Source organism: Fibrella arboris (assembly GCF_041321095.1).
Lineage (GTDB): Bacteria > Bacteroidota > Bacteroidia > Cytophagales > Spirosomataceae > Fibrella > Fibrella arboris.
Map to the genome: position 1 here is coordinate 1 of NZ_JBGGWE010000016.1, position 115,343 is coordinate 115,343.

At 54.4% G+C, this 115,343-nt stretch carries 94 protein-coding genes, 1 tRNA gene and 1 pseudogene (1 of these 96 running past the window's edge); 55 read left to right on the plus strand and 41 right to left on the minus strand.

Features of this window, described 5'->3' with window-relative positions:
- The first annotated feature begins 88 nt into the window (after positions 1-88).
- The gene (locus tag ACAW75_RS22160) at positions 89-961 is read left to right on the plus strand and encodes a carbon-nitrogen hydrolase (RefSeq protein ID WP_370731064.1); all 873 of its coding nucleotides are present in this window, start codon (positions 89-91) and stop codon (positions 959-961) included.
- 92 nt (positions 962-1,053) lie between these two features.
- Positions 1,054-2,667 (plus strand): hypothetical protein, encoded by a 1,614-nt coding sequence (locus ACAW75_RS22165; protein WP_370730952.1) that lies wholly within the window; start codon positions 1,054-1,056, stop codon positions 2,665-2,667.
- A 30-nt stretch (positions 2,668-2,697) separates the two neighbouring features.
- Here ACAW75_RS22165 and ACAW75_RS22170 read toward each other — a convergent pair whose 3' ends face one another.
- The 4 genes from ACAW75_RS22170 to ACAW75_RS22185 form a co-directional block, all read right to left on the minus strand.
- A complete protein-coding gene (locus tag ACAW75_RS22170; protein WP_370730953.1) occupies positions 2,698-3,516 on the minus strand; it encodes an aldo/keto reductase in 819 nt (272 codons plus the stop codon).
- 86 nt (positions 3,517-3,602) lie between these two features.
- Positions 3,603-6,146: an ATP-dependent Clp protease ATP-binding subunit gene (locus ACAW75_RS22175; RefSeq protein ID WP_370730954.1), complete on the minus strand. Its 2,544-nt coding sequence runs from the start codon at positions 6,144-6,146 to the stop codon at positions 3,603-3,605.
- Positions 6,147-6,331: 185 nt separating this feature from the next.
- Positions 6,332-7,924: a hypothetical protein gene (locus ACAW75_RS22180; protein WP_370730955.1), complete on the minus strand. Its 1,593-nt coding sequence runs from the start codon at positions 7,922-7,924 to the stop codon at positions 6,332-6,334.
- Positions 7,925-8,121: 197 nt separating this feature from the next.
- Positions 8,122-9,441 (minus strand): hypothetical protein, encoded by a 1,320-nt coding sequence (locus tag ACAW75_RS22185; RefSeq protein ID WP_370730956.1) that lies wholly within the window; start codon positions 9,439-9,441, stop codon positions 8,122-8,124.
- A gap of 287 nt (positions 9,442-9,728) precedes the next feature.
- Between ACAW75_RS22185 and proS the strand changes: the two genes are divergently transcribed.
- The 3 genes from proS to ACAW75_RS22200 all read left to right on the plus strand — a co-directional run bounded on the left by proS (position 9,729) and on the right by ACAW75_RS22200 (position 14,094).
- A complete protein-coding gene (proS, locus tag ACAW75_RS22190) occupies positions 9,729-11,201 on the plus strand; it encodes a proline--tRNA ligase (protein WP_370730957.1) in 1,473 nt (490 codons plus the stop codon).
- A 99-nt stretch (positions 11,202-11,300) separates the two neighbouring features.
- Positions 11,301-13,169, plus strand: a complete 1,869-nt coding sequence (locus ACAW75_RS22195) for a redoxin family protein (RefSeq protein ID WP_370730958.1) — start codon at positions 11,301-11,303, stop codon at positions 13,167-13,169.
- Positions 13,170-13,281: 112 nt separating this feature from the next.
- Positions 13,282-14,094: an SDR family oxidoreductase gene (locus ACAW75_RS22200; protein ID WP_370730959.1), complete on the plus strand. Its 813-nt coding sequence runs from the start codon at positions 13,282-13,284 to the stop codon at positions 14,092-14,094.
- 6 nt (positions 14,095-14,100) lie between these two features.
- Here ACAW75_RS22200 and aac(6') read toward each other — a convergent pair whose 3' ends face one another.
- The 5 genes from aac(6') to ACAW75_RS22225 all read right to left on the minus strand — a co-directional run bounded on the left by aac(6') (position 14,101) and on the right by ACAW75_RS22225 (position 16,748).
- On the minus strand, positions 14,101-14,544 hold the full coding sequence (gene aac(6'), locus ACAW75_RS22205) for an aminoglycoside 6'-N-acetyltransferase (protein WP_370730960.1): 444 nt from the start codon (positions 14,542-14,544) through the stop codon (positions 14,101-14,103).
- Between the two features lie 224 nt (positions 14,545-14,768).
- Positions 14,769-15,191, minus strand: coding sequence for a DUF4890 domain-containing protein (locus ACAW75_RS22210; protein WP_370730961.1), 423 nt, complete (start codon positions 15,189-15,191; stop codon positions 14,769-14,771).
- A 90-nt stretch (positions 15,192-15,281) separates the two neighbouring features.
- Entirely contained in the window at positions 15,282-15,779 is a 498-nt protein-coding gene (locus ACAW75_RS22215; protein ID WP_370730962.1) for a Spy/CpxP family protein refolding chaperone, read from the minus strand.
- A gap of 4 nt (positions 15,780-15,783) precedes the next feature.
- Positions 15,784-16,107, minus strand: a complete 324-nt coding sequence (locus ACAW75_RS22220; protein WP_370730963.1) for a hypothetical protein — start codon at positions 16,105-16,107, stop codon at positions 15,784-15,786.
- A gap of 53 nt (positions 16,108-16,160) precedes the next feature.
- Entirely contained in the window at positions 16,161-16,748 is a 588-nt protein-coding gene (locus tag ACAW75_RS22225) for an RNA polymerase sigma factor (RefSeq protein ID WP_370730964.1), read from the minus strand.
- Positions 16,749-17,001: 253 nt separating this feature from the next.
- On the opposite strand from ACAW75_RS22225, the gene ACAW75_RS22230 reads away from it, so the two are divergent.
- The 3 genes from ACAW75_RS22230 to ACAW75_RS22240 all read left to right on the plus strand — a co-directional run bounded on the left by ACAW75_RS22230 (position 17,002) and on the right by ACAW75_RS22240 (position 20,110).
- On the plus strand, positions 17,002-17,313 hold the full coding sequence (locus ACAW75_RS22230) for a hypothetical protein (protein WP_370730965.1): 312 nt from the start codon (positions 17,002-17,004) through the stop codon (positions 17,311-17,313).
- Between the two features lie 49 nt (positions 17,314-17,362).
- A complete protein-coding gene (locus tag ACAW75_RS22235) occupies positions 17,363-18,820 on the plus strand; it encodes a DUF1800 domain-containing protein (protein WP_370730966.1) in 1,458 nt (485 codons plus the stop codon).
- Between the two features lie 78 nt (positions 18,821-18,898).
- Positions 18,899-20,110, plus strand: coding sequence for a DUF1501 domain-containing protein (locus ACAW75_RS22240; RefSeq protein WP_370730967.1), 1,212 nt, complete (start codon positions 18,899-18,901; stop codon positions 20,108-20,110).
- 45 nt (positions 20,111-20,155) lie between these two features.
- On the opposite strand, the gene ACAW75_RS22245 is transcribed toward ACAW75_RS22240, so the two are convergent.
- Together ACAW75_RS22245 and ACAW75_RS22250 are read right to left on the minus strand one after the other, a co-directional pair.
- Positions 20,156-20,629, minus strand: coding sequence for a helix-hairpin-helix domain-containing protein (locus ACAW75_RS22245; RefSeq protein WP_370730968.1), 474 nt, complete (start codon positions 20,627-20,629; stop codon positions 20,156-20,158).
- Between the two features lie 95 nt (positions 20,630-20,724).
- Positions 20,725-21,099: a DUF1304 domain-containing protein gene (locus tag ACAW75_RS22250; protein ID WP_370730969.1), complete on the minus strand. Its 375-nt coding sequence runs from the start codon at positions 21,097-21,099 to the stop codon at positions 20,725-20,727.
- Between the two features lie 285 nt (positions 21,100-21,384).
- On the opposite strand from ACAW75_RS22250, the gene ACAW75_RS22255 reads away from it, so the two are divergent.
- Positions 21,385-21,780 carry a T9SS type A sorting domain-containing protein gene (locus ACAW75_RS22255; protein WP_370730970.1) on the plus strand — a complete coding sequence of 132 codons (396 nt, stop codon included), beginning with the start codon at positions 21,385-21,387 and terminating at the stop codon, positions 21,778-21,780.
- A gap of 69 nt (positions 21,781-21,849) precedes the next feature.
- Here the strand turns inward: ACAW75_RS22255 and ACAW75_RS22260 are convergent, their stop codons facing one another.
- The 7 genes from ACAW75_RS22260 to ACAW75_RS22290 all read right to left on the minus strand — a co-directional run bounded on the left by ACAW75_RS22260 (position 21,850) and on the right by ACAW75_RS22290 (position 28,105).
- A complete protein-coding gene (locus tag ACAW75_RS22260; RefSeq protein ID WP_370730971.1) occupies positions 21,850-22,272 on the minus strand; it encodes a DUF4488 domain-containing protein in 423 nt (140 codons plus the stop codon).
- Positions 22,273-22,356: 84 nt separating this feature from the next.
- Entirely contained in the window at positions 22,357-22,713 is a 357-nt protein-coding gene (locus ACAW75_RS22265; protein WP_370730972.1) for a VOC family protein, read from the minus strand.
- Between the two features lie 110 nt (positions 22,714-22,823).
- Positions 22,824-23,687, minus strand: a complete 864-nt coding sequence (locus ACAW75_RS22270) for a sigma-70 family RNA polymerase sigma factor (RefSeq protein ID WP_085413706.1) — start codon at positions 23,685-23,687, stop codon at positions 22,824-22,826.
- A gap of 73 nt (positions 23,688-23,760) precedes the next feature.
- Positions 23,761-25,896 carry a polyribonucleotide nucleotidyltransferase gene (pnp, locus tag ACAW75_RS22275; protein ID WP_370730973.1) on the minus strand — a complete coding sequence of 712 codons (2,136 nt, stop codon included), beginning with the start codon at positions 25,894-25,896 and terminating at the stop codon, positions 23,761-23,763.
- A 328-nt stretch (positions 25,897-26,224) separates the two neighbouring features.
- Positions 26,225-26,500, minus strand: coding sequence for a 30S ribosomal protein S15 (gene rpsO / locus ACAW75_RS22280; RefSeq protein ID WP_370730974.1), 276 nt, complete (start codon positions 26,498-26,500; stop codon positions 26,225-26,227).
- A 118-nt stretch (positions 26,501-26,618) separates the two neighbouring features.
- Positions 26,619-27,485 carry a sterol desaturase family protein gene (locus ACAW75_RS22285; protein ID WP_370730975.1) on the minus strand — a complete coding sequence of 289 codons (867 nt, stop codon included), beginning with the start codon at positions 27,483-27,485 and terminating at the stop codon, positions 26,619-26,621.
- A 179-nt stretch (positions 27,486-27,664) separates the two neighbouring features.
- A complete protein-coding gene (locus ACAW75_RS22290) occupies positions 27,665-28,105 on the minus strand; it encodes an OsmC family peroxiredoxin (RefSeq protein WP_370730976.1) in 441 nt (146 codons plus the stop codon).
- Between the two features lie 207 nt (positions 28,106-28,312).
- Here ACAW75_RS22290 and ACAW75_RS22295 point away from each other — a divergent pair, with 207 nt between their 5' ends.
- Together ACAW75_RS22295 and ACAW75_RS22300 are read left to right on the plus strand one after the other, a co-directional pair.
- The gene (locus tag ACAW75_RS22295; RefSeq protein WP_370730977.1) at positions 28,313-29,902 is read left to right on the plus strand and encodes a GNAT family N-acetyltransferase; all 1,590 of its coding nucleotides are present in this window, start codon (positions 28,313-28,315) and stop codon (positions 29,900-29,902) included.
- Positions 29,903-29,982: 80 nt separating this feature from the next.
- Complete coding sequence (locus tag ACAW75_RS22300) at positions 29,983-30,702, plus strand: hypothetical protein (RefSeq protein ID WP_370730978.1); 720 nt, start codon at positions 29,983-29,985, stop codon at positions 30,700-30,702.
- 32 nt (positions 30,703-30,734) lie between these two features.
- Here ACAW75_RS22300 and ACAW75_RS22305 read toward each other — a convergent pair whose 3' ends face one another.
- The 4 genes from ACAW75_RS22305 to purL all read right to left on the minus strand — a co-directional run bounded on the left by ACAW75_RS22305 (position 30,735) and on the right by purL (position 35,336).
- A complete protein-coding gene (locus ACAW75_RS22305) occupies positions 30,735-31,118 on the minus strand; it encodes a ribosomal maturation YjgA family protein (RefSeq protein ID WP_370730979.1) in 384 nt (127 codons plus the stop codon).
- Positions 31,119-31,127: 9 nt separating this feature from the next.
- On the minus strand, positions 31,128-32,015 hold the full coding sequence (locus tag ACAW75_RS22310) for a glycerophosphodiester phosphodiesterase family protein (protein WP_370730980.1): 888 nt from the start codon (positions 32,013-32,015) through the stop codon (positions 31,128-31,130).
- 165 nt (positions 32,016-32,180) lie between these two features.
- A complete protein-coding gene (gene truA / locus ACAW75_RS22315; RefSeq protein WP_370730981.1) occupies positions 32,181-32,948 on the minus strand; it encodes a tRNA pseudouridine(38-40) synthase TruA in 768 nt (255 codons plus the stop codon).
- 96 nt (positions 32,949-33,044) lie between these two features.
- Positions 33,045-35,336, minus strand: coding sequence for a phosphoribosylformylglycinamidine synthase subunit PurL (gene purL / locus ACAW75_RS22320; RefSeq protein WP_370730982.1), 2,292 nt, complete (start codon positions 35,334-35,336; stop codon positions 33,045-33,047).
- Positions 35,337-35,530: 194 nt separating this feature from the next.
- Between purL and ACAW75_RS22325 the strand changes: the two genes are divergently transcribed.
- The 9 genes from ACAW75_RS22325 (at position 35,531) to ACAW75_RS22365 (ending at position 49,865) form a co-directional block, all read left to right on the plus strand.
- Positions 35,531-35,615: transfer RNA gene (locus ACAW75_RS22325), tRNA-Ser, on the plus strand.
- A gap of 353 nt (positions 35,616-35,968) precedes the next feature.
- The gene (locus tag ACAW75_RS22330) at positions 35,969-37,447 is read left to right on the plus strand and encodes an alkaline phosphatase PhoX (RefSeq protein WP_370730983.1); all 1,479 of its coding nucleotides are present in this window, start codon (positions 35,969-35,971) and stop codon (positions 37,445-37,447) included.
- A gap of 106 nt (positions 37,448-37,553) precedes the next feature.
- Positions 37,554-39,344 (plus strand): cytochrome c peroxidase, encoded by a 1,791-nt coding sequence (locus ACAW75_RS22335; protein WP_370730984.1) that lies wholly within the window; start codon positions 37,554-37,556, stop codon positions 39,342-39,344.
- Positions 39,345-40,067: 723 nt separating this feature from the next.
- The gene (locus ACAW75_RS22340) at positions 40,068-40,739 is read left to right on the plus strand and encodes an RNA polymerase sigma-70 factor (RefSeq protein ID WP_370730985.1); all 672 of its coding nucleotides are present in this window, start codon (positions 40,068-40,070) and stop codon (positions 40,737-40,739) included.
- Between the two features lie 67 nt (positions 40,740-40,806).
- Positions 40,807-41,805 (plus strand): FecR family protein, encoded by a 999-nt coding sequence (locus ACAW75_RS22345; RefSeq protein ID WP_370730986.1) that lies wholly within the window; start codon positions 40,807-40,809, stop codon positions 41,803-41,805.
- Positions 41,802-45,251 (plus strand): SusC/RagA family TonB-linked outer membrane protein, encoded by a 3,450-nt coding sequence (locus ACAW75_RS22350; RefSeq protein WP_370730987.1) that lies wholly within the window; start codon positions 41,802-41,804, stop codon positions 45,249-45,251. Before ACAW75_RS22345 ends, ACAW75_RS22350 begins: the two co-directional genes overlap by 4 nt.
- A 280-nt stretch (positions 45,252-45,531) precedes the next feature.
- The gene (locus ACAW75_RS22355) at positions 45,532-47,151 is read left to right on the plus strand and encodes a RagB/SusD family nutrient uptake outer membrane protein (protein ID WP_370730988.1); all 1,620 of its coding nucleotides are present in this window, start codon (positions 45,532-45,534) and stop codon (positions 47,149-47,151) included.
- A gap of 75 nt (positions 47,152-47,226) precedes the next feature.
- Complete coding sequence (locus tag ACAW75_RS22360) at positions 47,227-48,360, plus strand: SusE domain-containing protein (RefSeq protein ID WP_370730989.1); 1,134 nt, start codon at positions 47,227-47,229, stop codon at positions 48,358-48,360.
- A 371-nt stretch (positions 48,361-48,731) separates the two neighbouring features.
- Positions 48,732-49,865, plus strand: a complete 1,134-nt coding sequence (locus tag ACAW75_RS22365) for a glycoside hydrolase family 76 protein (RefSeq protein ID WP_370730990.1) — start codon at positions 48,732-48,734, stop codon at positions 49,863-49,865.
- A 496-nt stretch (positions 49,866-50,361) separates the two neighbouring features.
- Here the strand turns inward: ACAW75_RS22365 and ACAW75_RS22370 are convergent, their stop codons facing one another.
- Both ACAW75_RS22370 and ACAW75_RS22375 read right to left on the minus strand, forming a co-directional pair.
- Positions 50,362-50,928, minus strand: coding sequence for a hypothetical protein (locus ACAW75_RS22370; protein ID WP_370730991.1), 567 nt, complete (start codon positions 50,926-50,928; stop codon positions 50,362-50,364).
- Positions 50,918-51,430, minus strand: a complete 513-nt coding sequence (locus ACAW75_RS22375; RefSeq protein ID WP_370730992.1) for an RNA polymerase sigma factor — start codon at positions 51,428-51,430, stop codon at positions 50,918-50,920. The genes ACAW75_RS22370 and ACAW75_RS22375 overlap by 11 nt, the downstream gene beginning before the upstream one ends.
- Before the next feature lie 243 nt (positions 51,431-51,673).
- On the opposite strand from ACAW75_RS22375, the gene ACAW75_RS22380 reads away from it, so the two are divergent.
- The 3 genes from ACAW75_RS22380 (at position 51,674) to ACAW75_RS22390 (ending at position 55,179) form a co-directional block, all read left to right on the plus strand.
- The gene (locus ACAW75_RS22380; RefSeq protein WP_370730993.1) at positions 51,674-52,888 is read left to right on the plus strand and encodes a parallel beta-helix domain-containing protein; all 1,215 of its coding nucleotides are present in this window, start codon (positions 51,674-51,676) and stop codon (positions 52,886-52,888) included.
- Positions 52,875-53,924, plus strand: coding sequence for an SO2930 family diheme c-type cytochrome (locus ACAW75_RS22385; protein ID WP_370730994.1), 1,050 nt, complete (start codon positions 52,875-52,877; stop codon positions 53,922-53,924). Before ACAW75_RS22380 ends, ACAW75_RS22385 begins: the two co-directional genes overlap by 14 nt.
- 148 nt (positions 53,925-54,072) lie before the next feature.
- Positions 54,073-55,179, plus strand: coding sequence for a dipeptidase (locus tag ACAW75_RS22390; RefSeq protein ID WP_370730995.1), 1,107 nt, complete (start codon positions 54,073-54,075; stop codon positions 55,177-55,179).
- On the opposite strand, the gene ACAW75_RS22395 is transcribed toward ACAW75_RS22390, so the two are convergent.
- Entirely contained in the window at positions 55,170-55,907 is a 738-nt protein-coding gene (locus ACAW75_RS22395) for a DUF3267 domain-containing protein (protein ID WP_370730996.1), read from the minus strand. The genes ACAW75_RS22390 and ACAW75_RS22395 overlap by 10 nt on opposite strands.
- Before the next feature lie 100 nt (positions 55,908-56,007).
- On the opposite strand from ACAW75_RS22395, the gene ACAW75_RS22400 reads away from it, so the two are divergent.
- Positions 56,008-58,836, plus strand: a complete 2,829-nt coding sequence (locus ACAW75_RS22400) for an ABC transporter permease (RefSeq protein ID WP_370730997.1) — start codon at positions 56,008-56,010, stop codon at positions 58,834-58,836.
- A gap of 91 nt (positions 58,837-58,927) precedes the next feature.
- Here ACAW75_RS22400 and ACAW75_RS22405 read toward each other — a convergent pair whose 3' ends face one another.
- Positions 58,928-59,797 (minus strand): SDR family oxidoreductase, encoded by an 870-nt coding sequence (locus tag ACAW75_RS22405; protein WP_370730998.1) that lies wholly within the window; start codon positions 59,795-59,797, stop codon positions 58,928-58,930.
- A gap of 158 nt (positions 59,798-59,955) precedes the next feature.
- Here ACAW75_RS22405 and ACAW75_RS22410 point away from each other — a divergent pair, with 158 nt between their 5' ends.
- The 13 genes from ACAW75_RS22410 to ACAW75_RS22470 all read left to right on the plus strand — a co-directional run bounded on the left by ACAW75_RS22410 (position 59,956) and on the right by ACAW75_RS22470 (position 72,793).
- Positions 59,956-61,452, plus strand: a complete 1,497-nt coding sequence (locus tag ACAW75_RS22410) for a helix-turn-helix domain-containing protein (RefSeq protein WP_370730999.1) — start codon at positions 59,956-59,958, stop codon at positions 61,450-61,452.
- A gap of 108 nt (positions 61,453-61,560) precedes the next feature.
- Positions 61,561-62,865: an NCS2 family permease gene (locus ACAW75_RS22415; protein WP_370731000.1), complete on the plus strand. Its 1,305-nt coding sequence runs from the start codon at positions 61,561-61,563 to the stop codon at positions 62,863-62,865.
- Positions 62,866-62,972: 107 nt separating this feature from the next.
- Positions 62,973-63,527, plus strand: a complete 555-nt coding sequence (locus tag ACAW75_RS22420; protein WP_370731001.1) for a GNAT family N-acetyltransferase — start codon at positions 62,973-62,975, stop codon at positions 63,525-63,527.
- Positions 63,528-63,588: 61 nt separating this feature from the next.
- A complete protein-coding gene (locus ACAW75_RS22425; protein WP_370731002.1) occupies positions 63,589-64,287 on the plus strand; it encodes a uracil-DNA glycosylase family protein in 699 nt (232 codons plus the stop codon).
- A 295-nt stretch (positions 64,288-64,582) separates the two neighbouring features.
- Positions 64,583-65,650 carry a sulfite exporter TauE/SafE family protein gene (locus ACAW75_RS22430; RefSeq protein WP_370731003.1) on the plus strand — a complete coding sequence of 356 codons (1,068 nt, stop codon included), beginning with the start codon at positions 64,583-64,585 and terminating at the stop codon, positions 65,648-65,650.
- 99 nt (positions 65,651-65,749) lie between these two features.
- Positions 65,750-66,940 (plus strand): trans-sulfuration enzyme family protein, encoded by a 1,191-nt coding sequence (locus tag ACAW75_RS22435; protein ID WP_370731004.1) that lies wholly within the window; start codon positions 65,750-65,752, stop codon positions 66,938-66,940.
- 25 nt (positions 66,941-66,965) lie between these two features.
- Positions 66,966-68,054 (plus strand): Gfo/Idh/MocA family protein, encoded by a 1,089-nt coding sequence (locus ACAW75_RS22440; protein WP_370731005.1) that lies wholly within the window; start codon positions 66,966-66,968, stop codon positions 68,052-68,054.
- 290 nt (positions 68,055-68,344) lie between these two features.
- The gene (locus ACAW75_RS22445; protein ID WP_370731006.1) at positions 68,345-69,079 is read left to right on the plus strand and encodes a phosphoadenylyl-sulfate reductase; all 735 of its coding nucleotides are present in this window, start codon (positions 68,345-68,347) and stop codon (positions 69,077-69,079) included.
- Between the two features lie 111 nt (positions 69,080-69,190).
- On the plus strand, positions 69,191-70,087 hold the full coding sequence (gene cysD / locus ACAW75_RS22450) for a sulfate adenylyltransferase subunit CysD (protein WP_370731007.1): 897 nt from the start codon (positions 69,191-69,193) through the stop codon (positions 70,085-70,087).
- A gap of 28 nt (positions 70,088-70,115) precedes the next feature.
- The gene (locus tag ACAW75_RS22455; protein WP_370731008.1) at positions 70,116-70,406 is read left to right on the plus strand and encodes a nucleotidyltransferase family protein; all 291 of its coding nucleotides are present in this window, start codon (positions 70,116-70,118) and stop codon (positions 70,404-70,406) included.
- Positions 70,390-70,833, plus strand: a complete 444-nt coding sequence (locus ACAW75_RS22460; RefSeq protein ID WP_370731009.1) for a HepT-like ribonuclease domain-containing protein — start codon at positions 70,390-70,392, stop codon at positions 70,831-70,833. The genes ACAW75_RS22455 and ACAW75_RS22460 overlap by 17 nt, the downstream gene beginning before the upstream one ends.
- Positions 70,834-72,087, plus strand: a complete 1,254-nt coding sequence (locus ACAW75_RS22465; RefSeq protein WP_370731010.1) for a sulfate adenylyltransferase subunit 1 — start codon at positions 70,834-70,836, stop codon at positions 72,085-72,087.
- Positions 72,088-72,193: 106 nt separating this feature from the next.
- Positions 72,194-72,793, plus strand: coding sequence for a nucleotidyltransferase family protein (locus ACAW75_RS22470; RefSeq protein WP_370731011.1), 600 nt, complete (start codon positions 72,194-72,196; stop codon positions 72,791-72,793).
- Between the two features lie 24 nt (positions 72,794-72,817).
- Here the strand turns inward: ACAW75_RS22470 and ACAW75_RS22475 are convergent, their stop codons facing one another.
- Together ACAW75_RS22475 and ACAW75_RS22480 are read right to left on the minus strand one after the other, a co-directional pair.
- Complete coding sequence (locus tag ACAW75_RS22475; RefSeq protein ID WP_370731012.1) at positions 72,818-73,459, minus strand: response regulator; 642 nt, start codon at positions 73,457-73,459, stop codon at positions 72,818-72,820.
- Positions 73,416-75,308, minus strand: a complete 1,893-nt coding sequence (locus ACAW75_RS22480; protein ID WP_370731013.1) for a sensor histidine kinase — start codon at positions 75,306-75,308, stop codon at positions 73,416-73,418. Before ACAW75_RS22480 ends, ACAW75_RS22475 begins: the two co-directional genes overlap by 44 nt.
- Positions 75,309-75,431: 123 nt before the next feature.
- Here ACAW75_RS22480 and lnt point away from each other — a divergent pair, with 123 nt between their 5' ends.
- The 3 genes from lnt (at position 75,432) to ACAW75_RS22495 (ending at position 79,319) form a co-directional block, all read left to right on the plus strand.
- Entirely contained in the window at positions 75,432-77,060 is a 1,629-nt protein-coding gene (lnt, locus tag ACAW75_RS22485; protein WP_370731014.1) for an apolipoprotein N-acyltransferase, read from the plus strand.
- A gap of 166 nt (positions 77,061-77,226) precedes the next feature.
- On the plus strand, positions 77,227-78,165 hold the full coding sequence (locus ACAW75_RS22490; protein WP_370731015.1) for a hypothetical protein: 939 nt from the start codon (positions 77,227-77,229) through the stop codon (positions 78,163-78,165).
- A gap of 17 nt (positions 78,166-78,182) precedes the next feature.
- Positions 78,183-79,319 (plus strand): hypothetical protein, encoded by a 1,137-nt coding sequence (locus ACAW75_RS22495; protein ID WP_370731016.1) that lies wholly within the window; start codon positions 78,183-78,185, stop codon positions 79,317-79,319.
- A 401-nt stretch (positions 79,320-79,720) separates the two neighbouring features.
- Here ACAW75_RS22495 and ACAW75_RS22500 read toward each other — a convergent pair whose 3' ends face one another.
- The 3 genes from ACAW75_RS22500 to ACAW75_RS22510 are packed head-to-tail and all read right to left on the minus strand — an operon-like array spanning position 79,721 to position 83,554.
- The gene (locus tag ACAW75_RS22500; RefSeq protein ID WP_370731017.1) at positions 79,721-81,970 is read right to left on the minus strand and encodes a xanthine dehydrogenase family protein molybdopterin-binding subunit; all 2,250 of its coding nucleotides are present in this window, start codon (positions 81,968-81,970) and stop codon (positions 79,721-79,723) included.
- Between the two features lie 22 nt (positions 81,971-81,992).
- Positions 81,993-83,009 (minus strand): FAD binding domain-containing protein, encoded by a 1,017-nt coding sequence (locus ACAW75_RS22505; RefSeq protein WP_370731018.1) that lies wholly within the window; start codon positions 83,007-83,009, stop codon positions 81,993-81,995.
- 11 nt (positions 83,010-83,020) lie between these two features.
- A complete protein-coding gene (locus ACAW75_RS22510) occupies positions 83,021-83,554 on the minus strand; it encodes a (2Fe-2S)-binding protein (RefSeq protein WP_370731019.1) in 534 nt (177 codons plus the stop codon).
- Positions 83,555-83,704: 150 nt separating this feature from the next.
- Between ACAW75_RS22510 and ACAW75_RS22515 the strand changes: the two genes are divergently transcribed.
- The 15 genes from ACAW75_RS22515 (at position 83,705) to ACAW75_RS22585 (ending at position 106,333) form a co-directional block, all read left to right on the plus strand.
- Complete coding sequence (locus ACAW75_RS22515; protein ID WP_370731020.1) at positions 83,705-84,091, plus strand: DUF3471 domain-containing protein; 387 nt, start codon at positions 83,705-83,707, stop codon at positions 84,089-84,091.
- 182 nt (positions 84,092-84,273) lie between these two features.
- Complete coding sequence (locus ACAW75_RS22520) at positions 84,274-86,415, plus strand: ferredoxin-like domain-containing protein (RefSeq protein ID WP_370731021.1); 2,142 nt, start codon at positions 84,274-84,276, stop codon at positions 86,413-86,415.
- A gap of 103 nt (positions 86,416-86,518) precedes the next feature.
- Complete coding sequence (gene cobA, locus ACAW75_RS22525; RefSeq protein ID WP_370731022.1) at positions 86,519-87,268, plus strand: uroporphyrinogen-III C-methyltransferase; 750 nt, start codon at positions 86,519-86,521, stop codon at positions 87,266-87,268.
- A 146-nt stretch (positions 87,269-87,414) separates the two neighbouring features.
- The gene (gene trhO / locus ACAW75_RS22530; RefSeq protein ID WP_370731023.1) at positions 87,415-88,374 is read left to right on the plus strand and encodes an oxygen-dependent tRNA uridine(34) hydroxylase TrhO; all 960 of its coding nucleotides are present in this window, start codon (positions 87,415-87,417) and stop codon (positions 88,372-88,374) included.
- Positions 88,375-88,897: 523 nt separating this feature from the next.
- Entirely contained in the window at positions 88,898-91,753 is a 2,856-nt protein-coding gene (locus ACAW75_RS22535; protein WP_370731024.1) for an outer membrane beta-barrel protein, read from the plus strand.
- Between the two features lie 91 nt (positions 91,754-91,844).
- Positions 91,845-92,609: a GLPGLI family protein gene (locus ACAW75_RS22540; protein WP_370731025.1), complete on the plus strand. Its 765-nt coding sequence runs from the start codon at positions 91,845-91,847 to the stop codon at positions 92,607-92,609.
- A 250-nt stretch (positions 92,610-92,859) separates the two neighbouring features.
- Positions 92,860-94,611, plus strand: a complete 1,752-nt coding sequence (locus ACAW75_RS22545; RefSeq protein ID WP_370731026.1) for an alpha-amylase family glycosyl hydrolase — start codon at positions 92,860-92,862, stop codon at positions 94,609-94,611.
- A 37-nt stretch (positions 94,612-94,648) separates the two neighbouring features.
- Complete coding sequence (locus ACAW75_RS22550) at positions 94,649-95,527, plus strand: N-acetylmuramoyl-L-alanine amidase-like domain-containing protein (RefSeq protein WP_370731027.1); 879 nt, start codon at positions 94,649-94,651, stop codon at positions 95,525-95,527.
- Positions 95,528-95,624: 97 nt separating this feature from the next.
- Positions 95,625-95,843, plus strand: a complete 219-nt coding sequence (locus tag ACAW75_RS22555; RefSeq protein WP_370731028.1) for a YgaP family membrane protein — start codon at positions 95,625-95,627, stop codon at positions 95,841-95,843.
- Positions 95,844-95,926: 83 nt separating this feature from the next.
- The gene (locus ACAW75_RS22560; protein ID WP_370731030.1) at positions 95,927-96,640 is read left to right on the plus strand and encodes a hypothetical protein; all 714 of its coding nucleotides are present in this window, start codon (positions 95,927-95,929) and stop codon (positions 96,638-96,640) included.
- Positions 96,604-97,995, plus strand: coding sequence for an ethanolamine permease (gene eat / locus ACAW75_RS22565; RefSeq protein ID WP_370731031.1), 1,392 nt, complete (start codon positions 96,604-96,606; stop codon positions 97,993-97,995). Before ACAW75_RS22560 ends, eat begins: the two co-directional genes overlap by 37 nt.
- Positions 97,996-98,006: 11 nt before the next feature.
- On the plus strand, positions 98,007-98,693 hold the full coding sequence (locus ACAW75_RS22570) for a hypothetical protein (RefSeq protein WP_370731032.1): 687 nt from the start codon (positions 98,007-98,009) through the stop codon (positions 98,691-98,693).
- Between the two features lie 32 nt (positions 98,694-98,725).
- A complete protein-coding gene (locus ACAW75_RS22575) occupies positions 98,726-100,000 on the plus strand; it encodes a hypothetical protein (protein WP_370731033.1) in 1,275 nt (424 codons plus the stop codon).
- Positions 100,001-100,128: 128 nt separating this feature from the next.
- Entirely contained in the window at positions 100,129-103,317 is a 3,189-nt protein-coding gene (locus tag ACAW75_RS22580) for a DUF5689 domain-containing protein (protein WP_370731034.1), read from the plus strand.
- A gap of 313 nt (positions 103,318-103,630) precedes the next feature.
- On the plus strand, positions 103,631-106,333 hold the full coding sequence (locus tag ACAW75_RS22585; RefSeq protein WP_370731035.1) for a hypothetical protein: 2,703 nt from the start codon (positions 103,631-103,633) through the stop codon (positions 106,331-106,333).
- Positions 106,334-106,456: 123 nt separating this feature from the next.
- Here ACAW75_RS22585 and ACAW75_RS22590 read toward each other — a convergent pair whose 3' ends face one another.
- The 10 genes and pseudogenes from ACAW75_RS22590 to ACAW75_RS22635 all read right to left on the minus strand — a co-directional run.
- Positions 106,457-107,659 (minus strand): DUF3179 domain-containing (seleno)protein, encoded by a 1,203-nt coding sequence (locus ACAW75_RS22590; protein ID WP_370731036.1) that lies wholly within the window; start codon positions 107,657-107,659, stop codon positions 106,457-106,459.
- An 82-nt stretch (positions 107,660-107,741) separates the two neighbouring features.
- Positions 107,742-108,284 carry an ester cyclase gene (locus tag ACAW75_RS22595; RefSeq protein WP_370731037.1) on the minus strand — a complete coding sequence of 181 codons (543 nt, stop codon included), beginning with the start codon at positions 108,282-108,284 and terminating at the stop codon, positions 107,742-107,744.
- Positions 108,285-108,312: 28 nt separating this feature from the next.
- The gene (locus tag ACAW75_RS22600; protein ID WP_370731038.1) at positions 108,313-108,879 is read right to left on the minus strand and encodes a carboxymuconolactone decarboxylase family protein; all 567 of its coding nucleotides are present in this window, start codon (positions 108,877-108,879) and stop codon (positions 108,313-108,315) included.
- Between the two features lie 83 nt (positions 108,880-108,962).
- Complete coding sequence (locus ACAW75_RS22605; RefSeq protein ID WP_370731039.1) at positions 108,963-109,532, minus strand: carboxymuconolactone decarboxylase family protein; 570 nt, start codon at positions 109,530-109,532, stop codon at positions 108,963-108,965.
- A gap of 33 nt (positions 109,533-109,565) precedes the next feature.
- Positions 109,566-110,801, minus strand: coding sequence for an MFS transporter (locus ACAW75_RS22610; RefSeq protein ID WP_370731040.1), 1,236 nt, complete (start codon positions 110,799-110,801; stop codon positions 109,566-109,568).
- Positions 110,802-110,836: 35 nt separating this feature from the next.
- Positions 110,837-111,751: pseudogene (locus ACAW75_RS22615) on the minus strand (TonB-dependent receptor); the annotation flags it as partial.
- Positions 111,706-113,610, minus strand: a complete 1,905-nt coding sequence (locus ACAW75_RS22620; RefSeq protein ID WP_370731041.1) for a carboxypeptidase-like regulatory domain-containing protein — start codon at positions 113,608-113,610, stop codon at positions 111,706-111,708. The pseudogene ACAW75_RS22615 and the gene ACAW75_RS22620, both read right to left, overlap by 46 nt.
- Positions 113,611-113,653: 43 nt before the next feature.
- On the minus strand, positions 113,654-114,214 hold the full coding sequence (locus ACAW75_RS22625; protein WP_370731042.1) for a carboxymuconolactone decarboxylase family protein: 561 nt from the start codon (positions 114,212-114,214) through the stop codon (positions 113,654-113,656).
- A gap of 174 nt (positions 114,215-114,388) precedes the next feature.
- A complete protein-coding gene (locus ACAW75_RS22630; protein WP_370731043.1) occupies positions 114,389-114,940 on the minus strand; it encodes a hypothetical protein in 552 nt (183 codons plus the stop codon).
- Positions 114,941-114,954: 14 nt separating this feature from the next.
- Positions 114,955-115,343, minus strand: partial view of a TonB-dependent receptor family protein gene (locus ACAW75_RS22635; RefSeq protein ID WP_370731044.1) — the 3' portion only. 1,789 nt of this gene lie beyond the right edge of the window; 389 of the gene's 2,178 nt are visible here — the last part of the coding sequence; its start codon lies beyond the right edge, outside the window — the gene reads right to left on this strand; the stop codon is at positions 114,955-114,957.

The window sequence follows — 115,343 nt, forward strand, 5'->3', positions numbered from 1 at the left end:
TCGCCACTCCAGCTCCGGTAGTATCCGCCCGTCAACAACTACCGAAGCTGGAGCGGCGACGCCCGCCCGGTTCGGCCTTACAAGTATTATGTCGAAAAAAGTCAATATAGGTCTGGTGCAGATGAGTTGTTCTGCCGATGTGGAGGCCAACATCCAGAAAGCAGAAGAACGCATTCGCGAAGCCGCCCGGAAAGGGGCACAGATCGTTTGCCTGCAGGAATTATTCACGTCGCTCTATTTCTGCGATGTGGAAGATCACCACAATTTCAGTCTGGCCGAAGCGATACCCGGCCCCACCACCAACCGGTTGGGTACGTTGGCGGCCGAACTGGGCGTAGTGATCGTGGCGTCGCTTTTCGAAAAACGGGCTCAGGGGCTCTATCATAACACCACTGCTGTGCTCGATGCCGACGGAACGTACCTGGGCAAATACCGGAAGATGCACATTCCCGACGATCCAGGCTATTACGAAAAGTTTTACTTCACGCCGGGCGATCTGGGCTATAAGGTATTCGACACTAAGTTTGCCCGCGTTGGCGTGTTGATCTGCTGGGATCAATGGTACCCCGAGGCGGCCCGGATCACCGCACTCATGGGGGCCGATTTGCTGGTCTATCCCACCGCGATTGGCTGGGACACCAATGAGCCGGACCCTGCTCAAAACACGGAGCAATACAATGCCTGGCAAACGATTCAGCGCAGTCATGCCATTGCCAATGGCCTGCATGTCGTGTCGGTTAATCGGGTTGGCCGCGAAGCCGATCAGCAATTCTGGGGCGGCTCGTTTGTCTCGAACCCCTTCGGAACGCTCCTTTATCTAGCCCCTCATGATCAGGAAGTGGTTCATGTGCAGGAAATTGACCTGGAAGCAGGCGAACGGTACCGAACCACCTGGCCCTACTTCCGGGATCGTCGTATTGACTCGTATCAGCCCATTACGAAGCGATATCTTGATGAATAGCGGAGGCAGACTGACAGGGCGGCCAGCTGGTTCACGGCCACAATCGGCAATGTCAGTGCCTGCCCTGCGTTCTTACTTCATCAACAGCCACCATGTCTACATCCATCATGCGACTTTTCTTTCTACTGGCGGTGAGTCTGACCGGCGGGTTACTGGTCACGAGTACAGCCAGGCTGCTGCACACAAAGGGGGCAGAAATTCATGGGGCACTTCCTGCGCAAACTGACCTCACCCCTACTCCCCGCAGTACGTTCACCCCCACGACCCGTAAAGGCTACTGGAATGCGAATGTCGTTGATGATTTTACCCTACCAAAAACAAAGTCGATCACCTTTTCGGGGGCCGGCCGAAACCTGTATTTAAAAGACTGGAGTATCCTCTTCCGGCGGGGCTTTTCGTCGATTGACCGGACCCGGATGGTTTTTGACTCCGAGATTGCGCAAGACGTAGCGCGGTTGCCAAGAGGTTGGAAAAGTCGGCTCACCTTTGAGCAACGGGCCGACGCAGTTGGGCAACATCATTTCAGGAATCCACCTTTCAATATTGCCTGGGCCGGGAATAGCGAACTGGCTCCTGAAACCAGTTTCAGGCCGTCGCCCAATGCCCGAACGTCTATCCAGACGATCTACTCGGCTATTCAGGCGCTGGCGGGTAGCTGCGAAGCCTTCGGTGATTGTCCAGGCGGCGTCAAATCCAATGGCTACAGCAAGATCTTTTTCGACATTGAGAATGACGGTATCAGCGACGGCAAGCGTCAGGAGCAGGCGAATCTGTATACCTATTTCATCAAAGCTACCCGCGATATAGCCCCCGATGTTGCCGGTAGACACACCGACATTGGCGGCATTGCCCCAACAGCCCATAATGGGTTTGGCTATTCGAGAGCCGCCGACTATAACGCACCGGCCGAGTGGCTGTTCACTATGCCCGCCCGCCAGACAGCCACCTCACGCCAGCGCGGAATGCCCGACGACATTGTTGGCAAGAGCTACAGCGATTACATCGATTTTCATATGCCAGGTACGTACTTCTATTACCCTGACTTTGATTATACGATTCCTCACAATGCCGATGCGGGTCGCCACTGGCTGGCGGGAGTGCTGTCTGAACAGGAATACAATATTCGGCTGACCAACAAAAAACGGATCGCGTACCACTGGGTGTTCAATACGCAGGGGCCATTCTTCAGAAGCGAGAAATCCTCGAACCCAGCCCCACCGGCAGTGGCCGAAGGACTAGCAGTGTTTTACTGGTTTACCGGTGCTTACGGCACCGTTTTTTGGGACGATTTCGTGGAACTGACCCCAGACCAGCCTACCCCAAGAGACCCGGCTCAGCAAGGCATTGGGAATGACCGGGTTTACGCCGGCTATGAGCACTACATCCACGGGTTGTGGCGGTTGTTCAAACACCATGGCGATCTGTTCAATGGCCAGGAACAGTACCTGAATCAACAGACAGACTGCTCCTTCGATGGCGGACAGACCTGGTATAAATACAACGCCAATCAGTTAAAAACCCGAAATTTGCCCTTTGCCAGAGCCATCGTAAACGGTAACCAGATTCTGATCGCGGCCACTATGCCCTACGCCAAAGCAGGCCAACAGACCACGATGATGGTCAGGTACGTGGCAAACGGAAAACAGTTCTACACGACCATCCGGCTCAATGGCGATGAGATTTATCTGGGAAGGGCAACGATGTAGCCAACCCACAACACCTCAACTGGCAGCATCTTACCCAATATCTGACGGATCATCAGCAATACGGGTATTGTCGTAGAAGGTATCCATCAGTGCCATGTCATCGGCCGACAGGTCAAAATCGAGTACATCGAAATTATGCTCGATCCGCTGTTTTTGCACTGATTTCGGAATAGTGACCACTCCGTGTTGTAGCGACCACCGTACCAATACCTGGTAGGTCGATTTGCCATAGTTTGCCGCAAGAGCAACCAGCCGGGCGTCGTTCTGTTTCAGCCCACGCACCAAGGGCGCATATCCTTCTACCTGAATGCCTTTGGTGTGGCAGTAGTGCATTACATCTGGTCTGTAGCAATAGGGGCTGACTTCAATCTGATTAACAGCCGGCGCGACGGTGGCGATCTCAAAGAGTTCGTCCAGGTGTGTCTGGTAGTAGTTCGATACGCCAATGGCCCGCACGCGCCGGTCGGCATACAGCTTTTCGAGTGCCCGCCATGTAGCAAGCCGTTCAGGACTGTTGGGCCAGTGTATCAGGTAGAGATCCACCACATCAAGTTGTAATAAATTAAGGCTCCGGTCAAAAGCACGTAGCGTCGACTCGTAGCCCTGGTCGGTCGTCCAGACTTTAGTGGTGATGAAGACCTCTTCACGGGGTATACCACTGGCAGATAAAGCGTTGGCTACTTCACGTTCGTTCCCATAGGCCGAGGCGGTGTCGATCAATCGGCAACCTACTTCCAGGGCTGCTTCAACAGCCTGCTGCACCTCGCTATTATGCTGAGGGGCATATACGCCTAAACCTAGTAGTGGCATGACCACGCCATTGTTCAGCGTGGTGGCTGGTGATATCATACTGAGTGGGGCAATTGGGTAACCGCTGCCGTGCGAACAATCCGCAAAGCTGGTAGACCGGTCACCTGGTTTATGTAATCTCTTATTTATAACACGTCAACAGCAAGAACATCTGAGATTACAAGCCAGGTTAGTTCATTCCCGTCCGTAAGACCTACCTGTACGGTATCGCCTTTATTGACTTCGCCTGAAATGATCATGCGCGACATCGGACGGCGTAGCTGACTACGAATCACCCCTTTCAACGGCCGGGCACCATAACGTGGGGTGAAGCCGCTCAGGGCCAGAAAATCACGGGCCGCCGGGCTGATTTCCAATCGAATCCCCTGCTGACGCAGTGGTTCGGTGAGGCCACGCAAGTGAATATCGAATATTTTGGCCACGTTTGCTTCCGAGATGGGCGCGAATGGGACTATCTCCGTCAGGCGGGCCAGAAATTCGGGGCGGAAATGTTTCGACATAATTTCCATCAGGTCATTGGCGGCCGGTATAATTCCCTCACCGAACTGCTTCACCACAAATTCACTGCCGATGTTGGACGTGAACAGGACCACTGCGTTTGTAAAGTCACCCTCTTTGCCCAACCGGTCGTGCAGTTTTCCTTCATCCAGAATTTGCAGGAAGATATCGAAGACCGATGGGTGCGCTTTTTCAATTTCATCGAACAAGACCACCGAATACGGTTTCTCCCTGATTTTGTTCACCAGGAGCCCTCCCTGCTCATAACCAACGTACCCGGGAGGCGCTCCATACAACAACGCCGCCGAGTGTTCCTCCTTGAACTCCGACATGTCGAACCGGATCAGGAACGACTCGTCATTGAACAGGAAATCGGCCAGCGCCTTAGCCAGCTCTGTTTTACCGGTTCCTGTCGGTCCTAAGAGAAAGAAGGCTCCCGTTGGCTGTTTTCCGCCCGAAAGGCCCGCACGTGACTCCAGGATACTGGCCGACAGGGTATGAATGGCGTGATCTTGCCCAACAACCCGTTTTTGGAGCACCTCATCCATTTTCAGTAGCCGCTCGCGCTCATTGGTCTGCAACTTACCCATCGGAATACCAGTCTTGGCCGCCACCATCGCGGCCACGTCCTGTTTGCTCACGGTTTCATGCTTGATGCCGGCCAGGGGCAGAAGCTCATCAATTCGCTCGGTCAGGTACGTATGCAGGGCTTCAGGCACTTCGATTTTTTCAGGCTGAATTCGGTCTGTAGCGCCATTCTCCTCCACCTGCTGCAACAATATTGGGCTAACCTTCTGCTGGAGTTGTTGCAATACCCACTGGTATTCGGCCAGCTGACGTTCGTCTTCCAGACCCGTCATTTTCTCTTTTGCCGCTTCAAGCTGCGTGCGCAACCCTTCCAGATCCTGCGTAGCGGTATCGCCCATGGTCCGAATGGCGGCCATGGTGCGGTCGAGCAGGTCAACGGCGGCGTCGGGCAGGCGACGGTCTTTCACGTACCGTTGCGCCAGCCGTACGGCTTCGGCCGCTACGCCCTCATCAGTTTTTAGGCTGTGGTGCGTTTCATAGCGGGGAATCAGCGTTTCGACCATGCGCGTGGCGGCAACCGTCGTTGGCTCGTGTACCGGCAATTGCTCGAACCGGCGGCTGAAGGCCTCGTCTTTCTCTACATACTGCCGGTATTCGTCCTGCGTAGTAGCCCCAATCACGGTTATTTCACCCCGCGCCAGCTCGGGTTTCAGCAGTTGCGATACCCCTGCTCCTACCGAGCCGTTTGGGTTGAGCAGCATGTGGATCTCGTCGATAAAGAGCACCGCTTTATCATGCTGTTTCACCTCTTTCAGAATACTTTTCAGCCGGTCTTCCACCTCTCCTTTGTAGGAAGCGCCAGCCACCAGCGAGCCAAGATCCAACTCATACAGTTCAGCCACCTGCAAACCACTGGGGACTGTTCCGGCCACGATAGCCTGCGCAAAACCGTCGACCAGGGCGGTTTTGCCAACGCCCGGCTCGCCAACCAGCATAACATTGGGCTTGGTTCGCCGAAGCAGAATCTCCAGCATCAGTCGCAATTCCCGATCACGGCCAACAATAGGGTCCAGTTTACCTTCCCGCGCCTGGTTCGTTTTATTTTCGCAGAACCTGGCCAGTGCTGATTCGCCCGAATTGGAACCAGCGCCAGGCAACGTACCTGCCCCTGTTGCCTGCCCATTGCCGCCGGTCATGGACGATAACGCTTTCTCAGCCATGCTTTCGTCCTGTAAGGCATCGAGCACTTCTTTTTGGGAAATAGGCAGTGATTTCAACTGTTCGGCCGAAAAGGCAACATTGACTTTTAGCATGGCAGCCAGCACATGGGCGGGCTCTATCTGCATCGTTTCTTCTTGAGTTGCTATCAGATCAGCCAGTTGCAGCACCTGTGCTGTAGCGGCGTCGTTTGCCGGGATCGACACATTTTTGGAAGCCTTCGGTAACAGTTCCAACCGATATTCCGCCCAGTCGCGCAGGAAATAAATATCTTTTCCCAGCGCCACTAGCCAGGAAGCCATGCCTACATCATTGTGTAGCAGGCCAAGCAACAAGTGGGGCGGCGCAATGGCATCGTGACGGTGTTCGTGAACAAGTGCCTGGGCAATCTGGATAGCCCGTTTAGTTTCCGTAGACAGGTTCATAGAGGGGAGTGGTGATCCTGGCTTGTTATGCCAGTGAACAGGCTGAAATATACGTAACTAAATGCACGGACCACACGCTTCCGGTCATGCGCAGGCGTTCATATTATTGACTGGTAACAGGCATCAAAAAAGCCCAACTCACGTTGGGCTTTTTTGAACAGATGTATGTACCTACTGCCAGACAATCAGAAGAAGAATCCGAGAGAGAGCATTGCGTTCGTCCGTTGAGTCGTTGTAGAGACCGTTGGCGTATCTGAATCACTGAGAATGTACGGAGACAAACCTGTCTTCTGGCTGTAGAACGAGCCAGACAGATCGATGGAGAACCGATCGGTGCGCATTCCGACGCCACCCGTAAACAGGGTACGGGCGCGGGACGCAGCACTTACCCGATCCAGATCAATGCGATAGGCCGTAGGCAGATAGGCTACCCCCGCCCGGATGCGGAAAATATTCGCCCGGATTTCAGCCCCGGCCCGGACATTCACCACATTCTGATAGGTGTTCTGCACTTCTGTTTTTACATCGTTCTTGAAGTCGGTATTACTCTGAGACGAATTGAACACATCGGTGCTGATGCGCATCCCCCCGTAGCCCACATAATCGGCGGTGGCTGTCAGGAATCCCAGTTTACCACCACCGAGGAAATAAGTGAAGCCACCCGACGCCCGGAAAGGTGTCGTCATCGAATAATCAAAATCGTTTGGATCAACGTTGACGGTGTTCACTGTCAGGTCGCTGATCAGTTGCGGACTACGCCCGAACGCAAAAAAGGATTGCTGAAACGTTTCCTTCATGCTATAAAATGTGGGTGAAGCCGCGTCTATACCCAGTTGAAAACTCTGGACGGGTCGGTAGATAGCGCCTACCTTGATGCCAAACCCTGTGCCGGTAACCGTCAAATTGTTCGCGCGGCCGTAATTATCGAACTGACCGTTAATGGGCGATTCACGAACAGTAATGTCCGATTCATAGCGAATTCTGGAAATATTGGCTGAAATACCCAGGTATAGCTTATCGTCGAAGTTACTACCGTAGGCAAATGTCCACTGCGAATTGGCTCCCGACTGGTTAGTGGTTACCCGCTGATTCAGCGGCAGCGTTGGATCAAGTCGATAGAACGGAGAACCATTCGTATCTACAGTCCCATTCGGGTTCGCTGTTGTTGCCCCATAAATGGTCGGGTTAATCAAAAATAATCCATACAAAGCGGCTTCGGGCGTACGGGCTGTGTTATTCGTAAAGTCGTCTGACAACGCCCGTTCTTTCACACTTCCTGCTCCGCCACTATTCAAGCCAGGAATGTATTCGTTCAGAAATGTTGAGTTTGTGTTATTATTCCGGCCCTGCGCATCAACGCTGCCCGAAAAATTCAGCGATTGCGAATACGATATTCCGAACGACGAACGACGCCACCGACTATTGCGCGAAGATTCGCCGGCAAACACTAGACTAAGCTGCCCGATGTTGAAATTCGTTTTGTCGGCATTGGTGTTACTTCCCAGGTACGCATTCTTCGACGATAACAGGTTGATCGACGGGCTTAGCGTAAACTCCGACCGGTTGTAGAAGCCGAGGCCCGCCGGGTTCCCGGAAATGTTGCTGGCATCACCACCGAGCGCGGTCTGGTTGCCCCCTACGCCCCGAAACCGGGCCGATCCCTGTAGAACAAAATCATTATACCGAAAGGCATCATCGGCATATTCCGCGGCACTTCCCTGTGCCAGAAGCGATGTGGTTGGAAGAGCCAGCAAAAGACCAGCTAAAAGGCGTTTCATGTGCGTGTCTGAAAATGATAAGTGAATGGAAGCCCTGTTATCGTGTGCGTTTGTGGCGCTATGACCGTTAGAGTGCAAAAACACCCGTAGGTTTAACGCAAAAAATCGGCATTCAGGCATTCATCTGTCTATTAACAAATAATCCCCGCCAGAAGTCTTTCCAACGGGGATTATTTAGGCAAAAAACCTGTGATCAACTACCGTGGACCACGTGAGCTGCCACTGCCACTCGAGTAGCCACCGCCTCCGCCGCCACCTGAGCTCGGCGCACTGTAACTTGGCGCACTATAGCTTGGTGTGGGTGCACTGTAGCTACGGCTAGGCTGCTGATAAGTTGGCTGGCTTTGCTGATACGATGGTTGGCTTGGCCGGGCATACGATGGAGCCGATTGGCTTGGCTGCGAATAGTTACCCCGGCTGCTTCCACCACCACTGCTATACGACTGGTTGTACGATCCCTGCCGTGACGAAGGCCGTTCGTAGTAGGTACCTGTTGCCCCTGTCGACGGAGCATAGCTTCCTGCCGAGTTCCCGTAGGTACGTCCCCCGCTTGGCGTGGCCGAGTTACTGTACGAGCCAGAACCCCGGCTCGAGCCACGACCCGACGATGGGTTGGTGTAGTATGTACCATCACCGGTCGACGAGTTGTTGTAAGCCGATCCGTAGCTGCCTGTCCGGCGGCCACCGTTGTAGCTAGGGGCCGTGTTGTTGAAATCACCACTGTAGCGCGCTGACGAGCTGGTACCACGCGGACCATAGGTGCGGTTATTCCGGTATGGATCAGCGCCGGTGATGTAGTTGTTGTTGATCACCGTTGTGCCACCATAATATCCGCCGTAGGCGTATGGATTATAGCCGTAACCACCATAGCCACCATAACCGAATGGGCTGTAGCCATAACCACCGATACCATACGCATACGAGCTGTAGAACGGATCGTAGAAACCGCCATAGCCAAATGGGCTATAGCCATAGCTTCCATACGCATAAGGACTATAACCAAACGGACTGTAGCCGAATGGGCTATACCCAAAGGCAGAACCAAAGCCGATTCCCAGGCTCAGACCGCTGACGAACCCGGCATTACCGAGTCCCCAGCGATTCCAGCTGTTGGCACCGTAAAGGCCCTGGTTGTAGCCGTTCGCGTAACCACTCGCATAGGCATCCGTAGCGCCCCAACCCGGATCGGGCGAGATACCCCGCTGCACCTGTCGGGCGCTTAGTTCCGTGTAGTACTCGCTGTCGGTACCGGTAGCACCTTGCTGCCCTTCCATGTAATCGGGGTTCACATTACTACCACGCTGCTGTGATTGACGGCGATCGAACCGCGTAGCCTGACGAACATCCTGCTGCGTTGTTTTCCGGTCATCACCAGCATACACGGCCGCATCCCCAGAATTGCCGTACAGGTCGTCGACCTCCCCGGCATTTTGGGCTGCCTGACGGCTGGAGCTACACGCTCCCATACCCAGCATGGCAACGACTGCCAGGTAATGCCATGTATTGTTAAGTTTCATACAAACAATGTGTTTATAGTGTCTGTAAAGGGTTAAGCAGAAAGAAGGCGTTCACTATTACCAGTATAACCAGAATGGTGACTGTTTGATTACAAAAATAGGATTAAAACCTATCTTTGCAACCCCTCTCTACAGTTAGACCAAGGGAACTAATCAAGGTTTAATCTATTAAAAAAATAGTTTACTGTTTACCGTTTTCTGTTTTCTGTTGCTCTGCTAATTATACCAATCTGATAAGTAGCAGGGCAACAGAAAACAGAAAACGGTAAACAGTAAACTGATACATAATGGCAAAAGCATTACCAACGCGGGCCGAGGATTACTCGGAATGGTACAACGAACTGGTTAAACGGGCCGATTTGGCCGAAAATTCAGCTGTCCGGGGCTGTATGGTCATCAAACCATACGGTTTTTCGATCTGGGAAAAGATGCAGCGGGCACTGGATGATATGTTTAAAGAGACTGGTCACCAGAATGCTTATTTCCCGCTTTTCATCCCCAAATCGTATCTCAGTAAAGAGGCTTCGCACGTAGAAGGCTTTGCCAAAGAGTGCGCCGTAGTGACTCATTACCGCCTGAAGAATGCCGAAGACGGGTCGGGTGTCATTGTTGATCCCGATGCGAAACTGGAAGAAGAATTGATTGTACGGCCAACATCGGAGACCGTTATCTGGAGCACCTACAAGAACTGGATCCAGAGCTACCGTGATTTGCCCTTGCTGATCAACCAGTGGGCCAACGTTGTTCGCTGGGAAATGCGGACGCGGTTGTTCCTGCGCACGGCCGAATTCCTGTGGCAGGAAGGCCATACCGCCCACGCCACCGCCGAGGAAGCGCAGGAAGAAACGCGTCAGATGCTGGAGGTATACGCTACGTTTGCTGAGGAATGGATGGCCATGCCGGTTATCCGGGGCAGAAAATCGGCGAATGAACGCTTTGCCGGCGCCGATGATACGCTCTGCATCGAAGCCATGATGCAGGATGGCCGAGCGTTACAGGCTGGTACGTCGCACTTCCTGGGGCAGAACTTTGCCAAAGCTTTTGATGTGCAGTTCCTCAACAGGCAAAATACGCTGGAACACGTTTGGGGTACGTCCTGGGGCGTATCGACCCGGATGATGGGCGCCCTGGTGATGGCTCATTCCGATGATTCGGGCTTAGTGATTCCGCCAAAGCTGGCCCCTATCCAGGTCGTTATTGTGCCAATCTACCGGTCTGATGAACAGCTCGATGCGATCACAGACAAAGTGAAACCGTTGATGGCCGACCTAAAAAAGGCGGGCATTTCGGTGAAGTACGACAACTCTGATGCGAATAAGCCCGGCTGGAAATTTGCCGAATACGAATTACGGGGGGTTCCCGTTCGGCTTGCCCTGGGTGCGCGTGACCTGGAAAATGGTACCGTTGAGATCGCCCGTCGCGACCTGAAGACCAAAGAGACGGTTTCCTTCGATGGGCTGACTGAGCATATCAAGACCCTGCTCGACGATATCCAACAGTCCATCTATCAGAAAGCGCTTGCTTTCCGGGAGTCGAACACGTTTCACGTCGACACCTTCGATCAGTTTAAAGAGCAGATCGAAAAGGGTGGCTTCATTATGGCTCACTGGGATGGCACTTCCGAAACCGAAGACGCCATTAAAGAAGCCACCAAAGCAACGATCCGCTGCATTCCCCTGGATGCCCCGGAAGAAGCCGGCAGCTGTGTCTTTACCGGTAAGCCCTCGGCCCGGCGGGTAGTGTTTGCCAGGGCCTATTAAGTGGCTGACGATCTGCAGAAAAGGCTTCGCTGGTGTCAAAATTGACACCAGCGAAGCCTTTTCTCCTTGTAGATTAGGCGATGTGCATTACTTTTCAGTATGCGTTATTCCCTATCACTCCTGTTCGTCTGTCTTACCTCTGCGCTCTATGCCCAGCAGTTCAGGTACGTTCCCCAACGGCCTGTTCCTGGCGATGTGGTGTCGTTTACCTACACGCCCGGTAACTCGCTGACCAATGAATCGGTCATTGACGGCAGGTACGTTCGGTATGCAGGCCCTTCGACCATGCGTCTGAGCCAGCCCGCTACGGCTACAGCGGTGCATCAGGGACGGCTGGTAACTGGTGAATTGACCCTGCCCAGGACGAATGTGGCCGGTGTTCTGCTGGCCTTTCAGAGTAAAGCCAACCCTTCCCTTATTGACCACAACAACGGCCATTTCTACCCGATCCTCCTGCACGACTCAACAGGAGCGCTACAAACGCATGCCTATGGTGGGCAGGCATCGGTGCTGGTGCGAACGGCGTTTCCATACATGTTGAAGATCACGCCCGACTGGAATTGGGTGGTTCAGCAGTATGAGCAGGAAATCAGGCAATTCCCGGCCAGCCGCCCGCAATACTGGGCCGATCTGATCACAGCGCAGCTAAAACAGCAAAAGCCGAATGCCCGCAAAACAGCATTGGGCAACATCGACGCTTATCTCAACAGCCGCAGGCCCAACCCAACACCAGCTGATTTAAACGAGGCGGCCCGGCTTTATGACCAACTGGGTGAGCCGACACTGGCCCTTTCCGCCCGCGACCGCATCAAAACAGTTGATCCCAGCGGTGATGCCGCCCAGAAAGCTCAGGCTGCGCTGGTCCGTGCTGAAACAAACCTCACTAAAAAATTAAGTGGATTCGCGTCTTTCACACAGACGTTTCCCACATCGGCCTACCGTCCGGTGCTGGTTAGTTCGCTGGCAGAGGGCTATTTCAAAGCCGGGCAGTTCCAGGAGCTGGTCACGTTTCTTAGCCAACAGTCGCTGACAGCTACTGACCCGGCGCTGCTCCATAGTTTTGTCCAGCAAATGACCGACGAAGAGCGGGGCCTACCACAAACGGATTGGCTCGCCACCCGGTCAATTGCGGCGTTGCAGCAACGTACCCAGCCCAAAAGCGCAGCTACCGGACGCGACGCACAACTGCGGGCTTATCGGGCAACACTGGCCTACGCTTATGCCCTGCAGAAGAAATTACCCACCGCCCTGACAACTTATAAACAGGCACTGGATGGCAGTGACCCGGAAACCAGCGACCCGCGCACCAGCGAACGACTCTGGCTGTGTGCTGTTCAGGCGAACAGGGCCGATTCTGTTTTACCCTATATCGAACGGGTAGTGCAGGCAGGGAAAGGTACTCCACACCTCCGCAGCAGTCTGCACACGTGGCAGGCAAAACGGCTGGGCGGCACGGCCCAGGCCGAAACATACCTGCGCAAACTGGAGGCAGGCTACCGCGCCGACCGACGGGCCGAGCTCGCCGACACATTCGTGAATGAACCTGCTCCGGCATTTACCCTCACAACACTCGACGGCGGTAAAGTATCGCTGGCATCGCTGCGGGGCAAGGTAGTGGTGCTCGACTTCTGGGCTACCTGGTGCGGGCCTTGTATTGCTTCTTTCCCCGCGATGCGCCAAGCCCGCGATTACTTCAAAAACGACCCGACCGTTCAATTCCTGTTTGTCAATACCCGTGAAGGTGGGCCGATCAGTCGCGTGCATTCGTTTGTAGCCAAGCAGCCTTACACGGGAGTTATTCCCATTGACCAGAACCAGAAGGTGGCCGATTCATTCGGCGTAGCGGGGATTCCCACCAAAGTGATCATTGATCCGAAAGGCCGGGTACGTTACCGAAGCATCGGGTATTCGGGCAACGCGGAAGCCACCGCCGAAGAAATAACGTTGGTTGTCGAAGCGCTGAAATAGGAAAGGGGTTCCTGGTTTGCGGTCTTCGATCACCCGAGATCCTGTCAGAAAAACACGCGCCAGAGCTACTGCTAGCAGAAGACAGTAAACTGAAACTCCTTTACTTTGCCCCATGAATCAATCTGTTGTTGTGATTACCGGTGCCTCGTCGGGCATTGGAGAGGCACTGGCTTTCGCATTTGGCCAAACGGGGGCCGCTATTGCCTTTTGTGGCCGCAAAGCCGACGCCCTGCAAACGACCGCCAACGCCCTGACGGCCGCAGGCATTACCAATCTGCCCGTTGTGGCGGATGTCAGCGTTGACGCTGATATGAAACGGTTCATAGACGAAACCATGACCCGTTTTGGCCAAATCGATATTCTGATCAATAATGCCGGCATCAGCATGCGTTCAATGTTCATCGATGCCGACCCTGAGGTGCTGCGGAAGGTAATGGATATCAATTTCATGGGTACGGTCTACGCTACGCGCTACGCCCTGCCGCATATTCTGAAAACCAAGGGATCAATTGTGGGCATCTCGTCGATCGCGGGTTATAAAGGCTTGCCGGTCCGTTCGGGCTATTCAGCGTCTAAGTTTGCGATGAATGGTTTTCTGGAGGCCATCCGCATTGAACTACGCTACTCTGGTGTACATGTCTTGACAGCCTGCCCCGGCTTCACCGCCTCGAATATTCGCTTTTCTGCGCTCAACAGCGAGGGCAACTCCACCGGTGATACGATGCGGGAAGAAGGGTCAATGATGAGTTCGGAAGAATGCGCCCAGCACATTCTGAAAGCGGTGCAACAGCGCAAACGCGAATTGATTCTGACCGGTCAGGGAAAGCTCACCGTTTTTCTGAATAAGCTGTTTCCAGGTTTGGTCGATAAGCTGACGTACAATACGCTGGCCAAAGAAAAAGATTCGCCGTTGGCCCGGCCCTGAATCAGGCTAAACGCTTTTAATGAAACTGACCACCCGCTCGGCTTCGTCAAACCCCACTTGCCGGTGAAAAGCCTGACTGGCCTCATTATCCAACAATACATCAGAGGCCAACTCGCTGCATCCCTGCTGTCTGGCCCATTCTTCAGCATGTTCGATCAGTAGTTTCCCATAACCCCGTTGTCGGTGATCGGCTAAAACGAAGATGCCTTCAACGTAGGCGACGGGCCTTTTTGTGGCGCCAGGTACGTAGTCGAAGCGAAGCGATAGGTTAATAAAACCAATGGCCTGTCTGTTGTCATGGCGTAAGAGAAAGGCCGACTCGGTAGCTGAGCGCTGTTGAATGCCATTCAGGGCATCCGTCATCTCATCTGGTTCATAATCGGGCCATAGCAGGCACGCTAAGTCGAACCATTCCTTAAAATCCGAGGCAGACACTTCTCTGATACTCATTGGCTTCTCCTAAATCGCCCCCACCTGGTGGGAAACTCGCTGACGTTGGCTGTTACAGGGCAAAGGTAGTTCAATGGCCAGTATCACACAGGCGGATTACCTGACACTACCGCATAAAAAATCGGATCAACTCCTGAACGCCACAAAGACGGGAATTGATCCGATTTTCAGGCACCTCACCACTACTTTCAGCACGTCAGCATGTAGAGGCACAGGGTCGTTGGCTACCTGTTGTTGCGCTGCCCCCGCCCTTGCCGCAGCCGGTCCCGTTGCTCATCGCGCATCGTTACGTACTGTTTGTATTGATCGGCACTCAACACGGCCTTCAATTCAGCATCTTTGCTTTCCATCATATCGCGGGCTTCCTTCAGGGCCCCTCGCTCGCGGTCGCCCGTCATCATTGCCTGTACTTTCTGTGCGTATTTCAGGTTAATGGCCGAAACCGATTTCTCCTGATCGGCCGTTAGCGTTAGCCGTTTTTTCAGCTGGGCCGTTTGCCGTTCAGCACGCTGTTCGGGCGTGCTCGCCGCCATTCGTTCGCGGCGGTTTTCAGCGCGGGTAGGCTCATCGGCAGGTACATTCTGCGCGCAGGCCTGAACAGAAACAAAAGCGCCGATCAGCATAGCCAGCAACCTGTTGGTTTTCATAGTTGTATGTGAGAAGATGGTTTATTGGCAGGCTCCGGTAAGCAGCCTGGTCCTGTTGTAAATGCAAAGTCAAGACAAAACTTGCGCGACCTATTCATTTATTTCACCCAGGCGGGTCGGCAGGCGCCCCCGAAGCCCCGGATTATTGAGTCCCTGGCCTACCCGCCGAATGAGCTGATCGAACTGCTTCTGTTGTGGTGGCGTGCAGAACGAACGTACCTGTTGCCAGTGTCTGAAGCGTAACCGGACAATTTGCCCATTTTGGCGGGCCATCTGCGCCCATATCCGATCCAGCTCTTCCTCAGTAACCGCCGGCCGTTTAAGCTGATCAAGGAGGATAGCCCGAACCGTTCGTAGGCTGTCTTCATGGGGTTTGCTTTGCAGCCGGAGTTGTTTCCGGCTCTGTCGGTAAAGCTTCACCTGACCGGGCGACAGGTCCAGTCTACGAATCAGAACGCTTTCTGGTAGTTGGCGCGTGGCCCGTAATGAATTGGTCCGACGCATAACCCAGCCAACCGTCAACAGATTCAGGCAGAGCAGGAAACCGATGGCAGCCCATAGCCAATAATAGTTTCGTTTTGTTTCCATGTACTTACCAGTCCAATGCGGTTGTATCGAATCGCCAATCGGCCGAAAGGCCAACGGCATCCTGCTCCTGCTCCTGTTCCTGCTGCTGAATCTGCTCACGAGCATACACGACTGCCGATAGGTTCAGCAGCAGCACTAGCCCAAGCGAAGCAGCTACCCAGGCAGGCCGAAGGAACCACCGGCTGGCCAACCGGGCCGTTCCCCGGCCAGCCAGTCGCGCTTCAACTCTTGTCAGAAAAAAGGGCGGTGGACTGGCACGCTCCATACCGTCGATCGAACGGAGTGTTTTGTCCACTTCATCGTCCAGGTTTGACAGGTTATTTTTCATTGTATGTACCGGTAGTATATATGGTCATTTTGGTGATTTGATCGGCCCTGCCTTTATGCTTTGTCATTGATGTAGTAAGCCCGCAGCCACTTCTGCAAGTTGCGTTTGGCCCGGTGCAACAGTGATTCGACCGACGAGCGTGACACTTGCATCACGTCTGTAATCTCCTGATAGCTAAGCCCTTCAATATGGTGAAGCATAAACGCCACCTTTTGCTGGTCGGATAGGCGGGCAATGGCCGCAAACAACACGTTAGCCCGTTCCTGCTGCTCAAGCTTCACGCCAGGGTGTAAAAAATCGACCGGGTGCAGCCTATCGTCAAGTCCGCCCGCTTCGTCAGACGAAAACAGCGACGTAAAAAACGCAAATCGCTTGCGGGCGTGCCGTTTCCGGTAGGCCTCCAGTGCTTTGGTCGTTGCTATTCGGTATATCCAGGCTGTCAGCTTCCCATCGCCGCCAAATGACTTAATCGACTCAAACACCTGGATAAAGACCTCCTGGGCCACGTCTTCCGCTTCGTCGGGTTGCCGCACGATCGCCAGCACCGTATTATACACACGGTGCTGATACGTTTCGACCAACTGCCGAAAGGCCGCGGGGTCGCCCCTTTGTAATCCGGTTATTAGGTCAGGTACGGTCAAACGATTGGTAAGGGCTACACATGATTAAATGCAGATGGCCAACTAAAACTTGCGGGTATGGGTAAATTTTTTGGAAAGCTATGAGTCAGCACGAAAAAAGTATTTCCACCCGCAAGTTTCTCCGACAGATCGCATTGTAGGGGTAAACAGTGGTTAAACTTAGCTGTTTTAATGCAGTCTTAGTGAAACAGGGTGATACCGTTCACCAGTGGTATTTTTCGCTTTATCTATCAACGTTACCCTATTACACCTTATGAGAACGGCAACAATTGCCTCGGTTATTTGTCTGGCATTCAGCCTGCTGACCACCCGGTTTGCAGATGCACAACGCGTAGTGGTTCGGTCGTATCCCAGGCCCCGTCCAGTGTATATTGCGCCACGGCCGGTGTATGAAGCCCCGCGTCCGGTCTATATAGCGCCCCGTCCCGTTTATGTTGCGCCAAGGCCAGTGTATGTAGCGCCCCGCCCGGTCTATATGGCACCGCGCCGGGTCTACGTGGCTCCCCGTCCGGTACTGTATGCAGCACCGCGTCGGGTATATGTAGCCCCACGCCGCGCACACTGATGGCGTTAGGCCCTCAGCATCACCGTCACCCAATTCCCTACCCATTCCTATGCGTTCGATTAGCAAGCAGCAACAAGTACAGCACCTGTACTGGCGGGCCGGTTTCGGTGCCACGCCTTCTGTGGTACAGCGCGAAAGCAGCCGCCCCCTCAGAAAGGTAGTACGTGATTTACTCCACGCCGATACGGCTTTTATGCCTCTGACGGTCATTGAATCGGGGCAATTAGTTGACCGGAAGGAGCTTCGGACCCTGGCACGTGCAGGCGTACTTGATCGGACTATGCTGAAGCAACGCCTCAAAGAGAACGCCGAGCACATTCGCGACTTGAATGTCCTGTGGGTCGAACGTATGGGTACTGGTCAGGATGCCCTACGCGAGAAGATGGCCTTGTTCTGGCACGGTCACTTCGCCTGCCGCGTACTGAATCCGGTGGCGATTCAACAGTACCTGAACACGATCAGGCAGCACGCGCTCGGCAAATTCAGCGATCTGTTGATGGCCGTCTCCAAGGAACCAGCCATGCTTCAGTTTCTGAATAATCAGCAGAATCGCAAAAATGCGCCCAACGAAAATTTTGCCCGTGAAGTCATGGAACTCTTCACCCTGGGACGCACCGACGGGTCGACACCCAACTATACGGAAGCCGATGTGAAAGATGCTGCCCGTGCGTTCACAGGGTGGGGCTTCAATGCCGATGGTGCCTTTCAGTTTCGGAAGAATGTCCATGACGACGGCCCAAAAACGATATTTGGTCAGTCAGGTACGTTCGCAGGCGACGATGTGATTCGGTTGCTGCTGGAACGGAAACAAACCGCCCGCTTCATCACGACCAAGCTTTACCGATTCCTGGTTGATGAACAGGCCTCCGATGCAACGGCAAAGGCACGGATCGATACCCTGGCCGATCGGTTCTACACGAAAGGCTATGATATCACCGACCTGATCGAGACGATCCTGACTGCCGACTGGTTTTATGATCCAGCCGTTGTGGGCAACCGGATTAAGTCGCCCGTTGAGTTGCTGGCCGGTATAGACCGTTCATTGGGCCTTCAGTTTGAACAGAAACAGTCGATCATGTTCATTCAGCGCACTTTAGGTCAAGTCTTGCTGTATCCGCCAAACGTGGCTGGCTGGCCGGGAGGGCGCAACTGGATCGACAGTTCGAGCCTGCTCTTCCGCATGAAACTGCCAGACTTGCTATTGCAGGCCGCTCAGGTAACCATCAGTTCGAAAGAAGACGGTGATGTCAACACTGAACTTCTGTCGAAGCGAGGCAAAGGGTCGATGCAGGTCACGGCAGACTGGCAATCGTTTGAAGAAGCCTTTGCTAAAATCAGCGTCGACAAACTACCGGACGAACTGGCGAACTACCTGCTTCAACAGCCGCTCGGCACCGTGCAACGGGCAGCGGTTATGAAGCGGGTGAAGCCCGACAGTTCACGTAGTGAGCAAATCAGGATGTTGACAGCGTCTATTATGGCGCTTCCTGACTATCAACTGTGTTAATTGCCGACTGCCAGTTTATGACGGTACGTCAGCCGTCGGATGTACTCATTTGCCCGATCACCCTTTCGCTCTTTCAGTATGCGTCGCAGAGACTTTCTAAGAAAATCAGCCCTCACAACGGCCGGGACCATGCTGATCCCCCATTTCCTGAAGGCCTATGAACTCAATCAGCTTGGCCTGGCGCCAGTGACCGGTAAAACGCTCGTAATTGTGCAACTGTCGGGCGGGAATGATGGCTTGAACACCGTGGTGCCCTACCGGAATGATATTTATTACCGCGAACGCCCAACGCTGGCGATTCCACGCGACAAGGTGCTGACGCTCAATGATGAGATTGGCTTTAACCCGGCGCTTGAATCGCTCAAATCGCTGTACGACGATGGGCTGGTCACGGTTATCAATAACGTCGGCTACCCTAATCCAGACCGGTCTCATTTTCGATCAATGGATATTTGGCAGACTGCCAGTGATGCCGACAAGTATGTAGCTACTGGCTGGCTAGGCCGTTACCTCGACGCGACCTGTTCGGGGTCGGCGGCCTGCCAACCGCATCGTGCTGTTGACGTAGATGACACCCTCAGTCTCGCGCTGAAGGGATCGAACGTACATGGATTGGCTATGTTAAATCCGCAAAAACTGTATAAGCAAACCAAGACCGACCTGATAGACGGGTTAGCGAAAGCCAGCCACGATGATCAGCATAATAACGTGTCGTATCTGTACAAGACCCTGGCTGAAACCGTATCGTCGGCCGCCTATGTCTACGATAAATCGGCCAGTCCGGTCAACAGCACCCGGGGAACGTACCCAGCCAGCGAGTTAGGCAATCGGTTAAAAACAGTGTCAGAGCTGATTCAATCGGGCGTGAGCACAAGCGTGTACTACATCTCGATTGCCGGTTTTGACACACACATTAACCAGCCTAATCAGCAGGAGCGGCTGTTGCGTCAGTACGGTGATGCTGTTAAAGCGTTTATGAGCGACCTGAAAGCCACAAACCGACAGAATGATGTACTCCTGATGACATTTTCGGAATTTGGTCGTCGTGTAAAGCAGAATGCCAGCAATGGTACCGACCACGGCACGGCCAATAACGTATTCCTGGTGGGTGGCGGACTAACACCGGGTAAGGTGTTCAACGAAGCGCCTAACCTGACTAACCTCGATGAAGGCGATCTGAAATACACCGTCGATTTTCGTACTATATACGCCACCCTACTGCGTGACTGGCTCAAAGCAGATGATACGACCATATTAGGCCGTACATTCGATACGCTTAACTTCATTTAGGTTGTCCCATACGTCGGGGGCGCCTGCCTTGGCCATTCGGACTGGCTACTCCATATAGGCCCGCCGATGATCGTTCGTAGCCTGCAGTCGACTGGCGCGGTCCGGCCATTCGGTTGCATCGTGGATGCGGTATCGTTGCCCTGCGGCTTCCAGTATCTCCCGAATTCGCTCAACTGGGGTATTCGCCAGCTGTTTGAACGTGTGAATCCCGCCCGCTATCAGCAACGCAGCCACCTCTGGCCCTATACCTTCGACCGTCACAAAATTGTCGACAACATTGACGCGGGGCTGGTCGGGGGAAGGCTCTTCCAACGAGATCACTTCCAGGTGCGTCCCATCTTTTTCGTTGGTAATATCAATTGTTTCAGCCGTTACCCCGTCCATCGTATCAAACGTATCGGCCAGTTCGGTCACAGACTGGTTTGGGCCAACAAATACATCGAGCGTTGTATTGGCATCAATAACAAGCGAACCATCCGGCTCATTGCTATCATCGGGCGGGGGCAATTGTGTAGACATTCGGAGTAGGCTGTTGAGTACTCAGCATTACCAGGCCACGAGTTCGTCTGTTCAGGCAATTTATTCTATGGGCAATGGTCTGACAGCCGACGGATCTACATGTACCGTGACACTAAAACCGAAACCAGGGCAAGTAACGCTGGCAGGGCCTGTACGAAAAAGATTTTACGGCTGGCGGTTATGGCCCCGTAGCTACCAGCAACCACCACGCAACTCAAAAAGAAAATAGCGACGTTTGATTTCCAGACGGGATCTGTAATAAAAAAAGTCCAGATCAGCCCTGCCGCCAGGAAACCGTTATACAACCCTTGGTTCGCTGCCAGCCTTTTTGTTGGCTTGAATAAGTCAGCGGGCATGGCCCCCTTGAAAATCTCTTTTCCCCGGCTCTCCCAGGCAAACATTTCAAACCAGAGTATGTAGAGATGTTCAAGGGCCACACAGCCGATCAACAGAACAGATAGTAGAGTCATATTAGGATTGGGAAAGGCGACATGTGGGATGGATCTATAAGCTGATCAGTGTCTAAAGGTAGGGGCATTCTCAAGCTCGTGCCTGCGTTCCCCAATGTGCTTTACCGTCTGCGACTGGTCTGCCAGGCGCCAATTTTCCGGGGTTGGCAGGTGACCTGCACCCGCTCACCCATTTTTCTGGCCGTTCATACAGTTGATGCAACTCATTGGCTGTCTAGTCGTCTTTAACGTACCTGACGCCTATTGATACTCAGGCTACTCCTTACTCACAAAACCCCTACTTCGATGAATTCGCTTCTCTTTTCGGTTATGCTGACGGCAACTGTCAGTACAATGTCGCTCGCTGGTCCCATTCGCCAAAGTAAACGTGACCATCCTACCAGACTCGTTCATTTTGATGTTGGCGCCCTGATCACGGGCAGTGGCAAACTACGCGTTAATGTCGACAAGCAATTAGGTGGTCTGGTCTATATTCAGCTTCTCGACAGGACCGGTCATCTTATCTACAACCATACGCTCTATGCCGATGAGGAAACAGCCCGTTTAAATCTGGATATCAGCCACTTAAAAGCCAGCGACTATGTACTGAAAGTATCGAACGGATTGGAAATGATTACCCGCGACCTCAAGATCTCGACCGGTCAACCTATTCAGCAAACCCGGACAGTCGAGCTTCTTTAACGGCGCCGATCGCCAGATAGCCCTGAGGAACGTACCTGATCATCGCTTAGTCAGGTACGTTCCTCAGGGCTATTTCACTCGCTTATACTTCTCAACAATGATGTGATCAACACCCGCCTTTTCTACTTTTTCAACACCCCGTTGCACGAGCGTATCATTAAGGAAAGTGATGGTGAAGTCGAACTTATTACCCTCCCACTGTTTATCATTGAAATAGTCTAGATACTCCGTATAGGCATCACCTGTCAGCGTATACCGTCCACCACCGGCGCTGAACGGCGCTGCCGTTGAATCACCCACGGCGCGTGTATCATGGTTCAGGAACGCAAAATGCGTGTCATTGATAATCTTGATCATCTTCCGGTTAGGGTCAAACGTCGACGTTGTCTGCCCGTTTTCTGAGCTTGTCGCCGCGACTAATTCCCAGGTTCCAACCAGCGGAACAGATTGCTGACCAGTCGAGCAGCCGAAGGCTATGGGTAGTATAGTCAAGCACAGTACAAGTGTTATTTTCATATTTTATTTTAAGAAAAGGTTAAGGAACCAGTTAAGCCGCTAATAACGAGACTCAACTTACTAAGCATCATACGCTAAAAACTCGATTCGATTGCCAAACGGGTCACGAATAAAGAAACGCTGTCTCCCGTCGATGGCTGAGGAGTAGCTGATCTCGACTCCCTTCTTTTCCAGTTCGTGCCGGGTTTCGTCCAGATTCTCAATGTCAAAAGCAGGATGCCGCAGGGATCGGTTCCCGGATGGCTCCTCCCGTAAATGAAGTTGAATGTCGGCTATCTCGAACCAGATTGCCCCGCCCGGATGCTGACCCGGAATTTCTGCCAGTCCCAACACCTGTGAATAAAATTGTCTCGCCTCTTCAGTTGCCTGTTCGGGTATCGAAACCAGTATGTGGTCGAGTCGTTTGAAATGTATCATCTGCTTACTGGATAAAGACTCCATCCTGTTTTTATAATTATGCCTGGTCGTTCTGCCATAAAAAAAGCCCGCCGGAGCGAGCTTTTCTGTAATCTGTTTACGCAGGGACGTTACCCCAGGTACGTCTTCAGCGCTTTGGAGCGTGAGGTATGACGCAGGCGGCGAATGGCCTTCTCCTTGATCTGACGAACGCGTTCGCGGGTGAGGTTGAACTTCTCGCCAATCTCTTCCAGCGTCATGGCGTGTTCGCCGTTCAGACCGAAGTACAGCGTAATCACGTCGGCTTCGCGCTGGGTCAGCGTTGAGAGGGCACGCTGCACTTCTTTCCGCAGTGAATCGTTGATCAGTCCTGAGTCAGGCTTGTCTTCACCGTCATTCTCCAGCACGTCGAGCAGGCTGTTTTCTTCACCCTGCACAAACGGCGCATCCATCGACACGTGCCGACCCGAAATTTTAAGTGTGTCGACCACCTCGGCGGGTGAAATTTCCAGCACGGCGGCTAGTTCTTCCGGCGACGGCTCACGCTCGAATTTCTGCTCGAGGTCAGAGAAGGTCTTCGAGATTTTATTCAGCGAACCTACCCGGTTCAGGGGAAGACGAACAATACGAGACTGCTCGGCCAGGGCCTGCAAAATCGACTGACGAATCCACCATACGGCGTACGAAATAAATTTAAAACCACGCGTCTCATCGAACCGTTGCGCGGCTTTGATCAGACCAAGGTTTCCCTCGTTGATCAAGTCGCCCAGTGACAGACCCTGGTTCTGGTATTGTTTAGCAACCGAGACCACGAAACGAAGGTTGGCCTTTGTCAATCGCTCGAGCGACAGCTGATCGCCTTCCCGGATTTTCTGGGCTAGGGTCACTTCTTCGTCGGGCGTCAGCAGGTCAACCTTACCAATCTCCTGGAGGTACTTATCCAGCGACTGACTTTCACGGTTGGTAATCTGTTTTGAAATTTTTAGCTGTCTCATGTATCTGCTGAGGATGGTGTACTACAGGCCTGTACGCCTGTTTTACGGCACACGTGCTTATCTGGTCAACAATCTATGCTTTGGTATTGTTCTCTGGACGTGGTAAGAGTGCCTTACGAGATAAACGGTATTTTCCCGTTTTTTTGTCAATTTCAACTAATTTAACTCGTACCGTCTCTCCAACCTGGAAAACGCCGTCCATTGTTTCGAGGCGCTCCCATTTCACTTCCGAGATATGGAGTAGTCCGTCTTTACCCGGCAGGAACTCAACGAACGCGCCGAATGGCTGGATCGTCTTCACTTTACCGTCGTAAATCTCACCTACCTCAGCTGTTGCCGTGATCCCTTTCACGCGGCTAACGGCTTTGTCCATGCTCTCTTTGTTGGTGGCATAGATGCTGACAAAACCGGCCCCCTCACGTTCTTCGATGTTGACCGTAGCGCCCGACTCACGTTGGATCTCCTGAACCACTTTACCACCGGGCCCGATTACCGAACCGATCTGATCCTGCGCAATCTTGATCACGTAGGCACGTGGAGCAAACGGTTTCAGGTCGGGCTTCACGGCATCGAGGCCTTTCTTCATTTCACCCAGGATGTGCAGGCGACCCGCCCGCGCCTGATTCAGCGCTTCGGTCAGGATTTCGTACGACAGGCCGTTTACCTTCATGTCCATCTGAACAGCGGTAATGCCTTTCTCGGTACCCGTTACCTTGAAGTCCATGTCGCCGAGGTGATCTTCATCGCCCAGGATATCAGACAGGACGGCATATTTGCCAGTGGCTTCGTCGGAGATCAGGCCCATAGCGATACCGGCTACGGGGGCTTTGATTTTGATACCGGCATCCATCAGGGCCAACGTACCTGCGCAAACCGTCGCCATTGACGACGAACCGTTCGACTCCAGAATATCAGATACGATACGGATGGTGTACGGATTGTCGGCCCCTTCGGGCAACATGCCTTTCAGCGCACGGTGAGCCAGGTTACCATGACCAATTTCGCGACGGCTGGCCCCCCGGTTCGGTTTTACTTCACCCGTCGAGAAACCGGGGAAGTTGTAGTGTAGCAGGAATTTGTTGTAGCCCTGCGTCAACGCCTGATCAACGATCTGCTCATCGAGCTTGGTACCCAGCGTAACGGTCGTCATCGACTGTGTTTCACCACGAGTGAACACGGCTGAACCGTGGGCGCGGGGCAGGTAATCTACTTCGCACTGGATTGGCCGGATTTCATCCAGCTTCCGGCTATCGAGACGATAGCGTTCGTTCAAGACCAGATTCCGTGAGGCTTCCCAAACCACATCGCTGAAGTAGGTCTTCACCAGTGAGGTATTCACTTCGGTACCTTCTGGCAATGACGCCAGGTATTCTTCACGAACAGCCTTGAACCCTTCAGAGCGTGCTTTTTTGCTTGCCTGCCCTTTCAGCGCTACTTCGTATACTTTATCGTACGTAGCCGCATGAACCGCCTTGCGAAGTTCTTCGTCGTGCGTTTCGTGGTTGTAGGTACGTTTCTCGGTCTTGCCAACTTTCGCTTCGAGTTCTTTCTGAGCAGCACACTGCGCCTTGATGGCATCGTGAGCAATTTTCAGCGCTTCCACCACTTCGGCTTCCTGGCACTCTTTCATTTCACCTTCAACCATGTTGATGTCATTGGCGTTGGCCGCAACGATCAGGTCGAGGGTAGCGCGCTCCAGTTCAGAAGCAAGCGGGTTAATTTTATATTCACCGTCGATCTTAGCGACGCGAACCTCCGAGATTGGTCCGTTGAACGGAATATCCGACACGGCCAGCGCCGCCGAAGCTGCCAGCGCCGCCAGCTGATCGGGCAGTACTTCGGGATCAGCCGAGATCATGGTGATCATGACCTGCGTATCGCCGTGGAAATCTTCAGGGAAAGTGGGCCGCAGGGCACGGTCGACCAGACGGGAAATCAGGATTTCGTAATCAGACAACCGACCTTCGCGACGCTGAAAACTACCGGGAATACGGCCTGCCGACGCGAATTTCTCCTGATAATCGACCGAGAGGGGCAGGAAATCAATGCCTTCACGGGCCTCTTTACTCGCTACGACGGTGGCTAACAACATGGTGTCGCCCAACCGGACAACAACGGCTCCGTCGGCCTGACGGGCTAGTTTACCGGTTTCAATGGTAATCTCCCGGCCATCGGGAAGCGCAACCGTTTGCGTGGTGATTTGAAACATACAACAGATTTTGATTCTCGCTACAACAGCTTTAAAACATCAGTTAGACTCACTCCTACCGCTTTCACCACAAAAAAGAAACAGTCAGACAACCCGGTTTACTTAGTGGAAGGGACATTGCCTCCCTTAGGCAGATTCACTGCAACGATAACCTGTTACTGAGTACTTCTTGATTACGAGCTACGAGCAGCCAAAGGGGCGCAAAATGACGCTAGCCTTTGTACTACAACTTAGACGAATAATTCACTGAATGGGTACAATTGACTTGGCACATAAGAAAAACAGGGAACTCGCTAGCGAGTTCCCTGTTTGTTGACAACCTGTCCGCTTATTTACGGATGCCAAGGGCAGCTAACACGGCCCGATAGCGGTTGATATCTTTACGTTGGAGGTAATCCAACATGGCGCGACGCTTACCTACCAGTTTCAGCAGCCCCTGACGGGTGCTGTAATCATGCTTGTGCACTTTAAGGTGCTCAGTCAAATGAGAGATCCGGTACGTAAACAACGCGATCTGAGATTCTGCTGACCCAGTGTCCCCCGGATTTTTCTGGGCACCCTGCGTAGCGAAAATTTCCTGCTTTTTTTCTGATGGTAAATACATCGTCAGACAGCTTTTTGTTTACAAATTGATTTTACAGCCGCAAAGGTAAGCAATTACGCGTTAAGAACGAAGTATTATGAAAGGCGCTGCTCAGGTACGTTGTTGGGCGAGGCTTTTTTTAGCCTTTCATCTGCCCCCTTAACTCCTTGGTTGTTTTCCGCGACCCGTCGTGGCTCCAGCCGGGGGGACCGAACAGGTAACCAAGCGCGTTGCGGAAAGAGCCAGCGTGACGGACGTCACTGGCCATGTTGCTCCACTCATGAAAGGCAATCCGTACTGGGTTATAAGAGCCCACATTCCTGGTGAGGCCATACGTGGGCCGGTGTTGTTCAGGCTCGAAGGTGCCAAACAGCCGGTCCCAGATAATGAGCACACCTGCATGGTTCTTGTCGAGATAAACCAGATCGGAACCGTGATGAACCCGGTGATGCGACGGTGTATTGAACAGCCACTCGATCGGCTTTGGAAAGCGCTGGATCAGTTCAGTGTGAATCCAGAATTGATAGAGCAGGCTAATCGACTGCATGGTCATGACAGCAAGGGGCGAAAAGCCGATCAGTGGTAACCAGAGCCAGAAAATAAACGAGCCGGTCAACGTCCCGGTCCAGGTTTGGCGGACGGCGGTGCTCAGGTTGTACTTCTGCGACGAATGATGCACCACATGCGAGGCCCAGAACCAGCGGCTTTCGTGGCTGATGCGGTGGAACCAGTAATAGCTGAAATCCTCCGCAAAAAACAGCGCGACCCACGGCCAGCCCTGCGCCATATCGATCGTGAAGAGTCGAAACTGGTAGACCAGCGTGTAGGCTCCCAGCGCCAGCGCTTTGCCGGCAAAGCCAACAACCACGCTGCCAATACCCATGGTAATGCTGCTGGCGCTGTCTTTGGCTTCGTAGTGATCACGCTGTTGCCAGGCCGTTACAGCCACTTCAGCAGCGATCAGTATCACAAAGGCCGGAATGGAATAATTAACCAGATCGTTCATAGTTTATCAATGAATGAGACAAATCTAGGTACGTTCCGGCAAAAAAATACCCGCCACAACAAGCTGTTGAGCGGGCGAACTCCTTTAAATGTAAAAGTCCTGTCGTGCTGTAGGTTGTTGTCGCGTGGCCCTTCGACTAAGCGACAACAACCTATAGCACGACAGGATATGAATTGTTATTAGACCAGTGTAGCCGTCAGCGTCAGTTTGATGTCGGGAGAAAGGGCGCGCGAGATGATACAGTTTTTCTTGGCATCATTGGCGATCTCCTCAAACTTAGCCTGGTCGAGGCCAGGTACGCTACCCGTTAATACCAGATCAACGGCAGTGATCGTGAGCGTATCCATGTCCATGGTCAGCACAGCCTTTGTTTCCAGATTGGTGGGTGTAAAACCCTGTTGGCCCATGGTGGCACCGGTGGCCATGGTGAAACAGCCTGCGTGGGCGGCAGCCAGCAGTTCTTCGGGGTTGGTTCCCGCGCTGCCGTCTTCACTCAGAAAACGTGTTTTGAATGAAAAGGGGGTATTGTTCAATACGCCTCCGGTGGCTGATAGTGAGCCGGTGCCTTCCTGCAGGCTTCCCGACCAGGTGGCCGATGCTCTGCGTTTTGCTTGTGCCATGATTGTGGTTTAATGTTTAGCGCTAGACTTCCTAACGATTGATTGTAGAACCCGTATCACGGCCCAGATTGTTTCATCCGTTCATCGACTTTATTGATCGTCTATCAACCGCACCGATTAGCGGGGCACTTTTAGGATTACCCGAAACCAAGGGTACCTTCCCTGCTGTTCCTTTCCTGTAGCACGTTATAACCGTCCCCATTCTCCATGCGTATTGTAAGCAGGAATCTCAAAAAAAGTGATTATGCCGACCTCAAAGAGGCGATGATCGAATCATATAGCGGCATTGGCGGCGATTATTGGGAGAAAAACCTGATCGACAAACTCGTCAATATTTTCCCCGACGGGCAATTCTGCGTAGAAGTCGACGACAAAGTAGTAGCCTGTGCGCTGGCCATCCGGGTAAAATACGCTGACTTTGGCGACAGCCATACGTTCGAGGAAATCACGGGCGAATACACTTTTGATACGCACACCAGCAAAGGCGACTGGCTCTACGGCATCGAAGTGTTCGTTCATCCCGACTACCGCGATCTGCGGCTGGGCCGACGTTTATACGACGCGCGGAAAGAGCTGTGCGAACAACTGAACCTCAAAGGCATTCTGGCCGGTGGCCGGATTCCTAACTACCGGAAATACGCCGATGAACTGTCGCCCCGCGAATTCATTACGCGGGTGAAGCAGAAAGACATTTACGACCCCACGCTGACGTTCCAGTTGGCCAATGATTTTCACGTCAAGAAAGTTTTACGCGGATATCTGCCCGGCGATACTGAATCGAAGGAATACGCAACGCTGCTGGAGTGGAATAACATTTACTACGTTGCTGAAAAAGACCGTAAGCCTCATACGGATTCAATTATCCGGTTGGGCGTCGTGCAGTGGCAGATGCGGCATTTCCCCGATATCCAGGCGTTCTTCGATCAGGTGGAATTTTTCACCGATGTGGTATCCGATTACAAAGCCGATTTCCTGGTGCTGCCCGAGTTTTTCAACACACCCCTGATGGCACAGTTCAGGGATATGCCCGAACCACAGGCCATCCGCGAATTGGCGAAATACACAGATGCGGTACGAGAGAAAATGTGTTCGTTCGCCATTTCCTACAACGTGAATATCATCGCCGGCTCCATGCCGCTGATGGACGATGGCAGGCTCTACAACGTCTCCTACCTCTGCCGCCGCGATGGGTCGTATGAAGAATACCGGAAGATCCATATTACGCCCAATGAGGTGAAATTTTACGGCATGGTGGGTGGCTACGAGGTACGTACCTACGATACCGACTGTGGCAAGATCGGCATGATGATCTGCTACGACGTCGAGTTCCCCGAACTAGGTCGGGCCCTGGCCGCTCAGGGTGCCCAGATCATCTTCGTCCCCTTCCTGACCGACACGCAAAATGGCTATTATCGGGTTCGGAATTGCGCGCAGGCACGGGCCATCGAAAACGAGTGTTACGTAGCCATTTCCGGCTGCGTGGGAAACCTGCCGAACGTACCCAATACAGATATTCATTATGCTCAGTCGGCCGTATTCACACCGTCTGATTTCCAGTTTCCCAATAATGCGATCAAGGCCGAAGCGACGACCAACACGGAGATGGTCCTCTTCGCGGATGTCGACGTATCGCTGCTGAAGGAATTGCACGAATACGGCTCGGTGCAAAACCTGAAAGACCGCCGCACGGACCTCTACGAAGTCTCAATGAAACGTCCTTCTCGCCGCGGTTCAAAGAAAGCCTCTCACGACAACGACCCGGAGCATGTAGCACCCGTGATCGTGGTGTCGGAGTAATTGAATCGTATTGCTCCTGCTTACTGCAACCATTTACCGGAAAATCGGGTCTACCCGGTCAACTCGTTTCGATAAGCTGTATGCGTCTGCTGTTGACCTGCTTTGGCCTGATTTTCCTGCTTGGTTGTCGGCATACCAGCCCTACCCCAGATGCACCGACGGTAGCGATTAAGCCCTGTGGCTGCCCTTTTCTACATGAGCCACTGCCCTACAGCGCCAATCAAACGCCTGATTCGCTCACGACCTATTACCTGGCCATCTGGAAGAAGAAATTTTTACAGCGCAATCAGCTTAGTGATTCGCTCTTTCAGGCGCACATCAAATCGGTCAGTGGGGTGCTTCAGACCTGGGTTCAGGGGGTTACCTTCCGGGTGAATTATGTCTATGAACGGGAGTGGCTACGGCTGCCTTATTATGAAACGTTTCAGGTAAAATTCGACCCGGTAGCCACGGCATCGTTTGCGATAAAAGTACCCAGGGGCGTCTTCCTGACCGAAAGCCAGCTTCCGTTCAATACCCTCTTCGCCGAGAACGACATTCCGCTCAGGCTCAATCAGCCCCTCGCCTTTAGCAGTTGTGAAGCGGCCTGCTCAACCCTGCGGCAGAAGACAGGTTACGACATCCTGAATCCAGCCCGGGTAGCTGTCTATCTGCCTGGCGCTGCCGTCCGTACGAATGGCGATCCGTACCTGTTCTCGTTCGGAACCATCGATTTCAACGCCAATAAATGCGTTGAGGCGCGGATCAATCTGATAACCGGTGAAGTAACAGCCTCACCAACCTATTGCTGGATCCAGTAAGCTCCCGGCAAATTGTTATTCCGCATTTGTTTTTACTGATTCCGCCTGATCAACTGGTCTATCAGGCAGCCAATGCAGACGCCTACGCTGTAACAGATCAGGTCGGTCCACAAGAAACCGAAGCCGAGAACGAGTGCGCCCAGGCGGGTTGCACGCACCGAATCGATCCAGGGTGCATGGTAGAGTTGGCTGATCTCAATACCGAACGAAAACAGCAGCGCCAACAACGCAATCGCTCTGGTAGGCTGGCGACTGAACACAAAGGCAAAGCCGAAGAAGACCATCAACGCCCAAAGCGTGTCACCGATGTAGGCGTTGATGAAGGCTGGCAGGTACGTGCCGAATCGCCTCGACGCCAATCCTAAAAGTAGAGCGCCTGCTGTCAGGCCGGTGTAAATAACCCTGTTCCGCTTCACCTGTATTTTCTATTTTAACGCCCTGGCCACTTCCAGCGGGCGGTCTGTCGAGAGCATATCGGCACCGGCGGCGGTCCATTCGGTATAGAGGTTATCGCCTTTGGCGGCGGCCTGTTTGTCGAGGTTGCCCAACGTACCCAGGATGGTGGCGATACCTTTGGCGTGCAGGAACGCATACAGGCTTGAGTCGGGCGCTTTCACGCCAACGAACGCAAACATCCGGTTGTCAGGAATACCCAGCGCGTGGAGTTGATTGTATTCCGCCTCGTTGCGAATCGTCACGGAGATCATCAACTCGGGAGCCAGTTTGTTCACCAGCGCCGCATCTTTCGCATTGTAGGTGATGATGGCGACATTATTCTCCGTTTTCGTTTTGCGCACGTGTTCGACCACCTTCGCGAAGGACACATTCCGTTTCACGTCCAACGTGAACATCGCCCCCCGTTTACGGCCCCAGTTCAGGGTTTCGGTAAGCGTAGGTACGCGAAACGCCGTTGGGTTTCCCTGATTATCTTCCAGCTTCACCTGTTTCACCTCGGCGTAGGTACGTTCAATGAGCTTCCCGGTACCGGTCGTGGTGCGGTCGAGGGTAGCGTCGTGCATCATGACCAGTACGCTGTCTTTGGTCAGGTCAATGTCGCACTCGATCACCGCTGGCGCGTCGGGCCGCTCGATCTGTCCGGTGACGTAGTCGAACGATTCGATACAGTTTTCAGGATATCCGCGTAAATCGCCCCCACCCCGATGCACCGAAATCAGTGGATGCTGCCCAGCGACGTACCTGAACCGCTCGGTAGCCCGAACTGACGATTTGGCCGGGGCTGTTTTCGGTGAACACCCAGCAAAGATGCTGGCGAGCGTGAGGGTGTAGAGCAGTAATGTTGAGAAGCGATTCATGAAGAACTGTTTGTGATGAAATGTTTCAGTTGGTAATCTGATTAGGTGTGTTTGATTTTGTATTGCTTCGCGCTCTAGGTTGCTTTCGCATAGCCCTTCGACTAGGCGAAAGCAACCTAGAGCGCGAAGCAATCAGACCATCTCGTTTGTGATCCGTCAACGTACCTAGCCATTCTCGAATCGCCTGGCCAGCACTGCATCCGGGTACGTTATTTCGGTTAAAAATAATCCGCTGGCGGGTGCAGCGCGACTAGCCATGGTGCGGTCTTCGGCCCGGATGATGGCCTCGAACTGGTCGAGGGTCATGCGGTGCTGGCCGATATCGAGCATCGTGCCGACGATGCAGCGCACCATGCCGTAGAGAAACCGGTCGGCTTTGATATGGAAAATGAGCGACTCCGCCGTCTGCTCCCACTCGGCCCGCATCAGCTGGCAGTGGTAGTGATTTACGTTGGTCCGAACCTTGCTGAAGCTCTTGAAATTACTAAACGTCAGCAGTTTGGCCGCCGCTTCGTTCATTAGGTGAATATCCAGCTGCGGCCGGAAGATGTAGCTCTGATTGGTCAGGAACGCGCTCTTCTGTCGACGAATGTGGTACTGGTAATACCGCGATCGGGCCGAAAACCGGGCGTGATCGGTCGGGCCGACGGGGAATATCCGGTAGATCGCGATCCCGTCGGGCAGCATGTTGTTCAGCGAATGCACCAGCAGATCATGCTCCGGCAGGTCACCGTCCATCTCGAAATGGGCGTACTGCTGCCGGGCATGCACCCCCGCGTCGGTGCGGCCGCTGCCGACAATGTAGATCGGCTGACTCAGCCGTTTGGTCAGCGTTTCTTCCAGCACCTGCTGCACCGATATTCCATTCGGCTGAAATTGCCAGCCGTGGAAGTCAGTGCCTTTATAACTCAGTTCAATAAAATAACGCTGCATCAGAAAGTAGCACCGAAGCTCCAGCTTCGGTAGTAATTGAGCTGTTTACTACTACCGAAGCTGGAGCTTCGGTGCTACATATCTGACGCAGGAAACTTATGCCATGATCTTGCCCAGGGCGTTGTCGTAGAGGTCCGACGCGTCGGCGGTGGCAATCACGGTTTGGCCATCGACCACGAAGTCAGCGGCAGTGACGTCACCGATCTGGCTGAAGGCTACACGGGCGTGCTCCATAAACTGCTCGAAGGCCGCCTGCTGCTCCGCCGATACCGATACCACGACGCGGCTCTGGCTTTCGCCGAACAGGTAGGCATCTTTCCGGTAGTCGGCGTCCGTTGTGATGGCGAAGCCGGTACCGCCCGCCATCGCTGATTCAGCCACAGCCACGAACAGACCACCATCCGAAATATCGTGCGCCGACGAGATGAGCTTCTTCGTGATCAGCTGTTTCACGACCGATTGAAGCGTTAGCTCCTGATCGATATCGAACGCGGGAGCCGGCGATGCTTTCACACCCCGGTACGAATACAGGTACTCCGACGAAGCAATGTCGTTCTGCGACGAGCCGATCAGGTAGATATTGTCTCCTGCCTGACGGAAGTTGAGCGTCATGCGGTTGTCGGGCTTTTCCATCAGGCCCAGCATCCCGATCGTTGGGGTTGGGAACACCGGTCCGTCGTCCGACGACTGGTTGTAAAAGCTCACGTTACCACCCGTCACCGGCGTTTCGAAGCGGCGGCAGGCTTCGCCCATGCCTTTCACGGCTTCCACGAAATGCCAGTACACTTCAGGTACGTAGGGGTTGCCAAAGTTCAGGTTGTTGGTCACGGCCAGCGGCTCGCCACCCGTACACACCACGTTCCGGCAGGCTTCGGCCACGGCAATCTGCGCCCCCACGAATGGGTTGGCGTTTACATACCGGCTGTTGCAATCGACGGTGATGACGATCGATTTCTCTGACTTGGGAATCCCCGCGCCTTTTACCCGTACCACGGCCGCATCAGACGGGGCGTTGGTGGTCCGGTTGCTGGTGCCCACCATCGAGTCGTACTGCTGCGATACCCACTGCCGTGAGCAGATATTCGGGTGGCTCAACAGGTGTTTGGCCACCGCGCTCAGTTCGTCGGTTGTGACGTCGGCCACGCTGGCGATGCGGAATTTGGCGAACTCCTTGATGTAGGCCGGTTCCTTATACTCGCGGCGATACTGCGGCGCACCACCGCCCAACACCAGGTCATGGGCCGGTACGTCGGCCACCAGTTTGCCGTAGCGGTAGAAATGCAGTCGGCCAACGCCCTCTTCGGGCGCGGCGGTCACCTCACCGATCTGCGCGCAGTGCAGATCCCACTTGTCGAAAATACCCTGAATAATGCTCTCTTTCCCTTTTTCGACCACCACCAGCATCCGTTCCTGCGATTCGGACAGCAGGATTTCGAACGGCGCCATGTTGGGCTGACGCGTCGGTACTTTATCGAGGTCGATGATCATGCCGTGTTCCCCCTTCGCGCTCATTTCGGAGGTCGAGCAGATGATACCGGCGGCACCCATGTCCTGAATACCGATCACGTAGCCGGTGGCAATGATCTCGAGCGTGGCTTCGAGCAGCAGTTTCTCCATGAACGGATCACCCACCTGCACGGCAGGCAGTTTATCCGTCGACGCGGCGGTGATGTCTTCTGAGGCGAACGTGGCGCCATGGATACCGTCTTTCCCCGTTGCCGAGCCGACGATGAACACCGGATTACCCACGCCGTAGCTCGTTGCTTTGGCGCTTTTGCCCACTTCCACGATACCCGCCGAGAAGGCGTTTACCAGCGGATTGGTGTTGTAGCATTCATCGAAATAGATTTCGCCGCCCACCGTCGGAATACCAAAGGCATTCCCATAGTCGCCGATGCCTTTCACCACGCCGCGCAACAGCCGACGTGTTTTGGGCAGGCTCAGATCGCCGAAGCGGAGTGAGTTGAGTTGGGCAATGGGCCGGGCACCCATCGTGAAAATATCGCGGTTGATCCCGCCGACGCCCGTTGCGGCCCCCTGATAGGGTTCCAGCGCCGAGGGGTGGTTGTGCGACTCGATCTTGAACGAACAGGCCAGTCCGTCGCCGATATCGACCAGACCTGCGTTTTCGTCACCGGCTTTGGCCAGCATCCGGTCTGAGTCGCGGGGAAGCGTTTTAAGCCAGACGATGGAGTTCTTATACGAACAGTGTTCCGACCACATCACCGAGAAGATGCTGAGTTCGGTAAAGTTGGGCTGACGGCCGAGGATGGCGACAATCCGGTCAAATTCTTCGGGTAGCACCCCCAGTTTGCGGGCGGTTTCGACGGTTGGAATGGGATCTAGACTAGTCTGCGGTTGTTCGGGAGCGTTCACAGTGCGTACCACAAAGGGAGAAAAATGGAAGATGATACCGGCCTGAGCAGGTGAGTTATACCCATTCAGTATCAAGTCAGTAAGCCGAAACGGTACCGATTTGACAGGGCAAAAATAGGCTTTTTTGCCCGTTCGGGGCCATTTTTTTCGGGCTGCTGCTTGACAAATGTCAGAAATAAGCCTACTTTTGCATCATCGAATCACACAGAGAGATGGCAGAGTGGTCGATTGCGGCGGTCTTGAAAACCGCTGACTGTAACAGGTCCGGGGGTTCGAATCCCTCTCTCTCTGCACTGAACTATTAGTATCGTATTAGTCAAAAAGCCGCACCTGCAGATGCGGCTTTTTTCATTCTATAACTTCCAGCTAGTTATGGGTATGTTGGCGTTTTTAAACGGGAAGAGTTGATACTGATATACCCTTATAGGCTACTTTCATACCGAACCCTATCTGTACGCACAAGTCACTTAGTGGTTTGATAATCTGTTTTAAGTAATACAGACCATTCGCGGTTATTGCAGCCATAAGTTTATTAAATTTTCATTAATAAGGTTAAGACATTCATAGCGAAGTCGTAAAAGCAGCGCCACATTCAGGTAACGTTCAGTTTGTTGTTTTGTAGAAATGTATTCTACACATCAATCATGCAACTGGATAAACTTTTCCTCTCCGCAACAACGGCATTCTCAATCGTAGCTTTAGGGGCCTGTCAGGATCACAGAGATCCCAATAGCCCAGCTATCACGCTACAAAACCAATCGGTAACGCCTGTTCTTGCTAAACTCTTACCTAGTGCGGCGGGTGCACGACTGATGGCGAGTGGAATCAACCTGTACGCCTTGCTGAGCAGCGACGACAAGTTGGGATTATCTCCCAATTATGTTTTCGGGGGGTCTGCTGACGGGGCGGGAATTTTTCAGAATCTGGATGGGACCTATAGCATCCTGGTCAATAACGAAGATAATTTCTCGGTCTCACGCATCACGCTCGACAAGTCGTTTAAGCCGATAAAAGGCGAGTACGTTCTAAATTCGGACGGGGGAACCTGGCGGCTTTGCTCGGCTACGCTTGCCACCCCTCTTGAACATGGATTTGGGCCCCTATTCCTGACTTGCGGCGAAAGTGGTCAGGAATCGCGGACACACGCCCTCCGGGTTGATGCTGATCCTCAACAGGCTGCGATATCAAGAGAAGTACCTGCACTGGGCCGCTGGAGCGCAGAGAATGCTGTGCCCCTACCTAAAACGGCGTATCCTGGTAAAACAGCCATCATTATCGGGGACGACGATTCGGACGTCAACGGCGGACAGGTTGCCCTCTACCTGACAAACACTGTGGGCGATCTGGACAATGGTTCGCTCTACATGCTGAAACGCACGAACGGTAATCAGATCGAGACAGCCATGAATGTCGGCACCAAATACGATGTGGAGTTTGTGAAAATCGACAACCAGAAAACATTGACTGGGGCACAAATCAACGCCAAGGTAAATGAATTAGGAGCGATTAAGTTTGGGCGAGTAGAGGACGTTGATTACCGGAAAGGGGGCGGTGCCAATGGTCGGGAAGTTTTCTTTGCGGTAACAGGGCAGAATAACACAGGCGTCAATGCAGATAACTCTCGTTCTAAATATGGCCGTATTTATCGGCTTACATTGGACGCTAACGATCCTACAAAAGGTAAACTGGAAGTTCTTCTGAATGGTGACGACCGCACTGGGCCTGCCAAGACGTTCCAGGATCCTGATAATATCTGCGTCACGACCAATTATGCCTACATCATGGAAGATCCAAACGAGTATGGTGACGAAAAACATGATGCATATGTCTACCAGTACGAATTAGCTACAGGAAAATTAACCGCGATTCTTGAGCTGGATCACCGCCGGACAGAGGCCGATGCCGCCAAATACAATGTTGGGGGTACGTCAAAGTTTGGCTCGTGGGAAAGTAGCGGCATGATCGATGTGTCTGATATAACAGGTCGTCCAAACACATTCATGCTGGGTATTCAGGCACACACCTGGCGCGGCGACAAGTATCTGGGCGTTGATGGCGGTTCGGTGCGGAAAGCTGAAAACCAGGCGAGCCAACTCATTCTGATCGAAGGTTTGCCCCGTTAGCAACCTGATGTTACTACAACTGCCTGACTGGACCAAACCCAGTCAGGCTTTTTTCATCCAGTCTATTCAGCTCATCATTCCGCTTCATCACCACGAAGCACAGTAAATGGCACGTTCAACTGTTTTAATTTCTCTGGGAATACTGAGTGTATTCGTTGTGCTTTTACTGTATAGTCTGACACCTAAACCCACACCAGCCCAGGCAGTTAAGGCTCAGTTTATCCAGGAGATCAATGAATTGGATAGTGCAGTGAGCCAACTACAAAAAACGTTGGCAAACCAGCCAGCATCCAACCAGGCTATTCAAGACGCATTCAAAAAAGCACGGCTGGCCTATAAACGGGTCGAATTTTTGTCTGCTTACTACAGTCCTGAAACCACTAAGGCGCTCAACGGATCCAACCTGCCCGATATCGACGACGATTTAAGAGTCAATGAACCATCTGGCTTTCAGGTCCTGGAAGAACTCATCTTCCCGGCCATAGACGCATCATCAACCAAGGAGGCGATCCATCAGGCAGCCGTGTTACGAGCGAATACCAATCGACTTCGAAAGATTTCGGAGGGCAACGAGGTTACGGATAGTCATATCTTCGATGCCATGCGCCTTGAACTGTTTCGTCTCATCTCGTTAGGTATTACAGGGTTTGACTCTCCGGTTGCTCTCCAGTCATTACCTGAAACAGCGAGTGCGCTTGAAAGTCTGAAGCATCAACTTGCTCATTACCAACTGACCGATCGTGAGCCAGATTTAGCCCTACAAATTGATAAGGCGTTTTCTGAAGCTGTTACAAGCCTGCAATCAGGTGGTACGTTTAATGAGTTTGACCGGCTATCGTTCATTAAAGACCGGGCAAACGTATTAGGACGGTTGTTATTTAGAGCCCAAAACAGCTTACAAATCCCCGTATTTACGGAATACCGGCTGCTTCGTCCGTCAGCCCAAACCTTGACCGATTCGAATGCATTTGACCCTAATTTCTTTGTCAATACGAATCAGCAGCGGGCCACGCCAGAACGTATTGCATTGGGTAAACAATTGTTTTACGACCCCATTCTGTCGGGGAATGCCGGTCGGAGTTGTGCCAGTTGCCATCAACCTGACCGGGCATTCACCGATGGTGAATCAAAAAGTATGGCCCTGGGTTTTGGCGGCCGTCGTGCACTGCGAAATGCGCCGACGTTGATCAACGCTGCGCTGCAAGCGGCGCAGTTTGCCGATTCCCGGGTAGTATTTTTGGAGGACCAGGCTAGCGATGTGATCCAGAATAAAGAAGAAATGCACGGATCGCTCCCAATGGCGGTAAGGGCACTGCAACAAGATGCGCACTACCGGACCTTATTCACCAGCGCCTATGATGGAACCATTACGGAGTCGTCTCTCAAAAATGCGATTGCCAGTTATGTACGTTCCCTAATTGATCTTGACTCGCGCGTTGACCGGTATTTACGCGATCAATCGGCCGAACTGACTGCGGAAGAAAAGCGGGGGTTCAATCTATTTATGGGCAAGGCCAGCTGTGCTACGTGCCATTTCTTCCCCTTATTCAATGGCACAGTTCCCCCGGCTTACCTGGAAAGCGAAAGCGAAGTCATTGGCACACCAGCTACGAAAGAGGGCAAACAGCTGGATAAGGACGTTGGCAAATTCGTTATGACCCAGCGCGAGCCGCATCGACATGCGTTCAAAACGCCAACAATCCGCCGGGTGGCCAAAACGGCTCCGTACATGCACAATGGGGTGTACCAGACGCTTGATGAAGTGGTTGATTTTTACAACGAAGGCGGCGGCGGCGGCTTAGGCTTGACCTTAGCTAACCAAACTCTCCCAGCCAAAAAACTGAACCTAACCCCAACAGAAAAGAAGGCACTAATTGCATTTATGAATGCTTTATAAGGGTTTATCACGTGCTCAATGATTTTTTCGCCTTCCGACTGTAGCCACTGGTGAAAAGTAATTCTGATTCAGATCTCGGCTTGAGCCGCCCTCATTGCGGCAATACGACCAGACTCAATTGACTTCATTCTTTAGCTTATCCTGAAGTTTTTCGAGTTCTCTCTTTTTGCCAGCATATACGTTACATTCCCATCTGCTGGCAACGTATGCCTGGGCGAGAAAGACGAGCAGGCCCAGTAACAGCCAGCTGAATTTGCCTCCCTCCTATACGCTCATCGTCGTGAGTACGCCGATTGGTAGCATACCTCATCGTTCTACCTTTTCCGAATAAATAAATCTGGGGTTAGACAATATCTATTTTAACATCCACCGCGCTTTCTATCCTGCCGCCCTTTAGCTATCAAAAGATTAATAATTGGCATGGACTTCAACACTGAAACGCATCATCCTCAACTCCATTTAATACGAACCCACCAGCTATATGGTGGGTTTTTTTGCTGCTATCTGGCATCTACGCCTTGGTAACCTCACAACCAACTTATCGTCCTGTCAACGTACCTGAGTTCTTATCCATTAGTTGGCAACTGGATTTATAGCTCGCCATGCTAGCAAGCAGATACATACGATAGATTTCAATTTTTTCTATTCAGCTATATAGGGTACTTCGGTGCAATCTTGTCTTCAAATCGTTATACGTAGTTCAAGACCTGGTTGAGCCCTTTTATGCCCCATTTAATACCCAGTAGCCCGGCACCACTGACCACAAACAACGTACAGCAGGTCGATACGATAGCGCATCCACTTATGCTCGACGATGAAGTACTGGTTGCCCAACTGATGAAAACGGATCCTGAACAGGGGTGTAGCTGGCTGTTTCGTCGGTACTATACCCTGCTGTGCAATCACGCGCTCAGGTACGTCTACTCGCGGGAAGTAGCCGAAGATATTGTGGGCGAGGTCTTCTGCACGCTCTGGACCAACAAGTTGTATGAGACCATCACCACGTCGTACCGGGCCTACCTGTTTGTGGCCGTTCGCAACAAGTCGCTGAACTACCTGCGCTGGGAACTGGACCGGTCCGCTGTGGGAACCGACGTGTTCGGTGATGCATCTGCCACTGTTGTCGCCACGGATCTGCACACGCCCGCCGAAGTGGTGCAGTTCGATGAACTCTACCAGAAGATCAACGAGGCCATTGCCGTGTTGCCGCCGCAATGCCGCCGGTCTTTCCTGCTCTCGCGCTTTGAACAGAAGTCGTACCGGGACATTGCCGAGGAAATGGGCATCTCCGTCAAGGCCGTCGAAGCCAACATCAGCCGGGCATTGACCGCCTTGCGCAACATGCTCCGGAATGAATTTGTCGTGGCGCTGCTGCTGGCCACAGGCCTTATATAGGGTAAAGCACCGCCACCTTGTCTACCTGTCAACTTCCTGACAATACTCCCTGCTCACTATTGACCTTATGGACGGACCATCTATAGAACGTACCCTGCATGACCTGTTTGCCGGCCGAGCCACGCCGCTTCAAAAAAAGACGGTAGAGGTTTGGCTGCGTACCCCCGAAAACCAGGAATTGTATTACCAGTGCCTGGCCCGCTACGAAGCCGACCACAGTCAGTACGTACCCGACCTCACCACATCGCTGGCCGATTACCAGTCGTTTATGAAGGGCGGCACGTACCCGCGCCACGGCACAGTAACCCCTATCCGCCCCCTCCCCGTCCGGCAGAGTCCGCGCTGGCTGCTGAGCATTGCCGCCTCCCTGCTGCTGCTACTGGGTGTTGGGTACGTTACCTACGACTGGTGGGGCTACGAATCGCTGACGGCGCCCTATGGTCAGACCCGCACGTTCACCCTGGCCGATGGGTCCGACGTGACGCTGAACGCCCACTCGGTGCTGCGGGTGCCTCGCTTCGGATTTGGCAACGCCGACCGCGACGTCTGGATGACGGGGGAGGGCTACTTCAACGTTCGGCACACGGTAAACGACCACCGGTTCACGGTGCACACCAGCAACCTGGACATTCATGTGCTGGGTACCAAATTCAATGTCGATGCCCGCGCCGGTCAGACAGAGGTGGTGCTCAGCGAGGGAAAAGTGGAACTGGTAGAGGCCAATGCCGCAGACAAGCACTCCCTGACCATGAAACCCGGCGACCAGGTGACGCTGATGAAAGGCGATACGGCCTTCCGGCGCAAGCTGACCCTGCGGCCCGATCAGGTGGCAGCCTACCGCCAGAACCTGCTCGTTTTTACCGATACGCCGCTGAGCCAGGTGGCGCAACGGATCGAAGACTATTACGGCATCAGGGTCGTGGTGCCGAACCGCGAACTGGCCCGTCGCGAGCTGACGGGTACGTTGCCCAACAACGACCTGACGGTTGTTCTCCGCACACTCTCGTTATCGTATAACCTGGCCGTTGACCGCCGGCCCAATCAGGTAATTCTGAAACCCCAATGAAAAGACAACTCCACAGACAACTCCGCTACGGCCTGCTGGGTATCACCTTATTGTACCAGTTACCCGCCCATAGCCAGGAAACAGCCTCGGTCAAAAATCGGCTGGAACGGCCTTCGTCGGCCCGCCAACGGCCCCTCCGCGATGTACTGACCGAGCTGGAACGCAGGTACAAAGTATTCTTCTCGTACGAAAGCAAGCTGGTTCGCAACATCCAGGTCAGCGCCGAGCTGCCATCGGCCTCCAGCCTCGACGCGACGCTTCAGCAACTGCTGAACCCGGTGAACCTGCGCTCGCAACGGATGGCCGACCGGTACTATTCGATCGTAGTGGATAACAGCCGACCAACCGGTTTACTGCCTTCCCGCCTCACCGACGGACCGCTGCTGTCGCTGCGGTCACCCTCATCGGGCAACGTACCTGAACGCGACCTAAGCAGTCTGACCTTTTCGGCCGACAAGGCCGTTCAGCCGGTTACGGGCACCATCACCGACGAAAACGGCGGGCCGCTGGTGGGTGTCAGCGTCATTGAACGGGGTACGTCGAACGGCACCACGACCAATGCCGACGGTCGCTTCACGCTGAGTGTAGCCGGTCCGCAGTCGGTGCTGGTATTCAGCTTTATCGGGTACGTCACCCAACAGCAGGAAGTAGGCAACCGGAGTTCATTTGACCTGAAACTGACGCCCGATACCAAGTCGCTGGGTGAGGTGGTCGTGGTGGCCTACGGGACCCAGCGCCGGTCGAGCGTGACGGGGGCCGTGGATCAGGTGGGGCAACAGGCGCTGGAAGGCCGACCCGTCACCACTGTGTCGCAGGCGTTACAGGGTGTGTCGCCCAACCTGGTGGTGCAGCAGGGTTCGGGCGAGCCGGGGGCCGGTCTGAACATCAACATCCGGGGCGTCAGTACGCTGGGCAACAACAGTCCGCTGGTGATCGTGGATGGCATTCCCGGCTCGCTCGACGTGCTGAACCCGTCGGATATCGAGTCAATTTCGGTGTTGAAAGATGCCGGTTCGGCCGCTATCTACGGCTCACGGTCGGCCAACGGCGTCATTCTGGTGACGACAAAAAAAGGCGCCAAATCGGGCAAAACGACCGTGATCTATAACGGCACGTTCGGTGCCCAGACGCCAACGCTGTTGCGCGAATCGAATGAGGCGTGGGAATACGCGATGTTCAAGAATGAGGCGCTGGTGAATTCAGGGTTGTCGCCTCAGTTCACGCCGAGCCAGATTGCGCAGTTCAGGCAGCAGGGATCCTACCCCTGGTTTCTGACCGAAATCCTGAAGAAGCAGGCACCACAGCAGAACCACAACCTGAGCGTGTCGGGCGGGAATGCGCAGACTACCTATCACATCTCGGTGGGGTATCTGAACCAGTCCAACCTGTTGAAAGGTCCTGATTTTGGCCTGAACCGCTACAATTACCGCATGAACCTGACCCACCAGATCGACAAGGTCAAGTTCACGGGGATTCTGGCCTATTCGCGCAACGAGATCAAGGAGCACGCCTACTCGACCGATGGCCTGATCCTGGATGCAGCCCGGATGCCCCGCACTTACCCGATCAAAGACTCGCTGGGTAGGTACGTTCTCTCACCGATCCTGTCGGAGAGCAACCCGCTGGCGCGGCTGGAGCAGGGCGGCTACCGGCGGTATGATAACGACAACGTGTTTGGTAACCTCACGGCCGAATGGGAAGTGTTCAGCGGGTTCCGGCTGCGGGGTATTTTCGGGGGCGAACTGAACGGCAACCACCAGTACGAGTTCCACCGGGCCATCAACTACTTCCCCTACACGGGCGGTACCGACAATGTGGCCACGGTGAAAGATGAGAACTACAAATCGCTCTATACCAACGTTCAGGCCCTGGCCGACTATACCCGGACGTTTGGCAAAAGCAACGTGTCGGCGCTGGTTGGTTTCTCCAACGAAGGCTTCACTTCGCAGGGCAATGGCATTTTCAAGCGGGACGTCGACAATGACCTGGGCACCGATATTTCGCGGACGATCATCCAGAACGCGTCGTACACCTCGAACCAGCGGACCAGCCAGAACGCCATTTCCAGCGTGTTCGGGCGGGTCAACTACACCTTTGCCGATAAATACATTGCCGAGGTGAACTTCCGCTACGATGGGTCGTCACGCTTTGCCAAAGCCAACCGCTGGGGCTTTTTCCCGTCGGCAGCGCTGGCCTGGCGCATCACTGAAGAAGCGTTCGCGTCCAACTTCCGCAACACCTTTGGCGACTGGAAGCTTCGCACCTCCTACGGCGTGCTGGGCAATCAGAACGTGGGTGATTTCCAGTACCAGAGCACCTACTTCAACTTCGCCAACGCCTACGGGTTCAACAACACCAGCGCTGCGGGTACCGGCCTGACGCTGGCGAACCCCGACATTACCTGGGAACGGGCGCAGACCTTCAACCTCGGTCTCGACGCGTCGGTCTGGCGCAACAAGGTGACGTTCTCGCTCGACTATTTTAACAAGCTGACCAAAGACATCCTGATTGCGCCGTCGGTACCCGGCATTTTCGGCGGGTCGATCGGCGATTACAACGCGGCGCAGGTACGTAATCAGGGCTGGGAAGTGTCGGCGACGGTGCGTCACAATACCGGTCAGGTACGGCATACACTGTCATTGAATCTGGCCGACAGCTACAACAAAGTGGTGTCGATCGACGGAAAAACGAACATCAACTACCTGGGTGAGCTGGCCGTCATTCTGCGGGAAGGGCTACCCGTACGGTCGTACTACGGCTATCAGAGCAACGGCTATTTCCAGAACCTGGAGCAGCTGTCGGCCGGTCCACGTCCGACGTTCGTGGCCCCCGGCGATCTGCGCCCCGGCGATGTCAGGTACGTTGATCAGAATGGCGACAACCTCATCGACGAAGCCGACCGGGTGGTGCTGGGCAACCCCTTCCCGCGCTACACCTTCGGAGCAACCTACACGGCGAGCTGGAAAGGGTTCGACCTGAACCTCTTCGTGCAGGGCGTAGGCAAGCGCTCGCTGTTCCTGCGGGGTGAAGCCGTTGAACCCTTCCACGGCCCCTTCCAGGATGCCATCTTCAAGCACCAGAGCGATTACTGGACACCCACGAATCCCGATGCCGCCTATCCACGGTTAACCCTTGGCGGTGCCTCACGGAACAACTGGGGCGTTGGCTCGGACCGGTTCCTGCAGGATGCCTCGTATGTGCGCCTGAAAAACCTACAGGTAGGCTACACCCTGCCCGGACGTCTCACGAACAAGCTGGGCATCAGCAAATTGCGCGTTTACTACACCGGCCAGAACATGCTGACGCTCACACCCATGCAGGTCGGCATTGACCCCGAAGCTACCGAGTTTAACAACAGTTTAGTGTCCACACGCGGCAACGTGAACTCAGGACGGGTGTACCCCAACCCGCAGTTCAACGGCATTGGGCTGGACGTAACGTTTTAAATTAATTGTCATTCGCTGCGCTGTCATTAGATGGTCATTGCTTGTCATTCGTTGTCGCTTGCCTGCGGCGAGTGACCCCTAACTGTAGGGCCTCTGGCCCGTTGGCAGCTAATGAAACGGTCAATTAGCTCACGTTGGCAATTTTCTACCAACGGGCCAGAGGCCCTACAGTTAAGGGTCACTCGCCACAGGCAAGCGACAACGAATGACAAGCAATGACTCCTAATGACAGCGCAGCGAATGACAGCGAAGCGAATGACCACATAATGACCTTAAACTTATGAAACATACCTATATCGCCTTGCTGGCGGCAGCGTTGTGGATGGGCGGGTGTAAATCCCTTGACCTGGCTCCCACCGACCGGTTCACCGAGGCTACCTACTGGACGTCTGCCGACCGGGCACTCAGCGTGCTCAACACGGCCTACGCGGGCCTGTACTCGCCCGACTATTTTTTCGCCAACGATGCTCTGTCCGACAATGCCTACAATCAACTGGGCGACTTTCAGGGGGCCAATTCCATTGCCCGCGGAGCGTATGACCCGGCGCTGGGACGCATTAAAGGCGAGTGGGATTTTCACTACGGCGGCATCAAGACCACGCACATCCTGCTGGCCAACATCGACCGGATTCCATCGATCGACGCCACGTTAAAAGCCAGGATTCTGGCTGAAACACGGTTTATTCGGGCGTTTCACTATTTCCAGTTGCTGACCTGGTACGGTGATGTCCCCCTCTTCACGCAGGATATTGGCATTGCTGAAGCGCGCACCATTCCCCGTACACCCCGGGCGGAGGTCCTGGCCTTTGTGCTGTCGGAACTGGATGCGGTAGCAGCGGGCCTGCCCACCAACGGGCAATACGCAGCGGCCGACAAGGGCCGAATTACGAAAGGCGCGGCGTTGGCCCTGAAAGCGCGGGCGCTGCTCTACGAAAGCCGCTGGGCCGAGGTGGCAACCCTTTGCGAGCAGCTGATCGATAACACGGCCAACGGAACCTATGGGTTGTACCCCAGCTACGAGGGGCTGTTTTTACCCGCTGCCGAAAACAGTCAGGAGAGCATCCTGAGCCTTGGTTTCGTGCCGGAGCTACGTACCCACGGTAACTTCCGCGACTTTGTGCCCATCACGATCGGCGAGCGGGTCAACAACATTGCCCCCACGCAGGAACTGGTCAATGCGTACCTGACCAGCAACGGCAGAGCCATCACCGAAACGGGTTCCGGCTATTCAGAAGCGACCCCGTACGCGAATCGCGACCCACGTCTGGCGGCAACGATCGTGTATGACGGGTATCTCTGGCGCCGGGCCGACGGGTCTACCACGACCATCTATATCCGACCCGGCTCAACGCCCGCCAACGTCGATGCCCGGAATGAGTTTGGCAAACAAAACGCCTCGACAACCGGCTATTACGTCCGTAAATACTACGATCCGACGGCCAACGCCAGCTTCCAGTCGGGACTTGATCTGATGCTCATCCGCTACGCCGATGTCTTGCTGATGTATGCCGAAGCCAAAACGGAGCAAGGGCAGATGACCACCGCTATCTGGGACAAAACAATTGGGGCAATTCGTCGCCGGGCGGGCTTCACCGATGCCAATGCCCTTGCTTTTCCGGCAGGGAGTAACCAGGTCGGCCTGCGCGATATTGTCCGCCGAGAACGGCGCATTGAACTGGCTATGGAAGGGCTGCGCGTATTCGACATCCGGCGGTGGCGCCTGGCGGAAACGGTGCTGAACGGATTTGCCCACGGCGCCCGATTTGGTGACCCGGCCATCGACAATGGGTACGTCCGGGTCGACCGACGCACCTTCGACCCGAGTAAACAATACCTCTGGCCGATACCGCAGGTCGAGCGTGATCTGAATAACAGCTTAACACAAAATCCGAACTGGTAAACCAAACAGATCAACGGGTACGGAGCCACGGCTACCAGTAGCACTGGCCCCATACAAGTTGGTCGTCCATTTTCCATGAAACAGACCCTTCTTTCTCTTCTTTGCCTTTGCCTCGCTGGCATGCTGATGCAGTGCAAAGACGCTGGTCGTGACATCAACACGAACATCAGCGACGTGACGGCCTTCTTTGCGCCGAACGACAACCAGTCGATAAAACTACTTCCCGCCACCCCGGCTACGGTGGTGTTTGAATGGGATCAGGCGCGGGCCGCAGACGGTACGCTGGTGCTGTATGAACTGGCGTTCGACAAAGAGACCGGCGATTTCTCGAAGCCGATCTACAAGCTTACCTCCGACCAGAACGGCGTGATGAACAAGGCGACCGTGACCCACGCCACCCTGAACCGCATTGCCGCCCTGGCTGGCATTGGCTCGTTGGGGCAGGGCAAGCTGAAATGGACGGTGCAGGCATCGCGCGGTACCAACGTGAAGCAGGCCAGCCAGAGCCGGGTGCTGAACGTAGAGCGCCCAGCCGGTTTCGCCGAAATTCCGGCAGAGGTATACCTGACCGGCGACGCTACCGAGGCAGGAACTGACCTGACCAAAGCGATCAGGCTGAAAAGCGTTGGCTCGGGTATTTTTGAGGTATACACGTCGCTCAAAGCAGGTACGTATTCGTTTGTAGACCGCACGACCGGCACGGCTAAATCGTTCAACGTTAATGGAACGAACATCGGCGAAAGCGGAACGACCGCCGTGACCGGGGCCGCTAAAACGTACCGTATCACGCTGGATTTCAACAATGCTGCCGCCCGGGTAACCGAGATCAAATCGGTGGGCCTGTGGGTCGCAGGCGACAATGCCGTTCGGACAACCTTGCCGTATGTGGGCGGAGGCGTCTGGATGATTCCGAACTACAAAGTGGAATTTGTTCAGTTTTCGTGGGGCCGGGATGAGCGCTACAAGTTCCGCCTCACCACAGTCGGGTCCGACGGTAAAGACGCCTACGAATGGCTGGGCAGCAGCAAAGCCGACAACTCCCGCGCCGATGCCACTACCCCCGACAGTTACTTCTTCCTGCTGCCCATCGGCGAAAGCCAGTGGGACTATACCTACAAGTTCAACGGAGCCGCCGATACCAAAAACGCTGATATCATGGTGTCGCTGGCCCCGACCGGCCCCTACACGCATAAGGTTACGATTAAGTAAGGCAACGTGTTGATTGCTTCGTATGTGGACTTCACTTTCGTTGTCGCTTGCCTGTGGCGAGTGACTCATATCACCGTTGGCAGCTAGTGAAACGGTCAATTAGCTCACGTTGGCAATTTTCTACCAACGGGCCAGAGGCCCTACAGTTAAGGGTCACTCGCCACAGGCAAGCGACAACGAGCTAGAGGCAAGCGACAACGAAAGCTGGAAATTAGGCCACCGTACCTGCGTTACCTGTCACCCATAGCGGAACAGTCCGCCGCTGTGGGGCCATGCGTCAGCAATACACGACAGCGCGAAGCCAACCAACGCGAAAGCAATCAATTAACAACTGAGCAAACATTCTGATCTCAAAAAACCCCTCAACGTCGATGTCGTCACTCAATAAATTACTTGCCCTGCTTACCCTGTCTCTTTTTGTTGCCTGCAAAGACAGCAGCATTGGACAGGGTGCGGGGCCTGCAACAAAACCCTATGTCTTTAACTGGACGGTTATTGCCGACAGCAGCACGCAGGCCCTGACCCGGCAGTTTTTCAACGAGCAGGGGCGCTACTTCAACGAGAACAACAGCGGCAGTACGCAGTTCAACTACTGGCCGCAGGCGCACGCGCTCGATGTGCTGGTGGATGCCTACGTGCGTACGAAAGACAGCCGCTACCTGACCTACATGAACGACTGGTATGGCGGTGTTCCGGTCAAGAATAACGGAGGCTTCCTGAATGAGTATTACGATGACATGCTCTGGAATGCGCTGGCCACGCTACGGGCCTACGACGCTACTGGCGACAAAAAATGGCTTGATACGGCGCAACAACTCTGGAACGACATTAAGCTCGGCTGGAATGATACCATGGGTGGCGGTATTGCCTGGCGGAAAGGGCAGCGCTACTATAAAAACACGCCGGCCAATGCGCCCGCCATCATCCTGGCCGCCCGCCTTTATCAGCGTTTGAAACGTCCTGAAGACCTGGAATGGGCCAAAAAGATCTATGACTGGCAGCTGAAAACGCTGGTCGATCCCGCCACCGGCTACACCTACGACGGCATTAACCGGCAGAATGACGGCAAGATTGACCTGACCTGGAAATTCACGTATAACCAGGGCCTTATGATCGGTGCCGGCCTGGAGATGTTCCGCGCTACGCAAAATCAGACGTACCTGAGCGATGCGACCAAAACGGCCAATTTCACCCTCGCCGATCCAGAACTGACCAACAACGGCCTCCTGCGCGCCGAAGGCAACGGCGACGGTGGTTTGTTTAAAGCGGTGCTGGTGCGGTACCTTACCTTGCTGGCTACCGAACCTGCCGTTTCTGCCGACACGCGCACCCGGTACGTTAATTACCTGACGTTCAACGCCGAAACACTCTGGCGGACGGGTACCCAAAAACCACAGGTTGTTTATGGAACGTTCTGGGGCAATCGCCCCACCGACGGCAAAACGGACCTGACGACCCAGCTGAGCGGTGCCACCATACTGGAGGCCATGACGCGGCTGAACTAAGCGTGTTTATAGAGCTATTTTTGTTCAATCGAGTAGCCATTGACATACTTGCTACCACTTGTCTGTGGCTACTGACAACGATTCGATAGGCCCGTCGCGTAGCGACCTGATGGCTATAGAAAAAGGCTTTGATTAACTATTCCGTCGCATAGCGACCAAACAAATCCGCATACTTGTTTGGTCGCTATGCGACGGAATGGTTAATCAAAGCCTTTTTCTATAGACATTAGGTCGCTACGCGACGGAATAGTTAATCAAAGCCTTTTTCTATAGACATCAGGTCGCTACGCGACGGAATGCTTGGTTTAAGCGGGCATTGTACCTACAAACATCCGGTCGCTATGCGACGGGCTTGCTAACATTAACAAGCGGTTTCTCGATCAAGTGTGAGTTTGCGTCAACACGCGTTTTGCGGTAGCGTGTTTGTCACTCATGCTGAACTGGTCATAACCAGCACCGGCTAGCGCATTCCTCGACAAGCCGCAAACCTTGTATCCTACTGCTCCAGCTTTCCCCGCAACGCTTCCAACTCACGTTTTTTGGCCGCGTAGATACCATGTTCCCAGCCGCTGGCAACGAAGGCCACTGCGAAAAAAGCGATCAGGCCCAGAAGCAGCCAGCCTGACTTCCCTCCTTCCCATACACCCAGCAGGGTCAGCGCCACGATGGGCAGCATATTCCAGCGTAAGAGTCGCGAGAGACGTACCTGATAGGTGGCCATCGAGATAGCGTGCGTCAGTTCACCGAGCATCGTGCGGTCGAACGTTTTTTCGCCATTTAGTCGGCGAATCCGGCTTACCAACACGTAGAGGGCCGTGGCGAACATCCAGACGGCCAGCAGGTACATGGCCAGATTTGCCGGGGATTTAGCCAGATTGACCGCCAGCACAAAACTGCCGACGCTGGCATTGACAATGATAGACAGCCCTTCACTAATCCGCGTGATGTGAAATGCCTGTCGCGTTTTAGCCTGAACATGGTTGCGCAGGGCGTTTTCGTTTATTGCCCAGAGCGGTTGTTTCGTCTGGCTATCCCAGATTTTTTGCAGTTCGTCAAATTCCATGGTGATCGGGTTGTTTTGATCGGGTGATCAGTTGCTTTTTGATTCGATTGATTTTCACGCCAATGTTTGATTCCGAGATGCCCAGCATCATCGCCATTTCTTTGTAGCTAAATCCGTCGAGAAAAAGCAGGCAGATGGAGCGATCCACTTCGTTGAGCTGATGAATTTCTTCGTACAGCCAGTCAACTCGCTCATCGGACTGAACGGATGGTTCCACTAAGATGGATTGTTCCGTATCAATCGTTTCTCGGGCGTCGGTGTGCTTCCGTTCCTTCGTCGACCATTTTATCGCCGTATTCAGGGCTATTCGATAAATCCAGGTGGTGGGTGATGACTGTTGTCTGAACGTCGGGATAGAATGCCACACCTGGATCAGTATTTCCTGCAACAGGTCGTCCTGATCCATAACCGGAACAGCATACGCACGTACTATTTTGAAGAGCAGCGCCTTGTACTGGCCAAGCCAGTCGGTAAACGTTTGATTCTGCTCTCGTTCGGTCATGGCAGTCGGTAGTTACACTATTAGTACCAAACAGGAAGCTATTTCTTACAGAGTTCATGGAAATAATGTAGTTTCATGTAGTTGCCGGGTACGTTCTGTTGTATTGCTTCGCGTTGGTGTGTATTGCTGACGCTAGCTGGCGGCAGCAATACACACCAACGCGAAGCAATACCCTATAATAGCCCGAAAGAGTATGTGCCATTACTGGTTTTCTTCTACCCTAACTACCTAAATCCCTGACCGATGAAACCCATTTTCGTCCTGCTGCTTACCTGTCTGTGCTACTCGACCCTTTGGGCGCAACCGGCTGTTCAGAAGCGCATTCAGACACAGTTGATCATGGCTGATAACGGCAGTACGATCGATCTTGACGCAGGTACGTTCACCTTTACCGGGAGTTTATCCATGGAGGACAAAAAACGCATTACCATCCGGGGAAAAGGCATCGACAAGACCATTCTCAGCTTTAAAGGTCAGACCGACGGCGCCGAAGGGCTGCGGGTATCGAATGCCGAAGAGATCGTGATCGAGGATATGACCATTCAGGATACGAAAGGCGACGCCATCAAAACCATGAACGTGAAGGGCATCACCTTCCGCAACGTCAAGGTAGAGTGGACGGGGCCACCCAGCCCCGAAAATGGCAGCTACGGCCTGTACCCGGTGCAGTGCGACAAGGTGATGATCGACAAGTGCATCTCGATCGGGGCATCCGACGCAGGTATTTATGTAGGGCAGTCACGGAAGATCGTGGTGAAGAACTGCGTGGCCCATCATAATGTGGCGGGCATCGAGATCGAAAATTCGCGCGATGCCGATGTGTTCGACAATGAAGCGTATGACAACACGGGCGGCGTACTGGTATTCGATCTGCCCGATCTGGTACAGAAACAGGGTGGTACTGTGCGGGTGTTCAACAACAACATCCACGACAACAACCTGCCCAACTTCGCCCCGGCGGGGAATATCGTGGCCAGTGTATCGGACGGGACGGGCCTGCTGATTCTGGCGACGAACAACGTGGAGGTGTTCAACAATCGTTTTATTCGCAATCAGACGATGGGTACCGGCATCATCAGCTACCTGATCACCGAACGGCCCATCACCGACAAAGGCTATTATCCGTACCCGACTGCTATTTCCATCCACGACAATGTGTATGAGCGCAACCCCGGCCCGCCCAGTTCACGTGGTCGGTACAACAGCATTTTTAAGGCAATTCTAAAAGACGGTCAGGCGGTTCCGCATATTCTGTATGACGGCATCGTTGATCCAGGTACGTTAGACAGAGCCGGTAAGCCCCTCCCCGACCGGCGTATCTGTATTCGCAACAACAGGAACCAGAGCCTGGTGAACCTCGATGCCGGACGCAGCTTTAAAAACGCGTCGCTCGATGCGGCGCCCTTCGACTGCCAGTTGGCTCCCTTAAAAACTACGGCGATTAATGAACGCAAATAGGCTGGGTACGTACCTGATTTATACGCTGGCCATAGCGGCTTTCTGGATCGTTTCAGCAGGCTGGCGATCGGTGGCTGTTCCCGAAAAATTAAGCGACTACGGCTTCTTCACGGGAAACCCCGCCGATCAGCGGCCAATAGCGGGGGTAGTGCCGTATGCGCTGAACACGCCGCTCTTTAGCGACTATGCCGAAAAGCTCCGGTTCGTTAAGTTGCCCGCCGGGAAATCGGTTGCGTATAACGATTCGGCTGTATTGGCTTTTCCGGTGGGTACTACGCTGATCAAAACGTTCTACTATCCCATCGATTTTCGCGATCCGGCGAAGGGCCGTCGACTCATTGAAACGCGGTTGCTGGTTCACCAGCCGGAAGGCTGGAAAGCACTGGATTATGTCTGGAACGATGAACAGACCGAGGCGTTTCTGGAAGTTGCCGGCGACACAAAAACGGTGAGTTACATCGACCAGACCGGTATCCGTCATGAGCAACCGTATCTGATTCCGAACCTCAATCAGTGTAAAGGTTGTCATAATCAACAGGAGGTGCTGACGCCGATTGGTCCATCGGCGCGGCAATTGAATGGCGAGTTGGTTTATGGCAACAAAGCCGACAATCAGCTCACGCACTGGCAGCAGACGGCCATGTTGACGGGTATGCCAGCGCTGGCCAACTGCCCGAAAGCCCCCGTTTGGAACGACCCGACATCAGGCTCGATCAACGACCGGGCACGCATCTGGCTCGATATTAACTGCGCGCACTGCCACAATCCGAAGGGACCAGCCATGACATCGGGGCTGAACCTGAGCGTATCGGCAACAGACCCGACGGCCATTGGCCTGCTGAAGACCCCCGTTGCCGCCGGTCGCGGATCGGGTGGACGATCGTACGATATTGTGCCCGGCAAGCCCGACGAATCAATTCTGATTTACCGCCTGCACTCCACCGACCCCGGCGTGATGATGCCTGAGTTGGGTCGTAAAACGGTGCATACTGAAAGTCTGGCGTTGCTGCGCGACTGGATCAAGGCGATGAAGTAACGATGCGGATGAATCCTTCCCCTTCATGACGATACGATTCAATCTACGTCAGACACTTTTAGAACATGCCTACCCTTGCCACCAGGTAGATGCCTACATTTAGCGTCGTATGAACAAGTCAAAACAGGCCTACTCGCGTCGGACGTTTATGTCTACTCTTACTGGCGCAGGAACCGCATTAGTTCTTAAGCCGCTGGTGTCATGGGCAAACGATGAGCTCGATCCTCGGGTAGCGGGTATCGTTGCCAGAACGATTGGAATCGATACCCACAACCATGTCGATGTCCCTTTTGCCACGTCGGAAGTACCCGGTCCGGCGATCGAGTTGGCAGGCGAGATAAAACGGTCGGGTCTTTCGGCCATCTGCATGACCTTTGCCGTGGATCGGCCAGCGCTTCGCAACCCCGGCGATGCCTACGAGCGCTTCAATAATGCGTTAGCATCGATGGACAGGCAGCTTGCCCAAAACAGCCTGAAACGCTCCTTAAACCTGTCAGATTTACGCGCCGCTCATCAGAAGCGGCAGCCAGCCATTATCCAGTCTGTGGAAGGAGGTCACTTCCTCGAAGGGAAACTGGAGCGACTGGATGAAGCCTACAGCCGGGGCCTGCGCCTGCTCGGACTGCTCCACGACAACGACGCATCGGTGCCGCTGGGCGACATCTACACGAACCCGCCTCAGTGGGGCGGGTTGACTGCATTTGGCGCTGACGTGATCAGGGCCTGCAACCGACTGGGCATTCTGGTCGATCTGACCCATGCCAGCAACGATACGATCAATGCGGCCCTCAGGGTATCGACCAAACCCATGCTCATTACGCACACCGGCCTCGACTCCAGGTTAGGTACTAACCCGACGATGGCCAAAATGATGCGGCCACGGCTCATCAGCAAAGAGCAGGCAAAAATTGTTGCCGACGCGGGTGGTGTGCTGGGCGTGTGGACCCACTTGGCCGACAGTCCGCTGGAGTACGCCCAGCATATCCGGGCACTGGTCGACGTTGTCGGAATCGAGCATGTCTGCCTGGGAACCGATACCAAGATGACCCCGACCTACGTACCTGGCGGTGCAAATCAAAATCGTGGGCGGATTGGTGAACGGACGAATGACGCCTGGCCCGATCAGCAGGTTGGATTTTATTATGCCGTTGTTGATGCCCTGATAAAAGCTGGCTTCTCTGAACCTGAGATTGGCAAAATAGGCAGTGACAATTTCTGCCGCGTGTTCGATTCAGCCACGGCAGGTCACCGCTGAGGTTTACCGGCTTGGCCAGTATGTGAAGGTTCGTTTTCTGGAAGCAGGTTTATCCGCTCGAAGTAATAGGTTCGACGTTCGTTCTCTACGTCGTCGTAAGTGAACATCAGGCGGTGCTGGTTTTTGCGCCAGAAATTGACCAGCACAAAATCGCCGATACAACCGGTCGTGTGGAGAAACAACAGCGTTCCCCACACCACGCCATACGTCGGGAACATAATCCAGGCGACAATCAGGGCGGGTGTTAGTACCAGGAAGGGCATCGCGGCCACAAAGGCCACTTCGCGCAGGTTCATGACGTAATTCTGGGCGTAGGCATAGGCCATCATGCCTTTCCACGACCAGCCGTAGCCAACGCGGGGCGCGCCAACTCGTTTGAAGAAAAGGCCGTGAATGAACTCATGGACCGTAATCAATGGAAAAAAGGCCAGGAAACCGATCAGGAACTGGGTACCGCCAGTGACCAGCATGGCTTTAGACAGCCACTTCGACATACCGGTACCGACAACCCAACCAAACGCCAGCGAGCCAATGAAGATGATCGCAAAACGCAGTCCGGCTTTGGCTTTCTGACCGGTTGTTTTAGTGGCCAACGCGTTCGAAATCGACCGACTCGACGGAGCCATGCCTAACTCGCGAGCCACAAACTGCATCATCTCGTCAATCCTGAACGATTCTATAAGGCGATAATGGCCCGATTCGTGTAACTCCTGAATGGTAGGTTTCATGTAGGGCGAACGGATAGGGGAATTTCAGGCACAACGCCTTGATTGCGTGGCAAGTTTCGCCATCTTGTGCGTGCGATTGCTCAACCCCCATCTTTTTCAGATGCACACGTTCTGGTACACTGCCCGCTTCGAATTTCGGTATCACCTCAGGCAACCAGCTTTTTACCTGTTTTACGGGCTGATGATTGCGCAGGGCTTTTCCTACAGCCTCGACGCCTTCAACGGTGAGCTCATTAGTCTCCCCTATTCAAACACCCCCAGCCTGTTCATCAGCGTTTTCTCGACCGTCGGCGTTCTACTCACGGCACTGGCAGCCCTGCTAACCGGCCAGTCGCTGTTACGCGATCGGACCTACCACGTTGGCGATTATCTCTACGCGCTACCGCTGAATGAACGGCTTTATTTCGCCGGAAAACTGATTGGCGTATTGGGTACGTGTCTCCTGCTGGCCACGGGTACTGTGCTGGGTACGTTGCTGCTTCCACTCTGGGTGACAGCACCGGTTGGGCCATTTCCGCTGTCGGCCATCCTGATCTCGTTCTGCCTGCTGCTGCTTCCCAATCTATTGATCGTCGTCAGCCTGGCTTACGCCTTAACGGCAATCACCCAGCGACTGACAGGGGCTTATCTCGCCATGCTGGCGCTCGTGATTGGGCAAGTCCTGTTCAGGATCGGAGAGGCAACCGTACTCGGTAACGAGCTGCTGCTGTTGCTCGACCCATTTGGCCACGTGTTGATCCGCGAAGCGCTGAGCCAGCAAACGCCAGCTGACCAATTGACCGCCACGGTGCCCATTCCCGATCTGCTGCTGATCAACCGCCTGCTCTGGTTAGGACTCAGCGGTGGCTTGCTGGTGAAAGCAGCTGACCGGTTGACGTTCCAGCACTGGGCTGCTCATGAACCGACTCAGGCAGGGTATGTAGCCTGTTTGAAAACGGCCAACTCGAAGCCCGTTACCGCTGAATCATATCTTTTGACTACCCCTTTACCAACGGTGCATCGCCCATTCACCAGCTACGCCAACTGGCAGATTGTCGGTCGGCTGATCGGACGAGATTTCCTGTACGTGGTTCGGCAACCCGCCTTTGCCGTTGTGTTCCTGTTGCTCGTTCTGTCGATCATCGGCTACGCCACCGGGCTTGGCAACCTGAATGAAACGGGGCAGCGACTGCTACCCTTCACCTCCCGAATGACCTATGTTCGCTTGCCGCTGCTGCTGTTCATCGGCCTGTTTCTGACAGTCTTTTCGGGCGAGCTACTCCATCGCGAACGAAGTTCAGGCCTGTGGCGGCTCGTGGATGCCGTTCCGCTGCCCGGTTGGGTAATGCTCGTGGCAAAATACGGGGCCATGCTCGGCGTGGCCGTCCTGCTCACCCTGACGGTGTTACTGACAGGTCTATCGGTTCAACTGCTGAATGGCCAAACGACCGTAAACTGGCAACTGTACGCCACCGATTTAGTAGTTGATGGCCTGTTTCGGTACGCGCAGCTCATCGCACTGGCCTTTCTCATTCAAACGCTGGTCCCGAACAGACTGGCAGGCCAACTCATATCGGCAGCCACGGTGTTATTGCTTCTGTCCGTTGATCAGCCCGGCCTGAACGGCTCGTGGCTTGCCCTGTACAGTAGCCTGCCCAATTCATGGTCCTATTCAGAGCTGACGGGGTACGGAGACGCTGAAGCCCTACGCTGGGCCTACGCAACAATGTGGTCACTGACAGGACTGGGCTTCCTGTTGCTGGCAACGGGGTTTAGCCAACGGGGCGTGGTAGTGCCCATGCAGGTCATTGGTCGGCGATGGCGGGCGTCGCTGCAACCTGGGTACGTTGTCTGGTTATCGGCCGTAGTAACGGGGATAGTTATTAGCCAGCTCTACCTGCGTTTTCCCGACAGCCAACTGGGGCAAGTCAACTCACCCGTCGCTCATTCACCTATTGCGTATCAGCGCACTACGCAGGTCATAGCGCAGCAAAAGCGATCGATCACCGTTCATTACCAGTATGTTCATGCGCAAAACCTGCCGCGTCTACAGGCCATCGTCCGGCAAACGATTACGGAGGGAAGCAGTTGGCTGGGTACGTTCCCACAGACCGAACTGACCCTTGTTGAAGTGCCTTTCTTCCAATCGACCGGCAGTTTCTCGCCTGATCGTATCGAGATCAGTGAACGGGATGGCTGGTTAACCGATGCCAGCCGCCCTGACGATGCGGGGCAATTTGATCTGTCCATCGCCCGGACGGTAATGCGCTATTGGGTTAGTCAGACACGAACAGGCAATGCGTTGATCAACCAAAGCCTCCCTGACTACCTGGCCCTTCGAATTGTCCAGCAAGTACGTGGCGATGAATGGCTGACCTCTGAACTAGCCCGCCTGCAACGTCATTGCCGAAAGCTAGCCAGCAAAAGCAACGTACCTGACCTGCTGACAGTTCGTGGTCCGTTGTCGCTCACGTGCGTTGGTGAAGTGTGGGGGCATGATAAACTCTGTCGGCAGATCGGCACGTTCGTGCAGGATGCAAACCCGGCCAATACCCAGTCATTCACTACTAGTCTATTGAAAGCTCTGCCCGATTCACTAACGTACCTGGCCACGTACCTGAGCGACCAACCAACGTTTGATTTCCGGATTGGCCGGGTCGGAACGTACCCGGATCGGTTGTCGGTTCAGGTTCGGGCGCACAAATACAGGGCTGATTCGGCCGGGCTGCTAAACGAGCAGTTACTGCGTGATTATGTACCAGTCGTGCTGCTGAATGCGCAGGGCAACGTGGTCTATCGCCAGCTGGTAATGGTCGGTACGGATGGCCGCAGCGATAAACCGGACTGGCTCCCTACTCACCCCGACGCCGTAACGGTACAGATTGACCCGCTGGGCGCGTGGCCTGAACTCAATAAGCGGGATAACCAAAAGCAACTGGCTCGGCTGTAGCCACTTACAACCAGGCCCATCGACTAGTTGACCGTTGAACCCGCTCAATGCCTCGGCATCGATCGGGTTCAACGGTCATGCCTGCTGTCGGTTAGGCGTTCCCGCCGTTCACGTCCAGCAAACTACCGGTAATGTACGAGCCATCGCTCGAAGCCAGCAGCACGTAGGCCGGTGCCAACTCGTCGGGCTGGCCGGGGCGTTGCAGAATGGTTTTGCTGGCCGCTTCCTCGACACCTTCCGGCCCCATACCGGCACCCGGCAGAAACGGCGTATAGATCGGACCCGGCAATACCGCATTCACGCGGATCTTCTGGTCGCCCAACTGCGTGGCCAACGACATGGTGAACGCGTGGATGGCCCCTTTCGTTGAGGCGTAATCGACCAGTTTAGGCTGACCCATTTTACCCACGATACTGCCCGTATTGATGATAACGTCGTTCTCGTGCAGATGCGGCAAGGCCGCCTGTACCATGAAGAAGTAGCCGAGAATATTCGTGTCGAAGGTGCGGCGTAATTGTTCTTCGGTGATGTCGGTAATTTTCTCAACGATGTGCTGATAAGCGGCGTTATTGACCAGAATATTGAGTTTGCCGAACTCAGCTACCGTCTGTTCGACGGCCTCCACACACTTGGCTTTACTACGCACATCCGACGGAATCAGCAGGCATTTTGTGCCAAACTGTTCAGCCAATCGCTTGGTTTCGTCGGCATCCTCCTGCTCCTCGTCCAGATACACGATCGCCACGTTGGCGCCCTCTTTGGCAAACGCCACGGCCACCGCCCGACCAATGCCGCTATCGCCACCGGTCACGAGGGCCACTTTGCCAGCTAGTTTGCCCGCCGCGTTGTAGCTGGACAGATCGCTCTGCGGTTCCGGCGTCATTTTGGCCTGGATGGCCGGAAAATCCTGTACGTCACTTTTCAACTCACCACTTTCAGGGCGTTTTACCTCTTGTTCCATAGATTTAAAGAATCCGTTAACAGTTTGTTTGTCCGGTAAAGCCGGTACTGCCAGTAAGAGACCTGAACGAGGTATATTGTTTGGCAAATAGTCGCCAACGGCCGGTTTATCGGCCATCCGCGGGAGAATGCTATCTTTACAGGTCTAAATCATCATCCGTGTCGCTTTCTTCCGATCATATTCGCCTGTTATTTGGGCTCAAACTCCGTCAGCTTCGTCAGGAAAGAGGCATTTCTGTCAGTGAGCTGGCGCAACGGTCGGGGCTGGCTATCTCTTACATTTCCGAAATCGAGAAGGGGCGCAAGTACCCGAAAGCCGACAAGATTTCGGGCCTGGCCAGAGCTCTCGACGTCGATTATGATACGCTGGTTTCGTTAAAAGTCAATAAGAAACTCGCCCCTATTGCTGACCTGCTCCGATCTAAATTCCTCACCGAAATTCCGCTCGAACTCTTTGGCATCGACCCATCGGACCTGCTCGACCTGCTGGCCGGTGCGCCTGATAAAGTCAGCGCCATGATCCGTACGTTCATGGATATTGCGCTGAGCTACAACATGAGCGTCGAGCGGTTATACCTGACCATGCTCCGCTCCTATCAGGAGATCAACGACAACCATTTCGACGATATAGAGGTGGAAGCCAGCCGATTCCTAACGGAATTTGCCCCGCCAGGGCGCTCCGTTGACACGGGTTTGCTCACGAACCTGCTAAAAACGCGCTACGCCATTACGCTGACCTATTTCGATCCGGCTCAGCAACCGGCCCTGGCGTCGTTGCGGTCGATCTACCGGCCCGAGTCGCACACGCTGCACGTGAACAGCACGCTGACGGAGCCGCAACGAGCCTACGTGCTGGCGCGTGAGGTTGGCTTTCATTACCTCACGCTGAAGGTTCGTCCCTATACCTACGCCTATGTCGAAGCAGAGTCGTTCGAGCAGATTCTGAATAACTACAAAGCCTCCTACTTTGCCGGGGCTGTACTGATTCGCCGCGAAACGATGGTTGACCGGGTCAACGAGCTATTTGCCCGCGACACCTGGAGTAACGAGGCATTACTGGAGGTTATCGATGAATTCGGGGCTACGCCTGAACGCTTTTTTTACCGGCTCAGCAATATTCTACCCCGCGATTTCGGCATCGATCAGCTGTTTTTTTACCGGTTCAACCACGTACCTGGCCAAACCACATTTGCCCTCACCAAAGAGATGCACCTGTCGCGTCAACAGGGACCACGCGGTATGGTCGATGAGCATTTCTGTCGACGTTGGGTAGCGTTGACAAGCCTGCAGGAGCTTGGTTTCCTCCAGCACCATAAAGATTTCACGGGGTCGCTGTGTCGGGCACAGTTGTCGACCTACGCCGATACGGGCCAGACGTTTCTGATCGTTTCGGTAGCGCATCCCCACCGCTCTGACCGCACGGATGGCAGCGCCGGGCAGAATATGAGCGTGTCGATGTGCTTTGCGGTGAATGATACGCTTAAGGCAAAGATGCGCTTTTTGACCAATCCTGACGCGGGTATTCCGCATCGGGTCGTGAACGAAGCCTGCGAGCGCTGCGGCATTTTCGACTGTCGGGAGCGGGTAGCTTCACCAACCGTTTTGCAAAAGAAACGTCAGCTTGACGCCATGAAGGGCGCCCTGGATTCCCTGTAGCGCTCGATGCTGATTGATACCTTGGCATGAAACGCGTATAATTTTTTCGTCCCTCCTGGCGTCGGGATGACAAAAATCTGACTAGTCGATACAACCAGACTGTACATAGTGAACACGGCTCCACCCTCTACCCGAACAGAGATCCTCGCGGGTGTTTCGACCTTCGTTGCCACGATGTACATCATTGTGGTGAATCCGTCCATTCTCAGTCAGAGTGGATTACCCTTTTCGGGCGTGGTCACCGCCACCGTATTGCTCTCGTTCTTTTGTAGCCTGATGATGGGCCTGTACGCCCGCAACCCAATTGTGGTGGCACCAGGCATGGGTCTGAACGCTTTCTTCACGTTTTCGGCGGTAAAAGGCATGGGTATTCAGCCAGAGGTGGCGCTGGGTGCCGTATTTTGGGCGGGCGTACTGTTTCTGTTGCTTACGGTCTTCAATGTGCGCACTGCCCTTGTACGGGCTATTCCAACCCCGCTCCGGTACGCCATCTCGGTCGGTATTGGCCTGTTCATCACACTCATTGGCTTCGAAAACGCCCATTTCATCGTGGCCAGCCCCGCCACACTGGTGCACATGGCCAATTTTCACGACCCAATTGTGCTGACGTTCATGGCGGGCCTGCTCCTGACGGCCCTGCTGGTCGCCCGACGGGTGCCGGGGGCTATTCTGTTAGGCATTACCTTGACCACGGCACTGGCCTGGCCCATTGGCCGCTGGTGGGGCGATGCGTCTGCGATCAACTTCGGACAAGCTACACTAGTCAGTTGGAAGGGCGTAGTGGCCGCGCCCGATTTCAGCCTGATTGGCAAACTCGATCTGATCGGCTCACTGAAATGGTCGCTTGCCCCGGTCATCTTCGCCTTCGCCTTTACGGATCTGTTCGATAGCATCTCCACCTTTGTCGGCGTAGCGGAGGCTTCCGGCTTGCAGGATGAACAGGGTGAACCCCAACACCTGAGCCGATCGCTGCTCACGGATGCCGTAGCTACCACGCTGGCCGGATTCTTTGGCACCAGCCCGGGCACGGCCTATATCGAATCGGCAGTGGGCATTGCCCAGGGCGGCCGGACAGGTCTGGTGGCCGTTGTGGCCGGGATCCTGTTTTTACCTTTTCTGTTCCTGTCGCCACTGCTCTCCATCATTCCAAGCCTGGCAACGGCGCCGGCCCTGGTGCTGGTGGGTACGTTCATGATGCAGCCCGTCACCCGCATTCGATGGACCGAACTCGACGAAGCCATTCCCTGTTTTCTGGCGCTGGTGCTGATTCCGTTCAGCTACTCGATCACGCAGGGCATCATCTGGGGCTTTCTGAGCTGGACAGTCATCAAGCTCGCAGTTGGTAAACGACAGGACGTACCCATAGGCCTGTGGATCGTTGACGCCTTCTGCGTCGGGTCACTGATGATCTAATACGGCCTCACCCGCGCCAATAGGATCATAGGGCCACGTACCTGGGTTGCACGATCAGGTCATTCCGTCTATATTCGTAGCTGCCCGGCACGACCCCTTTTTCGACGATGACCACCGACCTATCCAACCTGACGCTTGATTCTGAGCGACTGCGGCTACTGCCTGTCACGGAAGCCTATACCGATCTGATTTTCCGTGAATTCACGCCGGAGGTGGCCACCTACATGTACCCCCGACCGGCCACTGAACGCAGCGAAACCGAAGCGTTCGTCGAAGCGGCTAAGGCAGCCAATAAAGAAGGAAGCAGTCTGAACATGGTTATCACCGACCGGCAGTCGGGGGATTTTATCGGCTGTGCCGGTCTGCACAAGCTAGCCGACAAACGACCAGAATTCGGGATCTGGGTAAAACAGTCAGCGCATATGCACGGCTACGGGCGGGAAGCGATCTATACCATGAAACACTGGGCCGATGATCATATTCCGTACGAATACCTCGTTTATCCCGTCGATTCGCGGAACATGTCGAGCCGGAAAATCCCGGAGTCGATGGGCGCGGCCATCATCAGCCAGTATGACGGACTGGGCGGAATGGGCCAGGACTTGACGCTGATCAAATACCGCATTGACCGGGGCATGGGACACCGGGCGACCGCAATATAGCGGTGCAGCGTAACCAGCGCGCCCGTTTACCGGTTGTCTTCACAACCGTTCCTTTTATTCGATGCCAATTTTAACCGATTCGTTTGCCGACCGGGCCATCCGCTTTTACCTCAGCCAACAGCCACCCGCCCAGTTGCCAGCCGGTGTGTCGGCCATGAATCCGTATGCTGATCCGGTTGTTCAGGACATCATCCAGCAGTTCTATACAAAATTTTACAACGACAACCAGCCGCGCGTTTTTGTGCTGGGAATCAATCCGGGTCGGTTTGGCGCGGGCGTGACGGGCCTGTCTTTCACAACGCCGCAAAACCTGACGCGCTACTGCGGCATACCGAACAACCTACCGCCTACGCCTGAACTATCGAGTCGGTTTATCTACAGAGTAATTGACGCATTTGGCGGTGTCGAGGCCTTCTATGGCCGCTTCTTTTTATCGTCATTGTACCCGCTGGCGCTGGTAAAAGACGGCAAAAACTACAATTTCTACGACGACAAAGCCACCACGACGGCCCTTTGGCCAGTTATGGTCGATAGCCTTCACCAACAGCAGGCATTTGGTTGCGATAAGCGGGTGGCCATTTGTCTGGGTCGTAAAAACGAGGGTTTCCTGAAACGGCTCAATGACGAGCAGGGATTTTTCGGACGAATCGTCACCGTCGATCATCCCCGTTACATTCTCCAGTACCGCTCGAAGTATCTGGAACAGTATGTTGATACGTACCTACAAGTACTGACGGATTGCTTACCTGAGTCATTTTAGGGGTAGCGACCAACCAGGCAGGAGCATCTGGTAAGCGTTGAGCAGTTGGGTTGTGCTCTCTCGTATATCGTGGTCGGTGGCTGGGTGGCAACGAAGCGCTTCGCTGGGGCACGGCCTTTACTCTGGCAGAATTACCCGCCTTTCTGGTGCATTTATCATAAATGCGGGGTGCCGTGAACTATGCTGACAAAATATTTCTTTTACCTTTGCGCTTCATCAGCCAACTAAAACGCCACAACTCTGTGGCGTTTTTCATAAGAACAATACTCTATTAAGTCGATATAGTTAATACATTATGCAGATCGACAATCAGGCTGAGCCTGTTTCTGAACCCATATCCGCTGTCTCTGTTGCGCCAGCCATCGACCTCAACGGCATGTCTGTTGTCATTCAGGGCGAGCAGGCTGACCAGAAAGCCGTAGCCCTGCGAAAGGCGTACCCAGCCGCAAAAATCACGACCGAGCCACCGCCTCCTATCTGGCGGCGACGTACCCGGACCGAGATTGCGATCTACGTAACGGCAGCCCTGTCGCTGATGATTGTGGGGCATTTGCTCTTCAGCTATTTCACACTGGATCGCATTACGGTACTGGCAACGTCTGTTCGGGTCGAACCCGAATTTTTCTATTTTCTGATGGCCGGTTTTGTGGCCCAGATGATCGATGGCGCCCTGGGCATGGCCTATGGCGTCACGGCCACAACGTTTCTGATGAGCGTGGGCATCAGCCCCTTACATGCCACGGCCAGCGTGCACAGCTCCGAAATTTTCACCTCGGGCGTCTCGGGCTACATGCATCTTAAGTTTGGCAACATCAACAGCAAACTGTTCAAAGCCGTCTTGATCCCGGGTGTCATCGGCGCTGCGCTCGGTGCCTGGCTCATCTCCGAACTATCGTCGTTTGAGCAGTACGCCAAGGCGCTACAACCCATCATTTCGGTCTATACGGCCATTCTGGGTATCCTGATCATTCGAAAGGCGCTCGTCAAACGGATTGTCAAAAAACCGATCAAAAACATCGGTATGCTGGCCTGGACGGGGGGCTTTCTCGATTCAATCGGCGGCGGCGGTTGGGGACCGATCGTGAACTCCACGCTCATTGCCAGCGGTCGCCATCCGCGCTATACGATTGGCTCGGTCAACCTGGCTGAATTCTTTATCTCGTTTGCCTCGTCGGTGGTTTTTGCTCTATATGTCGGGCTTGGCAATTACGGCCTGGTGATCCTGGGTCTGATCCTGGGCGGCAGCATTGCAGCGCCCATCGCCGCTCATCTAGCCCAACGGTTGCCCGTTAAAACCATGATGGTATTGGTTGGCATCGTCGTGATCATCGTAAGTTTGCGGAAAATTATTCTATTCTTTTAGTCATTAAGTAGTCATTCAGCTTTGCTGTTGCTAGGTTGTCAGTCGGTCTTTCTTTAGCAATGACCATCCATGACAGCGAAGCTGAACGACAGTTCTTCTATGAAAAAGCAGACCAAAGCCATACGTACCCAGACGAAAAAAACGCAGTATCGGGAGCACTCGACCCCCCTGTTTCTAACGTCTAGTTTCACCTTCGAAAGTGCTGAGCAGGGCAAAGAGCTCTTCGAGGAAACCATCGAAGGAAACATCTACAGCCGGTTCTCGAACCCCAACGTCACCGAGTTTGTCGACAAGGTTTGTATGCTGGAAGGGGCCGAAGAAGGCATTGCCACGGCAACGGGTATGGCGGCGGTGTTTGCGTCGATGGCTGGTCTGTTAAAATCGGGTGACCACCTGGTTGCCTGTCGGGCCCTGTTCGGTTCGGCGCATCAGATCATTACCCAGATCCTGAGCAAATGGGGCATCACCCACACATACGTCGACGCGACGGCGACGGAAGCGGAGTGGGAAGCGGCCATTCAGCCGAACACCAGAATGGTGTACCTGGAAACCCCCTCCAATCCAGGGCTTGAACTGGTCGATCTGGCCATGCTGGGTCGGTTGAAAGAGAAGTACGGCTTCATTCTGAACGTCGACAACTGCTTTGCCACGCCTGTTCTGCAAACCCCACTCGACTTCGGCGCCGATCTGTCTGTTCACTCAGCGACCAAGTTCTTCGACGGCCAGGGTCGGGTGTTAGGTGGCATCGTTGTGGGCCGTGCCGATCTGATTGCGCCGATCCGGTTCTTCGCCCGCCATACTGGTCCGTCGCTGTCGCCATTCAACGCCTGGACATTATCGAAAAGTCTGGAAACGCTTGATTTGCGCATGGAGCGGCATTGCTCGAATGCGTTGGCACTGGCTGAGTCGCTGGAGAATCATCCCGACGTAGCCACGGTGAAGTATCCGTTCCTGCCTTCGCATCCGCAACACGATCTGGCCAAATCGCAGATGAGCGCCGGGGGTGCCATTGTGACCATCGAACTGGAAGGTGGTTTTGAGCGCGTGCAGGCCTTCATGGAGGCGTTAGAGATTCCAACGCTTTCATCGAACCTGGGTGATTCGCGCACGATCGTGACCAACCCGAATACAACCACGCATGCGAAGCTGAAGCCCGACGAAAAAGCAGCGCTGGGCATTACGCCGGGCCTGATCCGTATCTCGGTTGGTCTGGAACACATCGATGACCTGATCGCCGATTTTGAGCAGGCAGCGACCGTGAGCGCGGAGATTTTGAAAGAACGCGTCTAATCACCTGATTCGCCCTCACCAGCCAATGGTAACCCGCCTCACCCTCCTGCTGCTCCTGATCACGCAGTTTGCCGTAGCCCAGACAGCGCCAAAGCCGTTGCGGATTGGCATTGCGGGGTTGACGCACGCACACGTGAACACGATACTCAGTCGGCTGAAAAAAGGCGATCTTGTTTTGGTTGGCATTGCCGAGACCAATCTCGATCTGGCCGGGCGACTGGCCAAGCAATACGGGTTTGATAGGGCGCTGGTTTATCCGACGATCGATGAGATGCTGACTAAAGGCAAGCCGGAAGCCGTGCTTGATTTTGGAGCCATCGCCGATCACGTGAAGACCGTTCGGGTTTGTGCGCCGCGTGGCGTTCATGTCATGGTTGAGAAGCCGCTTGCCACGACCTATGCCGATGCCGTTCAGATGGCAGCACTGGCCAGAAAGCACAAGACCCAGTTACTAACGAATTACGAAACAACCTGGTACGGCAGTAATCACCGTGCTTATGCCGTGGCCAATGTAGACAGGGCCATTGGCGATATTCGGAAGATCGTGGTACATGATGGGCACGAAGGACCGAAAGAAATTGGCTGCAATCCGGAGTTTCTGGCCTGGCTGACAGACCCGGTCGCCAACGGAGCCGGTGCGCTGTTCGACTTTGGCTGCTATGGCGCCAACCTGTCGACCTGGCTCATGCAGGGCCAGCGACCAACATCGGTGCGGGCGGTGACCCAGCAGATCAAACCTGATCTCTATCCGAACGTTGACGACGAAGCGACCGTTTTACTAACGTACCCGAAGACACAGGCCGTTATTCAGGCATCCTGGAACTGGCCATTCGGGCGCAAGGATATGGAAGTGTATGGTCAGACCGGGTACGTTAGCACGATCGATGGCAACCGGATGCGCGTGCGGTTAAAGGCGGACAAAGCTGAACGGACCCTGGAAGCCCCCCAAACGGAAGCCCCCGCCACCGACCCGTTCACGTACCTGGCCCGTCTGCTCCGCGGTGAAACCAAACCCGACGTGCTTACGTCACTAGAGAATAACCTGATTGTTGTTCAGATTTTAGATGCCGCCCGGCAGTCGGCCAAAACGGGTAAAGCGGTTGTCTTGAAGTAGCGTATGATAGGCCCGCAACTTATACTCTGGTCGTTTCTGATTGTGTTGCCAATCAGCACATTCGTCTGGAGTTTTTTGCTGGTCTATCCGTGGCGTTATTTCAGACAGTATGTGCTTGGTCATGCTGTGCTAGTCGTCGTTTATGTCGCGCTACTTCGCTTGCTGGTTCATGCTGAATCCGATCCAGACGGCCTACGTTTCGCATGTTGGCTAGTCGTGGCGGGTTATGGTCATTGCTTACTGGGCACATTAGCTGCCTTTTTCAGCCGAAAGAAGTTCTTACGATACGTATGATTACCGAATCCACCTCCCCCACTCTCGAATCGCTTTCAGCCCAATTAGCGGGCCTGAATGAGATCGATGCGCTCCGAAAATTAACGGCGCTTTTCCCCGGCCAGGTCGTTTTCTCGACGAGCCTGGGCTACGAAGATCAGGTCATTACCGATCTTATTGCCCGACACGAGCTACCCGTTCGTCTCTTCACGCTGGATACCGGCCGTATGTTCGGTGAGACGTATTCGGTCTGGAACAAGACGCTGAGCCGCTACGGGCTGCCTATCGAAACGATGTTTCCCGATCAGGTCAAGATCGAACAGCTCATGACCGCCAAGGGTCCATACAGCATGTATGAGTCCGTAGAAAACCGGAAAGAATGCTGCTTTATTCGCAAGGTAGAGCCGTTGAACCGGGCACTGGCAGGCCAGAAAATATGGATCACCGGCATCCGGGCCGAGCAGTCGAACAACCGGCACGACATGACGCAGCTGGAGTGGGACGAAGCCCATCAATTGTTCAAATTCCACCCGTTGATGAACTGGTCATTTGATGACGTAAAGGCCTACGTCAAAGAGCACAACGTACCCTACAACCCACTGCACGACAAAGGGTATGTCAGTATTGGCTGTCAGCCCTGCACCCGCGCCATTCAGCCCGGCGAAGATTTCCGCGCCGGCCGCTGGTGGTGGGAAGACAACTCGAAAAAAGAATGCGGTCTACACACGCACGAAGAAGTATTCAAACCGTAATGCCTTCAGTTTACAGTTGTCTGTTTACTGTCTTCTGTTGCGCTGCTAATCAGCGAAGCAACAGAAGACAGTAAACAGACAACTGTAAACTGAGAATGGTACACCGTTATTATGGATTATTTAGATCAACTCGAATCGGAAGCGATTCACATCATGCGGGAAGTGGCCGGTCAGTTTGAGCGGCCTGCTTTGCTGTTTTCGGGCGGTAAAGACTCGATCACGCTCGTGCACCTGGCTCGCAAAGCGTTTCGCCCCGGCAAATTCCCGTTCCCGCTCGTGCATATCGACACGGGACATAATTTTCAGGAAGCCCTTGACTTCCGCGACTGGCTGGCCGACAGCCTCGGCGAAAAGCTCATTGTCAGGTACGTTGAAGACACGATCCGTACCCGGAAACTGAAAGAACCCACCGGCCGCAACGCGACCCGCAACGGCTTGCAGACCTTCACTCTACTCGATACCATCGAAGAATTCGAGTTCGATGCCTGCATTGGTGGTGCCCGCCGCGATGAAGAAAAAGCACGCGCTAAAGAACGTGTGTTCTCGGTGCGCGACGAGTTCGGCTCGTGGGACCCCAAACGGCAGCGTCCCGAATTGTGGAACCTCTACAACGGCCGGATCCACAAAGGCGAAAACGTGCGCGTGTTTCCCATTTCGAACTGGACCGAACTCGACGTCTGGAATTACATCCGCCGCGAAAACATCGCCCTGCCAAGCCTCTATTTTGCCCATGACCGTGAATTGCTGCTCCGCGACGGTAAGCTGATGGCCACTGCCGGCAACGTGATTCAACCCGAAGCCGACGATGAGCGGGTAACGCGCCGGGTACGTTTCCGTACCGTTGGCGACATCTCCTGCACCGCCGCGTCTGAATCAGATGCCGATTCGCTCGACGAAGTCATTGCCGAAATTCAGGCTACGCGCGTGTCTGAACGGGGCGAAACCCGCATGGATGACCAGCTCTCCGAAGCCGCCATGGAAGACCGCAAGAAAGGCGGTTATTTTTGATTGCAGAAGCAGCTACTATCTTTACTTCATGAAAATCAGCGACTTCCAGACACTACAAACCTATCTTCGGGAACAAGACATCTTCGGACGTTTTGGCTTGAGTCGGATCGGTGTGTTTGGGTCGTTCATTCGAGGTGAGGATTTTCGGGATATTGATCTGCTTATCGAGGAGGACATTCCTTATCAGACGTTAATAGCGCTTCGAAATGAACTTCAAGCCGACTTAACCATTCCAATCGATTTAATGATTCGTCGTTATGCAGAGCCAATCATCCTACGCAGTGCGTTGAAAGACATTCGGTATGCCATCAACGCCTAAGACCGATCTGGTATATTTCTTACGGATTCTGGAAGCAATTGGTAAGATTAATACGTACACCAGTGGCTATGAAGATCCTTACGTCTTTTTCGAGGCTAATGACCAGAAGGACTTTAATGCTTCATTGTTATTGTTGATGCATATTGGCGAGCAGGTTAGTCGAATCAGCGAGCCACTCAGAAACGCATACACGCAGATACCCTGGACAGCGATTAAAGGATTTCGAAATATCATTGCCCATGATTACGTAAATGTTGATCGGTTCATTGTTTTCGATACGATCAGGCAGCAACTTCCTGATTTACAACTACTAATTGAGCACATCATTCGCACAGAGATGGCCCACGGAACTTTCGACAAAACGGATTACGATCTCTCCAAAGAAAGCACCTACTATCGGCACATCGACTTTGAAAAAATAGCTTAAATGGATTTACTACGTTTTATAACCTGCGGGAGCGTTGATGATGGGAAAAGTACCCTCATTGGTCGTCTGCTGTATGATTCCAAATCAATCCTGGCCGATCAGCTCGAAGCCATCGAGAAGGCCAGCAAAAGCCGGGATAATGGCGAGGTCGATTTAGCCTTGCTGACCGACGGCCTCCGCTCGGAACGCGAACAGGGAATCACCATCGACGTGGCGTACCGCTACTTCCAGACGACGGCCCGCAAGTTCATCATTGTTGATGCACCGGGGCATATTCAGTACACCCGTAACATGGTGACGGGGGCATCGAACTGCCAACTGGCTATCGTGCTGATCGATGCGCGGCATGGTGTGGTCGAGCAGACCCGTCGGCATTCACTCATCGCCAGCCTGCTTGGTATCCGGCACGTTGTGGTGGCGGTGAACAAAATGGACCTGGTTGATTTTTCGCAGGATGTGTTCTCCAACATCTGCATTCAATATGCTGATCTGGCCCAGAAACTGTCAATTCCCGACATCACGTACATTCCGTTGAGCGCCTTGAATGGGGATAACGTGGTTGATAAATCCTCGTCGATGCCCTGGTATGAAGGCACGACGTTGCTTAATCACCTCGAAACCATTGAAATCCGTCAGGATGACAGCCAGACCCAGGGCCGCCTGCCGGTGCAGCTGGTTATTCGGCCACAAACGGCTGAACTACCCGACTACCGGGGTTATGCCGGAAAAATTACCTGCGGCTCGTTCCGCGTGGGTGAGGTCGTTACCGTATTACCTTCTGGCGAAAGCTCGACTATTTCCCGGATTGAAACCAATGAGCAGGACGTACCTGAAGGGCATGTCAACCAGTCGGTTATTCTTCACCTGACCGATAACATCGACATCAGCCGGGGTGATTTGATCGTGCCAACGGTTAACCAGCCAGTACTGAGCCAGAACGTCGATGCGATGCTCTGCTGGATGGATACCAAGAACTTATCGGTTGGTAGCAAGTACGTGTTACAAGTAGGTACGTCGCGTACCCGTTGCTCAGTCCGGGCTATCCCCTATCAGCTTAATATTGAGACCTACGAACAGATCGAGGGCGTAGATACACTGAAACTGAACGACCTGGCGCGCGTCGTGCTGCGCACCGCCCAACCCGTTGCCTTCGATCCATATGGTCAAAACCGGGCCAACGGCGGCGCCATCCTGATCGACGAAACCAGCAACGTGACGGTTGGAGCGCTCATGCTCCAGGGTGAAGCGGCATAACTTTAGTTTACTGTTTACTGTTTACAGTCTTCTGTTGCGCTGCCGGTGATACTTGATCCCTCAGGAGCAGCGCAACAGAAAACAGTAAACAGTAAACTCAACACACATGACCATCGGCACTATTATTCTCGCGGCGGGCGAATCATCGCGGCTGGGGCAACCCAAACAGTTGCTGGAAACGAACGGCGTACCCCTCATTCGCCACATGGCCCAACTGGCCCACGACCTGGCTACCGGGCCGGTGGTAGTGGTCGTTGGGGCCAACGCGGAAGCCGTTACGGCCGCGCTTCACGACCTGCAGGTACGTATCGTTTCTAATCCCGACTGGAAAGCCGGCATGGCCAGTTCGCTCAAAATCGGCGTTGAGACCCTGGAAAAGACGTTTCCAGAAGCCATTCTTGTCTTGTTGACCGATCAACCGCACGTGAGTCGCGCCCTGATCGAGCAACTGATCGACACGGCCGCGTCGTCGCACAAAGCCATTGTTGCCAGCCAATACGGTGATGTTCAGGGCGTACCTGTGCTGTTCCGACCCGAATTTTTCGACGCGCTGAAATCCCTGACCGGCGACACCGGGGCCAGAAAAATCATCCAGAAACACCCCGACGAGGTAGTCAGCGTCCCCTTCGACCAGGGCATTGTTGACCTGGATACGCCGGAGGACGTAGCCAGGTGGCGGGAACAACATGAGCCGCAGGGGCTATAGTCTACCCGGCGCAGGAAGCGGCATCTACAAACCCTGATCGATAGCAAACCGCATCAGGTCGGCGGTGCTGCTGGTGCCCAGTTTGAAATGAATATTGCGCCGGTGCGTTTTAATCGTCAGCGGACTCAGATGCATTCGGGCCGCAATGGTTTGGGTGTCGAGGCCCTGCCGGATGTACCGGATGATGCTTAGTTCGCGGGGTGTTAGCTGGAGGCGACGGGCAAAATCGTCGGCGGCGGGTTGGGTAACCGACTGATTCAGGGCTGGGTCGAAGTAGCGATGCCCGTCAGCTACAGCCTGTAAGCCAGTCAGCAGTTCCTGCCGGGTAGTTGTTTTGAGCAGATACCCCTGCACGCCCAGCCGCTGCGCCTCGTCTACCACCCGGCTTTCGGCATACATGGTCAGAAACACGATGGTCACCGCCGCAAAGTCACGCAGCAGCACCTCCGCAATGGTGAGGCCCGATTGCTGGGGCAGGTTCAGATCGAGCAGAATGAGGTGGGGCCTGGTTTGATGGACCAATGGAATAACCTGATTGCCTTCGTAGGTCTGGCCAACGACCTGCCAGCCGAGTTCGGTGGTCAGCAAACTGCTCAGGCTGTCGTTGAACAACGGATGGTCATCAGCTACCAGCACGCGGGTGGGTATCGGCAGGGGGGTTGGCATACGGCAGCGTAACAGTGGTGAGCGTACCCAACGGGCCGCTCTCGGTGGTCAGCAAGGCCCCGATGTAGTCGGCCCGCCGACGCATGTTTTTCAGGCCGATGCCTGATGCCGCCGTTGGTGGCTGCGTAACGCTGCTGACGGAATAGCCGATACCGTCGTCCTCTACTGACAAATATAAGTGGTCGGGATGATAGATCAATTGCACCACGACCCGTTGCGGCCGGGCGTGTTTGAGGGCATTATTGAGCAGTTCGCGGGCAATCCGGTAGAGGTTGATATCGACATCGAGCGGAAGCGGATGCAGCGATCCGTAGGTAACAAACTGAATGAGTACGCCTCCCGACTGCGTTTGCGTTAGCCAGTTCACAGCTTCGGCCAGCGTTTGCCGCAGCCCAAGCCGGGCAAACTGATCGGGCATGAGGTGATGGGCAATCAGCCGCAGATCGTCGATAGACTTGGTAATCAGGGTGATCGAGGAGGCCAACTGCCCGGTTTGTAACGGCGATGGCTGCGTGTGTAACCCAGCTAGTTCGTGCCGGAGCAGGCCCAGCGTGGCCCCCAGGTCATCGTGGAGGTCGCGGGCCAGCCGCTGGCGTTCTTCTTCCTGCGCCAACACCACCTGCCGCGAACTTTCGCGCTCCAGTTGCCCAAGCTGAAGCAAGGCCCGCTGCCGGTCGGCATTGAACCGATAGGCCAGTGCCGCCGCCAGCACCACCGCTTCAAACGCCAGCACCGGCGCGATAACGACGTTGGTATAGGCAACCAGATACACCGGTAACCACCACCCGGCCAGTACATAATACAGCAACAACAGCAGTAAAGGCACTAAGGCAACCGTGAGCCAATACGCTTCCATGCGTCGTTTATAGAGTCCCCAGCCCAGGCAGACGAGCATCGTCAGGACATATAAAGGCCCACCCCAGCCCGACAGCCGACGTACCCAGGGGTTCTGGGGAATGAGTGCCGCGCCAACCGCCAATATGGCTAATACCAGACACAAACCAACGCCCCAGCGGTGCAGGTACGTAGCACCCAGCCTGTCGACCCGCAGATAGCGGAGGTAGAACAGCCCCTGAAAGACCAGCATGGCCAGCAGCATGCTGTAGCCAACGCCCGGATCGGCCAGCCAGCCCGGATCGGCAATGAACGTACCGAACTGCCCGTAAATGTTCAGGACATACGTACCTAAAGCAAGGATATACAGGCTATAGAACCCGTAAAAACGTTCGCTGGTATAGGCAAACAGAAAAATACCCAGCAGACAGACCAGGGCCAGACAGCCAAACAAACCACTCTGAAAAAACAACTCGCTGCTGTTGGTCTGGATAAACGCCCGCTCGGCATAGAAGCGCAGCAGGGCCTTGCTTACCCCCTGCCGGGGGTTGACTTTAGTGTGCAGCACCACCCAAACGACCTGCCTGGGCGGCACCACCACCCGGAAGGCATGGAGCCGGTCGGGAAGCGGGCGTTGCGCTACGGGCATCTGCCAGCCGCTGATCTGCTCGCTCAGCAGATGGCCCGTGGCAGCATACACCCACACCTGAGCCGTATCGAAGAAGTGCTGCTGCAGGTGCAGGATGTAGGGTTGTGGGGTGGCCGTGGCGTTTCCGACCCGAAACCGCAGGTAATGATGCCGTTGGTCGCCTCCATAGTTCACCACGGCTTCGGCAACCGGGCGAAAGGGCACCGTAGCCAGTCCCTGCGCCGAGACAGCCCGGCTGGTATCGAACCGCGCCAGGTACCCCGCCAGGTCCGACGACCGGAACCCGGCACCGGGCCGCAGCACCGGCGGGTCAGCCCAGCTTCGCAGGGGCAATAGCAACCAGAACAGGATAAACACAGTGCGCATCGGGGCAAAGCTAAGCGGAACGGATACGCTGAAAATTACCTACTTGGGAGTATTTTACTCATTGCTTTCCCGGCGTAACCTTGCCCAAATGAATTGGCGATTTTTCAGTTGACACGCTTCGGGATGGGTAACCTGTTTTCCTTTACGACCAAAATCCCGGCCTGGCTCATCACCGGTGTACTCTTCGGGCTTTCCTGGCCGAACTATCCCGTTGAAACAGGCTGGCTGGCGTGGTTTGCGCTGGTTCCGCTGTTGCTGCGGGTGCGGCGGGTAGGGTCGTTCCGGGAGCATGTGCGCGTCACGCTGCCTGCTTTTCTGCTGTTGCCCCCGCTGGTGTGCTGGTGGTTGAGTTACTTCAGCCCGTGGGCTGTGCCGGTCATCTGGGTGTCGCAGGTGCCATTTCTCTGGCTGCCCGTCGCCCTGTTCTATCCCTTGCAGAAGCACCTGGGCTGGCGACAGGCGTTGCTGTTGCTGCCCCTGCTCTGGACGGTTTGGGAGTGGGCCTGGCTGTATCTCAGCGATGTCAATATGGCGGTGGGGAACCCAGCCTACACCCAGGCCCGACTGCTCTTTCTGAATCAGTTTGTCGACCTGACCGGGCAGTGGGGGCTGCTATGCTGGGTACTTGGTATGAACGTCCTGATTGCCCGCCTCTGCGATGCATCGGCTACCTGGTCGCGGACCAAACAGGTGGGGCGGCTGGCACTGGGTGTGGGCGGCTGGCTGGCCGCACCCGTGCTCTACAGTGCGGTAGTCCTGAACGTACCGGCGCTGGTAGTTGACCGAAAAGCTACTCCCGTTCGGGTGGGGCTGGTGCAGACCAACGAAGACTCCTACGCCGCTCACACCGATTCGAGCGATACAGCGGTGCTTCAGCGATTGGTTCGGTTGAGCATAAAAGCAGTATCGACTACGCCTGGTCGAACGCCTGGCCGACCCGACATGGTGATTGCACCGGAAGGGGCCTTTCCCCTCCCCCTGATGCACGATTCAATCCTGTTTGCGGGGCTGCGGCAGTACGTGCAGTATTGGAACGTGCCGTTTGCCACCGGTCTGATGACCCCGATAGACAGTACCCATTTTTACAACGAAGCCTTCGTGTTTACACCCGAACTGAGCCGGGTCTATGAACCCCTGCACCTCACCCCCGCCGATCTGAAGGTGTATCGCAAGCAGCACATCATGGTCTTCGCCGAAGACACGCCCTGGTTGCTGCGCTGGGCCAACCGCTGGATTCGTGGCGGGAAACCGGCCGTGACAGTCGGCGATCAGCCCTACGCATTCCGGTTTGCTGACCAGCAGAAAAACCCGCGCACCGTAGCCATGTCGATCTGCTGGGAGCAGCTTTACCCAAACACCATTGCGGCCCTGACCCGCGAAGGTCCGGCCGATCTTCTGGCGTTCATCATGAACGATGGCTGGTTTTATGACTCGCCCGGACCGGGTATGTTGCTGACCTTTACGCAGTTGCGGGCTATTGAAAACCGCCGGTCGGTGGCCCGTTGCTCCAATCAGGGCTATTCAGGCTATGTAGACCCCTTCGGACGGGTGGTGTCGGTACTGCCTCGCCGCCAGGAAGCTGTGGGGCACATTTTGGTGCAAACCAACACCAGACTGACCTTTTTCACCCGTCATCCCAACTGGTTTCCAATCACCTGCGGGCTGGTGTTGGCCGGGTGGCTCATGCTCTGGAATCGAGCGGCTAAAAAATCGCAACAGCCTCTCGTTCGGAAGAAACTGGTAACCTCTTAATCGTCTAAACCAATCCTCCATGAAAAAGGGAATACACACCGCTTCTTTTTTACTACTGCTGCTCGTAGTACTGTCCACGAACCAGGTAATGGGGACGACAAGCAGGTTTTGTTGTACCGCTAGCTGCATACAATGTCAAGCCCTTTCGGCCCCCTTTCCTGGGGGCATGTTTCTGCCAACAAGGACGGCCAACTCCACCGCCTGGGCCAGCACCCGCACCACCCTGTCGGCCGATCTGGACTACGCCAATGTGGTGTCGCGGGTAGAAGAACGGCTGCGAAAAAAACTCGGAAAGTCGGGAAGTATTCAACTTACCGGCAGCGACTTCAGCACCTTCGCCCAGGCGGGCCGTACCCAGCTTGTCTACACCAGCGAGAGCGAAACGGCGACCTTCACCATGGACATCGGCAAGGCCGATGCCCTGAATGCCCAAACCTGGACTCTCCCGGCCGACCTAACCAACCAGTTGGACAACGTGGAACGCCGCGATTTTGTCAGCCCTGGCACCATTCCGGCCAGTCTGCGCTTGCCGGGGGTCACCCACGCCACCCGCTTTCGGGCGGCCAACCGGCTCTTTACCAGCTACCGGCAATATGCCATCAAACCCGCTGAAATTGAGTTTCTGGGCTACTCGGTCGACCGGAAGGTGGGCCAGGATTACGAAACCGATTCCCCCACCGATGCCTCGTCGTTTGCTGTAGTACCCCTGGGGCTAGGAGCCAGTTTCACCACCAGGGTACTCATTGACGACCCCGACGATGAGACAGGCACCATCCAGTCGGATACACTCAGCGTCGATGGGTTCGGCACCCTGAAAACCCCCAACGGTACCTTTCAGGCCCTGCGCTACACCGTCCGCTCCACCATACGGGTATACGACATGTCGGGAGGCGGCACCCCTACCGAAGACGACCTGCTTGATGAAGGCAGTATACTGCGGGTGGGCTGGGTGACCAAAGAAGGGTACTGGATTCTGGCCGATTATACCGACTACAATGCCACCACCGGAGCAGCCACGCTGAGCAACCTCAATTATACAGCTATTGTACCCACAGCGAGTTTGTCGCCCACCTTCACCGGAACTAACTGCGGGTGCGGGCGATAACCCATCAACCAGATCGTATGAACCAGTTTCTCTTTCTCATCGTACTTGCCTGCTTCGCCATCACGGCCACGCAGGCGCAAACCACAGTCATCATCAACTCACCCACGCAGAGCGGCAATGCCGTAGGAGAGTTCAATACGGTCGTGGGATCGGGTAATGCGGGGGCGGCCCTGAGCACAACGGCCCTCAACAATACGTTTGTGGGCTACGATGCGGGCAGTGGCGTGATCTCTGGCACGGCCAACACCTTCGTAGGTACGTCGGCGGGGCAGTCCACCACGTCGGGGAGCCAGAATACCTTTGTCGGAACGGCATCGGGCTATAGCAGCCTGACCACCTCGGCCAATACCTTCGTGGGCAACCAGAGTGGCTTCAACACCAGCAGCAGCGGCAATACGTTCATTGGTTCCTGTGCGGGTCAGGCCAATACGGCCGGGCTGAACAACGTATTTGTGGGGGCCTGTTCGGGGGGCGGCAACCAGACCGGCAGCAACAACACCATCGTGGGCAACGGGGCAGGGCCAGCCTCGTTCAACTCCGACGATAATGTTTATTTCGGCTACAACACGGGCCGCAGCGACCGGGGCCGGGGCAATACCCTGCTGGGTACCGAGGCCGACGTGCTGGCCGGTAGCGGGCCGCTCTACAACGCCACGGCCATTGGCTACGGGGCGCGGGTGCGGGTGAGCAATGCCCTGGTGCTGGGCAACGGGGCCAACGTGGGGGTGGGTACGTCGGCCCCAACGGCGCGGCTCCATGTGGTCGGTCATCAACCCGGCGAGTCGGGCCTGCGCCTGGAAACGCTGACGAATCAAAGCCAGCCGGTAGCCTCGACCCCTGCGTTTCTGACTGTCGATGAGCAGGGCAACGTCGTGCTGGGTCGTCCGCGTTTGCAGATCGACACGCCCAGCCAGTGGGCCGACCGGGTTTTTAAGCGGGGTTACCGGCTAAAATCGCTGGCCGACGTGGGGCGGTTTATTCAGAAAAACGGTCATTTGCCCGACGTACCCAGTGCGGCCACCGTGGCCAAAGAAGGCATTGATCTGGTCCACATGAACGCGCTGCTGTTGCAGAAAATAGAGGAACTGACCCTTCACGTCATCCGGCTGGAAAAGCAGGTAAACCGGAAACACGTTTATGCCAAAAGGCGGTAAAAGCTGACCGGTAAACTACGAAGCTGTTTAAACTTTCGGTTTTCGTCGTTTTTGAGGCGGTTTTTGTCATCCCGAAGTATGAGCGGTTCGCCGTTGCGAGATCCTGGCGTTCCTTCTAAAAAAGATAGATTCTTCCGTCAGAACGCCAGGATCTCGCAACGGCGAACCGCTCATACGTCGGGATGCCAAGAGAAAGCCAATTAGAAACGTTTAAACAGCTTCGTAGTTTGTCTAGCCTTGATAACCGACATTATCATATTTTTTTGCGACTGGTTTACTTTGTGAAAATGGTTTGAATCGCTAAAAATAATGCACTGCCCATCAGCATCGGACTTACTGTTGTTGATATAAACAGGCTGAGGTACAAACGCGCTGTTTGTACCTCAGCCTGTTCAGTTTTGTTAATACAGCACCCGATCCAGCGTGATGGGCAGGTCATAAATGCGTTTGCCGGTGGCGTGGAAAACAGCGTTGGCGATGGCGGCGGGCATACCCACAATGCCAATTTCGCCGAGACCTTTGGCCCCCAGCGGGTTTACGATCTCGTCGTGTTCTTCGACAAAAATTACATCGAGGTCATGAATATCGGCGCACACAGGGATGTGGTATTCGGCGAAATTATGGTTCATGAACCGGCCGTAACGGTGGTCCATTTTGCTGTCTTCCTGCAACGCGCTGCTGATACCCCATACCATGCCGCCGATGATCTGGCTGCGGGCCGTGCGGGGGTTCATGATGCGGCCACCCGCCACAGCCGTTACCGCCCGTGTTACCGTCACCGTCCCTAGATCCTCATCCACCTCTACCTCGACAAACGCCGCCGAGTGAGTGTGCTTTGAATACTTGCCTGACACGAGTGGATTCGGCATCGATGTGGAGGTTTCGCTGACAGCCCTACCGCCGTTCATGGCTACGATGTCGACTAGTTTCATCGACACGTGTGGGTCTTTTTTCAGGCGCATTTCGCCTTCAAAAAACGTGACGTCTTTCCAGGCCGCATCGTAAAACGGCGATTTAGGGTCTTTCCCGGCCAGCTTAAGCAGCTTCTTGCCTAGATCTTCACACACCTGCTTCACGGCCGAACCTACCGTTGATATGGTCATCGAACCACCCTGGAACGGAGCCAGCGGCATCTCGGTATCGCCCAGTTTGAAGAGCACATCTTCGATGGGCATCCCCAGCGTATCGGCGGCAATCTGGGTCATGATCGTATACGTACCTGTGCCAATATCGGCCGTGGCGCTGCTTACGCGGAGTTTACCATTTACCGTCAAAACGGCTTCGGCGCGGGCAAACAGGCGACTCGCGTCCCAGATGCCGGTGGCCATACCCCAGCCCACCAGGTTGTGTCCTCGCTTCATGGAGCGTGGTTCCGGGTTGCGCTCTTTCCAGCCGAATCGTTCAGCTCCCTGGTAAAAACAGGCCCGTAATTCTTTGCTCGAATAAGGCTTATCGCCTTCTGTCCAGTTTTTCTCCGAGTAATTTTTCAGGCGAAACTCAACAGGATCCATACCGAGTTCGTAAGCCAGTGCATCAATGGCCGTTTCAATGGCGTGATCGCCCGTAACCCCACCGGGTGCCCGCATATCGAGGGGCGAATAAATATCGAGGGGCTTTAGCTTATACGTCAGCGTGGTGTCAGGTACGTCGTAGAGCATGCCCGTCCAGTTGACGACCACTTCGGTATAATCTTCAAACTGCGACGTGGCAGCCTTGGCATCATGCTTAATAGCGGTAATGGTTCCGTCGGTTGACGCGCCCAGCTCTACTTCCTGCACCGTGTTGGGGCGGTGACCAAAGGTGAACATCTGCTGCCGGGTGAGCGTAACCCGCACGGATCGCTTCAGCGCCTTGGCAACCATAACGGCCAGAAACAACTGATACTGAGGACGTAGCCCTGAGCCAAACCCACCGCCGACGTAGGGCGAAATCACGCGCACATGACTGAACGGCAAATCGAAAATCTGCGCTACGTAGAGCTGGCTGTTGTAGGCGCCCTGCGTTTTGTCGTAGATCGTCAAGTAGGGTTTTCCGTCCTTGTCTTCCTTCCCATATTCCACCGTTGTGGCAAACATCTCCATCGGGTTATGGTGCTGGGGTCCATGCACATGACGTGCTTTGATGGACACATCGGCGGCCAGCATCGCCATATCGGCATTACCACGGGGCTTCGGTGGTGGTGGTTTCAGCAGGCTCGCTACGCCGACTGCAGGATCGCGGGCGTCGGCCAGATGGGCTTCCAGATCAGTCTCGTGCTCTTCCATGTCATACGTGGTTTTCACGAGCGAGGCGGCATAGCGGGCCAGTTCGAAGGTTTCAGCTACGACCAGCGCAATCGGTTGCCCGCTGTACTTGATTTTTTCGTCGTGCAGGGGGCGGAATGGCGAGCCGGGTGGCGCATCCATATCCTTGTAATTCATATCGAACCAGGCAGTTTTGGGCCGGTTCTCATGCGTAAAGACCTCCAGCACGCCGGGAACGGCCAGCGCTGCGGTTGTATCGATGCTGGTGATCTTCCCTTTTACCAGCGCACTCGACACAACGTAGCCGTAGGTCAGGCCAGGTACGTTGAATTCGGCGGCATACTTGGCCTTGCCAGTTACCTTGTCTGCTCCGTCGACACGTTTAACGGGTTGTCCGATATAAGTCATTTGTTGAGTCTGTTTAGATGATTCACTGTGGCGTCGCTTTCTGCATTGTAACCGCCTCGGTCAAGGCCCGGACGATAGCCCGTTTCGCCAGATCGATCTTGAATGTATTGTGGCCGTAGCCCTTTGCGCCCTCCAGCAGGTTTCCGGCAACGGGCCAGAAATTATCGGCGACGGCCTCCTTGCCAACCAGCAGTTGTTCCGCTTCCGTTTTCCGCCAGGGCTTATGAGCCACACCACCCAGCGCAAGGCGGACGTTTGTGATGGTGTTCCCATCCAGTTCCAGACCAACAGCCACCGACACCAGTGCAAACGCATACGATGCCCGGTCACGTAGTTTCAGGTAGTTGTAGTGTTGCGCAAAGCCGTTGGCAGGCAGGTCAATAGCCGTTACGATCTCACCAGGCTGTACTGTGTTGTCGTACTGAGGTTCATTCCCCGGCAGCCGGTGGAAATCAGCCATGGCAACGGTACGTTCTCCATTGGGTCCATCGACCCGCACAATGGCTTCAAGGGCGGCCAGTGCCACACACAGATCGGACGGGTGCGTGGCAATGCAGGCGACCTGCGGATTACCGTCCGACGTACCCAGAACAGCATGAATACGATTATAACCGTTCAGTGCCCCGCAACCGCTCCCTGGATTACGCTTGTTGCAGGGCATGCTGTTGTCGTAGAAATAATAGCAGCGGGTACGTTGAAAAAGGTTTCCGCCGTTGGTGGCCATATTCCGAAGTTGAGGCGAAGCACCAGCCAGAATCGTCTGCGACAGCAACGGATAGCGCTCTTTTACCAACGAATTATAGGCCGTGTCGGCATTGGTCGCCAGGGCCCCAAGGCGCAGGCCACCGTCGGGCAGTTCAACGATATCGGTTAGCGGAAGCCGGTTTATATCGACAAGACGGGTGGGCTTTTCGATGTTTTCCTTCATCAGGTCGATGAGGTTTGTGCCACCGCCAATGAATTTGGCAGCGGGTTCAGCCATCAGCTCATCAATGGCCGAGCCTACCGAATCGGGACGGGCATAGGTAAATGGGTTCATAGCGATTGAGGTTAAGCGATTGACGTTGAACTACCCTTCATGACGTCCATGACAGCATCGACGATGTGCGGATAAGCGCCACAGCGGCAGAGGTTGCCGCTCATCAGTTCGCGCACATCAGACGCCGACTTCGCCTGCCCTTCGTTGATCAAGCCTACGGCCGAACAGATCTGTCCGGGCGTACAATAGCCACACTGAAAAGCGTCGTGATCAACAAAGGCCGCCTGCAACGGGTGCAGCGTTCCGTTTGCTTCAGCCAGCCCTTCAATGGTCGTGATTTCGTGATCATCGTGCATCACGGCCAGCGTCAGGCAGGCGTTCACCCGTTTACCATCAATCAGTACTGTGCAGGCACCGCATTGACCGTGATCACAGCCTTTTTTGGTGCCGGTTAAGTTCATGTATTCGCGCAACGCATCGAGTAAGGTTGTCCAGGGGGCAATTTCCAGCGTTCTGGACCTTCCATTAATGGTCAGACGAACTGTGCCAGGGGAAGTAGGAGCGGCAGTCCCGGCGATGGCAGGCGGTGACAGGGTCGTTTGCATAAGGAATATAAGTCGGGTATAGCAACAGAACAGCCCTGTTTATCGGGTGTTTAAAAAGTTGAGTGAGTGAAGCAATCGGTTCTATTCTGCTGTTGAGTCAGAAATTTTGGTGAACTTGTGTATCAAAACCAGTTCAAAACCCGGATCCTTATGGTAGCACGTTTCATGTTGACCAGTTCGCTGGTAGTTATTGCCTTTCTCAGCGCGCAGGCGCAGTCGACCGGTGGTCAGGCCACGACACCAGTCAACGCAACTGCAACCTCGACAACCGACCTGCGCGAATACGCAGGTACGTATACGTTTACCAGCGGTAGCCCAATCAGCACGTATTCCATTTCGGTGAAAGAAGGAAACCTGTACGGTGATGCCGGCATGGGAGAGTATAAACTCCTGAAGCAGGAACAGGCAGATCAGTATAAATCGACCAGCTCGTATGGATCGATCATCACGTTTATTCGCGATGCGACCACGAAAGCGGTTACTGGTTTAACACTGGCGGCACAGGGACAGGCGCTGAGCGCAACCAAAGAGAAGTAGGCAACGTACCTGGATATATGTGCTTTTACAGGGCCCAAACCCCCGAATCTTGGGTCATTCGGAACGATTTTCGCGGGTTTGGCCTTATCTTGGTACCTTCACTTCACAATGACTAAGCCGGATCAACCTCCGGCCTTTGTTTTAATTAGTCAGTATATAAACTCTATAGAGTAATAGTAAATATGTCTATTACCTTCTCTCCCAACGTCAGCCGGGCGGCGCAGCGCGACATTCTCGACCTTCAGCAAAAAGTGAATGCCTTTTCCACCGGGCAGATGAACGACGAGCAGTTTCGCAAGTTTCGTCTGGCGCGGGGCGTATACGGGCAACGGCAGGCGGGCGTTCAGATGATTCGCATCAAGCTGCCCTACGGTCGGGTTACGGCCGATCAGCTTATCCGTATCGCCGATGTATCGGACCGCTACGCAACCGGAAACCTGCACGCTACCACTCGCCAGGACATTCAGTTACACTTTGTTAAACTGGCTGACTCCCCTCAGCTTTGGGCAGAGCTCGAAGACGCCGGTATCACGTTGAAAGAAGCCTGTGGCAATACTGTTCGCAACGTGACTGGTTCGGCCCGGGCCGGTATTGATCCCGAAGAGCCATTCGACGTGTCGCCGTATGCGCAGGCCATTTATGCCTACTTCCTGCGCAACCCGATTTGTCAGGATATGGGTCGGAAGTTCAAGATCGCGCTGTCGTCATCAGAACGTGATTCAGCTTACGGCTACATGCACGATATCGGGCTGATTCCACGCATCCAGGACGGGAAACGCGGTTTCAAAGTGTTACTGGCCGGTGGACTTGGCGCACAGCCATTCGCGGCTCAAACGGCTACCGAATTCATTGTCGAAGACCAGATTATTCCTTTCATCGAGGCCGTAATCCGCGTGTTCGATCGCTATGGCGAGCGCACCAAACGGCACAAAGCCCGGATGAAATACCTGCTAAACGACATTGGTCTGGAGGAGTTCCTAAGCCGCGTGCAAACTGAATGGACAGCGTTGAAGAGCAAGGATCTCGTGATAGACACCTCATCGGCTTCCATTGATGAAAAAGCCGCGCAACCTGAACTGGCCGATTACCAGCCTGATCGTCAGGACGAAGCGTTTACTACCTGGTTTAAAACCAACGTATTCGAGCAAAAACAGGCGGGCTGGTATGCCGTGCAACTGCGGGTATTGCTGGGCGACATGTCGTCGGATACGGCGCGGGCACTGGCTCAACTCGTGCGGCAATATGCGGGCGACGACATTCGGGTAACGGTCAATCAGGGGTATCTGCTCAGGTACGTTCGTCCCGAAAATTTATCAGCGCTGTACGATGCGCTCGACGCACTGGGCCTGGCCAAACCTGGATTCGATACCACGGCCGACATCACTACCTGCCCCGGTACCGACACCTGTAATCTGGCCATTACCAGCAGCTACGGCATCACGCGGGCGTTGGAAGACCTGATGAACGATGAGTTTCCCGACATCGTGTATAACACCGATATCAAGATCAAGATCAGCGGTTGTATGAACGGTTGCGGCCAGCATTCGGTAGCCAATATTGGTTTCCACGGCTCGTCGATCAAGAACGGGGCGTATGTGTTGCCTGCCTTGCAGGTGCTGCTCGGCGGCGGGTTCAATGCGGAAGGCGTTGGGCAGATGGGTGATAAAGTCATCAAACTGCCCACCAAACGCGGACCGGCTGCCCTGCGTACACTGTTCAACGACTACGAAGCCAACGCGTTCGACGGCGAATATTACAACAACTATTACGGTCGGCAGGGGAAAAACTATTTCTATACCCTGCTGAAACCGCTGGCCGACCTGAAAACGGTACAGGATAGCGATTACGTCGACTGGGACCATACCGAGCAATATGCCACCGAAGTGGGAGTTGGTGAATGTGCGGGCGTGATGCTCGACCTGGTAGCGACTACGCTCGACGAAGCCGCCGACAAGCTGAACTGGGCCACCGAAGCGCAGTCAGACAACCGTTGGGCCGACGCCATTTATCACGCCTATAACGTGTTTATCACTGGCGCCAAAGCCGCACTGATGAGCCGCGACGTACCTACAAATACGCAGCACGGAATTGTCGCTGACTTTGATCGTGAATTCGTTGGCGTTGATGGCTTCCACACCGAAGAATCAGCCTTCAAAATCCTGGTTTTCAGCATCAACAAGAACGAGCCCACGGAAGAATTCGCAGGTACGTTCATCAGCGAAGCCCGTGGCTTTCTGAACGCAGTACGGGCTTACCGCGAGCAACAGATTCAACTGGAAGGCCTTCCCGAATTAAAAGAACTCGTTCAGGCACAGGATTCATAATGGCGACTTAGCGAGTGGGCGACTTAGTGAATGTTTGGCTTAGTCTCGTACTAAGCCAAACATTCACTAAGTCGCCCACTCGCTAAGTCGCTCATTCAAACATATGAAGGTAACCCTCATTGGCGCGGGGCCTGGAGACCCGGAACTGATTACACTGAAAGGCATCAAAGCACTTCAATCGGCCGATGTAGTCATGTATGACGCGCTCGTTGCTGAAGAACTGCTGGAGTATTGCCGACCCGAGGCGCTCAAAGTGTACGTGGGCAAACGGCGTGGTGCTTATTCCTGCATGCAGGAAGATATCAATCCGCTTATTGTTCATTACGCCCGTAACTACGGCCATGTGGTCCGCTTGAAAGGGGGCGACTCCTTCGTGTTCGGACGTGGTTATGAAGAGATGGCATACGCGCAGCAACATGGCTTGACTGTCGAGGTGGTTCCGGGTATTTCGAGTAGTTATGCCGTGCCGGCTGCGGCGGGCGTGCCCCTCACCTCGCGTGGGTTGTCAGAAAGCTTCTGGGTGGTAACAGGCACTACCAAAGCAGGAAAGCTGTCGAACGATATGCACCTGGCGGCTCAGTCATCGGCCACGGTCGTTGTGCTCATGGGCATGCATAAACTACCTGAAATCGTTCAGCTATTCAGCGATGCAGGCAAGCAGGAAACGCCCGTCGCCATTATTCAAAACGGAACGACCCCGCAGCAACGCGTGGTGGTCGGGACGGTAAAGACCATTGTCGATGAGGTTGCCCAGTCGGGAGTCGATAATCCGGCGGTGATCGTGATTGGTGCGGTGGCAGCCCTGGCAACCGTTCCGGAAAACGCCCGGATTTTCGTAAATTTGCAAGCGTAATACCTGACCTCACCCCCACCCCCTCTCCTGAAAACCAGGCGAGGGGAGCTACTCTACAGCAGCTTCGCGATTCAGCAGAGCTACGCTAAAGCGGCTCCCCTCTCCTGGTTTTCAGGAGAGGGGGTGGGGGTGAGGTAAAACTTGCCATGAAACCATACCGCGTACTCCTTTATTACTATTATACACCCATTGCTGACCCCGAACAGTTCCGGGAAGAACAGCATCAGCTTTGCCTTACACTGAATCTGCTGGGCCGCATCATTGTAGCACCCGAAGGATTGAACGGCACCGTTTCTGGCCTTGCCGCCGACTGCGACGCTTATATGGCCGCCGTTCGGGCCGACGCCCGCTTTGCCGGTATTGAGTTCAAAATCGACGCGCACGACGGCCACGCCTTCCAGAAACTTCACGTTCGGGTAAAGCCCGAAATCGTTCATTCAGAACTACCGGTGAATCCCCTTGAGCGCACAGGAACGTACCTGGAACCCGCCGAATTCAAGGCCATGAAGGATGATCCTGACGTGGTACTGGTCGATATGCGGTCGAACTACGAACACAGCGTGGGTAAGTTTAGTGGTGCCGTTACGTTCGACATGGAAAACCTGCGCGAACTGCCCGACCACGTTGGTGAGATTGCGCATTTGAAGGACAAGAAAATCATTACCTATTGCACCGGCGGTATCAAGTGCGAGAAAGCATCGGCTTACCTCCTATCGCAGGGTTTTGACAACGTGTACCAGTTGCATGGGGGCATTATCAAATACGGCCTGGAAAATACGGGTGAAGGGTTCGAAGGGCAATGTTACGTGTTTGACAACCGCCTGGCCGTAGAGGTAAACCACGTGAACCCAACGGTGATCTCGACCTGCTACCGGTGCGGAACGGTCAGCAGCCGCATGGTCAACTGCGCCAGCCCTGCCTGCAACAACCACGTTCCGCTCTGCGAAGCCTGCGGCGATGCCCACGCAGGTACGTGTAGCGATGACTGCAAGCACGATCCATTGCTACGTCCCTACGACGGTACCGGATACTACAGTAAGAAATCGGTTGGTTACACACCCGAGCAGGGGTACAGAAGCCGTCAGCGTAGCCAGCTAGAGGCTTAGGCGCAAGGCTAAACTGCCGTTTAGTTGATTTTCAGACGGAAGCGCTACTAAGTCACCACCAAGATTATACTGAGATTAACCTATACGCGTTGATCAAACCGGAAAGGCTGTCACCTTTCCGGTTTTTTTGTGCCTAATCAGTGCAACGAAAGCCAGTTTTGGAGAATCCTTACCATCAGTGGATGGCCAGTGACTATGCCGGTCGTACGTGCAGCCACTGAATGGCAGAGGCCAATCGAGGCACGGCACCGGGTTGTCATATAACTTTTACGTTTTGCTTACAATCTTTTACGCTCAGTTGGCATCAGTCTGCCCATTCGACGTCTACTTGCGCCCTGTTCCATGCAATTAATATTGGCGTTGCGCTTATGCAATCTGGCTTCGAATTACATCTACCCTGCGACCGCCCGTCGCTTGGTATCACCGTTCAACTAATTTTATAGTTAATTTTTCTTAACGGCTTACGTTCAGGCGGCGGCGTGTCTACATTTGCCCCTATTGCTCCTCTATCTCTCTACTGCGTATGAAAAACCGCTTACTTGTTTGCTTCCTCTTTCTTCTTTTCGCCAGCGCCGTTCATGCCCAGACGGCACCGGCACGCTTTACGTTGCAGGCCACTGTAACCGACACGCTGGGCGCTAAATTGAATAGCGTCACGGTCATGCTTCAAACAGCTAAAGATTCGGTACTAACCAGCTTTGGCCGGACTGACGAGGCAGGCAAATTTTCGCTGAAAGGCATACGGCGGGGCGACTATATACTCAAGGTGACTTACGTAGGCATGATGCCGCTGAATCAGACGGTGACGTTTGATACCGACGCAACGGTTGATCTGGGCACCATCAAACTGAAGCCGATTGCCAAAGAATTGTATGAAGTTGTGGTGAAAGCAGCCCGGGCACCACTGACGATCCGGGGCGATACGGTCGAGTACGACACACGGGCATTCAAGGTACCGCCAGGATCCAGCGTTGAAGACCTGCTCAGGAAGCTACCGGGCGTGATTGTTGACCGCGAAGGCAACATCAGAGCGCAGGGGCAGGAAGTGAAACGGGTAACCGTAGATGGCAAGCAATTCTTCAGCGACGACCCGAAGACGGCTACCAAAAACTTACAGGCCGAAGCGATCTCAAAAGTGCAGGTGTTCAGCGATAAGACCGAAAAAGCTAAACTGACCGGTGTTGACGACGGCACGAAAGAAAAGACCATGAACCTTGAATTGAAAGAAGAATTCAAGAAAGGGGGCTTTGGTAAAATTACCGGGGGGGCCGGGCCAGCCAGCAACCTGCCCGCCCGCGCCGAGGTACGGGGCAGCTACAACAAATTCGACAAGAAACAGCAGCTTTCGCTCATCGGTCTGGCCAACAACACCAACCAGACGGGCCTCTCCTGGGCTGATTATCAGGACTTCCGGGGTAGTAATTCCTTCAACTGGAACGACAACGCCGACTTTGGCTTCAGCAGTGGCAACTACTACATCATTGGGGGGGGCGACGATGAGAGTTTCTCTATTCCCATTACGGGCGGCGACCGGGGTCGGGGGCTTTCGGATAATGCGGCGGGAGGAGCCAATTACAACTACGACACCAAGAAAACGAAGGTGAGTAGCAGCTACTATTTCAGCCAGACCAAACTGCGCACGGAAAGCATGAGTAACGTGACTAACTTTATTCCGGCCGGTGATCTGAACACGGAAACAGTCTCGAACCAGACCACTAAAAATAGCAGTCACCGGTTTAGCTTCCGCCTGGAAAAGCAGCTCGACACGTTGAATACGCTGGTCTTTTCGAACAACAGCCGCTACAACACCAGCAATGCATTACTGCTCAGCACCCGCGACATCCGTCGGATTCTGAACACAGCCACGACGCCTACCACCTCAAACACGACCGTTAATAATCGAACCGGGCAGTCGTTCGGAATGTCTAACGCGCTGATATACCGGCACAAATTCATGAAAAAGGGGCGTAGTTTCGCCGCCAGTGCCAACTACGAGTTGAGCAGCAGCGACGGCTCGCTGGATCTGGAGGCCAGAAACCGCTTTTTTGAGGCTACCGACATCAACGATCAGCTCCGAATTATCAGCCAGTTGCAGTCGACCAACAGTACGGTTTCGCAGTACAAAGCCAGTTTGCTCTATGTAGAGCCGCTGTCGAAGAAGTTCTTCTGGGAGTCGTTCTACAATTTCAGCCTGCGTTACGATGAAGTGGATCGCAACGTACTGAACACCCAGACCGACACCCCCACCCGCAACGATTCGCTGAGCCGGTATTACACCAACACGTACCTGTATAACCGATTGGGCACCAGCATTCGCTACACCAACAAAGGGTTGAACCTGGGCATTGGTGGCGCCTTTCAGCAGTTTCAAATCAATGGCCAGTACGCCTCTGACCAGACCCTGCCAATTCTTGGGCGAATTGACCGCACGTTTACCACCTTCGTACCCAATATGTCGGTCAACTTTGACCTGAAAAACAACAAATACCTCTACGGAGGGTACAACGTTGGTGTGCAGACCCCTACGTCACGGCAGTTGCAGCCCATTGTCGACAATAGTAATCCGCTCTATATCACCCAGGGCAATCCAGACCTGTTACCAGCCATTACGCATCGGCTCAACCTGGGCTTCAACTACTTCAATCCGGGTTCATTTACGAATTTCTACGGCGGCCTCAATTACGGCTACAACGTCAACCAGATTGTGTATGCGCAGACCATCGATACCCGGACGTTGATCACCAGCACAATACCGCGGAACATTACGGGTGGGTATAACTTCGGGTACTATAGTTACCTGAGCTTCCCGCTGAAGAAAACGAAAGCGACCCTTGATCTGGGCGGCAACCTGAATCTGGGCCAGCTGATCACCCCCATCAATGGTGTAAACAACCAGACCAATACAACCAACTACAATGTCAACCTGAAGCTGAGCCTGACGCCGGTAGATTGGTTTACGTTCTACGGCAGTACGCAGGTCGGCATCAATAACGCACGTTATTCGATCAACACGGCCCAAAACGCCCAGACGATCAACAACAGCTACCAGGCCGACGCTAACGTGAAACTCCCTGGCGACATCTTTGTGAGCACCTCGTTCGATTATCAATTGTATCGTAATCAGCGCTTTGGCTTCAATCAGGGCATCCCGCTCTGGAACTCGGCAATCTATCGTTTGATTGGAAAGGCCAAAAAAATGGAAATCCGGCTGTCGGCCTACGATATGTTGAACCGGAATGTAAACGTCAGTCAATACGCTGGCCAAAACTCCGTTTCATCGGAAAGAACCCGGACGCTGGCCCGCTATTTCATGTTCAGCATGACCTACAACATGCGTGGTATAAAAGCCAGTGTTCGTCAAAGCAATGGCTGGGATTAGACGACGTAGTTCCGAAGCTCCAGCTTCGGTAGTCATTGACAGGCTTAGACCACCGAAGCTGGAGCTTCGGCCTTACAACCCCCAAAACGCTATGACTCGATTGCTGCAACCAATCTTTTATACCCTCCTGCTGCTGGCAACGCTGACGGCCGAGGCCCAAACCAACCAGACAGAGGGCGTTGTCTTATATACCCGGCGCACATTCTGGCCAAGAATCACGGCCCGCATGACGTACCTGAGCCAGGAACAGAAAGACCGGGCCGCCAATACCTGGAAAAATGAGGAAGGCAGCAAAGAAAAAATGAAGCTCACCTTTACGCCTACAACGAGCCTGTATGGGTATGAAAGCGAATCGAGCGAATCAGAAGATGGCCGTTACACCTGGCGCAACCGGGAATTGGCCCTTTTCCGGGACTTCGCCAACGAAAAGCAGGTCGACGTGGAGGAGATGTTGGGAAAAGTGTATGTGGTTGAAGATTCATTACGGCTGCCAGCCTGGAAGATTGGCAATCAGGTCCGTGAAATTGCGGGCCATATGTGCATCAATGCCACCACGACCGACCCCGTAAAAGACCAGGTCCTGACAGCCTGGTTTGCCCAGGATATACCCGTTTCTGCCGGTCCTGAGCGCATCTGCGGCCTGCCCGGACTGATCCTGGAGCTCGACATCAACAACGGCGACGTGATCATTGAAACGGCCAGCATCACCTTCAAGCCCGTAGCCGCAGACATTAAACTGCCCAAGGTGAAGAAGCCTAAAAAACTGGATGAGAAAGGCTACGAGACCATGCTCAGAACGTATATCGCCGAGCAGATCAAGGAGCAGCAGAACCCCTATTGGGAGATTCGGTACTAGAGGGCAGGTATCAAGTTTCAGGTGTCAAATTTCAGGTATCAAGTTTCAGGTATCAAGTTTCAGGTGTCAAGTTTCAGGTATCAAGTTTCAGGTGTCAAGTTTCAGGTGTCAAGTCTCAGGTGTCAAGTCTCAAGGGCTCCGCTTAGCAACCAATCCGTGAATAAGCGGAGCCCTTGAGACTTGACACCTGAAACCTGAAACTTGACACTCAATACCAAATCTCCCGCGATTGAGCCTTAATTTTGCCGTTATGGCATCCGACAAGCTCATTATTTACCAACTGTTACCCCGTTTATTTGGCAATACGAACACAACGAACCGCGTCTGGGGAACCCTGGCCGACAACGGATCAGGTACGTTCGCCGACATCAACGACGCCGCGCTCACTGGCATAAAACGTCTCGGTACCACCCACGTCTGGTATACCGGCGTTCCTGAACATGCCACCATGACCGACTATTCGGCGCAGGGCATCAGGCCAGATGATCCGGCGGTGGTGAAAGGGCGCGCGGGATCGCCCTATGCCATTAAAGATTATTACGATGTAGTTCCCGATTTTGCCCGGTCGGTCCCTGATCGGATGGCCGAGTTCGAGGCCTTGGTGGCCCGTACCCACGCGTATGGCCTGAAGGTAATTATTGACATTGTGCCTAACCACGTGGCCCGTCAATACGGCTCTGATGCAAAGCCCGCCAATACGCAGGACCTTGGCGAGGGCGATGACCGGCGGCAGGCGTTTTCAACCCAAAATAACTTCTATTATTTGCCGGGAACTGCCTTTGTGGCTCCCTTTGTCCCCGGCAGCGTAGACGCTGACCCGCCTCTCGCCAACTCGGCGTCGCCCATTTATGAAGCACCCGCAAAAGTAACTGGGTCGGGTTCGATCAACGAAGCGCCCCACATCAACGACTGGTACGAAACGATCAAGCTCAACTACGGCTACAACGTCTTCGACGGTAGTCTGCACCCATTCGCTGACGACGCATCGGCAACGCCCCACCCCGACCGACCGGATACCTGGTACAAGCTGCGCGACATCATGCTGTTCTGGGCAGGAAAAGGTGTCGATGGATTTCGCTGCGACATGGCGCATCTGGTGCCGGTGGCTTTCTGGCAGTGGGTAACGGCGCAGGTACGGGCAACGTACCCAGCCCATATTTTCATTGCCGAAATCTACGATCCGGGTCTGTACCGATCGTTTATTTTCGAAGGTGGTTTTGATTACCTCTACGACAAAGTGGGCCTGTACGATTCATTGCGCCGACTGATCGAAGGGCACGGTAGCTGTTACGACCTCACGCGGGTATGGCAGCAGGAATCAGGGGACTTCTCAGAGCATATGCTCCGCTTCCTGGAAACGCACGATGAGCAGCGTATCGCGTCGGCTTTTTTCGCAGTTGACCCTAAACGGGCATTGCCCGCTATGGTTGTTGCGGCAACGATGCATACAGGGCCCTATCTGCTCTATTTCGGCCAGGAAATCGGCGTTAAAGGCGAAGACGCTGAAGGGTTCAGTGGGTACGATGGCCGGACCACCATTTTTGACTACTGGGGCCTGACCGACTGGCAGGGTTATCTGAACAATCACCAGTATGATGGGGAAGCCCTAACGGATGCGCAACGTGAACTACGGTCTTTTTATGAAAAACTGGGTACGTTCGTTGCGGGTGCGGAAGCCATTCGGGAAGGGGCCTTTTACGATTTACAATGGGCCAACCAATCGACGGATGGCTACAATCAGCACCGTGTTTACGCTTACCTGCGATACACCCAAAACCAAAAGCTACTAATCGTCTGTAACTTTGACCAGGCCAGCTCACTGTCGGCAACGCTGCAGTTTCCAGAACATGCTTTTTCGTTACTGCATGTTCCGTTCGATGCGCCGCTCGTTTTAGAAGATCAGTTGTTCACGACCGATCGGCTGACGGGCAGTGGCCAGAGCGGATTACCGCTTGATCTGCCGCCGAACAGTGTCAGAATTTTTGCCCTGAATATTCTTTAGAACCAGCTACTTTTTGGAAGGGGAACGTCTAACCTACATGAAATACAGACTGCTATGGCTATTCTGCACGGCCTTACCCCTGCTGGCATCAGCACAGGTTACAGACGAGCTTCGTCAGGTGACGATCACTCCCGGCCGGACGGTTGCCGAAACAGCCGTACAAACGGCCAGTTCCCTAATTGGCAAGCCTTACGTGTACCATACCCTGGAGGTAAACGAGTCGGAACAGCTGGTGATTAACCTCCATGAGTTCGATTGCACCACCTTTATAGAGACGACCCTGGCGCTGGCCTTGGCTGACCATGATTTACCGGTGAAACACACGCCGACGCAACTGGAGGCTACGTTTCGTAAATACCTGACGAAGGTGCGTTACCGAAACGGGCAGATCGATGGCTACGCCAGCCGATTACATTACCTCTCTGACTGGCTACGCGATAATGAGCGGAAAGGCATCCTGCAAGATGTTACCCGCGAGATAGGTGGCATACAGGTGCAGAAAGCGGTTAACTACATGACTGCAGCTGTTCATAAGTATCCACGTCTGGCCGACCCGGCGGTTTATAAACAGATCACGCAGGTGCAGTCTGATATCAGTCAGCAACCTTTTTACTTTATTCCTAAAAAACAGTTCAAGTCCCTGGAGAGTCGATTTAAAGAGGGAGACATTGTTATGCTGACTGCCGCCCGCCCCGGGCTGGACATGCGGCATGTTGGCTATGCTACCTGGCGCGAGGGCCGGTTACACCTGCTGCATGCCTCCTCTGACCATAAAAAAGTGGTACTCACCCAGCAGCCGCTGGCAGACTACCTACTGGCGAACAAACGGCTGTCGGGCGTACGTGTCGCCCGAATTAGTCAGACGGCGGTCCGCGTGGCAGATGCTCAAGCCACGACTCCGCTTCAGGCCCACTAAGTATACCTTATAAATACCTGGATAGTAATATAGTTTAATCTATTTGTTACTGGTATTTCAATTCATTTTATATTAGCGTCTTAACCTACCAAGAAAGATGCCTAATCATAACCAAAACGTTGGATTCATTGACCGACTTGTTCGTGGATTGCTGGCAATCGATTTGTTAGCACTTTGCTTAACCTCCTTCATCACTGGCCTCACCGTCATTCTTTCGCTTCTCCTGGTTGTCTATTTAGCCTACAGCGGTGCAGCTGGGTTTTGCGCCATTTATGCAGCCCTCGGCCGCGACAGTCGGCAACGTACAGAACCATAAGCTTGCGTATCCAACCGCAAAAAAGCCCTGTTCTCAACCGACAACAGGGCTTTTTTGCGGCTTGAGGCTGTATCTTTGGCTACATGTCGAACAAAGCGTTTTACCAGACTTTTTTTCAGACGGAGCAGCTTTTTCGCCGTGGCGATGACCTACACGCCTTTCCAGCCCTGGAAGTCGCTGCGTTTGAGGGATCAGCGGTCAATAGCCTGGTTATCGAAACAATGCCCGCCCCTGCCGTTTCCATCCAGGATCCGGTTATGCCGTCGATAGTCGTGATGGAGGCCCCTTTGCCCGTAGAAGAGGTGTATAGCCCGGTTGAACCCGTCGAGGAAAACCCCGTTCGGCCTGAGCCTCCCTCGCTCTCCCACGAACCTGGCAACACGGTTTCTGTTCCTACCCCACAACAGCCAGCGCCGAGCAAACCAGCTACGCCGCTGATTAGTCAGAAGGTGCTGATCCTGGTGGATGACGATCTACTGCCCAGCGATCTTCTGTTCCTGGAAAAAATACTGAAGGCTGTTCATCTCGACGTTGATGGCGTTGATTTGTTGAATGTGCACGGCACAAAAAATGTCAATTTTTCAGAGTTACTAGCCGGAAAATACATTCACCATTTCTTTACGTTCGGTGTACCCTTTAGCCGACTGAACCTCGACATTATGATGGATCGCTACCAGCCGGTTCGGTTCGAGGGCATCACCTTCTTAATGGCCGATCCACTGCCTGCCATCGAAGCGGACGTAGCCTTGAAAAAGAAACTTTGGGAATCGCTGAAAAAGATATTCCTGTGGCGATAAGCGAACCTGGTTCCGACACCCATCCTACGCTGCGTCGTGTGCTGACTACGCCTCAACTATGGGGCATTGCCGTGGGACTGGTTATTTCCGGCGAATATTTTGGCTGGAATTACGGATGGGCAGTGGCCGGTACTGTCGGGTTTACAATCGCTACAGGCATTGTAACCATCTTCTATATCGCCTTCATTTTCAGCTACACCGAGCTGACCACCGCCATTCCCGACGCGGGTGGCCCTTTTGCTTACGCCTACCGCGCATTCGGTCCAATGGGTGGTTTTTTAGCCGGATTTGCGACGCTGGTCGATTTTTTACTGGCTCCACCGGCCATTGCCGCCGCCCTCGGCGCCTATGCTCACTTTCTAAACCCCGATCTATCGGCCGTCTGGATCGGCGTCCTGGCCTACCTCGTCTTTATGGCCCTGAATGTGCTGGGGGTCAGGGAGTCGGCCAACTTCTCGTTGGTCATCACCCTCCTGTCGGTGGGTGAACTGCTGGTGTTTATGGCCCTGGTGTTTCCGGCGTTCAAGGTAGAAAACGTGGTTGCTCATACGGATTCGTTTGGTTGGCAGGGCATATTTGCGGCTCTCCCGTTCGCCATCTGGTTCTACCTCGCCATCGAGGGAGCCGCCATGATGGCCGAAGAGGTGAAAGATCCGCGCCGAACGATCCCCCGCGCCTACCTGCTCAGTATCGGTACGCTGGTTTTTCTGGCCCTGGGTACCATGCTCCTCTGCGCCGGTGTAGGCGACTGGCGCACGTTGTCAGCTATTGATTATCCACTCCCCGAAACGCTGGCGACAGTCTTGGGTCGTGGTAGTCTCTGGACCCGCTTCTTCGCCAGTCTTGGCCTGTTCGGACTTATTGCTTCGTTTCATTGCAATACGCTGGGCTACTCGCGGCAGATCTATGTGCTTGCCCGTAATGGCTATCTACCTGCTTTCCTGGCAGCCGTAAACGAGCGCTTTCGTACGCCGCACTGGGCCTTGCTGGCCGGCGGACTGGTTGGGTTGATCGCCCTGTTTACGGGGAGCACCAATCAGATCATCATTTTTTCGGTGCTGGGCGCCATGATGATGTACGCCATCAGTCTGGTCAGTCTGATGGCGCTGCGCCGGCAGGAGCCTGAATTGGAACGCCCATTTCGCACTCCTTTTTACCCAATATTACCTGTTACAGCACTTGTTCTGGCCGTAATTTGTTTAGTAGCTATTATCTATTTCAACCCGTGGCTTAGTGCGCTGTTCCTTTTGTTGGGCGTGCTATCGCTGGGTCTGTTTCGGCTGGTTGGTCGGCGGGAAGTGGCCGTGACGCTACACACACTAAACGATCAATCTGATACTAAACGGGCTGAGTAAACTCAAGACCGATGAATGGAACCCAAACAGCCTATGTGCTTCCCGACTGGATCGCCGACCAACAGCTACTCCGTGACGAGGCTGTTCTGTATGGCTTGTCGGAAGCCCAACCTGACGAGAAGCTAGCGGCTATCCGGTTGGCCTTCGCTGCCCTGACGGCCTCAACCGAGAAGAAAATTGAGCAGCATCGGGAAGTAATCGGCGACCTTACTGCCCAACTCGAGTCAGCGGCGCAGCCATACACCAATCGCCAGGAAGTGGATCAGCCGTTGCCAGTGGGCACCAGATCGCTGGTCAGACTACTGGTGGGACTATTCCTCTCTACGCTGCTTAGTGCAGGAACGTACCTGGGTACGTCATCGCTTATCACCAGCCAATTGGCCCTGGTTATTGCCACGCTGACGGGGATCAGTGGCTGTGTATTTACGGTGATCAGCAGCGTGCTGGCCTACCGGGCGTCACTGGCTCACCATCAGTTGGCCCAACTTAAACAGGCCAACAGCCATCAGCAACTGGACAGTATACGGCTTGACTGGCAGGCGCAGAAACAAGCCCAGGTACAGCAGTTGTATCAGGCAGAAGCTCTTCTAGCCCAGCAGCAGGCACATCGCGATTTGCTCATCCGCCTCTTTGAGAGTGAGTTCGACCTGGCGCGCAGTATGCGGCATCAGGTACGTGCCCGCCTCGTTGACATGTAGCCGATCCCAGATCGGCATTAACCCTTACGTTTATGCAATCCGACTTTCAACACGGCTATACCAGTGGCCAGGATCAGGCACAGCGGGATCATTTTGAGAGCTTTGTCTCCAGTCAGGAGAATGAAACGTTTCTGGCTACTCAACTAGCTCGCTATCAACGTGATCTGGACGTGCTCGACACCACTATCGCTACCACGACCGAGCGCAGGCAACAGCTTGACCAACAGCAGTATACCCAGCTGAGCGCGATCAGTTCGCTATCGGGAAAGGTGGCTCAATTGCGCGACCAGCTGGCACAGATCAGGGACGAGCAAACCGATTTACGGGCTCGCCGAAAAGCAGCGGCGCCCGAGTATTCACTGATCGGAGGCTTGTTCTTTCTGGTGGCAGGGTTATCGTTTCTGTTCGGTGACCTGATCATCTCGCACGAGATTGTAGCCTATGCGCTCAACATCCGCGATAACACCGAGGCATGGGCCTTCGCCGTCGGGCTTGCCATGGTGACCGTTTTATTGAAGCCAGCGTATGACCGGTTGCTTGAACGACCCTACCAGGCAGATCCGGCCAAAAATCAGGTACGGTATGAGCGGTTCAAGCTGGCTCTCGCGGCTTTTGCCCTGGTTACACTGGCCGTACTGGGCTGGTTCCGGTATGAGGCCTACCGGACCGACCAGTTAAAAGCTGCCATTAACCGAAGCATCCGACAGCTGCAGCAACAGACTACCCCGCTCGACGGATCATCTGCTCCGATTGACCCGAGTGTGTTGGCAAAGATCGAACAGCAACTCCAGCAGTCGGGCGAATTGAATCTGGCTTTGGTCAGCAGCCCATGGGCCATGCTATCGTTTGTCTTGAGCGGCTTACTTTTTGCGCTGGCGGGTGCTGTTTGCCTCGGCATCGGGCTACCCGTGCTTTCTGCTTTCTGGTTCCGGTGGTTGCAGGCAGACCGCCGACTCTGGACACTGCGCCGCCGGGAAAAACCAATACTTCGCGAGTTGGCTCCAGTCGATCAGGCGCTGAACGAACACGCCATGCAACAACAACTGATCGACAAACAACTCGATGGCCTGCCAAATCTGGACTCGTTACAACAGCAACGTACCCAGCTACTGGCCGATCTCATCCAACTTGGTAATGAGCATCGACTCGCCCTGACCGACCGCCGAATAGCCCAATACAATGACGGGTACACGAACGGCTCGTCGGATCGTCAGGTACAGCCGAGGCAGGGAAATCGATTGGCTCAGTTACGGCCTCATCTCGCGCTTCGCCAATTGATACGGGACGAGATGAATGAAGGTTCATAAAAATATGTTTATATATAGTTTCTGTATAACTTATTACAAAACTAACAATTGAGTACTATTCGCCTATCGCTCTTGGAGTAAGTTTGCGCATCAGATTCTACCGTCGTCAACTCATCTACCAATCGCCTATGCGTCAACCACTACGTTTTTTCTGGCTCCTATTTGTAGGGGCCTTCTTTTTTTGTGTTTCATCAACTCGTGCGCAAATTTCTATCTCAACAACAGGCTCGAGCATTACTACTGATTTTAATACGCTACCAACAACTGGCGCTCCAACGTTTACCCAGAACGGCACGATCACGGGTGTTTATGGCGAACGAACAGGTAACGGAACAACGATTGTGGCTGATGCGGGCTCAGGCACTGCCGGAAGCCTATACAGTTACGGCTTGGCCAATGATACGGATCGGGCCATTGGTTCAGTTGGGTCGAGCAATGCGGCGGCGGGAAATTTCGCCTATGGAATACGCTACAAAAACACGACCAGCACGGTTATTACAGCCTTACAGGTAAGTTTCAATGGCGAGCAGTGGCGGAGTGGTGGACCAACATCTGCGGCACAGACCGTCAGTTTTTCATATCTGATTTCGTCTAGTGCCATCACCACGATCTCGCCTTCGTCTGCTTCGCCAGCGGGCTATGTGGCCGTATCAGCACTGGACTTCACCTCGCCAGTAAGCAACACTACGGTTGGGGCATTGAATGGGAACCTGTCCGCAAATCGCTCAGCCAGGACAGCCACATTCGCAGTTACCCTCAATCCAGGCGATGAGATCATGCTTCGCTGGTATGACCCCGACCATAGCGGTACAGATCATGGTATGGCTATCGACGATGTGAGTATTATTGCGAATCCGCCAGTTGCTTTTTTGGGGGCTTCTCCATCAAGTTTATCAGGTTTTCAAACGGTACTGGGTACGGCATCAACTGCCAAAACATATGCCCTGACAGGCTCAAACCTAACTGCCGATGTACTGATAACTGCTCCTGCCGGATTCAGTATCTCCGTTGGGGGTGGAGCCTATGGGCCAACAGCGACAGTGACACCATCTGCGGGCTCAGTGAATGCAACCGTGTCTGTGCAAATGGTGGGTGCTGGCGTTGGTGCGGCTAGCGGTAACATCGCTATCGTATCGGGTACAGCATCGCTAAATGTGCCAGTAAGCGGGTATGTTTTTGGTACTTCTACAAGCTCAGGCCCATGTGGCAATAGCGTTAGTATTCTGGATTCGCGAAATGCACCACTGGGTACGTCTGTCACAATTACCGGCCGGTTAACTGTATCGGGGCAATTTGCCAATGGCCGTAATTATTATATCCAGGACGAAACAGGTGGTATCGCCATTTTTGACTCACCCGATAACCGGGCTATCGATTACAGCATCGGTGATCTGATTCAGGTAACAGGAACAACGTCAGCGTTTAATCTAGACAAACAGGTTCAAACACTTACCTGTTTCAGTCGGGTAGGTACCGACAACGTGTTGCCCGTTCCGATACCGATTGCCCTTGCTGACCTCTGTACTTATCAGGGGCAGTTGGTTTCTATTGCCGACGTTTCGTTTTCGGCCACCACCGGCACTACCTTTCAGGGCAGTACCAATTACGGCCTTACGGGCGTGACTGGCAAGGAAGTCCGCATTTACAACACCACGAACCTGGTGGGTGCTCTACGCCCGACGGGTACAACCAGTGTTACCGGCGTGGTAGGTGTTTTCAACTCGATCTGCCAGCTTTTTCCGCGTTTTGTCGATGATGTAGCAGGAGCCGTTGCCAACTCCGGTGCGGCTTGTGGTGTACCAACCATCACGCCAGACGCAAACGCACTGGATGTTGTCATCTGGAATGTGGAGTGGTTGGGCAACCCGGCCAACGGCCCCAGCCAAAGCGGAGCCGGCGATGCCACGCAGATTGCCAATGTAACCACGGTACTGAAAAACCTCAATGCCGATGTATTCATGCTGGAGGAGGTTTGCCAGTACAACGCGGCTGACCCAACAGACAACACAACGGCGTTTGGCCAGTTGGTTAATGGGTTGAATGCGCAATACGGTGCAGGTACGTATGCCGGCGAATGTTCACCGGCCGTATCAGGCAGTGTGCCCGACCCAAATCCGCAACGGGTTTGTATCATTTATAAACCGTCGGTTGTCACAAAAATTGCAAGCAAGCCTCTGTTGACAGGTGCCAATGTTGTGGGCTATCCAACCGGCAACGCCTCTCAGTTTTACGCCTCCGGCCGCTTACCGTTCATGTTTACAGGTATGGTCAATACGAGTGGCACCAGCAAGCAGGTTCGCTTCATCGGTATTCATGCCAAATCAGGCTCCGATGTAACGTCTTACAACCGGCGGGTTTACGATGTGAAAGCGTTGTATGACACACTCCAGGCCCAATACCCCAATGACCTGATCATCTATGCGGGTGATATCAATGATGATGTCGATAAATCGATCTATTTGACTGACCCAACCAATAATGTGGCGGCTATTAGTAGCTACAAACCCTTCCTGTATGCAAATCCGGCAGAGACTGATATTAACGGTACCCGCCCGAACGCGAATTTTGTGGCCATCACAAAAGAACTCAGTGATGCAGGTTGCGCTTCAACGGTTAGTTACGCCGATATTATCGACCACATCATCGTGTCGAATGAAATGGCACCCGCCTATGTTGCCAACTCGGTAACGCGGATCACGCCAGCCATCAGCAACTATAGCAACACAACGACGGATCATTATCCGGTCTATGCAAAGTTTAACCTGGCCAGCGCATTGCCCGTACAACTCGTTCATTTTCGGGCAACGGTAGCAGGCGATCGGGTTTCGCTGGCCTGGGAAACAGCCTCAGAACGCAGTGCCTCCCGTTTTGTCGTAGAACGCAGTGTCGACGCCCGTGAATTCTCAACGGTTGGACAGGTGGCCGCTTCTGGTCATTCAGCGTCGAGAAAAGCGTATGGACTTACTGATGAGCAGCCACTCACCGGAACGAGCTATTACCGCTTGCGAACAGTCGATGTAGACGGAACCAGCGAAACAAGCAAAATTGTGGCGGTTACGCTCGATGAGACAACGCCTGCCATGGCCTTACTAGGTAACCCCATTGCTGATAATCAGCTCCAACTGGCCGTTCGAAACATGGCGGGCGCCAGCTATCAGCTCCGCACGCTTACGGGGCAAGCTGTTCGAATGCAACTGGTACACCTGACCGACCGGGTTGTTAAATTACAGGTTGACCAACCGTTAGCAACTGGCGTTTATCTGCTGGAAGGGCGCATCCGTACCAGCCGTACAGTCTTGAAAGTAGTGATTGAGTAAATTCACGACTCAAATACCCTGCTCTGTAAGGCGGCAACCTCGATCGGGGTTGCCGCCTTTTTCGTGGCTGTGCGCATCGGAATGACGTACCTGGCGCAGCTGACACGTTGCAGCTCAAACGGATACTAAAAAGAGGCTCGTTCACTCAAATGAGTGTTACTACGCAGCTATTGCCTCAATTACCTGATTTTATAAATCGGTAACTTCTACGCTAAACAGATTCCAGCGGGCCGTGCACCTTTGTGAGGCAATTCACGTCAGTTTTCTCACTGACAGTGAAGTGATTATCCTAACATTCTAATCCTTTCCAACAATGGTGCACCAAGCAATTCAGCCAGGAAAACAAACCTTGCTAACGCTCGATACGGCAGGTATCGTGCGCGACATGAATCACAGTGCCGAGCCGGTTCAGCTGGCTGGCCAATCGGCCCGGGAGGTAGCCGATGCGTACCTGCAGCAGCAGACGGATCAGTTTATGCTTCAGCCACAGGCGCTAAAAAAGCTATCGAAGGCGGTGGCCCTCACGCCCGAGGAAGAAACCACCGGTTTCCGGTTTACGAATGAGAAGAGCCAGTTCGATATCACAACGGTTGGCTATCAGCAAACCTACTTTGGTCTGCCCGTCTGGAATTCGGGGGTGGCGGTCCAGGTAAAAGATGGCCCCTACCGCGTGGTCAGTTCGCAGAACTCATCGGTGATGGACCTTGCTCCTGACAAACCAGCTGATGAATCGGTTCAGCGTATGGCCTCGTTGAAAGCACCAGAACTGGCCGAACTGCTGGGTACGTCGCCCAAAAAGCTTACCATCAATGCGCGGACACTCTACGTTTTCCGGTATGAAAAAGCCAGACGTACCAGTGATCACAAGGGCCACAAATATGATGGTTTCGCCCATGCAGACATCACGTTGCCACTGCCTAAACTGCCCGCTTCGATTAAAGACGGCAATTTTTACGTAGCCGAAGAGTTTCTGTTCACCATGCCCCTACCTGAAATGGGCGACGTAAACTGGCGGGCTTTTGTAGAAGTAGAAACGGGTGCTGTGCTGTACCTGCGGGCATTGATAGACAACGTCAACGGGCTGGTTTTTGAAGTGGATCCGATCACCAGGACGGGCAACGCGGCTAACGGACCAACGGCCAACGGCGCTACACTCGACACGCTGCGCCAGGTTGTAGCGTTACCGCTCAACGCGCCCGTAGGCGGCATTCAGTCGTTGACTGGCCCGTTTGTCCGGCTTACCGATTTTGAAACACCGACCATTGCGCCGCCAACGGCACCGGCAGCTACCGATTTCAATTTCAACGCCCGCACCAACGGTTTTGCGGCCGTGAACGCTTACTATAACAATGACCGGTTCTTCCGACTCGTGCAAAGTTTGGGCTTCAATCTGGCTTCCTACTTCGATCACACCACGTTTCCCGTTCCCGTTGATCATCGCGGTCATATTTCTACCGCCAATGGCAATGAGGTTAACGCGTATTGCGGCGGTAATGGGACCGGCAATGGTATTGGGCGGCTCGGGTACATGTTGGCCAACACGGCCGATGTAGCTAATCCGATCAGTATTGCAGCCGACTGGCGCGTTGTGCTGCACGAACTAGGTGGTCACGGCATTCTCTGGGATCATGTAAATTCGCCCAACTTCGGCTTCGCCCATAGTGCCGGTGACTCGTTTGCGGCCATTCTGAACGACCCGGACACCCATGCCACCGACCGATTTGAGACGTTCCCCTGGACGTTTTCGTCCCTGCCAGCTGGATCGCGCCGGCGGCACGACCGGTCCGTGGCAGCGGGCTGGGGCTGGGGCGGCAGCAACGACGTGGGTGGCTACAGCAGCGAGCAGATTGTGTCGACCACGTTATTCCGCCTGTACCGGTCAATGGGCGGTGATTCGCCAGACCTGGGGCGTCGGCAGTTTGCTGCCCGCTTCGCCGCTTACCTCATCCTTCGGGCGGTAGGTACGTTAACGCCCGCTACCAATCCGCCTGCCGGGTTGATGGGGCCAACAGCGCTGGCCTCTGCCCTGACGACCGCCGATCTGGGCGACTGGACATCGGAGGGGCACGCTGGCGGGGCCTATAGTAAAGTGATCCGTTGGGCATTTGAGAAGCAGGGCTTATACCGGACACCCGGCACACCAGCCACCAGCGAAGGAGCCCCACCGCTGGTCGACGTATATATCGAGGACGGACGAGGCGGTCAATACCAGTATCTTCACAACCACTGGAGCAACCAGAGCATCTGGAATCGCCGGGTGGCCGATGGCGGTACTACCCACCAGGAGCCGATTGTGGGGCAACCTAACTTCGCGTATGTGAAGGTAAAAAACAGAGGCACACAGACAGCTACGGGCGTGGTGGTCAAAGGCTTTCACTGCAACCCCGGTACAGGCCTGACCTGGCCTAACGACTGGGCACCCATGACGACGGCCCAGTTGGCAGGCGCTACCATTGCCCCCAACAATGCGGCGGAGATTATTGTAGGTCCGTTTACGTGGACGCCTTCACAGGTTGGTCACGAGTGTATGCTGATGATCGCTTCGGCCACTGGCGACCCCAGTAACATCAACAATTTTTCGGCTGGAGATACCATTCCGGAATGGCGGCTTGTACCGCACGACAACAACATCGGCCAGCGTAACGTGGCTCCTGTAGCGGGTAGTTTAAAAGGGCTGTTGCGCGCTTTTGAAGGCCGGCAGTTCCTGATTCGGAATCCGATGCGGGAATCCGGGAAACTCCAGATCAAGGTGACCATGCCGCCGCTGCTCGAGAAACTGGGCTGGAAACTCCACTTCGTCAATGAGCAGGATCTACGCAAAATTGACGGCGGCGGACGAGTAGCGGCCACCATGAAGCTGGAACCCGGCGAGAAATTTACCGTCACCGACCTCCGTAAACAGAAGAATCTGGCTATCGTGGTCGAGACGTATATCGACGGGATGCTGACCGGCGGCATGACGTACCTGATCGATCCAATGCTGAAGGAGAACGAGCCCAACAAGCCGTTGATATAAGCGGCTTAATGGTACACGGATAGATTGAGGGTCCGCGGATTAGTTGGATTAACTGGATTTATGCAGATCAACGGCTTATAGCTATGATCCGCGTAAATCCAGTTAATCCGTGTACCATCCTACTCAGTGCGTTGTATTCGGGTGGAATGACTGCCAGGAATGCCAGAACTCCTGATACGCCTGCACGGACGTCAGTTGCTGACCAGCCAACGTACCGGAGGTGGCCAACCCACGCGTAGTCCAGACTGTAGCGGTTTCACGGTCTCTCAACTGGTTGTTGGCAACGGGCTCGAATGTGAGCGTCTGCCCATTGGCTAGTCGATTAAAGACACGAAACGTCTGCCCATCGGCGGCCAGCGTTACAACAACTGGCTGCTTGCCAACAACGGTATTGATCGCTTTCTTTTTGACCAGCTCATTCCAGTCGACAGCGCTGGCTGCTTTTCCGTCCAGCACGCCCACCACCCACGATTTGCCTTGCCACGACGCCGAGTCTCTCCTGGTGAGTTTTCCTCGACGAACACCGGTATCATAAGTAGCCAGGCTATCGGTCTCTTCCCGAAAAGCAGGATCGGACTGCATCACCAGGGTCCTAGGGTGTTCAGATGCCCATTCTGCCAGTGTCATCTGTCGGGCCGTCAGTTCGGTGAGCGCTTTTCCGCGGAGCGATCCCTGGATGGCCTCGCCGGTGGCTTGCCGCCACCAGCTTCCCGTGCTATCGTCTTCAAACATGGCGTTGAAATGATCCATGCCAACCAGCCTGAACGTGAGTGGTTTTCCGTCGAGAACAGGGTCGAATACCCGCCCTGTGCGACAAACGGTACAGTACGTCACCATGATGGGCTTCCCGCCTACCGTGTCACGTACCTGATGATGGTAGCCAATCAGTTGGATTGGGTAAGCCCGGGCTTCGCCATTTTCCACCACACCCAATACCAGCTTATTGACCGGAATTTTGTTCTGGCTCATCGGCAGCATGCGTTTGGTCGTCGGCTGCAAAAACATGTGATCGGCCATCATCGTCATGTTGACCGTATAAAATACGCCGGCATACACGACGATCAAGCCGATCACCAGCCACCGGTGCCACGTCATCCTGGGCTTGGTGATCGCATAAAAAACGGGGGTAATCAGGAGCAGCAGAATCATCGCCCGAAGCCAGGGCACGTACTGGTGCAACCAGTAGGCTACCCCTACCCGACTCAGATTGGCCGCGTCGTCGAGCTGACTGCCCGGAAACGGCATGATGAAATAAACCCGAACTGCTTCCAGTAAAATGAGCAGTATCAGGCCCACCAACGTCCAGCGCAGCGGGTTCTTGTTCATGGTTCTATGGATTAGGGACTTGGGTACGATAAGGTGCCTGGGTGACTAGACAGCTCAGTTGCCTACTCACCCAGGTATCCATTTACAGGATCTGCTTCGTGATCTGGTTAAAATCGACCACGGAAAAGCCTTCGGCGATCTTGCCATCACGAACCGTAAACCGGGCGAAACCCGGCACGGTGAATGGTTTATTCGTGGCGGCCGGAGCCAGAAACGCTGAACTGTGGGTTCCTGAAAAATTGGCTTTCAGAAACACGGCATCGCCCTCCGCAATCACTTCTGTCACCTCGATTCGAAAGCCGGCAAATGTATTGTCCATTTTTCCCATCATCGCCGTCAGCCCGTCGATACCATTGACGGTTACACCCAACGAATTGCGAAACGCCACATCGGGTGTAACGATCGTTTTCAGAAAGGCCACGTCGCGGGCATTGAGCAGGGCGTTGAAGAAGGCAACAGCCGTTTTGGCCGCAGGCGACTTCGCCGCGAGGGCATTGTTTTTCTGGATAATCGCCTCATTTTTTTGTGCCACGCCAGTGTTCATGGCAACGTATTGAGCAGAGGCAAATGGAGCCGAAGCCAGTAGTAATCCGGCCGTAATCAACAGTTGTTTGTGTACAGTCATTGGTAGTGAATTATAAGTGGTAAAGAGATTATGTCTTGTCGGTGGCCGCATAGCCATTGGTCGAAATCAGGGCGGCCCGGTTGCGGTAAAAATCCGGATCATTGACGGGCGCTACCGTTGCCAGGCCATCGACGTAGCGGTTGAACATACAGAAGGCGGCGGCAATCAGCACCGTATCGTGAATGTCACGGTCAGTAGCACCTTCAGCCCGGGCGGCATCGATCTGTTCAGCCGTTACGTACTTGCCCCCCTGCTGCACACTCCCGGCCACCGCAAGCAGGGCCTTGAGCTTGCTCGAAATAGCTGCATTCGGGTAATCCTGCTTCACAGATCGTACCAAACTCCAGTCGTCGTCGCCCAAATGATGGCTGGCGACAGCTCCGTGGATCGTCTGGCAGAAAAAACAGTCGTTTTGCGACGACACGTAGGTGGCAATCAGTTCGCGGTCGCCTTCGCTAAGCGTCGAATCCGGGTGATGCGCATTGGTACGCAGTAATACATTGGCCAGATCATTTAATGGGCGGGCCGTTTCGGGGCTGAATACCATAGGTCCACGAATGCCGGGGACGCCAGCGGGGAGTTCGATATGTGGCATATGTCGGGGTCAGTTCAGCAGCCAATATGCCCCCAGCCAGAGCTGACTGGGGGATACAAACTACTAACCTATGAAAGACTTGTTTACCGTTGATTCGATAGAACCGGCTGAGGTAAAACGTACCCCAACGTACCCATCCGTTCACCCATCGCCTCATACGCAGCGGGGTCCGTGGGGGTGAGGGTAGCCAGCCCGTCTACGTACCGATTGTACATGCAGAAAGACGCGGCAATCAGCACGGTATCGTGAATGTCGCCATCCGTTGCTCCCTGATTTCGGGCTGCTTCGACCAACCCAGTACGCACCGTCCGGGCATCGGCTTGAACGTGCCCGGCAATGGCTAACAACGCTTTCAGTTTGGGCGACACAGCAGCCGTATCGGCATCGGCCAGCACCTGATCGACAATCGATTGCTGATCACCGTACAGAAAACGGGCTGCCGCTGCATGGCTGTTCTGGCAGAAATCCGTACAGTTGCGGCTCGAAACGTAGGCGGCAATCAACTCCCGCTCTGCATCGATGAGGGTACTATCCGGCGACCCGGCACGGAGAAGTGCCTGCGCCAGTTGGTATAATGGCTGGCCCGTATCGGGCCGGTACATGACGAGGCTCCGAATGCCGGGCGCGTCATTATTTAGTTGAATATGAGGCATATGAAGAGGTCATTTGTAGGCATTACTAGTCATTTATTGCCCGCTCGTCGGTTTGTAACGTACCCAGACTGCCACCAGGGCGATCAGGAAAGCGACCGAAAAAACGAGCAGGGCGTTGCCGAAACCACCCAGTCCGGCCACCATCGTTCCGACAAAAAATACGGCCGTGCCGGTGAAGAAACGGCCAATATTAAAGCTGATGCCCGCTGCCGTTGCCCGAATACGAACGGGAAACAGGGCCGGAATGATGCTGGATAACGCCCCCTGACTGATACCGAAAAACAGGGCAACGAAGGCCGTTTCAGCGTAGATGATCGGCGAAAACTGGCTGTTTGTCAGGAAGAGCAACCCACAGCCACCCGCACACCCCACGAAGGTCATTAACAGGGTGCGGCGTGAGCCAAAGCGGTTGAGCAGCATCCCCGAAAAGAGCCCGCCGACAATGCCACCCATACCCAGCAACATCATGGTCAGGCCTCGCTCCCGCTGCCCTGTTTGTCCCGGCGGCAACAAGGTCTGCACCCAGGTGGGGATCCAGGAGAACGTACCCCAGAGCCCGACCAGCACAGCCCCGAATACAAGTACGCCGGTGAGCAGGTTGGCCCGGTCGGCGGTGGTCCAGGCAACGCTCTTCGCCTGGTTTACTGACCGTTGCTGACGCTGCCAGCTGGCCGACTCTGGTAGTTTGATCAGCATGCACAACGCGATCAGCACCGGAATATGCCCCAGCCCAAACGCCTGCCGCCACAGGACCTGACCAACGTTCAATCCACCCGTGGCCACAATGCCGACCGGGAACATAACGGCCAGGACACCGAGCACAACAGCCCGGTTTCGGGCGGGCCAGATCTCGGAGATATAGACCGTTGTCAAGAGCAACACACCGCCAACGCCCGCGCCCGTCAGGAATCGACAGAGCAACAGCGAGGGCCAGTTGGGCACCATCGTTGTTGCCAGCATAGATACGCCGTACAGCGCCGTCGCGAAAGCCACCGCCTTGGCCCGACCAATCCGGTCACTGACAAAGCCAAAAACCAGCCCGCCCGTCATCCAGCCGTAGAGAAACGACGCGCTGATGTACGCGCCCACGTCGCCCAGTTCGGCTGCTCCACTCTTATTGCCCAATAGCTCGGGAACTACCACCGGCAGAAACGTCGCCATCAGTGTCGAGGCCGTACCACCCAGCAGATAGGATACAGCACATAGGCCAAAGGCCAGCCAATCGGCTGTTAACACGTCCTCATTCGCATTGACTGCTTCCGTCGTCATAGCACATCCTGGTTTAGTGGTCATTGACAGGTAACCTACTTGAGCCCCTGATCGAAGGTGAGCGAAACGTAATAGAGACCACCAACGGCAGGTGAGCCGTAGGCTTGCACAACGTACTGATTCGTCAGGTTCGACGCCCCCAGTTTGACTACCGTTTTCAGCGACGGCACCCGGTAATTCACCTGTGCATCCAGCAGGTGATACGCCGGTACAGGGCCAGGAATCAACGCGTTGAATGAACCCACCCAGTCGAAGCCCTCCTGCCAGTGCCAGGCCACGTTGAAGCCGAGATTCGGTGCTACGTTCCGATGACCCAGTGTTACGTTGGTTTTCAGCCGTGGTGTATTGAAGGCGGCCACATTGTTCGGGTCAGCGTTTCGAATGTTGAAGGATGACCAGGTGCCGTTCCCGCTCAACTGGTACCCACCCGGCGTGCGGTAGGTCACCCCAAGCGTTGCCCCCTGCGCCGATACCTGATCGGGTGCGTTTGTGTACAGCTGGAAGGCCTGCACCCGGCCATTCAGAATATCCTGCGCGGCGGCGGGGTTGGGCTTGCCATCGCTGCCCAGCACCGGGCTGTCGGGCCGCAGCACAACGGTGTTCAGAATGAAGTTGGTATACACACCGTAGTAGTAGTTGGCATCAACCGACAAGTTGCCCGTCAGCAAGCCCCGGTAGCCCACTTCAACACTGTTAACGCGTTCTGGTGCGATGTAAGGGACTGCTGACTTTTGCAGCTTGTCTTTGTTATTGAGCACCGCCTGTTGCGGCCCAACTTTGTTCACGTCTGCCCCAAAGCCAGCCCCGAACTGGTTGACACTGCTGGCCGTAAATGAATTTTCATAGACGTTCATGCCCGCGCTATTGCTCGGCGCACCACCCAGAATCGTGATTGGCCCTACGTTCAGCTTGATGAACTGGTCAGACGGGGTGGGGTTGCGGAAGCCTGTCTGGTAACTGGCCCGGAAGTGGTGCCGATCCGTGGCAGAGAAGACCGCCGATGCACGGGGGTGAAGTAACCCGCGAAATTCTGGTTTTTATCGTACCGGCCCGACGCGGTCAATTTCAGCCGGTCGGCAAGCAGCGTTTTGCTTACCTGCAAAAAGGCCCCGAATTCACTGTACAGAATACGGCCGCCTTTATCGTCGAACAGGGTTCCGTTGGTGAACAGGCTATACTGCCGGTAATTACCACCCACGAGCACCTCGGCCGCGTTTTTCAGTGCCGACGTCAGGTTGTACTGCCCGTCTGTATGCCACATGCTCGTCTGGCTTAGAATGCCAGCCCCCGCCAATCCCTGAATGCCGATCAATCGACTTTTCTGGGCTTCATACTCCGACGTACCTGGCTGCAATCGCCCCTGATCGGCAAAGGCACGGGCCGCCGTTTGGCTGTTCCCGGCAACCGATGGAACAGAACCGGCAAAAGCAGCGGCATACCGGTCGAACCACGTCTGGTCTGCCTTGTCGGGCGACACCACGTTACCGTTCAGATCACGTACCCACGTGCGGTTGATCTGCTGCCCCAGCGACCGCGTATTGAACGAATCGTGTGAATCCTCTGCGTTGCTGTACCAGCGCACAAAGAAGTTACTCCCCCGCAGTTCAACCCGGTGCTGAATCAGCGAGAAACCGTTGACAGAGAATCGGTTAGAGCCGGTATAGTTCGCCGTTCCTTTGGCGAAATTGTACGCGTAGATCGCTTCCAGCCTGGGGGTGATCCGATAATGTAGGGCGCCATTCAGTTTCAGGCTGTAGACGTTATAATCCGTGAGGTCTTTTTCGGCGTAGCCCGTCCGCGACACCTGACCGATGCCGGGCAGGGTGCGCACTACTTCATCGCCGTAGATATTGAGCGCATTCCGGGCCGGGTTGTTCGCTCCACGCAGTTCGGGTGATGTAGTCTGGTTTACATCGGAATAATCGGTAGCAAACCAGTCTAACCCACCCATGTAGGAGGCATTGAGTTTAAACGCGAACCTGGACCCGAAGGCTTTGGCGTAGCGCAGGGCATGGTCGGTATACAGAGCCGCGCCTGTATTGGCGTCGCCCAGGTGATTGACGCCGACTTTGGATTGCACGCTGAGACCCTGGTTGCGAAACGGGTCTTTGCTGGTCATCAGCAACACGCCGTTAAACGCCGCCGGACCATACAAGGCCGATGCCGCGCCCGGTACCAGTTCCACGCTTTCGGCATCCAGGTCACTCAGGCCAAACATGTTCCCCACAGAGAAGCCGAAGCCGGCAGGCTGATTGTCGATGCCGTCGATCAGTTGTAAAAACCGGCTGTTGCCCGTACTGGCAAAGCCCCGCGTATTGATCTGCCGGTAAGTCAGTCCGCTGGTGACCATATCTACCCCCTTCAGGTTGTTGATCCCTTCGTAGAACGACGCCGAAGGGGTTTCCCGAATGGCGCGGACATCCATTTTTTCGACCGTGACGGGCGCGCGCAGCAACCGTTCTTCTACCCGCGAAGCCCCTACAACGACTTCGTCCAGTTGACTGGTCGTAGCAACGAGGCGTACCTCGATAGGCCGATCGTTGGTGCCGACGGTCAGTTCCTGCCGCTGGTGCCCAACCATCGATATGGCCAGTTGCAGTGTGCCTTTCTGCGGAACAGTCAGCGAAAAACGCCCGTCGCCGTCGGCTGTTGCACCCGACAATTGTCCTTTAACAACAACCGACGCACCGGGTAAGGGGTGCCCCTGGCCATCGCGGATTATCCCTGTTAGTCGGCGCGTTTGGGCGAGAGTAGGCAACGAAAGGGTAAGCATCATCGCCAGCGCGATGATCGAGTATATGAGTTTCATGATTATGAGTGTAAAAAGTGGTTTCCCTGCTGACAGGGATCATTTATTTCACCTGCGCTGGATACCCGCCCGGTGGACGAACGTACCCACGTCCCGTGATTCGCTCACCCAGCAGTTGGTAATAGGCCGGGTCGGTAGGTGTCACGGTAGCCAGCCCATCAACGTATTTGTTGTAGAGGCAGAACAGAGCGGCAATCAGTACGGTGTCGTGAATCTCACGATCGGTGGCTCCGGCTGTTTGTGCCCGGGCAATTGCTTCGGGCGACACAGCGCGTCCAGCCTGCTGCGTCAGGGCAGCAATCTGAAGCAGTGCCTTCATTTTTTCACTCACGGGAGCCGTTTCAATGTCGGTCTTCACCGCAAGTGCCGTTTCCGATTCGCCCAGCAACAGGTCAGCTGCTTTGGTATGGGCCGCATTGCAAAAGTTGGTGCAGTTCCGCGAGGACACCAGCGCCGCAATCAGTTCGCGCTCGCCTTCAGTCAGCGTCGACTCACCGCGTAGGAGCAGTTGCGTCAGGTTTCGGATTGGCTCGGCCGTATCCAGCCGGTATTCGAGCAGGCCAGTGATCCCCGGCAGATGATCTGGAAGTGGAATGTGTGGCATATCGTCAGATCAGGCTATAAATCAGACTGTTACTACTTACCAACTTCGTCGAACTGCCCATTTTTGCTATAGTCAAATTGGGGGCTACGTTCGTTTTTTGAGCAAAAAGAGCGCCTGTCAGCAAAAAACTTGCTGTTGCGTGTACGTCAGGAAAAGTCATGGTCTAAGTCTTGTCTATGGGGCGAACGTCAAGGGAAAGGTAGCCTTACCGCGTTGCGACACAACGGGCGGTTGCCGCATCCAGGTTACTGACGCACTATACCCCGTGAGATTATCGGAGATTCCATTATAGCTGTCTACTTTTCGTAGCACAACCGATACGTGATCTTTTGTGTATTGCAGCCCAACACCCTCGTTCGACTGAGGGCGTTTATCGAGGGCAAAACCCAGCGCCATCAGTTCGTCATGCCAGGCCTTATAGGCCTCGACTGATTTTGTCTGGTCAACCAATGCCGTTGCATTTGGCCCAAATACGTAGCTCATTACCTGCGCTGACGAGGCCGGCTGGTTCAGATACGCAGGTCGCTGATCCATAAAGAGGCAACTCCAGTTCGTCAGCGACTTCTTCCGCTGATAACAGGTGTACCCTTTTGCCTTCATCGCCTCTTCAAACGCAGCAGGTGTCGTTGTCACCAGCCGAAGCATGTCGGTGATCGTCAATGATTGTGCCGACAGTGTTCCTATGGAGACAAACCATAGAACACCAAGCAGGAATCGAGTTCGCATCGTGTAGGTACGTCCTAGATTTTGATACCGACCGACAACACGGCATTACGTCCATCTGACGACCATACTCCGGGACCGGGGTAGAACAACGGCCGTTTGGTGAAGTACTGGCTGTTCAACACGTTGTTAACACTACTTCTAACATGTAGCCATGAGGTTACCCGCCAGGTAGCGTTGATATCCCACACGCCATACGCAGGCACAGGTCCTTTAGCGCCATTGGCCGTAGGAACGGGGGTGTTCAATGCGTCAGAGTAGGTCATGCCTACGTAGCTGTACTGAGCCGTTAAACTAGCCGTGCGGTAACGGAACGTCAACCCGTTTCGAGACGTAAAGCGGGGAGCCGATTCAACCTGATTACCCGTTACATTCCGATTTTCGGTTCCCGCCGATACGTTTGCGT

Bases quoted from the DNA above. Each gene is read 5' to 3' on its own strand.
- ACAW75_RS22160 (WP_370731064.1), top strand. From the start codon at position 89: ATGTCGAAAAAAGTCAATATAGGTCTGGTGCAGATGAGTTGTTCTGCC.
- ACAW75_RS22165 (WP_370730952.1), top strand. From the start codon at position 1,054: ATGTCTACATCCATCATGCGACTTTTCTTTCTACTGGCGGTGAGTCTG.
- ACAW75_RS22170 (WP_370730953.1), bottom strand. From the start codon at position 3,516: ATGATATCACCAGCCACCACGCTGAACAATGGCGTGGTCATGCCACTA.
- ACAW75_RS22175 (WP_370730954.1), bottom strand. From the start codon at position 6,146: ATGAACCTGTCTACGGAAACTAAACGGGCTATCCAGATTGCCCAGGCA.
- ACAW75_RS22180 (WP_370730955.1), bottom strand. From the start codon at position 7,924: ATGAAACGCCTTTTAGCTGGTCTTTTGCTGGCTCTTCCAACCACATCG.
- ACAW75_RS22185 (WP_370730956.1), bottom strand. From the start codon at position 9,441: ATGAAACTTAACAATACATGGCATTACCTGGCAGTCGTTGCCATGCTG.
- proS (WP_370730957.1), top strand. From the start codon at position 9,729: ATGGCAAAAGCATTACCAACGCGGGCCGAGGATTACTCGGAATGGTAC.
- ACAW75_RS22195 (WP_370730958.1), top strand. From the start codon at position 11,301: ATGCGTTATTCCCTATCACTCCTGTTCGTCTGTCTTACCTCTGCGCTC.
- ACAW75_RS22200 (WP_370730959.1), top strand. From the start codon at position 13,282: ATGAATCAATCTGTTGTTGTGATTACCGGTGCCTCGTCGGGCATTGGA.
- ACAW75_RS22210 (WP_370730961.1), bottom strand. From the start codon at position 15,191: ATGAAAACCAACAGGTTGCTGGCTATGCTGATCGGCGCTTTTGTTTCT.
- ACAW75_RS22215 (WP_370730962.1), bottom strand. From the start codon at position 15,779: ATGGAAACAAAACGAAACTATTATTGGCTATGGGCTGCCATCGGTTTC.
- ACAW75_RS22220 (WP_370730963.1), bottom strand. From the start codon at position 16,107: ATGAAAAATAACCTGTCAAACCTGGACGATGAAGTGGACAAAACACTC.
- ACAW75_RS22230 (WP_370730965.1), top strand. From the start codon at position 17,002: ATGAGAACGGCAACAATTGCCTCGGTTATTTGTCTGGCATTCAGCCTG.
- ACAW75_RS22235 (WP_370730966.1), top strand. From the start codon at position 17,363: ATGCGTTCGATTAGCAAGCAGCAACAAGTACAGCACCTGTACTGGCGG.
- ACAW75_RS22240 (WP_370730967.1), top strand. From the start codon at position 18,899: ATGCGTCGCAGAGACTTTCTAAGAAAATCAGCCCTCACAACGGCCGGG.
- ACAW75_RS22245 (WP_370730968.1), bottom strand. From the start codon at position 20,629: ATGTCTACACAATTGCCCCCGCCCGATGATAGCAATGAGCCGGATGGT.
- ACAW75_RS22250 (WP_370730969.1), bottom strand. From the start codon at position 21,099: ATGACTCTACTATCTGTTCTGTTGATCGGCTGTGTGGCCCTTGAACAT.
- ACAW75_RS22255 (WP_370730970.1), top strand. From the start codon at position 21,385: ATGAATTCGCTTCTCTTTTCGGTTATGCTGACGGCAACTGTCAGTACA.
- ACAW75_RS22265 (WP_370730972.1), bottom strand. From the start codon at position 22,713: ATGATACATTTCAAACGACTCGACCACATACTGGTTTCGATACCCGAA.
- ACAW75_RS22270 (WP_085413706.1), bottom strand. From the start codon at position 23,687: ATGAGACAGCTAAAAATTTCAAAACAGATTACCAACCGTGAAAGTCAG.
- pnp (WP_370730973.1), bottom strand. From the start codon at position 25,896: ATGTTTCAAATCACCACGCAAACGGTTGCGCTTCCCGATGGCCGGGAG.
- rpsO (WP_370730974.1), bottom strand. From the start codon at position 26,500: ATGTATTTACCATCAGAAAAAAAGCAGGAAATTTTCGCTACGCAGGGT.
- ACAW75_RS22285 (WP_370730975.1), bottom strand. From the start codon at position 27,485: ATGAACGATCTGGTTAATTATTCCATTCCGGCCTTTGTGATACTGATC.
- ACAW75_RS22290 (WP_370730976.1), bottom strand. From the start codon at position 28,105: ATGGCACAAGCAAAACGCAGAGCATCGGCCACCTGGTCGGGAAGCCTG.
- ACAW75_RS22295 (WP_370730977.1), top strand. From the start codon at position 28,313: ATGCGTATTGTAAGCAGGAATCTCAAAAAAAGTGATTATGCCGACCTC.
- ACAW75_RS22300 (WP_370730978.1), top strand. From the start codon at position 29,983: ATGCGTCTGCTGTTGACCTGCTTTGGCCTGATTTTCCTGCTTGGTTGT.
- ACAW75_RS22310 (WP_370730980.1), bottom strand. From the start codon at position 32,015: ATGAATCGCTTCTCAACATTACTGCTCTACACCCTCACGCTCGCCAGC.
- truA (WP_370730981.1), bottom strand. From the start codon at position 32,948: ATGCAGCGTTATTTTATTGAACTGAGTTATAAAGGCACTGACTTCCAC.
- ACAW75_RS22330 (WP_370730983.1), top strand. From the start codon at position 35,969: ATGCAACTGGATAAACTTTTCCTCTCCGCAACAACGGCATTCTCAATC.
- ACAW75_RS22335 (WP_370730984.1), top strand. From the start codon at position 37,554: ATGGCACGTTCAACTGTTTTAATTTCTCTGGGAATACTGAGTGTATTC.
- ACAW75_RS22340 (WP_370730985.1), top strand. From the start codon at position 40,068: ATGCCCCATTTAATACCCAGTAGCCCGGCACCACTGACCACAAACAAC.
- ACAW75_RS22345 (WP_370730986.1), top strand. From the start codon at position 40,807: ATGGACGGACCATCTATAGAACGTACCCTGCATGACCTGTTTGCCGGC.
- ACAW75_RS22350 (WP_370730987.1), top strand. From the start codon at position 41,802: ATGAAAAGACAACTCCACAGACAACTCCGCTACGGCCTGCTGGGTATC.
- ACAW75_RS22355 (WP_370730988.1), top strand. From the start codon at position 45,532: ATGAAACATACCTATATCGCCTTGCTGGCGGCAGCGTTGTGGATGGGC.
- ACAW75_RS22360 (WP_370730989.1), top strand. From the start codon at position 47,227: ATGAAACAGACCCTTCTTTCTCTTCTTTGCCTTTGCCTCGCTGGCATG.
- ACAW75_RS22365 (WP_370730990.1), top strand. From the start codon at position 48,732: ATGTCGTCACTCAATAAATTACTTGCCCTGCTTACCCTGTCTCTTTTT.
- ACAW75_RS22370 (WP_370730991.1), bottom strand. From the start codon at position 50,928: ATGGAATTTGACGAACTGCAAAAAATCTGGGATAGCCAGACGAAACAA.
- ACAW75_RS22375 (WP_370730992.1), bottom strand. From the start codon at position 51,430: ATGACCGAACGAGAGCAGAATCAAACGTTTACCGACTGGCTTGGCCAG.
- ACAW75_RS22380 (WP_370730993.1), top strand. From the start codon at position 51,674: ATGAAACCCATTTTCGTCCTGCTGCTTACCTGTCTGTGCTACTCGACC.
- ACAW75_RS22385 (WP_370730994.1), top strand. From the start codon at position 52,875: ATGAACGCAAATAGGCTGGGTACGTACCTGATTTATACGCTGGCCATA.
- ACAW75_RS22390 (WP_370730995.1), top strand. From the start codon at position 54,073: ATGTCTACTCTTACTGGCGCAGGAACCGCATTAGTTCTTAAGCCGCTG.
- ACAW75_RS22395 (WP_370730996.1), bottom strand. From the start codon at position 55,907: ATGAAACCTACCATTCAGGAGTTACACGAATCGGGCCATTATCGCCTT.
- ACAW75_RS22400 (WP_370730997.1), top strand. From the start codon at position 56,008: ATGCACACGTTCTGGTACACTGCCCGCTTCGAATTTCGGTATCACCTC.
- ACAW75_RS22405 (WP_370730998.1), bottom strand. From the start codon at position 59,797: ATGGAACAAGAGGTAAAACGCCCTGAAAGTGGTGAGTTGAAAAGTGAC.
- ACAW75_RS22420 (WP_370731001.1), top strand. From the start codon at position 62,973: ATGACCACCGACCTATCCAACCTGACGCTTGATTCTGAGCGACTGCGG.
- ACAW75_RS22425 (WP_370731002.1), top strand. From the start codon at position 63,589: ATGCCAATTTTAACCGATTCGTTTGCCGACCGGGCCATCCGCTTTTAC.
- ACAW75_RS22430 (WP_370731003.1), top strand. From the start codon at position 64,583: ATGCAGATCGACAATCAGGCTGAGCCTGTTTCTGAACCCATATCCGCT.
- ACAW75_RS22435 (WP_370731004.1), top strand. From the start codon at position 65,750: ATGAAAAAGCAGACCAAAGCCATACGTACCCAGACGAAAAAAACGCAG.
- ACAW75_RS22440 (WP_370731005.1), top strand. From the start codon at position 66,966: ATGGTAACCCGCCTCACCCTCCTGCTGCTCCTGATCACGCAGTTTGCC.
- ACAW75_RS22445 (WP_370731006.1), top strand. From the start codon at position 68,345: ATGATTACCGAATCCACCTCCCCCACTCTCGAATCGCTTTCAGCCCAA.
- cysD (WP_370731007.1), top strand. From the start codon at position 69,191: ATGGATTATTTAGATCAACTCGAATCGGAAGCGATTCACATCATGCGG.
- ACAW75_RS22455 (WP_370731008.1), top strand. From the start codon at position 70,116: ATGAAAATCAGCGACTTCCAGACACTACAAACCTATCTTCGGGAACAA.
- ACAW75_RS22460 (WP_370731009.1), top strand. From the start codon at position 70,390: ATGCCATCAACGCCTAAGACCGATCTGGTATATTTCTTACGGATTCTG.
- ACAW75_RS22465 (WP_370731010.1), top strand. From the start codon at position 70,834: ATGGATTTACTACGTTTTATAACCTGCGGGAGCGTTGATGATGGGAAA.
- ACAW75_RS22470 (WP_370731011.1), top strand. From the start codon at position 72,194: ATGACCATCGGCACTATTATTCTCGCGGCGGGCGAATCATCGCGGCTG.
- ACAW75_RS22475 (WP_370731012.1), bottom strand. From the start codon at position 73,459: ATGCCAACCCCCCTGCCGATACCCACCCGCGTGCTGGTAGCTGATGAC.
- ACAW75_RS22480 (WP_370731013.1), bottom strand. From the start codon at position 75,308: ATGCGCACTGTGTTTATCCTGTTCTGGTTGCTATTGCCCCTGCGAAGC.
- lnt (WP_370731014.1), top strand. From the start codon at position 75,432: ATGGGTAACCTGTTTTCCTTTACGACCAAAATCCCGGCCTGGCTCATC.
- ACAW75_RS22490 (WP_370731015.1), top strand. From the start codon at position 77,227: ATGTTTCTGCCAACAAGGACGGCCAACTCCACCGCCTGGGCCAGCACC.
- ACAW75_RS22495 (WP_370731016.1), top strand. From the start codon at position 78,183: ATGAACCAGTTTCTCTTTCTCATCGTACTTGCCTGCTTCGCCATCACG.
- ACAW75_RS22500 (WP_370731017.1), bottom strand. From the start codon at position 81,970: ATGACTTATATCGGACAACCCGTTAAACGTGTCGACGGAGCAGACAAG.
- ACAW75_RS22505 (WP_370731018.1), bottom strand. From the start codon at position 83,009: ATGAACCCATTTACCTATGCCCGTCCCGATTCGGTAGGCTCGGCCATT.
- ACAW75_RS22510 (WP_370731019.1), bottom strand. From the start codon at position 83,554: ATGCAAACGACCCTGTCACCGCCTGCCATCGCCGGGACTGCCGCTCCT.
- ACAW75_RS22515 (WP_370731020.1), top strand. From the start codon at position 83,705: ATGGTAGCACGTTTCATGTTGACCAGTTCGCTGGTAGTTATTGCCTTT.
- ACAW75_RS22520 (WP_370731021.1), top strand. From the start codon at position 84,274: ATGTCTATTACCTTCTCTCCCAACGTCAGCCGGGCGGCGCAGCGCGAC.
- cobA (WP_370731022.1), top strand. From the start codon at position 86,519: ATGAAGGTAACCCTCATTGGCGCGGGGCCTGGAGACCCGGAACTGATT.
- trhO (WP_370731023.1), top strand. From the start codon at position 87,415: ATGAAACCATACCGCGTACTCCTTTATTACTATTATACACCCATTGCT.
- ACAW75_RS22535 (WP_370731024.1), top strand. From the start codon at position 88,898: ATGAAAAACCGCTTACTTGTTTGCTTCCTCTTTCTTCTTTTCGCCAGC.
- ACAW75_RS22540 (WP_370731025.1), top strand. From the start codon at position 91,845: ATGACTCGATTGCTGCAACCAATCTTTTATACCCTCCTGCTGCTGGCA.
- ACAW75_RS22545 (WP_370731026.1), top strand. From the start codon at position 92,860: ATGGCATCCGACAAGCTCATTATTTACCAACTGTTACCCCGTTTATTT.
- ACAW75_RS22550 (WP_370731027.1), top strand. From the start codon at position 94,649: ATGAAATACAGACTGCTATGGCTATTCTGCACGGCCTTACCCCTGCTG.
- ACAW75_RS22555 (WP_370731028.1), top strand. From the start codon at position 95,625: ATGCCTAATCATAACCAAAACGTTGGATTCATTGACCGACTTGTTCGT.
- ACAW75_RS22560 (WP_370731030.1), top strand. From the start codon at position 95,927: ATGTCGAACAAAGCGTTTTACCAGACTTTTTTTCAGACGGAGCAGCTT.
- ACAW75_RS22570 (WP_370731032.1), top strand. From the start codon at position 98,007: ATGAATGGAACCCAAACAGCCTATGTGCTTCCCGACTGGATCGCCGAC.
- ACAW75_RS22575 (WP_370731033.1), top strand. From the start codon at position 98,726: ATGCAATCCGACTTTCAACACGGCTATACCAGTGGCCAGGATCAGGCA.
- ACAW75_RS22580 (WP_370731034.1), top strand. From the start codon at position 100,129: ATGCGTCAACCACTACGTTTTTTCTGGCTCCTATTTGTAGGGGCCTTC.
- ACAW75_RS22585 (WP_370731035.1), top strand. From the start codon at position 103,631: ATGGTGCACCAAGCAATTCAGCCAGGAAAACAAACCTTGCTAACGCTC.
- ACAW75_RS22590 (WP_370731036.1), bottom strand. From the start codon at position 107,659: ATGAACAAGAACCCGCTGCGCTGGACGTTGGTGGGCCTGATACTGCTC.
- ACAW75_RS22595 (WP_370731037.1), bottom strand. From the start codon at position 108,284: ATGACTGTACACAAACAACTGTTGATTACGGCCGGATTACTACTGGCT.
- ACAW75_RS22600 (WP_370731038.1), bottom strand. From the start codon at position 108,879: ATGCCACATATCGAACTCCCCGCTGGCGTCCCCGGCATTCGTGGACCT.
- ACAW75_RS22605 (WP_370731039.1), bottom strand. From the start codon at position 109,532: ATGCCTCATATTCAACTAAATAATGACGCGCCCGGCATTCGGAGCCTC.
- ACAW75_RS22610 (WP_370731040.1), bottom strand. From the start codon at position 110,801: ATGACGACGGAAGCAGTCAATGCGAATGAGGACGTGTTAACAGCCGAT.
- ACAW75_RS22620 (WP_370731041.1), bottom strand. From the start codon at position 113,610: ATGAAACTCATATACTCGATCATCGCGCTGGCGATGATGCTTACCCTT.
- ACAW75_RS22625 (WP_370731042.1), bottom strand. From the start codon at position 114,214: ATGCCACACATTCCACTTCCAGATCATCTGCCGGGGATCACTGGCCTG.
- ACAW75_RS22630 (WP_370731043.1), bottom strand. From the start codon at position 114,940: ATGCGAACTCGATTCCTGCTTGGTGTTCTATGGTTTGTCTCCATAGGA.